Here is a 115,343-nt window from a genome sequence, read left to right as displayed (position 1 = left end):
CTGCCGGAAATGAACCTCCCGGCCAGGATGGCCTTCCAGGCCAGGATAATAAACGGCCTTTACTTGCGGGTGCCCGGCCAGCCATGTTGCCAGGGCCGTGGCGGTTTGCTCCTGCTGGGCCAGGCGTACTTTTAAGGTCTTAATACCGCGCAGGATTAGCCAGCATTCGTGGGGTGCCAGCACTGCTCCCAGGGTGTTCTGGAGCAAAGCCAGTTCCCGGGCAAGGCCAGCATCCCTGGTAACTGCCAGGCCGGCCAGGCAGTCGCTGTGCCCGCCCAGGTATTTGGTAGCGCTGTGGACCACCACGTCAATTCCCAGTTCCAGGGGTCGCTGCAGGTAAGGCGTCATAAAGGTGTTGTCAGCTATAGTTATGAGCCCGTGCTCCCTGGCCAGGGCGGCGGCCCGGGCCAGTTCGGTAATTTTCATCAGCGGATTGGAAGGGGTTTCGAGGTAAAGCCCTTTGGTAGAAGGGCGGATCTGGGCAGCTGCCTTCTCCAGGTCCGTAGTATCGACAAAAGTAATTTCCAGGCCAAAGCGTTTGAAGACCCGGGTCAGGGCACGGTAGGTGCCGCCGTAGATATCCTGGGAGACAAGGAGGTGGTCGCCGGCGGAAAAGAGGCTTAAGGCTGCCGTGATGGCCGCCATGCCGGAAGCAAAAGCAAAGCCGTAATTACCTCCTTCGAGATCGGCGATGGCTTCTTCCAGGGCCCGCCGGGTAGGATTGCCGGAACGGGTGTATTCGTATTCGCCCGGTTGCTCAAGACTCTCCTGGGCAAATACCACGCTCTGGTGGATGGGGATACTCACCCCCCCGGTGGCAGAATCCATAGATAAGCGGTGATGGACCAGTCGCGTTCCCCTCTGCATACTTTGTTTACCCCTCTTCTTTAAAGTCCTTGCTTACCTGGCGTTGATTGCCAACCGCCGCCCAGGGTAAAAAGGATTTCCTTTTCGTCCTGGCCGGCGGATTAACAGGCAAGGGCCTGCTCCAGGTCGGCCTTGAGATCGTTTAAATCTTCCAGTCCCACTGACAAACGTAATAAACGATCATTGATGCCCAGTTTAAGACGCATCTCACTAGGGATTTCGGCATGGGTCTGGCGCTCCGGAAAAGTGATCAGGCTTTCTACCCCGCCAAGGCTTTCCGCAAAGGAAATAATTTTTAAGCGGTGTAAAATCTGCTCGACCAGTTCGGCATGCTTGACCTCAAAGGAAAGCATGGCCCCAAACCCGCTGGCCTGTTTCTTACAGATTTCGTGACCGGGATGATCGGGTAGACCCGGATAATAAACCCTGGTCACCAGGGGGTGTTCGGCCAGCCACCGGGCCAGCTCTAAAGTGCTGGCCTGAGCCCGCTCCAGGCGTACGGCCAGGGTTTTCAAGCCCCGGATTACCAGCCAGCAATCCTGGGGACCGGGAATCGCACCGATGGTATTTTGGATAAAGGCCAGCTTTTCGCCGAGGTCCTCCCGGGCGGTTATCGCTATCCCCATAACTACATCATTGTGGCCGCCTAAATATTTGGTGGCGCTGTGGACCACCAGGTCCGCTCCCAGTTCCAGGGGTCGCTGCAGGTAAGGGGTCATAAAAGTATTATCCACAATAGTCAGCAGGCCCCGCTGGCGGGCCAGGGCGACAACGGCGGCAATGTCGGTGATTTTCATTAAGGGATTGGTAGGGGTCTCCAGGAAGATGCCCTTCGTATTGTTTTTAATAGAAGCAGCCAGGGCAGCCAGATCAGTGGTGTCTACAAGGGAAAATTCCAGCCCCCAGGGAACCGCTACCTGGTTGAGCAGCCGGTAAGTACCGCCGTACAGATCTTCAGAGACTAGCAGGTGGTCGCCGGGCCGGAAAAGGCAGAGAACGGCGGTAATGGCGGCCATGCCGGAGGCAAAGGCCAGGGCGCGGCAGCCTCCCTCCAGCCCGGCTATGCCTTCTTCCAGGACCTGGCGGGTAGGGTTGCCCGTCCGGCTGTAGTCAAAACCGGTACTTTGACCCAGGGCCGGGTGACGGAAGGTAGCAGACTGGTAGATAGGCGTACTGATAGCTCCTGTTTTACTATCATACCCCACTCCCAGCTGGACCAGCTCTGTAGCCAGACGCATTTTATCCAACTCCCCTCATGACAAAATAAAAGCCCTTCGCAGAAGAAGAGCTTTTTTCAACTCTCATCTGCCAGGAGAAATCCTGCAGGAATTGGCACCGTACCTGGGTTCTAACAGGCCGGTTGCCGGGCTTCATTGGGCCAGTCCCTCCGCCAGCTCTTGATAAGAGTTTCCGCATATTTATTTTTTAAGTTTTTCAATCGGTTTAGTTATATTTATTATATCCTCTATATCTCAAGCGTCAAGGGGAGCTTAGAGAAACTTTTTCCGATTTCGGGGTTAACGCCGGCTTAAACGGGCGACAATCCGGTCACCTACAACCTGAATGATCTGGACCATAATGATCAATAAAACGACGGTAATAACCATAACGTCATTTTGGTAGCGCTGAAAGCCGTACTGATAAGCAAGGGTACCCAGGCCGCCGCCGCCGACTACACCGGCCATGGCGGAATAGCCAATCAAGGTAATGGTAGTTAAAACAAAACCGGATACCAGGGAGGGTGTGGCTTCCGGAAGCATCACCCGGACGATAATTTGCCATGGAGACGCTCCCATAGATTGGGCCGCCTCAATGACTCCCCAGGGTATTTCCCGCAGGGAAGTTTCCACCAGGCGGGCGACAAAGGGTATAGCGCCGACAGACAGGGGGACGATAGATGCCGTTGTACCGATAAAGGTACCAACGACCAGCCGGGTAAAGGGTATTATGGCGATTAATAAAATGATAAAAGGGAAAGAACGGCCGATATTGATTACCGTGCCCAGGATACTGTTGATTAAGGGACTGGGTTTGATATGCTTTTCACTGGTGATAAGCAAGATAACGCCCAGGGGGAGGCCAAAGAGATAAGCTATAAATACCGATACAAACACCATATAAAGGGTTTCCAGAGTTCCCATGGTTACCATGGGAATTATTTGGTCGAGCCAGTTACTCATGGTCTTTCTAACACCTCAATACTTAATTGTTTGCTCTGGAGGAAAGCGAGGGCCCTCTGCAGGGCCTCAGGCTGACCTGATAATTCCAGGGTCAGGGTACCAAAGGGGGTATCTTTAATATGGTCAATCTTACCGTAAAGGATATTGGCCTGAACGTTGTACTCTTGAATCATGCGGGAGATGATGGGTTCACCGGCAGAGTGACCAATGAAAGAAAGCCGTACCAGCAGGCTCGTTCCGGTAGGTTTGTACCCTGCCAGCACCTGTTCCGGGACGGAGGTATCGAGGATACTCTTAATTAACTCCCTGGTAACAGGATGACGAGGAGCAGTAAAGATATCCAGTACGGAACCGGCTTCGACAATACGGCCCTGGTTAAGGACGGCCACCCGGTCGCATATTTCCTTAATTACCTGCATTTCATGGGTGATTATAATAATTGTTAGCCCCAGGTTTTTATTGATATCCCGGAGCAAACTCAGGATGGAGGCAGTCGTCTGGGGATCCAGGGCTGATGTCGGTTCGTCGCACAAAAGCAACCGGGGTTCGCTTGCTAAAGCCCGGGCAATTCCTACCCGCTGCTTTTGACCGCCCGACAGTTCCGCAGGATAATGCCCGGCCTTATCGCTCAACCCCACCAGTTCCAGGGAGCGTTTGACTTTCTCCTGGATAACCCGGCGCGGCTGGCCGGCAATTTCCAGGGGAAAGGCCACATTACCGGCGACGTTGCGGGCTGAGAACAGGTTGAATTGTTGGAAAATCATGCCTATCTGCTGGCGCGCCCGGCGGAGCTGCCTTTCAGAATAGGTAGTAAGATCCTGCCCGTCAATAATTACCCGGCCGGAGGTTGGCTTTTCCAGCATGTTGATACAGCGGACCAGGGTACTTTTTCCGGCCCCGCTACGCCCGATGATGCCAAAGATTTCCCCTTCGGCAATATCCAGGTTGATATTTTCCAGGGCCTGTATCAGTTTGCCATCTTTGGTTGTAAAAGTTTTACTAAGGTTTTCGATTTTAACCATAATATAACACCTGAAGGGGGTAATTAATAAAACACTCGCATCTTTCTTGTCGATGGTAACAAAGGGGTTGGTATAATGTCAATAAGATTGAATTCGGGAAAAAATTTTCCCTCCGAATCCCTTGACAAAAAAATCAAGTAAACCTATTATCTTAATAAGCTATTTCAAAGGGGGTTGATAGACTTTGAAAAAGATTGTTGTTCTGGCTCTCGTTTTATTAACACTGGGGGCAGTTTTAACAGGATGCGGCCAGCAACAGAAAGCATCCCCGGGGGAAGCGGCCAAAAAAGAAATTACTGTCGGTGCTACCGCTCGTCCCCATGCCGAAATCCTGGAAAGGATTAAACCGGTGTTGGCCCAAGAGGGAATCACCCTGAACATTAAAGTTTTTAATGATTATGCCCAGCTCAACCCGGCCCTGGCGGATAAGCAAATCGACGCCAATTTTTTCCAGCATATACCATACCTTGAGGATTACAACCAGAAAACAGGGAATAAACTAGTTTATATTGCCAAAGTACACATCGAACCCATGGGGATTTATTCCCAAAAAATTAAGGGTGCCGGCGAATTGACAAACGCCAGAACTATTGCCATTCCCAATGACGCCACCAACGGCGGCCGGGCTCTGATGTTACTGGCCAAGGCCGGGGTGATTAAGTTAAAGGAAGGCGCGGGCATTTTGGCAACCAAAAATGACATTGTCGAGAAACCCGCCGGGCTGACTATCAAGGAGTTGGACGCCGCCATGCTGCCGCGGTCCTTAACAGACGTCGACGCCGCGGTCATAAACGGCAACTATGCCCTGGAGGCTAACTTGAATCCAGTCAAGGATGCCCTCGTTCTCGAGGATAAAAGCTCTCCTTTTGCCAACGTCCTGGTGGTACGTCCCGAGGATAAAGACAATCCAGCTTTAAAGAAACTGGCAGAAGCGCTAAATACGCCCGAAGTCAAGAAGTTTTTAGAAGAACAATATCAGGGAGCAGTTATCCCGGCTTTTTAAGGCACCCTACGGGAAGGCCGGAGGCGGGTAATTTGAATTACAGCAAATCGGCAAAAAAGGAAGGCCCCTTTCCTGTAAAGGCAAAGGGGCCTCTTTATCCTTCCGGAACTGGGGCTCTCTCCCCGTCAGGGAAACATTTATGTAAACATAAAAATCGTCTTGACCACCCTGATGCTCCCTGATATAATCTAAAGAAAACCGATAAATTAAGTGTAGATTGGGGGGCTAATAATGGTCTTAACCAACGAAGAAATAGAACGTTACAGCCGGCAGATTATTTTGCGCAACGTCGGCGGCCGGGGGCAGGAAAGGCTTAAAAGAGGCAAAGTATTGATCGTTGGAGCCGGCGGGTTGGGTTCCCCGGCAGCTTACTACCTGGCGGCTGCCGGTGTAGGTACAATCGGTATAGTTGACAGTGACGTAGTAGACATATCGAATTTACAGCGCCAGATCCTTCACAGTACTGAACGCCTGGGGCGGCCTAAAGTAGAATCGGCCCGCAAGACCTTGCTGGCCTTAAATCCTAACCTGACAATTAATACTTACCATTTACGTTTGGGTAAAGATAATATTCTAGACATCATCCGTGACTATGACGTGATTGTCGACGGCGTCGACAACTTTCCCACCCGCTATTTGCTAAACGATGCCTGTGTCATGACCGGCAAGACCATGGTCGAGGGCGGGGTGCTGCAATGGGACGGGCTAGTCATGACCATCAAACCCGGACAGGGGCCATGTTACCGCTGTATTTTTCCCGACCCGCCCCCTCCGGGAGCCGTACCTAGTTGCCAGGAAGCAGGGGTTATAGGTACAGTACCGGGACTTATCGGGGCAATCCAGGCCACGGAGGTAATCAAGATTTTACTTGGGGTTGGGGATACCCTGACCGGCCGGCTCCTGATTTACAATGCCCTGGAGATGCGCTTCCGGGAAGTTAAGGCCGAACGCAATAGTAATTGCCCTGTCTGCGGCGACAGCCCGCGCATTCGTGAACTGGAAGAGTATACCTTTGTCTGTGCCACAAAATGCGAAAGGTGAAACACCATGAACCTGGATTTTCATGAACTCAAAAAAGGCGGCTTTATCAAGCAGCAAGGCCGCGATCTTTTCCTGATGCGCCTGCGGACCATTGGCGGGTATTTAACCTCAAGGGATCTGGAGAATATCGCCAGGATTGCGGCTAAATATGGCCGGGGGGAGGTCCATTTGACCACCCGCCAGGGGGTGGAGATACCCGGGGTCAGGCTGGAGAAATACCAGGAGCTGATTGCCGAGATCAAGGCCTTGCACCTGCTTCCGGGGGCCTGCGGCCCGCGGGTACGATCGATTGTCGCTTGCCCGGGCAAGGAAATTTGTTCCAACGGGGTAGTTGATACCCGGGCTATTGCCGGCAAACTGGACCGGGCCTTTTTTGGCCGCGATGTCCCGGTAAAACTAAAAATTGCTGTAGCCGGGTGTTATAACGCCTGTACCAAACCCATGGAAAATGATATCGGTTTACGGGGTGTTGTTTACCCGGAATTGGCGGCCGAGCGCTGCAGCCTTTGCGGATTGTGCCAGTCCATCTGTCCGGGTGGTGCCATTAAAATAATTAATGATCGGGTAAGCATAGATAAGAAAAGATGCAACGGCGATGGTGCCTGTATAGCATCCTGCCCGAACAATGCCTGGGTAATGGCGGCTACAGGATTTGTAGTTTATGTTGGTGGAAAAATGGGCCGCAATCCTCAGCTGGGGTATAAAATGTTTGACCTGGTCCCGGAAGATGATATAGTCCCCCTGATTAATTCTATCCTGGCGGTTTATGAAGAGAAAAGGAAGGGACAGGAACGCCTGGGTGATGTTGTAAGGCGCCTGGGACCTGAAGTGTTCCGGGAATTAATCCCTTACCCCGGCCGGAAGGAGGTCGCTGCCGGTGGCGGAAATTAAAGCGACTAAACGACTGGATATTACCGGGGACTGCTGCCCCATAACCTTCGTTAAAACCAAGCTGGCCCTGGAGGAGATGCAGCCAGGGGAAATCCTGGAGGTTTTATTAACAGAAGGAGAGCCGTTAAGTAATGTGCCCCGGAGCCTGAAGGCAGAAGGCCATAAAATTCTCCAGGTAAAGAAAATAGCCGCCAATATTTATTCATTAATTGTTGAAAGGGGAGAAGACCAATGAAGATTATTTTAAACCGGCAGGAAAAAGAAGTCCAGGAAGGTATTAACGTAAGGGAATTAGTGGAGCAGCTTAATTTTGACCCCGTTGCCGTGGCGGTTGAGGTAAACGGGCGTTTGTTACTAAAAGAGGAGTATAGCAATCCCCTGCAAGAAGGTGATAAAGTAGAACTTGTCTTAAATATGGGCGGGGGAGTATAATGAAAAATGTAAATGCGCAAATCAATCGCGGAATCAAGGTGACCCCCTGTTGGTAGAAAGAGATTACTACCTGGCAGAAGCTGAAAACCTCAAACCGCAGCTGGTCGCCTGGCGGCGGCAGCTGCACCAGTACCCGGAACTGAGTTTTGAGGAAAAAGAAACAGCCGCCCTGGTGGCCGGGGTGTTAGAGCAACTGGGTTTGAAGGTCAGGACCGGTATCGGTGGTACCGGGATTATCGGAATCCTGCACGGGGCGCAAGAAGGCCCCGCCGTGGCCTTAAGGGCGGATATGGATGCCTTGCCCCTCCAGGAGGCTACGGGGGCGGAATATGCTTCCCGCTGCCCGGGCCGGATGCATGCCTGCGGCCATGATGCCCATATGGCCATCGTTTTAGGGGCGGCGACGCTGCTAGCAACCCACCGCCGGGAACTACCCGGCCCGGTGGTTTTCCTTTTTCAACCGGGGGAGGAATTACCCCCTGGCGGGGCTCGCCTGCTGATTGAAGCCGGAGCCCTGGCCGACCCGCCGGTCAAGGCTATCTTTGGCCTCCATGTAACTTCAGCCCTGCCGGCAGGTACGGTGGGCGTCAGATCGGGAGCTGCTATGGCCTCGGCCGATAACTTTACCATCAGGATCAAGGGGCGTACCAGCCACGGTGCTGCACCCCACCTGGGCGCGGATGCCATCGTCGCTGCCGCCCAAGCGATTCTGGCTTTACAGTCTATTGTCGCCCGCCGCATTGATCCGGTGCAGCCGGCTGTTCTGACCATCGGCACTATTAATGGTGGTGAGAAAGAAAATATTGTTGCTGGTGAGGTAACCATGACGGGCACTACCAGGGCCTTAAACCAGGTTACCAGGCAGCAGCTGGAAAAAGATATGCGGGAGATTTTGGCCGGGGTGGCCGCCGCCAGCGGGACGGAGATTGAACTTGATTATCTGCTGGGCTACCCGCCCCTAATAAACGATGCCAGGCTTACCGAACTGTTTCGCCGGGTAGCCGGAGAACTCCTGGGACCGGGAAAGGTATTCGAACTGGCAGCCCCTTCTATGGGTGCCGAGGATTTTGCCCGCTATGCCGAAAAGGTCCCGGCAGTATATTTTAACCTCGGGGCAGCCATCCCGGGAGAGCCTCCCTATCCCTGGCACCATCCCCGGTTTAATATCAACGAAGATTGCCTGCCCATTGGCAGTGCCCTGCTTTCCTGGCTGGCCTTCAAAGCCCTGGCCGATTTCTAACAGCTTACATCGGCCGCGGACACCCTGTACCAAAAGCGCAGCAACCTCGTGATGCGGTTGTTGCGCTTTTTGTTCATCCTGCGTTGTCACCCCCAGGCTACAGTCCTGAACACCCTTCAAACTTTCTCCTTTTTTTCTTCATGATGTCTTCACAGTTGAAAGCTAGAATGGAATGGAAATCATGTTAAGGGAACTGTAGTGAGAGGCGTTCACTCGAATAATAAAGAATTTATTAAGAAAAGAAATTGCGCCTAATTTGGAAGCCAGGATAACCCCCTTGGCTTTCAACTGTTTTAACTTGAGTTTAAAGGGAGAGAAAAGATGCACAAGTTTATGAGGTTGGGAATTTCTTTATCGGCAGTGTTCGTGGTCTCAGGGGCTCTCTTTATGTACGAGGTTATCCTAACCCGGATATTCTCGGCGATAATGACCTACCATTTTGTCTTCATCGTTGCTTCGGTGGCCATTCTCGGTCTGGGTCTGGGGGCCATGGATATTTATAAAAAAGTGAAGGAATTTCCGCAAACGGATGGGCAACAAATATGGGACATAGGAATTCGATCCGTAGTTTTCTTGGGGTTTACGCTGCCGCTGCTCACGTTATTTTTTTACAAATTGCCCTTTCAACCCCTAAATTTCTTTGTTTACATTGCTTTAGCCGTACTTCCCTTCGTACTGGGCGGTAGGTTTTTGTCTTGCTCGTTCAGTGTACTCAGCAAGTACTCTTACCTGCTGTATTTTGGCGATCTCGTTGGCGCCGGGCTGGCTGCCTTTGGCGTGGTTACGCTGTTGAACACTGTTAACCTCATCAGGTTGACAGTTTACCTTGGCGAAGCTATCTTATTGATTTCCCTGTTGTTAAACCTTGCTATTATTAAAAAGCGCTCCCGGCGAAAGGTTTTGGCTGCTCTCGGCGGGGTTGCCCTCCTTGCCGTCCTGGCCGTATCCCCCCTACCTGAAGTACTGGCGAGGGATTTTTCCGCCTACAGGGGCATACCGAAGATGATCGGCCTTCTCAAACTCAACGGCGAGCAGCCGGTTGTTGAATATTCTTCGTGGGATGCTTTTGCCAGAACAGACGTAGTCGCCACTAAAGACCCGAACGAAAAATTGGTACTCATTGACGGCGGTGCTGCTGCTCCCATGGTACGCTTTGATGGCAACCTGGCAGGGGTCCAGCAACTGAAAAAAGAAGCCGGCTACCTCGCTTTTGTACCCGAAAAGCCGCGGCGCGTGTTAGTAATTGGTAGTGGAGGAGGCATTGACATTCTCCTTGCCCGCCTGGGGGGCAGTGAAGATATCACTGCCGTGGAGATTAATCCAGGCAGTGTCGCGGCTGCGCGTAAGTTCAGCGATTACAACGGGAGTATTTATGATTTGCCGGAAGTACGCACCTTTATCCAGAATGGCAGAACCTTTATAGATACTACCAGCGAACAGTTTGATGTAATCTATCTCTCGAAGGTCATGACCCAGGCCGCGGAAGGTACGGGATACGCCCTTTCCGAAAACTATATCTACACCCGCGAGGCCATACGTTCATACTTAAATCATCTAACACCTGGCGGCCGGCTGGCGTTCGTCCTGCACGGCCCTGATGATCTAAGCAAGGCGTTGGCAACGGTCATGGCTGTTTTAAAGGAAAGCGGGGTGGCAGATGAAGAAATAGCCAGGCAAGTCTTGATTGCCGGCACACCCGCGGAACATCATGACCAGGAAGTTAACTACCCGCTTCTCCTGGTTAAAAAGACACCATTTGCCCCGGATGAGCTGGCGGCCATCACTGCCCGGCTTAAGGAGGCGCAATTGCAGTTGGAGCAATTATTGCACTATGGGAAAGTTGGTAAGACGGCGGCAACCGTCGTCACCGATGACCGGCCCTTTTTCTATAATGTCGGTAATACCATACCCTTCGAACTGTATATTCTCCTGGCCCTGGTCTTGCACCTGGGTTGGCGCTGGCTGAAGCATGCCACAGACGGCACCGTGAAGAATAAAAAATCATTACTGCTGTATTTTGGTGCCCTAGGTGTGGGTTTCATGCTGCTTGAGATCGCCCTGGTGCAGAAATTCGTTTTGATCCTTGGTCATCCAACCCTTGCCTTTACAGTAGTTGCTGCTACCCTCCTCATCGGCGGTGGTCTGGGTAGTTTGCTCGGCCAGGTGGCCGCTGTTCAAAGAGTTTTAATGAGGCGAAGGTGGCTGCCGGCTTTTCTTGTGGCCGTGCTGGCTGCATTGACCGGTGTTGCTGTACCCTGGATTTTTTCGACAGGCGCAGCTCTAGCGACCAGTAAAACAATCCTCACCGTCTTCACCCTTTTTCCTTTAAGCGTAACCCTGGGTTTACCATTCCCGACCGGCCTGCGTGCCTTAAGGGAGGAGGGAAGGGAGGATTTTGTACCGTTAGCCTGGGGCATAAATGGTTGGTTTTCTGTAATCGGGTCGATTATCGCCATGATGGTTGCCATTACCGCCGGCTTCCGAATGGTCCTTTTTGCCGGGGCGATAATATATGCGCTGCTTGCTTATCGCTGCCGCCGGGGATTACTTGGGCGTTAGGATAAGATGTGAAAAAGCGGCTTTTAACATGGCCGCTCTTCTCCATTATTTTTATTCTAGCTTATTCTATCTGGGTTTTTCCTGCTTGGGACTGATCGTCTTTGCTGGTAGCCTTTTGCTCCCCATGCTGACATTCACCATGATTATGACCGCGCATCATGAAAAGGTGCATCAGGGGACAAAGTAAGAATAACAACCACAACCAACCCCCACCTGCAGTGCCGTCGCTTGCAGCTGCACCGCGGGTCAGTAAGAAAAATACAGCGACTATCATCAGGCCACAACCAAGAAGCATAAGCAAGCCGTGCCTTCTGTGATTCATCCCCATCTCTCCTCTTGGAAGTGAATAAGACATAAGTCTAGTCCCAGCATATTACCCTATGCAGGTATGTGTCAAGACGGGTATGCGATCTTTCAGACTTTCTTCATATTTTCTTCATAATGTCTTCACAGCCGGTGTTGGCGGCCAGAGCCAGAAGAATGGGAGTATAAACGACAGCTAAAGCGATCGATAGAAGAGTATTTAGCGGGTAGACACGTCCCGGTACGTGAAAGGAAAGTACTTGAAAGGCGTATGCTATTCGAATACCATTATGTTAATAGCTTGCGCGTTCAGAGCAGGGGGGGTAAACTTCAGCGGTGGAAAAAATCCTGTCGTTATGGAGCAAGGTGCGGATTCCCGATTTTTTAAACCAAATATATTTTAGGCCCCAGGGCTTCTTCTGGAACACTGCAGCAGCGATCATCGTCTTTCTGCTGTTTCTTGGCTTAAGAAATGTCTTTGCAAGACATCTGTATAGTACGATCCTTAGAATAACCCAGCGGACGGCTACTGACCTGGATGATCAAATGGTGAAGTCCCTGGAAAGGCCGTTGCAGAACTTCGTTGCGGCCCTCGGGATCTACCTGGCCTTGACCATACTACCCTTAAGCCAGGCTCAGCACCTCTGGGTCCTCAAAGTGTTCCGCTCTTACCTTATTATCCTCATCGCTTGGGTGCTCTATATTCTGTCTGGCCCGGATTCGGTCGTCTCCCGGGAGGTCAGGAAGAAGTTTGATATCAATAATATTTTAGTGCCCTTCTTGTCCAAAGCCATAAGGTTTATTGTGTGCGCCTTGGCCCTTATGGTCGTCGCTGTCGAATGGAATTATAACATCAATGGCCTTATAACAGGCCTGGGCCTGGGCGGACTGGCATTTTCTCTGGCGGCCAAGGATACGTTGGCTAACATGTTTGGGGGTATGGTTATTTTTCTCGACAAACCCTTTACCATAGGAGATTGGATAAGTACTCCCAGCGTGGAGGGAACGGTGGAAGATATAACTTTTCGCAGTACGAAAATACGCACCTTTGCGCATGCTCTGGTCACGGTCCCCAACGCGACCCTGGCCAACGAGCCCATCACCAACTGGTCGCGGATGGGAAAACGCCGTATAACATTTCACCTGGGGGTTACTTACACTACCAGCCGGTCTAAACTGGAGAAGTGCGTTCAAGCTATAAGGGCCATGTTGGAAGAGCACCCAGGAATTCATAAAGAAACGATATTTGTCTATTTCGAGAGGTTTAATGAGAGCAGCCTGGACATCTTTCTCTACTTTTTTACCAATACGACCGACTGGAAGGAATATCTAAGCATACGGGAAGATGTAAACTTTAAAATCATGCAGATTTTGGAACAGGAAGGAGTTTCCGTGGCCTTCCCCAGCCGGAGCATATATATTGAGAAGGTCGACGGGCAATCGGAAAAAGCCGAAAAATAACCGCGCTTGCACCATGACAAATGGTAGGAAGCTTTATCTAAGGCTGCAGAGCTGCTTTCTAGAGACGGATATTACTTTACAACCGGCCCCAAATCATAACAAAATGGAATATATATTATAAAGGATATTCAAGATAAAAAGCGAAAATATACCAGGCAAAAATTACTTGGAGGAGCTGATCCCTTTGAGCGATGCTTGCCGGGAAATGTGGCGGGATTTAGGGCTGGACCTGGAAAGGCATGATGCTTTTTTAGCGGCATTGCCCGAAGCCTTTAGCGAGGTTTTTTTACAACAAGATAACCGGCCGGCGGGTATGGCCTATTTTGATAACCTTTTAGGCGAGGCCCATGGCAGGAGGGTCGAAGAAATTTTGGCCCATAAAAGAGCCGGGCGGCTGGTGGCCGGTACCTTTTGTGTTTTTGTGCCGGAAGAACTTATCTTTGCCGTCGATGGTGTTAGTGTGGGGCTCTGTGCGGGAACCCACTTTACCGTTCCTGCCGGGGAACAAATTTTACCGCGTAACCTGTGCCCCTTGATTAAGTCTCTGGTTGGCTTTAAACTGGAGCGGATTTGCCCTTACTTTCAGGTCGTCGATTTTCTTGTTGGCGAAACTACCTGTGATGGGAAAAAGAAGACCTGGGAAATTCTGAATGATTATGTTCCTACTTACGTAATGGAATTGCCCCAGCGTAAGGAAGCGGCCGACCTGGCCCTCTGGGAAGGGGAAATTTACCGATTTAAAGAAGAAATTGAACGACGGTCGGGACAAAAAATCGATAGCGAGAAATTAAATGTCGCTATCAAGAAGGCCAATGCCCGCCGTGCGGCCCTGCAGCGCCTGTATCAAGCCCGCCAGGCCGACCCGGCTCCTATCAGCGGAAAAGACGCCCTGCTGATTTCGCAACTGGCTTTCTTTGATGACCCGGAACGTTTTACTGCTCAAGTTAATGCCCTTTGCGAAGAACTTGAGGAAAGGATTGCCCGGGGTGAAGGTGTTACCAGTAAAGGAGCACCGCGCCTCCTGGTAACCGGGACACCTATGCCTTTACCTTACTGGAAGTTACACCACCTGGTAGAGAAGTCAGGGGCGGTGATTATCGGTGAAGAAACATGTACCGGCAGCCGTTATTTCGCCGGGATGGTGCCTGAAGACGGTGAAACCTTATCCCAGCAGGTAAAAAATTTGGCCCGGCGATTGCTGGGCATCAACTGTGCCTGCTTTACTCCCAATACGTCCCGGGTGGAGGACATCCTGCGCCTGGCCAGGGAAGGAAAGGCCGACGGGGTGATTTATTATTCCCTCCAGTTCTGCCAGACTTATGCCCTCGAAGCCCGGCAGGTAGAAAAAGCCCTCCGGGAAGCGGGGCTACCGGTTTTATGCCTGGAAAGTGATTTTAGTGAAAAAGACGCAGCCCAGCTGCAGACCCGGATTGAGGCTTTTTTGGAGATGGTTGCCTCTTAAAGGTGGTTTTATATGTTACGGAAATCCTGGTTGAAAACGCTCCTTCCTTCCGGGAGGGGCAGAGTACCTTTTTAGAACGGGGAAGGGAAGGCGCCCGGCCTTCCCTTCCCCGTTTCTGGCAACTATTTTTCCGGATGCAGCCGCAGGAGCCGCATGCCGTTCAGGGTTACCAGCAATGAGGCTCCCATATCGGCCAGAATGGCGAGCCAGAGGGTGAGCCACCCGGGGAACACGGCGGCCACAGCCATGGCCTTAATGGCCAGGGAAAAGCCGATGTTCTGCCGGATCACCCCGAGGGCCGCCCGGCTGAGGCGGATGGTGAAGGGTAACCTGGTCAGGTCATCGGCCATGAGGGCAATGTCCGCTGTTTCCAACGCTGTATCCGTCCCTGCCCCGCCCATGGCGATGCCAACCGTAGCCGTAGCCAGGGCCGGGGCATCATTAATACCATCACCTACCATGGCCACCTTGCCATATTGCTGCATCAGTTCCTGAACGGCTTTAACCTTGTCCTGGGGCAGCAGTTCAGCGCGAAATTCATCCACCCCGACCCGGCTCGCAATGGTGCGGGCTGTCGCCTCGTTATCCCCCGTCAGCATGACTGTGCGGCGGATGCCGGTTCGCTTTAAGGCGGCAATTGTCGTTGCACTTGTTTCCCGGACCTCATCGGCCACGGCGATGATTCCCAGAAAATCTTCAGCCGTGGCCACGACTATGGCTGTCTTGCCTTCCTCTTGCAGCAGGCGGATCCGGCCGGCCACCGCCTTGGTCTCCATACCCAGCTCAGTAAAAAGGCGAAGGTTACCTATATAGACGGTCCGGCCGCTCACGACCCCTCGTGCCCCGCGGCCGGTAAGGGCGCTGAAATCCTCCGCAGGTTTTATTGCTAGCCCGCGGGCTTCTGCCGCCTTAACAACAGCTTGCGCCAGGGGGTGCTCGGAACGTGCCTCGAGGCTGGCGGCAATCTGGAGCAGTTCCTCCTCGGTCAGACGTCCCAGGGGAATAATGTCGGTAATGGTGGATTCGCCTTTTGTCAGGGTTCCGGTCTTGTCAAAAGCGACAGCAGTGAGGGCACCGGCCTGTTCCAGGTAGACCCCGCCCTTGATCAGGACTCCGTTGCGGGCGGCGTTACCAATGGCACTGATAATGGCTACCGGAGTCGATACCACCAGGGCGCAGGGACAAGCAACTACCAGCAGAGCCAGCCCCCGGTAGATCCATGGACTCCACGGGTAGCCCAGGAGCAGGGGCGGTACCAGGACAATGCCGGCGGCCAGGGCCAGAACAATGGGGGTATAAACGGCAGCGAAGCGTTCTACAAAGGCCTGGGATGGCGCCCGCCGGGCCTGTGCCTCCTCCACCAGGTGAATGATCCTGGCGATGGTGGTATCCCGGACCAGCTTGGTGACCTCGACCTCCAGGGAACCATGGGTGTTGAGAGTACCGGCATAAACTTCGGACCCGGGGCCTTTTTCCACGGGTACGGCTTCACCCGTGATGGCGGCTTCGTTGACGGCCGACTCGCCTTTGATGATACGCCCGTCCATGGCGATCTTCTCGCCAGGGTGGACGATCATCACGTCACCCACCTGGATCTCTTCGACCGGGACTTCTATTTCTTCCCCCGCCTGGCGGCGGATTCTGGCCACCCTGGGGGCGATATCCATGAGCGCGCGGATAGACCGGCGCACCCGTTCCATAGTCCAGGACTCTAGCATCTCGGACACGGAATACAGGAAGGCCACAACGGTTCCTTCCTCCCATTCACCAATGGCCACGGCCCCGATAACGGCTATGGTCATCAGCACGCTCATATTAAAGTCCAGGCGCGGCAGGGAGTACCAGGCCTTGCGGGCGTTACCCCATCCGCCGGCTATTATAGCTATTAAGTATAGCGAGATGAATAAGGTAGCTGCTCCACCAGCCCGTTCTACGATATAGGCAGCCAGCAAGGCGCCGGCAGCGATCACCGTGCGCAACAATTCCCAATTAACCATGGGCCTGGCCGGTTTTACCTCGTCTTGCCTGGCGGGGAAGATAGCGTAGTTTTCCTTCCTGCCTTCCCGCCGGATGGCTTCCAAATCGGCTGCGCCTTCAACAACTAGCTTACCGGTGGTAGCGTTTAAACTGGCCCTGGTTACACCAGGGAGCGCCGCGACATTTTTTTCAAACTTGGCGGCGCAATCCAGTCAAGTAATCCCTTCAACTCGGAAGTCTGCAGTCTTGCCGGGCCTACCCGGGCTTTCAGCCTGTGCCATTTGCCATCACCCTTCATGTGTACGGTCTTATGCGATGGGGGGGTCATAATAACAATCTGGTTATCGTCCCTATGTCCTGGCCAGGTGCTGCAGGACCTCCCGTACCAGGTTGCCGATATGCGGGTCAGCCAGGCGGTAGTATACTAGCTTGCCGGCTTTGCGATACCTGGTCAGCCCTATATGGTACAGCAAGCGCAAGTGATAGGAAGCAGTCGCCTTGCTGCTGCCGATTAGTGCCGCTACATCACAGACGCAAAGCTCGGCCTCGCTGAGGGCGTAGATTATCTTCACCCGGGTATCATCGGCCAGGGCCTTGAAGATAGTAGCGACGCCCTCTGTACGATCCACCTGGGGCTTGAGCCGCTTCACCTTCTCCTCGTTGACGCAATTGACCTGACAAACGGGGGGATCTCGTTCCAGTTGGCTTGCCATGGGCTGTAACTTCACTTTCGGCCGGCTCCTCATTCAAATAATCAAAAATACTTTTGACTATAAGTTTATGCCAGCTTCCTGAGAGTGTCAACCCCGGAAGTCGTGCGAAAAGTATTTAGCGGGCAGAACCGCTCCAAGGCCTGGCGTCCCCTAAACCCAGATTAGCAGGGGTTGGCGGAAAACGTGCCTTCTAAAAACACCGGTACGGTACCAGCCTAAAACCAGACAACCGGAACAGAGGTAGATTAGGATAAAATGTCCCCCTGGCGAAAGGAAACCCGGATTAAAGCAGAACCTGCTATTCGCGCAAAGATAAAATTTTTTAGCAGGATTTAAGTTGCCTTTGCCGAATATAAATTTAATGAACTCGTATAGCCCCGGCGATGGGGCCGGGGGTTTCTACCAGGTGACCGGAATCACCCGACTACGAGGAGGGCCGTCAGCTGGTTTCTTTTATATATTACTGCGATGAAACTACCAGGGGGTAGGCAAGATGCCCGGGTTGAAACTTAAAGTCAACGGCCAGGAGTACCAGGTTGAGGCCCCCGCAGATATTACCTTGCTGGAACTCTTACGGGAAAATTTAGGCCTCACCGGTACCAAGGAGGGGTGCGGCAAGGGGGAATGCGGCGCCTGTACGGTACTCATGGATGGCCGGGCGGTCAACTCCTGCCTGATTCCCGCCGCTAAGGCCGATGGGGCCGAGATTCTCACTATTGAAGGCCTGGCCTCACCTGAAGGCAGGCTCCATCCTTTGCAGGAAGCCTTTATCAGCGAGGGGGCTGTCCAGTGCGGTTTCTGTACCCCCGGGATGATCATGAGCGCTAAAGCCCTGCTGGACCAGAACCCCCACCCAACACGGGAGGAAATTAAGATCGCCCTGTCGGGCAATTTATGCCGCTGCACCGGTTATGCCAAAATTATCACCGCCGTAGAAAAGGCGGCCGCTGTCATGAAGACGGGGGGTGGAAAGGAAGAAGGGTAGCCGCCGTCCCTGTCCAGGGAAGAAGGCTGTGGCGATATTCTTAGGGCCGGGTCTTGCGGAGCGGGTATCTCCACTAGAAACGGAGGGGGTAAAATGGCTTCTACAGTAGTGGGAAAAAGCATAAGCCGGGTTGATGCTGTTGCCAAAGTTACCGGGAAAGCAAAGTATACCGCAGACTTTTTTACAAGAGATATGCTGGTAGGAAAAATATTAAGAAGCCCTTATGCTCACGCCCTGGTTAAAAACATTGATGCCAGCAGGGCTAGAGCTTTACCTGGTGTTGAAGCGGTTCTGACTTATAAAGACGTCCCGCAAATTAAATTTGCCACTGCAGGGCATCCCTATGCCCTTGACCCGAAGCACAGGGATAGAGAAGACCGGACTATTTTAACCGACAAAGCACGCTTTGTGGGGGATGCTGTTGCGGCAGTAGTGGCCACAGACGAGTTGACCGCCGCAGAAGCCCTGAAATTAATTGAGGTAGATTATGAAGTATTAGAACCCCTGCTCACCCCGGAGGCGGCAATGAGGGAAGGGGCGCCTTTAATCCACGACGACTGTGAAAGAAATATCCTTAGTTCTCAGGGTTATGAAATTGGCGATGTTGAAGAGGCTTTTCAAGAAGCTGACTATATATTTGAGGACGAGTTGGAAACAAGTATTGTCCAGCACTGCCAGCTTGAAAACCATGTATCCTACGCCTATGTTGACAGTGACGGCCGCATTGTGATTGTAACCTCCACGCAGATCCCGCACATTATAAGGAGAATCGTCGGACAAGCGCTGGGTATCCCCTGGGGAAGGGTACGGGTAATCAAGCCTTACGTCGGCGGCGGCTTTGGCAGCAAACAGGATGCTTGCCTGGAACCTCTAAATGCCGCAATGACCCTGGCCGTAGGCGGCAGGCCGGTAAAGTTAGAATTATCCAGGGAAGAATGCATGATCGATACGCGGACCCGTCATGCTATCAAATACAAAATTAAAACGGGTGTTTCTAAAGACGGAAAATTAATTGGCATGCATATAACGGCCATCTCCAACACCGGGGCCTATGCTTCCCACGGTCATTCCATCGCTATGGCTGCGGGCTCGAAGTTCAGGGCCCTGTACCCCATGAAGGCCTTAAAATACGAACCCTTAACTGTGTATACCAACCTGCCTGTCGCCGGTGCCATGAGGGGTTATGGTTCGCCCCAGTTAACCTTTGCCGTGGAAAGCCATCTGGAAAATATTGCAAAAAAATTAAATATCGACCCTATTGAATTCCGCCTGAAAAACCTGGTTAAAGCAGGCTATGTCGATCCCTTGAACGGCAATACGGTGAGGAGCTGCGGCATTCGCGAGTGCATTGCCAAAGGTAAAGAATTAATCAAATGGGATGAGAAAAAAGCGCGGTATAAGAATCAAACAGGCACAAAACGCAGAGGGTTAGGAATGGCGTGCTTTAGCTACGCCTCCGGCACCCATCCGGTCGGGCTGGAAATGGCGGGAGCGAGAATTGTTTTAAATCAGGACGGCTCCGTCCAGCTGCAAATCGGCGCTACCGAAATAGGGCAGGGAAGCGATACAGTTTTTGCCCAGATGGTAGCCGAAGTGCTGGGCATCCCTGTAGACATGGTGCATGTCATTTCCACCCAGGATACCGATATTACACCTTTTGACACTGGTGCCTATGCTTCCAGGCAGACTTATATTACCAGCATGGCGGTGGCCAAAGCGGCATTAGAAGTAAAAGAAAAAATCCTGGATTTTGTCTGGGGTATGACCGACATACCCGCCCACGCCTTAGATATTAAGGATCAAAATATTGTCTACAAACACTCGGGAGAGGTGGTCATGCCCTTAGCCGAAGTGGCATTGCACACTTATTATGATACCGTTTTTGCCAGACCGATAACAAGCGATACGTCCAACAATGCCAGGATCAATGCCTTTGTTTTTGGTGTTACTTTTGCAGAAGTTGAAGTAGACCTTAAAACCGGAAAAATAGAGGTCCTGGAAATATATAATGTGCATGATTCAGGTAAAATTATCAACCCCCAATTAGCAGAAGGACAGGTGCATGGCGGCGTAGGCATGGGAATTGGCTATGCGCTTACAGAACAGATGCTGTTTGACGAAAAAACCGGCAAACCCCTGAATAATAATTTGCTGGACTATAAAATGCCAACGATAATGGATATCCCGGATATTGGTGTGGCTTTTGTCGAAACCTTTGAGCCCACCAGCCCCTTTGGTTGCAAGGCTTTAGGAGAGCCGCCGACTATTCCCGTGGCACCGGCCATTCGCAATGCCGTTTTCGACGCGACCGGCGTGGCCTTTAACAGGCTACCCATGAACCCCCAGCGGGTCTTTGAAAAGTTCAAGAAAACCGGCTTAATATAGGAAGGTGGTGAAGTATGGTGTACAACATCCAGGGTTATTTTGAGGTGGAGTCCGTAAATGAAGCTACTGCGCTGCTGGCGGCTGCCCCTCACCTGCTCGTCATTGCCGGCGGGACTGATGTTTTGATTAAAATGCATCATGGCCAAATAGAGAAAGCAGAGTTGCTGAGCATTCGCAAAATAAAATCCCTCCAAGGTGTTGTTAAACTTGAGGATGGTACTATTCTAATCGGGTCGTTGACAACTTTCACGCAGATTGCTAACGATCCTGTAATCAAAGAAAATATCCCCGTCTTAGCGGAAGCGGCCCTCACCATGGGGGGACCGCAGATCCGCAACGTTGCCACTATCGGCGGCAACATTTGCAACGGCGCCACCTCGGCCGACAGCGCTTCCACCTTGTTTGCCCTTGAAGCCAGATTGAAATTACAGAGCAATCAAGGTGAGCGGGTTGTTCCCATCCAGGAGTTTTACCTTGGACCCGGAAAGGTTGATTTAAAACCTGGTGAACTCCTTACTCAGATTATCATTTCTCCGGAGAATTACCGGGGCTATGGTGGGCACTATATAAAATTTTCCATGCGCAAGGCCATGGATATTGCTACTTTAGGCGTGGCGGTGATTTGTAAAGTAAAACAAGGCAACATTTTGGAAGACGTCAGGATTGGACTTGGGGTTGCCGGGCCAACGCCTCTAAGATGTCCCGAAGCAGAAGCCTTTGCGAGAGGCAAAACCATTTCTCCTGAAACCATTGCGGAAATTGGGAAATTAGCGGTTAAAGCGACGCAGGCGAGAACTTCCTGGCGCGCTTCCAAAGAATACAGGGAGCACCTGGTGGAGGAACTTACCCAGAGGGCCCTGAAAGCGGCCATTGTCAAGGCTGGGGGTGAGGCAATTGCTTAAAAAAATATCCTTTACCGTAAACGGGATCCAGGTAAGTATGGAAGTAGACATTCGCGAATCGTTGCTTGACGTTTTGCGCGACCGCCTGGGATATACGGGTGTAAAAAAAGGGTGTGGCGTCGGTGAATGCGGCGCCTGCACTGTTCTCATCGATGGAACTCCCATTGACTCGTGCATTTACCTGGCTGTCTGGGCCGACGGCAAAGATATAGTCACGATAGAAGGTATAGCTAAAAACGGGGAGCTTTCCAAGGTGCAAAAAGCCTTTATTGAAGAGGGAGCCATCCAGTGCGGTTTCTGTACACCGGGTTATGTTCTCACGGCAACGGCTATGGTAGAAAGCGGCAAAAAATATACGCGGGAGGAGATTAAAAGAGAATTGTCCGGTCATCTCTGCCGCTGCACCGGTTACCAGAACATCATTAAAGCGGTGGAAAAAGCCCTGGCAGATTAGTTAAATCCTGTAAAGAAACATTTTGGAGGTATAATTATGCTCCTTATTGGTAACGGCCGCCTGTTGTCCCTGGTGCCGGAAAATCCCTACCAGGAAAATGGAGCGGTGGCTATTGACGGCGACCGGATTGTCGCCGTCGGACCTACAGCTGAATTAAAGCGGCGCTACCCGGAAGCTGAATGGCTTGACGCCCGGGGCATGGTGATTATGCCCGGGATGATTAACACCCACATGCACCTTTACAGCACCTTCGCCCGGGGCATGGCCCTGAAAGACGCGCCGCCGGGCAACTTTCTGGAAATATTGCAGCGCCTCTGGTGGCGCCTGGACAAGGCCCTTACCCTGGAGGACGTCTATTACAGCGCCTTGATTCCCCTCATTGACTGCATCAAGAGCGGTACCACCACCATCCTGGACCACCACGCCAGCCCCCGCGCCGTTCGCGGCAGCCTGGAGATGATCGCCCGGGCGGCTGTCGAAACCGGTGTCCGTACCTGCCTGGCCTATGAGGTTTCCGATCGTGACGGGGAGACCATTATGCGGGAAGGTATTGAAGAGAACATTGCCACCATCAAAAAATACCGCGGCCAGGAAGGTTTGGTTAGCGCTACCTTCGGCCTCCATGCCTCCTTTACCCTTTCCGATGCCACTTTGGCCGCCTGCCGGGAGGCAGCGGCCGAGGTTGGCAGCGGCTTCCACATCCACGTGGCGGAAGGCATCCAGGACGTAGAAGATGCCCTGGAACGCGAGGGTAAGCGGGTGGTGGAACGTTTGGCTGACCACGGTATCCTGGGCCCCAGAACTATCGCCGCCCACTGTGTCCATGTGACCGAAAGGGAAATAGCCATCCTCAAGGAAACCGGCACCATGGTGGTCCATAACCCGGAATCCAACATGGGCAATGCCGTCGGCTGCGCACCGGTAGGGGATATGCTGGCGGCGGGAGTGGTGGTCGGCCTGGGGACGGACGGCTATACCGGTGATATGTTTGAATCCCTCAAGGTGGCCAATGTTTTGCGCAAGTTTGTCTCCGGCGACCCCAACGCTGGCTGGGCGGAAGTCCCGGCCATGGTTTTTGCCAATAACTCTCGCATAGCAGGGCAGTTCTTCGCCCATCCCGTGGGGCGTTTGCAGGAAGGGGCCTATGCCGACATTATACTGGTGAATTATCATGCGCCGACCCCTATAACGACGGCCAACTGGTTTGGCCACCTCCTCTTCGGCTTTAACGCCGGGCTGGTGGACACGACCATTATTGGCGGCAAAGTCCTCATGCGGGAACGGCGGCTCCTGCACCTGGATGAGGCGGCCATTGCCGCCAGAGCAAGGGAACTGGCGGTTAAAGTGTGGGAGAGGTTTTAGGGTTAAGGAGAGATAACATGCCCCAGCAGTACCTTTTTGCCACCTCGGCGGCCGAGTGCCTTACCATGCTGGCCACCCACCCGGGGGCGCGCCTCATTGCCGGGGGCACCGACCTGGTAATCGACCTTAAAGAAGAAAAACTCCAGGTCAATACCCTGATCGATATTACCCGTATTCCAGAACTAAAGATAATTGCGGAAGAAAACGGCAAGATAATACTAGGCGGGGCCGTCACCCACAGCCGGGTGGCAACGTCAGAACTTATCCGGGAGAAGCTGCCGGCCCTGGCGGCAGCCGCTGCAGCCGTCGGCTCGCCCCAGATACGCAATGTCGGCACCCTGGGCGGCAACGTAGTAAACGCCCAGCCGGCGGCCGACACGGCTGTGGCCCTGGTGGCCCTGGGAGCCGTAGCCACCATCCTGGGGCCGGAAGGTGAACGCCAGGCACCGGTCGCAGACCTTTACGAAGGCGTCGGCCGTTCCAGGGTAAACGCCGGCCGTGAGATCTTAACTCGCTTTACCGTTGACCTGTGGGGAGAAGGCGAAGGGTCGGCCTTTGCCCGCCTTTCACCACGGCGGGCCCTTTCCCTGCCCATGCTCAATGTTGCCGTCCGGGTCCAGGTGGTAGAGGGAAAGTGCACCAGGGCGCGTATCTGTATCGCCCCGGTGGCACCCCGGCCTTTCCTGTGTGAGGAAGCGGCCAGGGTCCTTATTGACCAGGAGCCTGGCGCGGGCGTGATCGCCAGGGCCGCGGCGGCGGCCAGAGAAGCAGCCCGGCCCCGGGACAGCCTTCTCCGGGGTTCCGGCGCCTATCGCAAAGATATGACGGCCGTCCTGGTTACCCGGGCTTTGACCGCAGCTTTTTTCCGGGCCACCGGCAGGAAAATAGAGATTGACGTCGAATAGTAAAATTCCCAGAGGCGAAGACGTCTACAGGGGGGTTAACAAACCCTCAGGTAGACGTTTTTTTAAGGCCTCAAAAACCCCGGCCTTTATCTATAGCTCTTTGACAACAGCGGCAATTTATCCAGGGCCTTTTCGATGTTCTCCACCTTGTTTAATCCGGTCATTTAATCCCAGCAGGATTTTAAAAAATTGCGGCGAACTTAATTATATAAGCTTAATTATATAAGTTGGAGCCTTCTCCTATAGTCTTTGCATAGTTGCGGTAGTGGGACCGGGAGTATATACCAGGTGACCGGAATTTCTTGGCTACAAAGGTGATTACCAATTGTCGCGCTGCGGGAGCCTGGTTTTTAATTTGCCCCAAAACCTGGAGGTAGCCCGGTCCGAGAGAGTTCCCGGGGGATTAGCCGTCCCGGGAGTTACAGTACAAGGGGGTGGGAGTTATAGCAGGAAAAAGTAAAGCAGCAACGGCCTCAATGAAAAAACATCAAAAAGGAGGTGACGTCCATAGTTTGCTGGACAAGCTATGGACACATGATGCGTAAAGGATGGCGTTTCATACCAGTGCTGCTCCTGGTCCTGGCGGTAGCTGTATTTGCCGCCGGCTGCGGCGGCCAGAAAGAGGCCGGGAACAGCCAGAGCGGGGAGAAGTCGGCGGCCGGCGAACAGGCTGCAGACGAGAAAATGAAGGTCGCCTTTATTTATGTGGGACCGATTGGTGATGCCGGCTGGACCTGGGCCCATGAGCAGGGACGCCAGTACCTGGCAGAAAAATTGCCCTGGGTAGAAGCCTCTTATGTAGAAAACGTCCCCGAAGGGGCCGATGTGGAACGGGTATTAACGGAACTGGCAGAAAAGGGTAATAAGGTCATATTTGCTACCAGCTTCGGTTATATGGATTATGTAATTAAAGTGGCCGAAAAATATCCCGACGTTGTCTTTATGCACTGCTCCGGCTATAAGACGGCCAAAAACGTCGGGACCTACTTTGGGGCCATGGAAGAACCTCGTTACCTTTCAGGTATGGTAGCCGGCAAAATGACCAAATCCAATATTCTGGGTTATGTCGCCGCCCATCCCATTCCGGAAGTAATCCGCGGCATCAACGCCTTTACCTTGGGGGCGCGTTCAGTTAACCCCGATGTCAAGGTTAAGGTGGTCTGGACCAATACCTGGTACGACCCGGCGGCCGAAAAGCAGGCAGCTTTGAGCCTCTTAGATGCCGGGGCCGACGTCATTGCCCAGCACCAGGATACGCCGGGGCCCCAGCAGGCCGCCCAGGAGCGGGGCAAGTATGGTATCGGATATAACAGCGATATGCGTCAGTTCGCTCCCGATGCCAACCTGACCTCGCCAGTCTGGAACTGGGGGCCGTACTATGTTAAAACAGTAGAAGCCGTCAAGAACGGGACATGGAAATCAGAAGACTACTACGGAACCATGAAGGATGGTGTTGTTGACCTCGGGCCCTTCAGCGACAAGGTACCCCAGGAGGTCCGCGACCTGGTAAACGAGAAGAAGCAGGAAATTATTGACGGCAAGTTCTACGTCTTCCAGGGACCCATCAAGGACCAGAGCGGTAAAGTGCGGGTACAGGAAGGACAAAAGATGAGCCACGAAGAAGTTCTTGGTTTTAACTGGTTTGTAGAAGGGGTAGAAGGCGAGATCCCCAAATAAAATAAAACGAGTTGACAGGAGGCCGTGGGATTTATTTCCACGGCCTTAACTATAAGTTGGAAGTTAAATAGTATAGTATTTAGAAGGTCAAAATTTAATTAAAATTATATTATGGGGAAGGAATTTTATCTCGGGGTAGCGAATCATTTAACGATAAATTTATAGCCAAACGAAGGGGGGCATTTTTTATGGCAGTACCCCTGGTAGAGATGCGGGGAATAACGAAGGTTTTCCCCGGCGTGGTGGCCAACGACGGGGTTAATTTATCCATCCAAGCGGGGGAAATTCATGCCCTGCTCGGGGAAAACGGTGCCGGTAAGAGTACCCTCATGAGTATCCTTACCGGGCTGTACCGGCCCGATGGCGGGGAAATCTATATTGATGGGCAAAGGGTGAATTTCCGTTCACCCCGGGATGCCATTGCGGCGGGAATCGGTATGGTCCACCAGCATTTCCGCCTGGTGGCGCCCTTTACGGTGACGGAAAACGTGGCCTTAGGTCTTAAGGGGGGCCTCAGACTCAACCTGAACAAGCTGGCCGGGGAGATAGCCGCCCTTTCTAAAGAATACGGTCTCCAGGTAGATCCCCAGGCGCGTATCTGGCAGCTGTCGGTAGGCGAACAGCAGCGGGTGGAGATTATCAAACTCTTATACCGCCACGCCCGGGTGTTGATTCTGGATGAGCCGACGGCGGTTTTGACTCCCCAGGAAGCACGGGACCTGTACCAGACGTTGAAAAAGATGGCCGCCCGGGGTTGCGCCGTAATCTTTATTACCCATAAACTGCAGGAGGTGATGGATGCCGCCGACACCATTACCATTTTACGGGGCGGGAAAACCGTGGCTACTGTCAATAAAAGCGAAACAAACGAGAAGGAACTGGCCCGGATGATGGTGGGCCGGGAAATCCTGTGGCAGGTTAGTAAACCTGCGGGCCGGAAAGGCGATAAAGTCCTGGAGATAAAGAATTTAAAGGCTTTAAACGATAAGGGACTGCCGGCCTTAAAGGGCATAAACCTGGCGGTTTATGCCGGGGAGATCCTTGGCATAGCCGGGGTGGCCGGTAATGGCCAGCGGGAACTGGCGGAGGTTATTGCCGGCTTAAGACCCTGTCAGGAGGGGACTATCACCGTCGCCGGACAGGAGCTGGGCCAGTGCGACCCCTGCCGGGTAATTAACGCCGGGGTGGGTTATATACCCGAAGATCGCCTGGGTATGGGTCTGGTACCCAACCTGGGCGCTGTCGATAACCTGCTCCTGAAAGAATACCGCCACCCTCGCTGGGGGCGGGCCTTTCTCAACAGGCAGGCGGCGCGCGAGTGGGCCAGAGAGCTGGTAGAACGTTTTCAGGTTAAGACGGCGGGTCTGAATGCCCCGGTGAAGATGATGTCCGGCGGTAACCTGCAACGGTTGCTCCTGGCCCGGGAAATTTCCAATCGGCCCCGCCTTCTGGTAGCCGTTTACCCGGCCCGGGGCCTGGATGTCGGCGCTACTGAAACCGTACACCGGTTGCTCCTGGAGCAAAGGGCAGCCGGGACGGCTATCCTCTTAATCTCCGAAGACCTGGAAGAGCTTTTCCGCCTGGCCGACCGTATTGCTGTCATGTATGAAGGAGAAATTACGGGCCTGATGGCCGCCGGAGAGGCCAGGATTGAGGAGTTAGGCCTGATGATGGCCGGGGCGAAAAGAATGGAGGTTAGTGCCTGATGTTTGGATCATCCTTATCGGGCCAGGTACCCTTTATTACCTGGGAAAAGCGGCTGGAACCTTCGCGGGTGATGGCTATTATAGTTCCTGTTGCTGCTGTCATCCTGGCCCTGGGCGTAGGTGCCATTTTTTTAGCCGCAACCGGTTATAATCCTTTAAAAGTTTATCAAAATATGCTGGAAGGCGTGATCGGTTCCAAATACGGCCTTTCGGAAACCGTCGTTAAGGCCATTCCTCTGATGCTGGCGGGCCTGGGCGTTTCCGTAGCCTTCCGCATGCTCCTCTGGAATATCGGGGCGGAGGGGCAATTCTACATGGGGGCTTTTGGGGCGAGTTGGGTAGCCCTGACCTTTCCCCATTTACCTGCCTATATCATGCTGCCGGCCATGTTTGTAGCCGGTATCGCTATGGGCGGCCTCTGGGCCGTGTTGCCGGCATTGCCCAAAGCCAGGTGGGGTGTTAATGAAGTTATTACTACCCTGATGTTAAACTATGTAGCCATCCTCTGGGTAGATTACCTGGTTTACGGCCCCTGGAAGGACCCCAAAGGATTTAATTTTCCCCTGACCGCACCCTTTAGCGAGGCGGCAACCCTGCCGACCATTGCCGGCACCCGCGTCCACCTGGGCCTTATTTTCGCCTTGCTGGCCGCTGTTATGCTGACAATTATTCTCTGGCGTACTCGCTGGGGATATGAAATCCGGGTTATTGGTGAAAGTCCCCGGGCCGCCCGCTACGCCGGGATTAAAATTGAAAGGAATATTATCCTGGTGATGCTGTTGAGCGGCGCTCTGGCCGGATTGGCGGGCATGAGCGAAGTGGCGGGCATTACCCACCGCCTGCAACATGGTATTTCCCCGGGATATGGTTATACGGCAATTATAATTGCCTGGCTGGCCAAACTTCACCCTGCGACCATCATCCTGGTATCATTTCTTTTTAGCGGCCTCATTGTTGGTGGATACAGCGTTCAGACGTCCGGCGTGCCAGCGGCGACGGTATCCATGCTCCAGGGTGCCATCCTTTTCTTTGTCCTCGGTGGCGAGATTTTAACCCGTTACCGCCTGCACATTGGCCGCAGGGAGGTGAAATAGTATGGAAAACTCTGTCTGGATTGCCACCCTGGCGGCAGCCATAACTGCCGGTACGCCCATCCTTTATGCCGCCCTGGGAGAAATCCTGGCCGAGCGGGCCGGGGTTTTAAACCTGGGGGTGGAAGGCATGATGCTGGTGGGTGCCGTGACCGGTTTCATGGTAGCGGTACGCACGGGTAACCCCTGGCTGGGCTTTTTTGTGGCCCTGCTGGCGGCAGGGTTGATGGCAGCCGTCTTTGCTTTTTTAACTATCACTTTGCGCGCCAACCAGGTGGTGACCGGCCTGGCCCTGACCATATTTGGCACCGGTTTAAGCGGCTTTCTGGGCAAACCCTATGTTGGTGTTCCCCTGCCCTTGAGCTTTAAACCGGCAGCCGTACCCATCCTGGCGGATATTCCCATTATTGGTCCGGTTTTTTTCAACCATGACCCCCTGGTTTACCTGACCTATATCCTGGTGCCTTTACTCTGGTACTATTTTTACCGTACCCGGCCTGGCCTGAACTTACGGGCCATAGGAGAAAACCCGGCGGCGGCCGATGCCCTGGGGGTCAATGTCTTTGCCCTGCGCTATATTTATGTCATCATTGGCGGCATGCTGGCCGGTGCCGGCGGCGCCTTCCTTTCCCTGGCCTATGCCCCCAGCTGGCTGGAGAATATGACGGCCGGACGGGGCTGGATTGCCGTTGCCCTGGTGATCTTTGCCGTTTGGGACCCCGTTAAAGCGCTCCTCGGTTCCTATCTCTTTGGCGGCGTGGATGCCCTGACTTATACTCTCCAGGCAGCCACCAAAATCGCCATTCCCTCCTTTTTCTTAAAAATGTTGCCCTACATTCTGACCCTGGTGGTCCTGATCATTGCCACCCGCCAGACCCTGGTCAAGCACATCGGGGCCCCCGGAGCCCTGGCCATTCCCTATGACCGAGAGGAAAGGTAGGGTCGTGATCCGGTGAGCAGTTTTTTCATGAGGACCTGGATTGCATTTTCACATGGGGGGATAGCCAATGGGTAGCGTAATGCGTCCAATACCGTTCAGGAAACTTTTATCCTGGATACTTGAGGAGAGGGAAAAATACAGTAGCGTTTTTGGCATATCGCAAGTAAAATTTTTTAAGAAGAGAACTGATGCCTCCCTGCGGTTATTCGGCGAATATCTCGATACTCCTATCGGGCCGGCTGCCGGTCCCCATACGCAGCTGGCCCAGAATATAGTCGCTTCCTACCTCTGCGGGGGCAGGTTTTTTGAGCTGAAAACGGTTCAAGTTCTGGACCAGTTAGACATACCCAAGCCCTGTATTGATGCCGGGGATGAATGCTATAATGTGGAATGGTCAACCGAACTAACCGTTGAGGAAGCCTTTGCTGAGTATGTCAAGGCATGGTTTTTATTACACATTTTACAAAAGGAACTGTGGGATTTGGAGCAGCGGGGCTTCATATTCAATATGAGCGTTGGCTATGACCTAAAAGGAATAAAATCCCCCAAGGTTGATAAATTCATCGAGGGGCTTAAAGACGCCTCACAGACCAGTATATTCCAGGAATGCAAAACAGTTCTAAAAGAAGAAATTAAAAGGTTTACTCGGGTGGATGAAAGATTTATTGACAGTATTTCGCCAAATATATGCAACTCCGTCACCCTTTCGACTATGCACGGTTGCCCTCCGGCGGAAATAGAAACAATTTGCCGGTATCTCCTGGCGGAGAAAAAACTGCATACCTTTGTCAAGCTGAATCCGACCCTGCTGGGCTATGCATTTGTAAAAGATGCCCTGGCCGGGATGGGATACAATTACATCTGCCTGCAAGAGGAGTCTTTCAGCCACGACCTGCAATATGACGACGGCCTCGCCTTGTTAAAGAGGCTACAAGGGTTTGCCCGGGAACACGGAAGGGATTTCGGCGTCAAGCTTTCCAATACCCTGCCGGTGAAAAACACAAAAGGCGAATTGCCTGGCGAAGAAATGTATCTCTCAGGCAGGGCTCTGTACCCGCTGACCATCAATCTTGCCGCCAGGCTGGCGGCCGAATTCGCCGGCCGGCTGCAAATTTCCTATGCCGGCGGCGGGGATGCTTTTAACGTTCCGCACATTTTTGCGACGGGAATATGGCCTATTACCATGGCTACGACGCTCTTAAAACCCGGCGGCTACTTGCGGTTAAAGCAAATAGCCGAGGAACTGGAGCCGCACCTGCAGGACATGACCACAGATACTGTAGATGTGGAAAAGCTCACCGCCCTTGCGGCCGGTGCCTTTAAAGATTCCGCTTACCTGAAGGAAAAAAGGGGGCTCAAGAGCCGGAAGCTGGGCAAGAAATTACCCTTAACGGATTGCTTTATAGCGCCCTGTACCGCTGGCTGCCCCATCGGCCAGGATATCCCGGAGTACATCAGGCTGGTGGGAGAGAAGAGGTATCGCGAAGCGTATGAACTTATAGTTGCTAAAAACCCGCTGCCCTTTATCACGGGGTCTATTTGCCCCCGGTATTGTACCGCCAAATGTACTCGTTTAGACTATGATGAGCCGGTATGCATTCGCGAAATCAAGAGGATGGCTGCCGAAAATGGCTACCGGGCTTACCTGCAAAAGAGGGGAAAAACAGAGGGAAAAAGTCCTGTCAGGGTGGCAGTTATCGGCGCGGGGCCCGCGGGCCTGGCTGCGGGTTATTTTCTTGCCAGGGCCGGTCTGGGTGTCACTATCTTTGACAAAAGGGAAAAACCCGGCGGTACCGTTCAATATATTATTCCCCCATTCCGCATTGCCGGGGAAGCAATTGCCAGGGATCTGGAGCTGATTAAGGGGGCGGGCGTCGAATTTAAGCTGGGTGCCAATCCGGACTTTTCCGTCGAGGAGCTGAAAAGGGACGGCTATAAATACATCTACCTGGCCATAGGGGCAGGAAAATCTAAAGCCCTGGATCTAAAGAGCGGCGCAGAAAAAGTATTGAGCGCTATTGAATTCCTGGAGAGGTTTAAAGCGGACAGGAATACTGTGCAACTCGGCAAAAAAGTGGCCGTCATCGGCGGCGGGGACGTGGCTATGGATGCCGCCAGGGCGGCCCTGAGGGTGGAAGGGGTTGAAAAAGTTTATATAATCTACAGGAGAACCAAAGAGTATATGCCGGCGAGGAGGGAAGAGCTAAAAGCTGCCCTGGCGGAGGGCATAGTCTTGAAAGAGCTTTTGTCTCCCCATTCCTGGTCCGGTGGTGTATTGCAGTGTCAAAAGATTAAACTTGGTGAACCGGATGCCTCCGGAAGGCGTAGTGTAGTTCCGCTAGAGGGTGAGTTTGAAAATATCGCAGTTGATGCCGTTATCTCAGCCACCGGCCAGGGTGTGGACTATAGTATTCTGCAGAAGAACGGTATAGAAGTTAACGCGCAAGGGGACATTGCCATTAATCCCGCTACCAATGAAACAAATGTGGAAAATGTATTTCTCGGCGGCGATGCCCTGCACGGCCCGGCGACAATAGTGGAGGCCATTGCCGATGGCAGTAAGGTTGCCAGGGCCATTCTGGCGCGGGAAGGTATTGATTTCCCAAACTGCACAGATGTTTCCTTTGAAAAGGCAAAGAGGCTGCAGCAAATTAACCTGAAAAAAGGTACACTCCAGGCTGCTGCCCCCGATCTGGAAAAAGAACATGAGAGATGCCTGGAGTGCGGCTTTGCCTGCAATATTTGTACGGAAGTATGCCCTAACAGGGCCAACATTGCTGTTGAGGTAGCCAGCAGCAGTTTGCAGCAGATAAATCAGGTTATCCATGTAGACGGCATGTGCAATGAATGCGGCAACTGCGCGACATTTTGTCCCTATGACGGCGCTCCTTATAAGGAAAAGTTAACCCTATTCTGGAGGGAGGATGATTTTACCAGTAGCCGGAACAGCGGTTTTCTCCTGCTGGCAGGCGGGGAGAAACCTGTTTTCAGGGTCCGGGTTGGCGGCAGGGTACGGGAGGTAACTTTTGATACTTCTGGAAAAGCTGATGTTGATTTAGAAAAGAGCATTTTAGACATTATATGGGCTGCCTATAAGGGTTATAAGTATTTGTTTTAAAAGCTAAGGAGAACGACGCCTGGGACGGTGGAGTTTAGCAGGGGTGGTAAAACCACCCCGTTTTAATTTTACTTAAAATCTATTAAAACCGGCAGGAATAAATAAATCTATATTGAATAAATAAAGAGTGATAAAACAGGAGGGAGTATGATGCCCCAGACCGTAGTCATGGCCTTTGGTGGCAATGCCATTACCCGCCCGGGGGAAAAGGGGACCTTTGCTGAGCAAAAGGCCAATGTTACTGTCACCTGCCGGCAACTGGTTGACCTTGTCCGTAACGGTTACCGCCTGGTCTTAACCCATGGCAACGGGCCCCAGGTAGGGAATTTGTTAATTAAAAATGAACTGGCCAAGGACATCGTTCCGGCAATGCCCCTGGATGTGCTGGTATCCAACACCCAGGGTTCCATAGGGTATGCCATCCAGCAGGTCCTGGGCTATGAACTTGCCCGGCAGGGCCTCCATGTGCCGGTGGCTGCGGTCATTACCCAGGTAGTAGTTGCCGAAGATGACCCGGCCTTTCAAAATCCCACCAAGCCCATAGGCCCCTTTTACTCCCTGGAAGAAGCCAAAAAATTGATGCAGGAACGAGGTTACCAGATGGTGGAAGACAGTAACCGGGGCTGGCGCCGGGTGGTACCATCACCAATCCCCCTGGAGATTATCGAGAAAGATGCCATCAAGGCATTAACTATGGCTGGAGTTATTGTTGTCGCCGCGGGCGGTGGAGGCATTCCGGTGGTGCGCCGTCCCGACGGCAGCCTGCAAGGGGTAGAGGCTGTCATTGATAAGGACCGGGCGGCCACAATTCTGGCCAGCCAGGTGGGGGCTAATGTCCTTTTCTTGCTGACGGATGTCGAGCGGGTTTGTCTGGATTACGGCAAGGCAACCCAGCGAGAGGTCGAGGAAATGACCGTCAGCGAAGCCCGCCGTTATCTTGCCGAAGGCCAGTTCCCACCGGGTAGTATGGGGCCAAAAATTGAAGCTGCTATAGCCTTCGTTGAGGCGGGTGGTGAGAAGGCTATAATTGGTTCCCTGGCCAGGGCCGCCGAGGCTGTAGCCGGCCGTTCGGGGACCAGGATTATCGCAGGGTAGCCAAGGTAGGAGCAGGTTATAATACTAAGGAGTGGCGGTCGATGGATGCCTTTCAAATTATCGGCCCGGTAATGATCGGTCCTTCCAGTTCCCATACGGCCGGGGCTGTCCGTATAGGTCGCCTGGCCCGGGCCATCCTGGGTGAAGTGCCCTGCCGGGCGGAAATTTTGCTCCATGGTTCCTTTGCCCGTACTTACCGCGGCCACGGCACCGACCGCGCCCTGGTGGCCGGCCTTCTGGGATTTAATGTCGCTGATGAACGGGTGCGGGAGGCCTTGGAACTGGCGCCCCGTCAAGGGCTGGAAGTAAGCTTTAGCGAAAAGGACCTGGGGGATGTTCACCCCAATTCCGTGCAGCTAAACTTAAAAGGAAAAGAACGGGCCGTCCAGGTGTTAGCCTCTTCCCTGGGTGGCGGCCAGGTCGTAATAAAAAAAATCGATGCTTTTACCGTAGAGATGAACTGCGAGTTACCGACCCTGGTGGCGGCCTACCCGGACCGTCCGGGGGTGATAGCCACCGTTACGGCCCTGCTGGCCGGGGCCGGGGTGAATATCGCCGGCATGCGGGTTTCCCGCCAGGCTGCCGGCCAAGAGGCGTTGATGGTCGTGGAAACGGATCAGCCGGTTCCGCCGGGACTGGTAGCGGCTATGCGGTCTTTACCAATTATTGAGCGGGTGATATGCATTGACCCGGCATAGCTTTCGCAACATGGCCGAACTCCTGGAACTGGCCAGGACTGAAAAATTAACCCTGGCCGGGGTTGTTATCCGTTATCAGGAGGAGCTGGAAGGCAAACCCCGGGAAGAGGTTCGTAGCATGATGGCCGATCGGCTCCAGGTCATGCGGGCTGCGGCCCGGAAGGGATTGACGGAGGATAACCGCTCCCCCAGCGGCCTGGTAGGCGGGGGCGGAAAACTCCTGGAGGAGTGGCGCCATAATGGTAAGAGTCTTTCCGGTACCACCACCGCCCGGGCTGTAGCCATAGCTATGGCCATAGCCGAAGTCAATGCCGCCATGGGCCGGGTGGTGGCGGCGCCTACGGCCGGCTCCTGCGGGATACTGCCGGGGGTGCTCCTAGCCCTGGAAGCCGAAAAAGGCCTGACAGAAGACCAGCTGGTGGACGGTTTATTTACAGCCGCCGGCATCGGTATGGTAGCGTCCCGGCAGGCCTCCCTTTCCGGGGCGGCCCTGGGCTGCCAGGCGGAATGCGGGGTAGCTACGGCCATGGCGGCGGCTGCAGCCGTAGAAATGGCCGGTGGGGAACCGGAACAGGCTGCTGCCGCCGCCGGCGTGGCCCTCCAGGGCCTGATGGGCCTGGTCTGTGACCCGGTGGGTGGCCTGGTGGAGATCCCCTGTGTCATGCGCAACGCCATCGGGGCGGCCCATGCCCTGGCGGCAGCCGACATTGCCCTGGCTGGCGTTCAGTGCTATCTACCCTTTGACGAGATAATAGCCGCCATGGTCCAGGTGGGCCGCGCCCTGCCGGCATCATTACGGGAAACCGGTACCGGCGGGGTAGCTGCCTGCCCTACCGCCCGGAGGCTGGTGGAGCAAGCCTTCCGCCAGGGAGAGATTTGTGATTGCTAATGTGCGCTTATATCTTACATCACCGGTGTCAGGGTAAAATTACCTGAAAAATGTTGCTAGGCAGCAGGATTTTACACCGGCAAAGCGAATATATTTCTTAAAAGAAAATTGCATAACGGGTGGATGAAGGGAGTGGAAGAGACCCTTTTCCAGGGCGCCGAAGGAGCAATTTCCCCCGGTTGGGTGACGGGGGAAGGAAACTCTCAGGCAAAAGTACTACTCCCGGACCCAACTCTGGAGAGTTCCCTTAAAGCCGGTATTGAAACTGCTGGGGTCTTCAGGCAAGCACCTGGCAGCCGGGTCTGGAAACAGCAGCCAGCTTTAAGGGACACCAAAGGGGAAGGCAGGTAGCTGCCTAATCTCTCAGGTATCAGGACAGAGGCCATCACCGCATAATGCGGCGATGGCTTTTTTTATGGACATACTAACAAAGCGAGGTGGATTAGGTGGCGGAGTTAAAAAAGACACCTTTGTATGCAGAACATATAGCTGCCGGAGCCAGGATAGTGGAATTCGGCGGTTGGTTGATGCCCGTCCAGTACACCGGCATTATCGAAGAACACCAGCAGGTGCGTAACTGTGCCGGTCTCTTCGATGTATCCCACATGGGGGAGATTGTCATTAAAGGACCGGATGCCTTTAACCTGGTGCAAAAATTAATCACCAACGATGCCGCCCGGGCTACCGGCAACAGGGTGGTTTACAGTCCCATGTGTTACCCGGACGGCGGTATTGTCGATGACCTCCTGGTCTATCCCCAGGGAGAAGGCGAGTACCTGCTGGTGGTCAATGCCGGGAATATCGATAAAGACTTTGCCTGGATCCGGGAGAACGCTGCCGGCCTGGCAGTGGAGGTAAGCGATATCTCAGCGGCTACGGCCCAGCTGGCCCTGCAGGGTCCCCGGGCCTTAGGGATCCTCCAGCCCCTTACGGATGTGGAGCTTGCTCCCCTGGGCTACTACCGCTGGACGAGGGGCCGGGTCCTGGGGGTGGATTGCCTGATTTCGCGCACCGGTTATACGGGGGAAGACGGTTTTGAGATCTATTTTGCGGCGGCTGACGCCCCCGCCATGTGGCGCCAGCTCCTGGTTGCAGGCCAAGAGGCGGGCCTGGTTCCCGCCGGGCTGGGGGCGCGGGATACCCTGCGCCTCGAAGCAGCCCTGCCCCTGTACGGCCATGAGCTGGGTCCGACCATTAGCCCCCTGGAGGCGGGCCTGGGCCGCTTTGTCTGCCTGGAGAAGGGCGAATTCAACGGCCGGGCAGCCCTGGCGGCGCAAAAAGAAGCCGGTATAAAACGCCGGCTGGTGGGCTTGGCCATGGTTGACCGGGGCATCCCGCGGCCGGAGTACCCCGTCCTGGCGGGTGGCCGGGAAATAGGTTATGTTACTTCCGGTTCCTTTGCCCCCACTTTAGGGAAAAATATTGCCCTGGCCCTGGTGGCAGCAGGAACTGTTAGCGCCGGCGCCGAAGTAGAGGTGAGCATCCGCAGCCGTTTGCACCGCGCCGTGGTGGTGGATCTCCCCTTCTACCGCCGGCCTAGAAAGTAAGAAGGAGGAATGGGAAAATGGAATTCCCTGCAAACCTGTATTACAGCAAGGATCATGAATGGGTGGAAGTAGAGGGCAACCGCGCCCGCATCGGCATTACCGACTACGCTCAGGAATCTTTGGGGGATATCGTCTTTGTCGAGTTACCCCAGGTAGGCGACGAGCTGGCTGCCGGTGACAGCTTTGGCGTCGTCGAGTCCGTCAAGTCGGCCTCCGACGTCTACGCACCGGTAGGCGGCAAAGTCGTCGCCGTCAATGAAGCCCTCCTGGATTCACCCCAGGACATCAACGCCGACCCTTACGGCAAGGGCTGGATGATTGAACTGGAAATGAGTGACCCGGATGAAATAGAAGACTTGATGGATGCCGGCGCTTACCGGCAACTGGTGAAGGAGGAGAAGGGGGAGTAAGGGGATGACGTACATTCCCACCACGGCAGCGGAACGGCAGCAGATGCTGGCGACCTGCGGTGCCAACCGGATGGAAGAGCTTTTTAACGACATACCGGCGACTGTCCGCCTGGGCCGGGAACTTGATCTTCCCCGGCCCATGGCGGAAGCCGAGTTGTGGCGCCACCTGGAGGAACTGGCCGGGAAGAATAAAAGACTGATCTCCTTCCTGGGCGCCGGTGCCTATGAGCACTACATTCCCAGCGTTGTTGGTAACCTCCTGGCGAGATCGGAGTTTTATACCGCCTACACGCCCTACCAGCCGGAGATTAGCCAGGGGACTTTACAGGCCATTTTTGAATTTCAATCATTAATGTGCGAGCTGACAGGCCTGGATGTAGCCACGGCGTCCCATTACGACGGGGCTACGGCCACGGCCGAGGCAGCCCTGGTGACCTGCAACGCCACCCGGCGCCAGAAGATTTTAGTTTCCCGGGCCGTCAATCCCCAGTACCGGGCTGTCCTGGCTACCTATACAAAAGGCCAGGGAGTAGAGCTGGTGGAGATACCCATGGCTAATGGCCAGACGGACCTGGCTGCCCTGGAAAAAATGGCCGGGAAGGACGTTGCCGGGGTTATTCTGCAGAATCCCAATTTCTTTGGTCAAATTGAACCAATGGCTGCCGCGACGCAACTGGCCCATAAGGCCGGGGCTTTAAGCATTGCCGTCGTGGATCCCATTTCCCTGGGGCTCCTGGCGGCACCGGGGGAATATGGGGCCGACCTGGCCGTAGGCGAGGGCCAGGGCCTGGGTAATCCCCTGAACTTCGGCGGCCCTTATCTGGGCTTTATCGTCGCCAGGGAGAAACTGGTACGGCGATTGCCGGGGCGCATCGTCGGCCAGACCACGGATGTTGAAGGTAAACGGGCCTTTGTCCTGACCCTCCAGGCGCGGGAGCAGCATATCCGCCGCGAGAAAGCTACTTCCAATATTTGCTCCAATGAAGCCCTCTGCGCCCTGGCAGCCACCATATATCTCGCGGCCCTGGGTAAGGAGGGCCTGAAAGAAGTGGCCCGCCAGTGCCTGCTTAAGGCCCATTACGCTTTCAACAGGCTGGCCGCCCTGCCGGGGGTGACGCCGGTCTTTAATGGCCCCTTCTTCTGCGAGTTTGTCCTGAGGACGAAACTCACGCCCGGCCAAGTGGCGCGGAGCCTGGCAGCTAAAGGTTTTGCCGCCGGTTTTGACTTAAGTCCTTTCTACCCGGAACTCGAAGGCGCCATGCTCTATACTGTCACGGAAGTGCGGACCAGGGCCGAAATTGACGCTTTTGTGACGGCCATGGGAGGGATACTGGCATGAGGACGGAACCGTTGCTTTTTGAACTGGGGGGTCCCGGCCGGCGGGGTTATACCCTGCCGGAGTGCGACGTGCCGGGGAAGGTAGAAGACTACCTCCCGGAAGCGGCCCGCCGCCGGGCTGATGCCGCCTTGCCGGAGCTGAGCGAAGTGGAAGTCGTCCGCCATTTTACCCACCTGTCGAGCATGAACTATGGGGTGGATACCGGCTTTTACCCCCTGGGCTCCTGCACTATGAAGTACAACCCTAAGGTCAATGAAGCGGCCGCCAGTTTACCCGGGTTCACCAGCCTGCACCCCCTGGTGCCGGTTGAGGCGGCCCAGGGCGCCCTGGAACTCATGTACAACCTGCAGGAGTATCTCGCGGAAATTACCGGTATGGACGCCGTTACCCTGCAGCCGGCCGCCGGGGCCCACGGCGAGTATACCGGTCTGGCCATTATTGCCGCCTATCATCAGAGCCGCGGCGACCTGGAACGCCGCCAGGTGCTGGTGCCGGATTCCGCCCATGGGACCAATCCGGCCAGCGCCGCCATGGCCGGCCTGGAGGTAGTCCAGATACCCTCGGACGAGCGGGGCCTGGTAGACCTGGAAGCATTGCAGGCGGCCGTTGGCCCCCGGACGGCGGCCCTTATGCTGACCAATCCCAACACTTTGGGCCTTTTTGAAAGCGATATTGAAGCTATGGCCGCCCTTATCCACGCGGCCGGCGGGCTCCTCTATTACGACGGCGCCAATCTGAACGCCATTATGGGTATTACCCGGCCGGGGGATATGGGCTTTGATGTGGTGCATTTGAATCTCCATAAGACCTTCTCCGCCCCCCACGGCGGCGGCGGACCCGGCAGCGGCCCGGTGGGGGTGAAAAAGCACCTGGCGCCCTTCCTGCCGGTACCGGTGGTGGCCCGGGATGATGCCGGTCGGTATTACCTGGATTACGACCGGCCGCAGACCATCGGCCGGGTACGTTCTTTCTATGGCAATTTCGGCGTCATGGTCAGGGCCTATGCCTATATCCGTACCCTGGGAGCTTCCGGCCTGAAAGAAGCCAGCGAGCAAGCCGTTTTAAACGCCAACTACATGCTGGCGCGGCTCAGGCCCTACTTCAAGGTGCCCTTCGACCGGGTGTGCAAGCATGAGTTTGTCATCGCCCCGCTCAAAGAGGTAAATGACGCCGGCGTTCATACCCTGGATATCGCCAAACGCCTCCTGGACTACGGCTTCCACGCGCCGACCATCTATTTTCCCCTGATTGTCCATGAGGCCATGATGATTGAGCCGACGGAAACAGAGCCCAAGGAAACCCTGGATGCCTTCTGTGATGCTTTGATAGCTATCAGCAAAGAGGCAGTCGCCAATCCGGACCTCCTCCACAGCGCGCCCCATAACACCCCGGTGCGGCGCCTGGACGAGGTGGGCGCGGCCAGGAACCCGGTTTTACGCTGGCAGGGAAAATAGTTGTCCCTGGCGAAAGATAAACAAAGCCGGCAGCTCAAGACTTGCCGGCTTTGCTTCCCTATACCTTATTAAACCATCGGATACCGGGACGTTCACTAATTGCTGTTCGCGCGGGAAGTACATAGCAAGGCTAGAGTGGGATGGCGTTTTTTAAAAGTTCCCTGGCAAACCGGCTGTTTTTAAGCTCTTCGGGAGTATATACAAAAAGGTCCAGCCCCACGGGAAATTTGCCGGGCAAATAATCCGGCACTCTCTCCCAGGGTTTTCTATCGTCATTTGTAATCAGGATCAAAAGGTCGATGTCGCTGTAAGGGGTGTAGTTCCCCCTGGCCCAGGAGCCGCAAAGGTAAACGGCCAACACCTCCGGCCTTGACTTCAACCTTGCCGCCAGGTCTTCCAGGGCATTTCTGACAACTTTCTCCTCAACGGAGATGATTCTTACAGAATTCAATGATTTCACCTGCAATCTTGATGGCGGTGTCGGCCTCCCCGGCAGTGTAAAAGTCGGTGGGCGCTCCGATTTCGAAACCGTTCGGATAGCGGGCCGGGATATAATGCTTGTCGATAACCTTAGCTTTATCAATCAAATCTTCAGGAACGGCAATTTCTGCCGGTAGATTTGCCAGTAAAATGGATACGGTATGCCCCCAGGCGTCGAGGTGCAACTTTTGAAATAATGCTTTTACTGCTTTTTCCGCCGCCTGCTGGGCGGCAAAACAGGTCCATTCAAAATCCCCGGCGTTAAACGAATTAATGGCATGCCTTAAGTCTGCTTCTGCTTGCCGCAGCCAGTCGCTGCTTCTTTCAGGCATTTTCAACACCTGCAATATTATTACATATTTTCCCATCTGTTTACAGGATAGCATTACATGAGTGGTATGTCAATATCGGGGTAATTGTAGGGGGGATATATATGCCAGTTGAAACCTGGCGGCTGTTAGATACCGGCGTGGCTGACCCTTACACCAACATGGCCGTGGACGAGGCCATCCTGCTGGAGCACCGGGAAGGCAAAACACCGCCGACCTTACGTTTTTACGCCTGGTCGCCGCCAACCATTTCCCTGGGGTATTTCCAGCAGTTAGAAAAAGAAATTGACCTGGAGGCCGTGAAAGAACGGCGCCTGGGGTTGGTGCGCCGCTTAACCGGCGGCCGGGCCGTACTTCATGATAATGAAGTCACTTACAGCGTGGTTGCCCGGGAGGACCACCCCCTCATGACCGGCGGGATTCGCCCTTCTTACTTACGCCTGGCAGAGGCCCTGGCCCTGGGGTTAAAGGAACTGGGAGCGCCGGTGGAGATTGCTTCCGGCCGCAAAGGAGCCCAGGATGAGCATACTTCGGCCGCCTGCTTTGATGCCCCCTCCTGGTATGAGATAACCAGCGGCGGGCGCAAAGTCGTAGGCAGTGCCCAGACCCGCAAAGGGGGCGTCGTCCTCCAGCACGGATCTATAGTCATCGCCTTAAATGTTGACGACCTTTTTGCCGTCCTGAAGATGCCTTCGGAAGCCGTACGCCAGCGCCTCAAGGATAAATTTTACCACCAGGCCTGTGGCCTGGAGGAAATTTTAGGCCGCAGGGTTGAAGCAGGGGAAATAAAGGCCGGCATTGTCCGGGCCTTTACCCGGCTCTACGGCTTAGAGTTTATACGGGGAGAGCTTACAGATGGCGAAAAAGGGCGCCTGGAGGAGTTAAGGGCGAAATATGCCAGTAGGGAATGGTTGGAACGGCGTTAGGAGAAATCCTGGCGGGTTTATAGAGGCCTTAAGAAGGGATTATGTTTGTGGGGTGGTAGAGATACGGCTGGTGTAGTCATCAGGGCGGCAGTAAGGTATAGCCCGGCCTTTTCCCAGAGAAACTAATTTTAGCAACTTCTCCTGGGGAGGTAATAAATGTTGGGTGATAAAAACCGCAGCCGTTTTGTGAGTGATGAGCGGACGCGCCTGCAACAGATGCGGGCGGCTGAATATCCCGGCGGGGTGGTGGTAGACCCGGTACCCATTACCGCCGGCGACGAAGTAACCATCCTTTACCACGGCCTCCTGGATGCCTGCGGCGCCGACCAGGTATGGCTGCATACCGGTTACGGTGACGCCAATAACTGGCAAAATATCTATGATTACCGCATGGAGCGTACCGGCTACGGCTGGGTCAAAAACATCCGGGTGGAAGACGGCAGCCGCCTGAACATCTGCTTCAAGGACAGCGCCAACAACTGGGACAACAACAACGGTCTCAACTGGAGCTTTGAAATCCACAAGGGCAATCTGCCGGGACGCAGGTAAAAGAGTATAATCTAGCGGCCCCTGGACTTAACCGGGGCCTTTTAATTTAGGAGACAGTTTGGTTGAAGCAGGAATTATCAAATAAATAGAGAATAGTTGTATAAACGACAAAGGTTCGCTGGAATACGGTATTGCTTCCCGGCGTCCTGACATTGGAAAAACGGGCCCGGGCTTAAGATATACCAGCTACTCTTAGCTATAACTGATCGAGGTGATTAAAATATGGCTATAGACAAAAGCTCTTTTGTACCTCCTTACTACCAGCTGGCACAGATCCTGGAACGCCAGATCAGATTAGGAGAATACCGTCCGGGCGAGGCTTTACCCTCCGAAGCGGAGCTGAGTGAAAAATACGGGTTAAGCCGTATGACTGTCCGCCGCAGCCTGAGCCAGCTGGCCAGGGCCGGTCTTATTCGCACTGAACGAGGGAAAGGTACTTTTGTCTCCCGCCCCGAGCTGGATCGCGCTGTCTTTGTCATGGAAGAATTTCACAAGGAGGTGGCTGCACGGGGTTTGACCTCCAGTGTCCGGCTGCTGGAAGCCCGGCTGGTTCCCGCACCGGAAAAAGCGGCCGGGAAATTACAAGTTCCGGCAGGGACGAAGGTGCTCTATATCCGCCGCTCCCTTTTGGCTGGCGGGGAGCCCCTCGCCTATGACCGGAAATACCTTCGCTACGACCGGGGGCGACCCATCCTAGAGAACGAGCTCCAGTACCAGGCGCTTCCGGACATGGTGGAGAAACATGCTGAAGCCCTGCCCGTAAGCAGCAAGATGATCTTGCAGGTTACATCCCTGAATGATGAAGAGGCCCGCGCTTTACGTGTGGCACCGGGTTCGCCGGCCTTCTTGCTGGAGCAGGTACTTCTGGCCGGGGATGGCCGGCCGGTGGGGTGGGGATGGTGTTTATACCGTGGCGACAGGTATCAATTAACCTCCGTCTCCGCGACAATTTAGATCTGATTAACAATCCTGCTACCAGTCTAACAAAAAAAGAGGTGGTTTGTGTTGGGGCCCTTAACGATGGCTATGGCAGAATTAGAAGAAAAGAAGGTCCTTGAACTGGTCGGACAAGCCCTCCGCGAGCAGAAACCACCCCTGGAAATTGTAGAAGAATGCCGGCAGGGACTTAAAATCGTAGGGGAACGTTATGCGAGTGGAGAATATTTCTTAAGTGACCTGGTAATGTCGGCAGAAATATTTCAGGAGGCTCTCCGGGTTCTAGAACCCTTTCTGTCTATTTCAGCAATCTCTCAGGAGCAGCCGGGCAAAGCCGATATCGTTTTTGGTACGGTAGAGGGTGACATCCATGACATCGGCAAGAACATAACTATCTCCCTGCTTCGATGTGAAGGATTTCGCGTCTACGATGCGGGGGTGGACATTCCACCGGACATTTTTTTGAATATTATCCGGGAAACAGGCGCCCGGGTTTTGGGGTTATCTGCTTTGCTGACTTCTTCTTTTGAATCCATGCGCCGCACCGTCCAATTGGTCCGCATGCTGGCTCCTAAGCCTGCGGTTAAAGTTCTTATAGGAGGTCTGGTCAATGAGCGTGTCTGCCAGTATGTAGGTGCCGACGCCTGGGTGCGGGAGGCGGGGGAAGGAGTGGCCATCTGCCGGCGCTGGCTGGGGATGAGGGTTTTAATTTCGAAGGAATGATAAAGAGGAGAAGTCAATGAAACCGGAAGAAAGGCAAGAGCAAATGTTCTTTTCGTGGCTTTCTGGTCAAGGCATCGAATTTGCGAGTCCGGAAGCAGAAAAGTCGTATAAAGAGCGAGTAATGCGTCTAAAAGACGCTATTCAATTAAGAAAGGTACCTGACCGGGTACCGGTTTGTCCTATAACGGGACTTTTTCCGGTTTATTACTCAGGTATAACCGTTCAAGATGCGATGTATGATTATGACAAAACTGCGGTTGCTTGGAAGAAATACGTTTTAGATTTTGAGCCCGATGCATATCTAGGAACAACTTTTGTTCCGCCAGGTAGATTTTTTGAAATTCTTGACTACAAACTGTATAGGTGGCCAGGTCATGGTGTCCCGCCGGATACCTCATACCAATGCCTTGAGGCGGAGTATATGAAGGCCGATGAGTACGACGCTTTGATCCACGATCCTTCTGACTTCTGGATAAGATTATATTTCCCCCGCATTTTCGGTGCACTTAAACCCTTCGCAAAACTGGCTCCTCTTACCGACGTTCTGGAAATTGTAATGACTTGTGGTAGTTTTATTCCCTTCGGTTTTCCCGAAGTACAGGCCGCCTTCAAGGCCGTTTTCGAAGCGGGAGATGAAGTTCACCGTTGGGCCAGTATGGTTCGCGCAGTGGACCGGGCACTTCAAGGGAATGGATACCCCTCCTTCGTTGGAGGAGTAAGCAAAGCACCTTTTGATATCATCGGCGACACTCTCAGGGGTACCCATGGAATCATTATTGATATGTATAGACAGCCAGAAAAACTGCTGGAAGCCCTGGAGGCGGTTGCCCCCCTGGCCATAAGGATGGGGGTATCTTCCGCCAAGACCGCCGGCCACCCGCTAGTATTTATGCCCCTGCATAAGGGAGCTGACGGTTTCCTGTCAGGCAAACAGTTTAAGACCTTCTATTGGCCGACGCTAAGAAAAGTTATTACTGGTTTAATTGAAGAAGGATTGGTTCCTTTCTTATTTGCTGAAGGAGGCTATAATTCCCGGTTAGAAGTCATTCGTGACCTGCCCAAGGGCACGACGGTATGGCTTTTTGACCAGACCGATATGGCTAAAGCTAAAGAGGTACTGGGGGATATAGCTTGCATTGCCGGCAACGTGCCCATTACTCTGTTGACCTTTGGGACACCGGAAGAAATAAAGGATTACTGTAAACAACTTATCAAAATTGCCGGTAAAAATGGTGGGTTTATTTTGAGCTCCGGGGCGGTAATCGATGACATAAGACCTGAAAACATGCACGCCCTGATAGCATCCGCAAGGGAATACGGCACCTACCGGTAAAAGCAGATTACCAAGGCAAGAAGATATTTTTTCTATGCTTTGCGGGGATCATGAGAACATCTGTTATTGCAGGTGCCTGTCAGGACGCAGGCAAAAAGCCCCCTCTTTTCCCGACCGGGGAATGAGGGGGCTTTAATTTTTTTGCAAGAGAACCACCTCATGGAGGTTCATGCTAAAATGGCAACTCCGCCCCGAGAAGAGTCATATCAGGCTACCAGCTGGGAATAATACTTTTGCTACCGGAAGTGGTGGATAATAAAAACTCCTGCTCCTGATGCCACGATGATAGGAGATTTGTTGGCCGTGACAGGATTACAGATCCGCCTGCTGCACCGGCTAGCCCGGTTATACGGCGTGGAAACTGCCTTTTACGATAATGCTGGTCGCCGGCGTCTGGCTTCGCCGCAATCGTTGCTGGCGGTACTGCAGGTCCTGGGAGCACCGGTAGAGCGTCTCGCCGACGTTTCCAGTGCCCTGCGGGAAGGCATCCAGAAGCAATGGCGGCGTTGTTGTGAACCGGCGGCCGTAGCTTGGAATAGGGAACCTGTTCGTCTCCAACTGCGCCTGCCTGCGGAACTTACGGGAGGTATTGCTGATTGCCGGTTGGAACTAGAAAACGGCAAAGTATGGCGCTGGAGCTGCCATTTAGCCCGTTTACCCGTACTCCAGGCAGTTGTCGTGGAAGGCATGAACTATGAGGTCAGGCAGCTTAAACTGCCGTCCGGGTTACCGTTGGGATACCACTGGTTGACAATAACCTTGCCGGCTCGTCACCATAAAATCTTGCTTATTTCTGCCCCGCGCCAGGCCTATGGCCCAGTTACCAGTACGAAACGCCTCTGGGGGATCTTCGTACCCCTCTACGCCCTTCATTCCGGGCGAAGCTGGGGTGCGGGGGATCTTACCGACCTTGAGACCCTATTAGGTTGGGTCCACGAGCAGGGAGGCGATCTGGTTGGTACGCTACCGCTTCTGGCGAGCTTTTTAGACGAACCTTTTATCCCGAGCCCCTACGAACCAGTCACTCGCTTGTTCTGGAATGAATTTTACCTTGATGTTACCCGCGTGGAGGAATTAAAAAGGTGCCGTGAGGCAAGGGAGTTACTAAATTCCCCGGCGTTCCGGCAAGAGATAGCGGCCCTGCAGGCCGCACCACTGGTGGACTACCGCCGCGGGATGGCAGTGAAACGCCGGATACTCGAACTCTGCGCCCGCCACTTCTTTGCTGGAAATTCCGGGCGGCAGGCCGCCTTCCGGGACTGGGTGAAAAAGAACCCGGTGGTGCAGGATTATGCCCGTTTTCGGGCTACCGTCGAGAAACGGCGCACCAGCTGGCAGGTATGGCCTGGCCGGCTGCGGGACGGCATCCTTCGGGAAGGGGACTATGATCCGAGGGTCGAGGGTTATCACCTTTATGTCCAGTGGCTGGCCCATCGCCAGTTCCAGGACCTCGCCGCCCGGGCCCGGCAAAACGGGCAAAGGTTATATCTTGATCTGCCGCTGGGAGTTCATCGCGATGGGTACGATGTCTGGCGCGAGCGCTCCGTCTTTGCCCTGGAAGCCAATAGTGGCGCCCCGCCTGATGCGTTTTACAGCCGGGGACAGGACTGGGGGTTTCCTCCCCTCCATCCAGAGGGAATCCGGGAACAGGGTTATCGCTACTATATCGCCGTCGTGCGCCACCACCTCCAACATGCCGGCATCTTACGCCTCGACCACGTAATGGGGCTGCACCGTCTCTACTGGATTCCCCGGGGTCTATCCGCGCGCGAGGGGGTTTATGTGCGCTACCGCGCCGAGGAGTTCTATGCCATTTTAGCCCTTGAATCCCAGCGCTACCGGGCACTACTCGTGGGCGAGGACCTTGGTAACGTACCCGGTTCCGTTCGCAGCGCCATGAAGGGGCATAATATCAACCGGATGTATGTGCTGCCCTTCGAATATACCGGTAATACCCGGAGGGTACTGCGCCCTATCCCCGCCAGGGCCCTGGTATGCTTAAATACCCATGATATGCCACCCTTCGCAGCCTTCTGGTTAGGAAAAGACGCCAGTGAACGGGTGGCTTTGCCCGTCTTTCTTTACCACCAGGGTCGGCTGGCGCTACCCACCAATAAAACCGGGGACGTCACCCGCGCTTGCCTGGCTCACCTGGCCGCCAGCCGGGCCCGGATTCTCCTGGTTAACCTGGAGGATTTGTGGTTAGAGACTGCTCCGCAAAATATCCCCGGGACAGTCGATGCCTATCCCAACTGGCGGCGCAAGGCGCGCTACACCGTGGAAGAGTTTAGTCAGAAGCCGGAAGTGCTGCAAGTACTAAAGGAGATCAGTTATCTAAGGAATACTAACATCTGCGGCCCTCTTATCTGCAAAGGCGAGGTGGCAAACCATGACCTATAATGTTAGCCTGGGGGCCACTTACTTGGGGGATGGCCGCTGCCGCTTCCACCTCTGGGCACCCCTGGCCGAAAGTGTGGCGGTACAGATCGTGGCACCTGAAGAAAGACTTGAACCTTTAACCCGGAAAGAACGTGGGTACTTTCAAGGCGAGGTAGAGGGGGTCGAACCTGGTAGTCTCTATTACTACCTTCTGGACGGAAGGCAGTTCCCTGACCCGGCTTCGCGCTACCAGCCACACGGTGTCCACGGCCCTTCCCAGGTTGTAGATCCCCAGGCTTTCGTCTGGTCGGACGACTCCTGGGTGGGCTGCACCCGAGAGGAGCTAATCTTCTATGAACTGCATGTAGGGACTTTCACCCCGGAGGGCACTTTTGACGCCATCATCGCCCACCTGGACGATTTGCGCACCCTGGGGGTTACCGCCATTGAATTAATGCCCGTGGCCCAGTTCCCGGGAAGCCGCAATTGGGGGTACGACGGCGTTTTCCCCTTTGCCGTCCAGAACTCTTACGGTGGACCGGAGGGGCTCAGGCGGCTGGTGGATACCTGCCACAAGTACGGCCTCGCCGTATTTCTCGATGTGGTCTACAACCACCTGGGCCCGGAAGGAAACTACCTGGCCAAATTCGGGCCTTATTTTACCGACCGTTACCATACCCCCTGGGGACAGGCCCTCAACTTTGATGGACCCGGTAGCGACGAAGTCCGGCGCTTCTTTATCGAAAACGCCCTTTACTGGTTAACCGAGTTTCACCTGGATGGCTTGCGGCTGGACGCCATCCATGCCATTATGGACAGGTCTGCTTTACCTTTCCTGGAGGAACTGGCCGCTGCCGTGAAGCTTCAGGCCGAACGGCTGGGACGCCGGGTTTATATTGTTGCCGAGAGTGACCTGAACGACCCCCGGGTAATCCGGCCGCAAGAATTGGGGGGATATGGCCTTGATGCCCAGTGGTGCGACGACTTTCACCACGCCCTGCATGCGCTGCTGACGGGGGAAAGAAACGGCTACTACCGTGACTTCGGCACCCTCGGCAACCTGGCCCGGGCCTTCCGGGAAGGTTATGTTTACACCGGTCAGTACTCTGCCTACCGGCAGCGGCGGCACGGCCGGCGGCCGCATCCGTGCAAGGGTAACCAGTTCGTGGTTTTTACCCAGAACCATGATCAAGTAGGCAACCGGGCCCGGGGTGAAAGGTTAAGCACCCTGGTTCCCTTCGTCAAACTCAAACTGGCCGCCGCCGTAGTGCTCCTCTCCCCCTTCGTACCGCTGCTCTTCATGGGCGAGGAATACGGTGAAACGGCACCCTTTCAATACTTTACCAGCCATTCCGATCCCGGGCTCATCGCAGCGGTACGCCGGGGGCGGCGGGAAGAATTCGCCGGCCACAACTGGACAGGCGAGGTGCCTGATCCCCAGGATGAGGCTACCTTCCGACGTTCCTGTCTTAACCACGGCCTCAGCCTTCAGGGAGAGCACCGGGTACTCCGGGACTTCTACCGGCAGCTAATCCAGTTGCGCCGGGAACTACCCGCCCTGGCGGATCTAAACCTGGAAAATATGGAGGTTATCACCTGCGAGGAGGACCTGGTCCTGTTCGTGCATCGCTGGAGCAATGATAGTGAGGCGGGCATCATCTTTTCCTTTAGCGATGCCGAATCAACCCCCACCCTGCCCCTGCCGGCAGGGCGCTGGCGCAAACGATTGGATGCCGCTGAAGAGCGCTGGTTGGGCAACGGTAGTACCATACCTGCCCTGCTTGTATCTCAGGGAAAAATGCAGATGCCTTTAACCCCGGGAGCATGTCTGTTGTTTGAAAGAATAAAGGAGGCTCAGGCTGACTAATGGAACGGTACATTTGCATCCACGGCCATTTTTACCAGCCACCACGGGAAAACCCCTGGCTGGAGGACATCGAGCTCCAGGACTCGGCTTACCCCTACCACGACTGGGATGAACGGATTACCGCTGAATGCTACGAACCTAACACCGCCTCGCGCATTCTTGATGGTGACGGGTGGATCAGGAAAATCGTCAACAACTATAGCAAAATCAGTTTCAACTTTGGTCCCACCCTCCTTTCCTGGATGGAAACCAATGCCCCGGAGGTTTACCGGGCGATAATTGAAGCTGATCGGGAAAGCCAGCGGCGCTTTTCGGGGCACGGTTCAGCCCTGGCCCAGGCCTATAACCACATGATCATGCCCCTGGCCAACACGCGTGATAAATACACCCAGATAATCTGGGGGATTAAAGATTTTGAGCACCGCTTTGGCCGGCGGCCGGAAGGAATGTGGTTACCGGAGACCGCCGTTGATCTGGAAACTCTTGCCATGATGGCACAACAGGGCATCCGTTTCACCATCCTGGCCCACTGGCAGGCGCGTCGCATCCGACCCCTGGGTAGCGATAACTGGCAGGAGGTCCACGGTGGCCTCGATACCACCATGCCTTATCAGGTTCGCCTGCCCAATACGGACCGGACGATCAATGTCTTCTTTTATAATGGCGAAGTCGCCCGCGCCGTAGCCTTCGAGAAACTGCTCGATAACGGTGAACGCTTTGCCAAACGTCTACTGAGTGTCTTTAACGAGGGACGCAACGCGCCCCAGCTTGTCAATATTGCTACCGACGGCGAGACCTACGGCCACCACCACCGCCACGGGGATATGGCCCTGGCCTACGCCCTGGATTATATTGAAGCCAATAAACTGGCACGTCTAACCAACTACGGCGAATACCTGGAAAAACACCCACCCACCCATGAGGTGGAGATAAATAATAATAGCTCCTGGAGCTGTGCCCATGGAGTGGAAAGGTGGCGGACTAATTGTGGCTGTAACACGGGTATGCATCCAGGGTGGAGCCAGGCCTGGCGGGCACCCCTGCGCGATAGCCTCAACTGGCTGCGGAACACCCTGGCACCCAAGTTTGAGGGAAGGGCGCGCCAGTTTCTAAAAGATCCCTGGGCCGCGCGTAATGACTACATCGCGGTCATCCTCGACCGTTCACCGGAAAACTTCGACCGCTTCCTCGGACAACATGCCACCCGTATACTAAACCAGGAAGAAAAAATCACGGTGTTGAAGCTGTTGGAGCTCCAGCGACACGCCATGTTAATGTTCACCAGCTGCGGCTGGTTCTTTGACGAAATCTCAGGCATTGAGACAGTGCAGGTTATTAAATACGCCGGCCGTGTGATTCAATTAGCCCAGGAATTATTTAACGAGTCGCCAGAGCCCCGTTTTATGGAGATGCTGGCCCAGGCCAAGAGCAACATCCCTGAACACCGTGACGGAGCCCATATCTATGAAAAATTTGTCAAGCCGGCAACGGTCGATTTGCTCAAGGTTGGAGGCCATTATGCCCTGTGTTCTTTATACGAAACCTATGACCAGCATTCCCGCATCTTTTGCTACGATGTCTACCGGGAAGACAGTCAGAATCGTTTAGCAGGTACAGCCAGGTTAGCTGTAGGCCGGGCGCAGGTCACCTCCCAGATTACCCAGGAGTCGATGAAGATTAGTTATGGCGCCGTTACTTTAGGTAACCATAATGTTAGTGGCGGTGTCCGGGTTTACGAGAATGACGAGTCCTACCAGCGAATGGTACAGGAATTAACCGGTGCCTTCGACCGGGCCGATTTCAGTGAGGTCATCAGGCTCCTGGATCAGCACTTTGAAGGGGCCACCTATTCTTTAAGGCAGCTTTTCCGGGACAAACAGCGGATGGTGCTGGATATCATCCTGGAGTCCACCCTGGCGGAAGCGGCGGAAGATTACCGGCGCATTTACGATCGTCATGCCCCCTTAATGCGTTTCTTAAAGGATTTAAATATCCCCCAGCCCCGGGCACTGCAGGCCGCTGCCGAGTTCGTCTTGAACACCAGCCTCCGCCAGGCTTTCGCAGGTGACAATCTGGACCTGGAACGCATCAAAGCGCTCCTAAGTGAAGCCGAGATGGCCGGTGTTCCCCTCGACGGCGAAGTTCTGGGGTATGTTCTGGAACAGACCCTGAAACAAATGGCTGAGAAACTACTGGGCCAACCTGACGACCAGGCCTTCATCGGGCATCTGGACGCGGTAATCAGCCTGGTGCGCTCGTTGCCCTTTGAAGTAAACCTCTGGAAAGTACAAAACGTTTATTACCGCTTATTGCAGACAGTTTACCCTGGATACCGGGAGAAGGCCCGCCAGGGGGATGGGAAAGCCAAGGCGTGGCTTGACCTGTTTAACTCCCTGGGGGACAAACTACAGGTGCGGAGGTAAAAATGGTCAGGTCGCGCATCCCCACCGCTACTTACAGGTTGCAGTTTAACCGGCAGTTTAGCTTTATCGAAGCGCGCGAAGTGGTACCGTACCTGCAGGCGCTGGGGGTTACCGATATTTATGCCTCCCCCCTGCTGAAAGCGAGGAAAGATAGCCCCCACGGGTACGACGTGACTGATCCGGGGCAGTTAAACCCGGAACTGGGAAGCAGGGAGGATTTTACCGCCCTGACTGATACCCTGAAGCAGCAGGGGATGGGGCTGTTACTGGACGTCGTGCCCAACCATATGGCAGCCAGCGTTGAAAATCCGTGGTGGCAGGACGTCCTCAGCCACGGGCGCGCTTCTACTTACGCAACTTACTTCGATATTGACTGGCAACCCGCCAGGCCGGGGCTGGCAAACAAAGTACTGCTGCCAGTCCTGGGTGAACCCTTTGGTAAGGTGCTGGAAAACCAGCAACTGGCCCTGCAGCTGGCGGAAGATGGTTTCCGGGTCTGCTACTATGAAAAGCAATTCCCCCTTAGCCCCCCTTCCTCCCGCCGGATTCTCGACGGCTGGGCGCAAATACTGGCCGGGGATGGTGGCGCTGCCGAACAGGCGCTATCACAATTGCTGGATCTGCTTGCCTCCCTCACAGCATCCCCTCTTACCGGGGCAGGCGAGCCGTCGACTGCCTGGCAACAGGCTTGGAAAAGCCTCTGGTATCTATACAATACTAACCCCGCGGTAAAAGCATTTATTGACAGGAACCTGTGCAAATTAAATGGTAATAAAGGTGAGCCGCAAAGTTTCAATCAACTGGAGCATATCCTGGCGGAACAGGCCTACCGGCTCGCCTACTGGCGGGTGGCCAATGAGGAAATCAATTACCGGCGCTTCTTTGACGTTAGCGACCTGGTAACAATCCGCATGGAAGAAAAAAAAGTTTTTGAGGCGGTGCACGCCCTGATTTTTCAACTGGTCGGGGCTGGGCAAGTTACCGGCCTCAGAATCGACCATATTGATGGCCTGTATGACCCCCAGGAGTACCTCGAACGGCTGCAGGAACACCTTTCTGCAGCAGGAAGTTCCTCCGGTTTTTACGTGGTCGTAGAGAAAATACTAAGCAACGGGGAGGAACTGCCGGCGGCCTGGCCTACTTATGGAACAACGGGCTACGACTTTTTAAATTCGTTGAACGGACTCTTCGTTGACGAAGAAGGGCTCGCCGTCCTGGAAGAGTTATATGCCAGGTACAGCGGCGCCGAAACCGACTTTACCAGGGTGGTCTATAACCAGAAGAAGCTGGTAATGACCAGGTTGTTCGCCAGCGAGGTGCGCAGCCTGGTAGGGGAGCTGGGACGCCTGGCTGAAGGGGATCGCCTGGGCCACGACCTCACCCTGGCAGAACTGGAAGAGGCCCTGGTCGCAGTCACTGCCAGCCTGGGTATCTACCGGACCTATATCCGCGACTTCACGGTAGCGCCGCAGGACCGGCATTACATCGAAACTGCCATAGCCGCGGCCGTCCGGAGGTGCCCGGCCGCCGGCCCGGCCTGCCGTTTCCTGCGCCAGGTGCTGTTGCTGGATTTTCCCGTCTCCCTGCCCCCCGAACAACGGCAGGCCTGGCTGCGTTTCGTAATGCGCTGGCAACAGTTTACGGGACCGGTTATGGCCAAGGGTTACGAGGATACCTCCCTCTACATCTACAACCCTTTGGTTTCCCTCAATGAGGTAGGTAGCAGTCCCCGGACCAGGTGCATATCGGTGGCTGAGTTCCACCGCCGCAATAAAACCCGGCAGGAGCGCTGGCCCCATACCCTTAACGCCACGTCCACCCATGATACCAAGCGCAGTGAGGATGTCCGGGCGCGGATCAATGTTCTAACGGAAATCCCTGACGCCTGGGGAGAGAGGGTCGAGCGCTGGCATCGCTGGAACGGGACCAAAAAGTTAAATATAAAAGGTGAGCCTGTACCCGATGGCAATATGGAGCTATTTATCTACCAGACGCTAATCGGCGCCTGGCCGCTTCTAGAAGAAGAAATACCCGCTTTTAAGGAACGGCTCCGGGCTTATCTGGTCAAAGCGGCCCGGGAGGCCAAAACCCGGACCAGCTGGCTTGATCCTGATAACGCTTACGAGAAAGCCCTGGTAGAGTTTGCCCTCTCTATTTTAACGCCGGAGCCGGAGAACCGGTTTCTGCCGGACTTCCTTCGCTTCCAAAAAGTCGTTGCTTTTTATGGTGCCTGGAACTCGTTAGCCCAGGTACTGCTCAAAATAACCAGCCCGGGGGTGCCTGATTTTTATCAGGGAACAGAGCTATGGAATTTCAGCCTTGTTGATCCTGACAACCGGCGTCCGGTTGACTTTAAAACCCGGGCCAGGCTTTTAAAAAGGCTCAAAGAAGAAGAGACAAAAGGTCAACAGGCTTTAGTAACAAACCTCCTTACCCACTGGCAGGATGGCCGGGTAAAGCTCTACCTGACTTATAAATCCCTCCACTTCCGTCGCGATCACCGGGAAATGTTTGTCACCGGTGAGTATATCCCCGTGGCAGTCACCGGGTCCAGGTCGAGACACGTCTGCGCCTTCGCCCGTCATTTCGGCGGGAAGTGGGCTCTGGTGATTGTACCTCGCCTGCTGGCGCGGCTGCTGGCGGGCCAGGTAATACCAACAGATGGTATGCCGCCAGCCGTTGGCTTCCTCCCTGGGGAAACCGTATGGCAAGAAACAGCCATTGTTTTACCTGAACCAGCTCCAAGCAACTGGCATAATATTTTGACAGGAGAGGTTATGTTAGCCACCTCTTCGACTAAAGGAAGAGTTCTTACCCTTGCCGACACGTTACGTAGTTTTCCAGTTGCTTTACTAGCCGGTGACGAATAAACCGCTCTTTTTATCGTTTTAATACAGATAAAGGAAGGAAGTCCCAAATGCTTCGCCGTGTGAGCCTTAAAGATTATGAAAGCGTAACCGGAAGCGCCCTTATTGACGAAATCCGGTCCCTGGGAGAAAATTTACAGGGCTACAGTGTCTGGCATATCAACTCTACCACCATCGGTGGTGGGGTGGCAGAAATTTTAAGCTCACTGGTGCCTCTGATGGAGGAGGCAGGGCTGACCGTCAGTTGGAAGGTGCTTAGCGGTAGCCCGGAATTTTTCAATACTACCAAGCAATTTCATAATGGCATGCATGGCCAGCAGGTGAATGTCACCGGTGAGATGCTGGAGAGTTATCTCGCCACAGCACAAAAAAACAAAGACCTTGTGACGGGAGAGGCCGACCTGGTGGTAATCCATGACCAGCAGCCCCTGGGACTGACTACCTTCCGCGCTGAGAACAGCGGCCGGTGGCTCTGGTACTGTCACGTTGACCCGCGTTATGCCGTACCACCGGTCTGGTATTTTCTGGCGCCCATGATTGCCACCTGCGATGCAGCCGTATTTCACCTGCCGGAATACGCCCGCGACCTGCCGGTACTCCAGTACTTCATGCCCCCGGCTATCGACCCTCTATCTGACAAAAACAGGGATGTATCTCCCGCTGAATACGGGGCGGTGCTCGAGAAGCTGGGCATAGACCCGGCAGGCCCGCCAATAATCCTCCAGGTATCCCGTTTCGACCGGCTCAAGGATCCTACCGGTGTAATCGAGGCTTTTAAACTGGTAAGGGAAAATATGGCCTGCCGCCTGATCCTGGCCGGAGGTAGCGCCGATGACGACCCGGAGGGTGCTGCAGTCCTGGACGAGGTGCGGGCATCGGTTAAGGGCGACCCGGACATTACCGTACTTTCCTTGGACCCCGACGCTAACCTGGAAATAAACGTCTTACAGCGGCGCGCCGATGTGATAGTGCAAAAGTCGCTGCGTGAGGGTTTTGGTTTAACTGCCACCGAGGCCCTCTGGAAAGGCAAACCCCTGGTAGCCACCCCTACCGGCGGCCTGGCCCACCAAGTACTGGACGGCGAAACAGGACTGACTGCCCGGACGGCGGAAGAAATGGCCAAACAGGTCGAACGCCTGCTGCTCAACCCCGCCCTTGGAAGGCGTTTGGGCGCGGCCGGACGGGAGCACGTGCGCCAGCGCTTTATCCTGCCGGTGTATCTATACAATTGGCTAAGACTGATAAACTTGCTTGACGGGCGGCGCAATAGCTAGCTATTTTATCATCCCACAGCAGCCAGAGACCCCGGAGATTGCTCCTGGGCCTCTGGCTTTATTTTTTCCGCTAACGCACCGCCACCCGGTATTCCCGCAGCCAGGTGTCGACCTGGGCAAGATAAGCGAAAAGCTGGGGGGCGCTCATGAGCTGGCCGAACCAGGGCAGGTCGAAGGGCTCTTCCTTCTCCGCCAGGGCACGGACGGCCGGCACGTCGATAAAGGGCAGCAGGGGCGAACCGGGGTCGTTCAAAATCTTTAGCATCCAGGTGCGGACGGCCTCCAGGTAAGCCGGGTTGTAGGTCTTGGGGTAGGGGCTCTTGCGCCGCTGCAGGACCTCCTCCGGCAGTATCCCGCGTAAAGCCCGGCGTAAGATTCCCTTTTCCATCTGGCCCTGGAATTTCATCTCCCAGGGGATGTTCCAGACATACTCTACCAGGCGGTGGTCGCAGTAGGGCACCCGGACTTCCAGGCCCGCGGCCATGCTCATGCGGTCCTTGCGGTCCAGGAGTACCGGCATAAAACGGGTCAGGGTAAGGTAAGAAAATTCCCGCAACCGGGCGCTCCGGGGGTCCTCTCCCAGCAGGCGGGGTACTTCCTTCAGGGCCTCATGGTAGCGCCTGGCCACGTATTCCTCCGGCCGGACCATTGCTTTAAGTTCGGAGGAAAGGAGGCGTATCCTCTCCTGGCCGGCCCGCGTCCAGGGGAAAGTAGCCATGGCCATGGCCTTTTCGCTCCTGAACCAGGGGTAACCGCCGAAGACCTCGTCGGCAGCCTCGCCGGACAGGGCGACAGTGGCTTCTTTTTTAATTTCCCGGCTGAAGAGATACAGGGAAGAATCCACATCAGCCATCCCCGGCAGGTCCCGGGCGCGCATGGCCGCAGTCAGGGAGGCTACCAGTTCGGGGGTGTCGATAAAGACGTAGTGGTGCCTGGTACCCAGGTGGCGGGAAACCAAATCCACCCAAGGGGCGTCGCTATGGGGCTGGAAATGGCTGGGCCGGAAATAACGGTCATTGTCGACGTAGTCTACCGACCAGGTATGGATGGGCCCCAGCCCCCGCTCCTGAAAGGCCCGGGCGGCAAAGGCGGTAACAGCGCTGGAATCCAGCCCCCCGGAGAGCAGGGTGCAGACGGGCACGTCGGCTACCAGCTGCCGCTCCACCGTATCCTGTAAAAGCTCGCGGACCTTAGCAGTAGTTGTCTCCAGGTCATCCGGGTGGGGACGGCTTACCAGGCGCCAGTACTGGTGCTGGTGGATGCCCTGGCGGTCATATATCAGGTAGCAGCCGGGTTTCAATTCAGCTATGTTGCGAAATACTCCGTGTCCCGGCGTCCGGGCCGGCCCCAGGACAAAGACTTCGGCCAGCCCTTCGGCGTCCACCTCCGCTTCCACCGCCGGGTGCGCCAGCAGGGCTTTCAATTCCGAACCGAAGAGGAAGGCACTGCCCCTTTGCGTATAAAAGAGGGGTTTGACGCCCAGGCGGTCCCGGGCCAGGAACAGGCATTGCCTGGAATCATCCCAGATGGCAAAGGCAAAGATGCCATTGAAACGCTCGACGCAGGCCGGCCCCCATTCCATATAGGCCGTCAGCAGCGCTTCCGTATCTGAGTGCCCCTGGAAGGTATAGCCCCGCGCTTCCAGCTCCCGGTGCAGGTCGGGTGTGTTGTAGAGTTCACCGTTATAGGATATGACAAAGGTTTGGCTGCCGCGGCGGCGTACCATGGGCTGGCCGCCGCCGGCAGGATCAACGACAATCAGGCGGCGGTGGCCCAGGGCCGCCCGGGAGGAAAGCCATACCCCGGAGGCATCCGGCCCGCGGCAGGCCAGGGTGGCCGTCATGGCCTCCAGGACAGACTGTTGCCGGGTCAGATCCACCTCCCAGTCCACCCAGCCGGTGATTCCACACATAAATAAATCCCTCCCCAGCAGGCTGTTAAAAACGCCCTTAAATTGAAACCCTTCCTCTGGACGCCGTTGCCCACCGGGGTCACGGCCTTGCAACCCCAAACGGGTTCCATGATGATCTTATGCAGGGAGGGGGAAAAAGTGCGGGAAAAATATCTGCCCGGGAACTGATCCCGGGCAGGCGGAGCTGATATTTCCCCGGCGTTTGCAACGTAAGCGCCGGTAATAGTTCTCCTTACCCCACTTTAACCTGGGTAGCCATCCTCTTCTGGAGGGCTTCCCGGTACATATCTTCGTATTGACCGGCCGAGGCGTTCCAGGAAAAGTCGGCGGCCATGCCCCGCCGGACCAGATTACGCCACTCCTCCGGCTCGTTCCGGTAAACGTGGAGGGCGCGATTAATGGTATCCAGGAGGGCCTGGGGCTGGTAATCGCGGAAGGAAAAGCCATTGCCGCTTCCCGGGTACTGGTGGAAGTCCTTGATGGTATCCTCCAGGCCGCCCGTGGCCCGGACCACCGGTACGGTGCCGTAGCGCAGGCTGATCATCTGGCCCAGGCCGCAGGGTTCAAAGCGTGAGGGCATGAGGAAGATATCGCAGCCGGCATAAATCCGCTGGGCGAGTACCGGGTCAAAGCCGATTTTGACGGCCATTTTATCCCGGTATTTGACCTTGTAACGGGAGAAAAGCTGCTGGTAATAATCCTCGCCGCTACCCAGGAGGACGAACTGCAGGTCCTGCTGCAGCAGAGGGTCGAGAATGGCGGCCAGCAGATCCAGCCCTTTTTGATTAACCAGGCGGGAAATGAGGCCCAGGAGGGGTACATCCTTGACCGGCAGTTCCATTTCCCTTTGCAGGGCCGCCTTGTTTTCTTTTTTCTTTTCAAGGTGCTCGGCGTCGTAATTGACGGCCAGGCGCCGGTCAGTGGCCGGGTTGAACTCCTGGTAGTCAATGCCGTTCAAAATTCCCCGTAGATCTGCGGCGCGTTTCCTTAACAGGCCGTCCAGGCGCTCCCCGTATTCGGGGGTCTGGATTTCCAGGGCGTATTTCTTGCTGACGGTGTTGATTAAATCAGCGTACAGGATCCCGGCCTTCATGAAACTGACCTGGCCGTAAAACTCCAGGCGCTCGGGGGTAAAAAATTCTTCACCCAGGGCCATAATCTTCAAGGTTTGGCGGGGGAAGGTCCCCTGGTACTGGAGGTTGTGGATGGTGTAGATGGTTGCCGTTTGCCGGTAAAAGGGGTTATCCTCGTGCTTGACTTTGAGGAAAAGGGGGATGGGGCCCGTCTGCCAGTCATTGCAATGGATAATATCCGGCTGGAACTCCAACCAGGGCAGCATGGACAGGACGGCCTTGCAGAAAAAATTAAAACGGGCCGCGTCGTCGGCATAGCAGTACATACCGTCCCGCCAGAAAAACTTGTAATTATCAATGAGATAGACCGGCACGGGTGGATCCCCTGCCAGCTGCGCCCGGCGGATAATGGCCGTCTCCAGGCTGCCATCCATTTCCACGGGCAGGTCGGTGAGGTAATCGACATTCTTTACCTGGCGGTAACGGGGCATAGCCACCCGCACTTCATGTCCCCGGGCGGCCAGGGCTTTGGGAAGGCTGCCGGCCACGTCGGCCAGGCCCCCGGTCTTGGCCAGGGGGGCTACTTCAGGCGAGACAAACAGGATTTTTAAGGGTTCAGGCATTAACCTTCCTCCTCGGCGTTTATGTTTACTTCACTCAGCGACTGGGCCGCGATTTCCGGCGGTGTGGGATTGATGTACATATCCGTCCCCCACTCAAAGCCGGCGATGATCGTCAGCCGGGGCAGGAGCTCAAAATGCCAGTGGTAGGTATCTCCTTCCTGGCGGAGGGGCGCGGTATGCAGGACCAGGTTAAAGGGAGGGTCGTTGGCGGCTTTTTGCAACCGGCTCAGGGTTTCCTGCAGGATGGCGGCCAGTTGTTTTAGCTGGCCGTCCTCACATTCACCGAAGTTTGCCTGGTGCCGCCGGGGAATAATCCACGTTTCCATGGGAAAACGCGAGGCAAAGGGGCAGAAAGCCAGGAACTCTTCATTAAAGGCAACGACCCTGGTGCCTGTTGCCAGTTCCGCTTCTATTAAATCGCAAAAGAGGCAGCTTTTCTTCTCCTGGCGGTAAGCCTTGAGCCTGGCCAGTTCCTCGTTAACGGCTGCCGGCACCAGGGGGGTGGCAATAAGCTGACTGTGGGGGTGTTCCAGAGAAGCCCCGGCGGTAGGGCCGTGGTTTTTAAAGAGCTGGATGTATTGCAGCCTTTTGTCCTGCTTAAGCTGCAGGTAACGCTGTCGCCAGGCCTTGAGAACCTGGACGGCATGCTCGGGTGCCAGATCGGCGAATAAGGTATCATGATCGGGACCCTCGATGATAACCTCATGCACACCGGTAGCGGACATAGTCCGGTACATCCCTTTACTTTCGCTGGATACTTCCCCGTCGGCCACCAGGGCGGCAAACTTGTTGGGCACCACCCGTACCTGCCAGCCTGGGGTATCGGGTTCAGTATTGGCGTCACGAAAGGCCAGCACCTCCGGCGGTGTTTCCTTTTCGTGGCCGGGACAGAAAGGGCAGCTGGCGTTACCCTTCTTTTCTTTATGAAGAGGCTTGAAGTCCGAAGGACGTTTGGCGCGTTCGGTGGCAATTATTACCCAGCGCTCGCTAACTGGGTCCTGGCGTAATTCGGGCATACTGGAACCTCCAAATCATCAACTTGCTACTAGGTTTTATCTATCCAAGGTAAATTATGCGGTATAAGATTGGTCGAGACTGCCAAAATAAATTCAAGGTAGAAATTTAATGAAGGTGATAGATTAATGCGTATCCTGATGCTTTCCTGGGAATATCCGCCCCAGAGTGTCGGTGGCCTGGCCCGGCATGTTGAGGACCTGGCTATTTCCTTGGCGCGATTGCGCCAAGATGTACATGTACTTACTATCGGCCGCCCGGGGCAGGCTACTGAAAGCCGGGAGAACGGCTTAACCGTCCACCGGGTGGAAGCCTACCCCGTTCATACCCCCGATTTTCTCATCTGGGTGCTGCAGCTCAATGCCCGCTTCCTGGAAGAAGCCATGATCATCATGCGCAAATACGGTCCTTTCCAGATTATCCATGCCCATGACTGGCTGGTGGCCTTTACCGGCCGGGCTTTAAAACACGCCCACCGCTTGCCCCTCATTGCCACTATTCATGCTACCGAAGCCGGTCGGAATCGCGGCTTATATAATGACATGCAGCGCTACATTAACAACGTTGAATGGTGGCTGACCTACGAGGCCTGGCGGGTAATCGTCTGCAGCCAGCATATGCGCCAGGAAGTCCAGGGATTATTCCAGCTGCCGGCCGATAAAATTACTATTATCCCCAACGGGGTTTACAGCCAGAATTTCCGGACCGGGGCCGTTGACCCAACGGTGCGGCAGCGTTATGCCGCCCCCCATGAAAAGATTATCTTCTTCGTGGGCCGCCTGGTAATCGAAAAGGGGGTCCAGGTCCTCCTGGAAGCTATGCCCAAGATCTTATCCGCCTGCCCGGAGGCCAAGCTGGTAGTGGCCGGCCAGGGGCCCATGGAAGGCCAACTCCAGAACCGGGCCCGGGAGCTCGGCATCAGCCACAAGGTTTATTTTGCCGGCTACATTGACGATCATACCCGTAACCAGCTCTACCGGGCCGCCAGGGTGGCGGTGTTTCCCAGCCTCTATGAGCCCTTTGGCATTGTGGCTTTGGAGGCCATGGCGGCCGGGACACCGGTGGTGGCCAGCGAGACGGGGGGCCTAACGGAGATCATCACCCATGGCGTTGACGGTATGCGCGCCTTCCCAGGCAATGCCGTTTCCCTGGCCGATAACATTCTGGCAGTTTTAAGGGATGACGCCCTGGCGGAGAGATTGAGAACCAACGGTCATCGCCTGGTAAAGGATGTTTATGATTGGGAAAATATTGCCCGCCGGACGGTCGATGTTTACCAGGAGGTTTACAGCCAGTACCGGCGCACCTCCTGGCCAGAGCGGCCTTCAGTGGTCGCCCGCTTCTGGCGCTTTACACCCTCTACGGCGGCAGAACCGCCCCGGGAACAGCCGTTACCCCTGGTAGGTCGCTATGACCTGCCCCAGCGCCGGGCCGCCCTTGTGAACCAGCGCCGGGGTAGGGGGGAAGGGTAAAGTTCTGCAAATGGGAACTTTTTCCCTTGCCCTACGTCTATATAATCAGGAAGGACGGAATCACCGGGGGAGGGAAACCGGGGAAGGGGGAAATGCCTATGACCTAAAGGGACATATAAATTTAACCCTAAGACGTATACCAAGAAGGAGCTAAAGGAGGAAGAGCAGGTGGTAACAATTTGGCAACGCTTGCTGGCCTGGGGCCTGGTGGTCCTGTTGCTGGTGTCCTTCTTTCCCGCCATAGCCGTGGCGAGGGATACACCAGCTGTTTCTCTGGAAGAGGCTATTCGCACGGTTAAAGACAACTTTAATATTCCTAAAGAGTATAACATTTTTACCTCTAGTTACAACAGCTACGATAACCGCCAGACCTGGTCCCTGCACTGGAATGCTCCCGGCGAGCCGGGTGGCAGTTTTAACGCCGATGTGGATGCCAGGACAGGTGAAATCTTAAATATGAATACCTGGAAACCGGAAAAACGGTCCGAACCGGGCCTGCGGCTGCCGGCTATTTCCGCCGCCGAGGCCCGCCAGGTGGCGGTTGAACTGTTAAACCGCCTGGCTGCCAGGCATATCCAGGAACTGCAACCGCTGCCCGATGAGAATTCGCCCCTTTCCTTAACCGGTTATGGACCGGTTACCTATACCTTCCGCTGGCAGCGGGTAGTCAATGGCATTCCCTTCCCGGCCAATGGCGTGACCATAACCGTCCGCGGCGATAACGGTCAGGTAACGAACTACAACCTCAACTGGACGAAAGCCGATTTCCCTGCGGCTACAAATGCCATTTCTCCGGAAAAGGCGCGGCAGGTATTTGCCAGCACCGGCATGCTGGAACTGCAGTATTACCTGCAACCCCCTGTCAGGCCCCTGGCCGCCGGGGAGAAACGCCCGGTGCTGCTAGTTTACCGGCTCAGCCATCCTTCCCGAGGGTTGATTGATGCCCTGAGCGGCAAACCACTAGATTTGGGAAACGGCGGGTGGTTTGATAAAGGCGGCGCCGGGGGGATGGGAGATGCTTCTCTGGAGATGGCCCGTAAGGCCGCGGCTTTACTGGATGGCATCCAGTCCAAACCCTTAAGCCCTGAAGAAATGAAGGAAATCGAAAAAACGGCCAAATTGATCAGCCAGGAAGAAGCTATTGCCGCCGTTAAGAAGTGGGTGGATATCCCGGCCGGCCTTACCTTACACAGCGCCAACCTCTACGCCGACTGGCAGGACCCGGAAATCCGCAGCTGGAATCTGAGCTGGAGCAGCGATAAACCCGAGCCGGGAAAACCCGGTTATATGAGCGCCAGGGTCAATGCCAGCAATGGCGAACTGCTGGGATTTGACCTGCCCTCTGCCCCCTCCGGCAATGACAGGGACGGCAAACTGGACCGCAAAGCAGCGCAGCGCCTGGTCGAGGACTTCCTGCAAAAGGTACAACCGCAACGCTTCAAGGAAGTACAGCTGGATTATAGCAGCCGACCCGTGTGGGAGCCGGTAATCATGGAGGACGGCAAGAACCCGGCAGTCCAGTACTTTTACTACCGCCGCCTGGTCAACGGCATCCCCTTCCCCGGCAACGGCATCAACGTGACGGTGGACGCGGTGGCCGGGCGCATCACCAACTACAACCTTAACTGGGGCAATTTTGATTTTCCGGCGGCCGCGAAAATCATCGATAGGCAGCAGGCAGTAGAAACCTTCCTGAAAAACCGCCCCCTGACCCTGAGCTATACCCGCATCTACAGCCCGGGCGGTCCGAGCCAGGGTGAGATACGTTTGGTCTACCAGCCCCTGGGTGATTCCAGCAGTGCCGCCTCGGATATGATGGATGCCAGGACCGGTCAATTCCTTGACTGGGAGGGCAAACCTATTGCCCAGCAACCCCGGCCCTACCGTTTTAACGATATAGCGGGCAATTTTGCCGAAAAGGAAATCAACCTTCTGGGCCAGGCCGGGCTTTTCGGGGAATACGGCGACGCTTTCCGTCCTGATGAAAACATCACTGTTGTTTCTATGCTGCGGGCGATGTTTATGGCCAGGAACGGCGTCTGGGGATATAAAGACATGAAGGATGAGGAGATTCTGAAGCGGGCCCGGGATGAGAAGTGGCTGCAGGAAGACCTGCAGGCCGGAGCTACCGTCAGCCGGGAACTTCTGGCGAAGTTCTTGATCCGCTTTTTAAACCTGGAGCGCGCCGCCCGGGTGGAGGGGATCTATAAGGTTCCTTACAGCGATGCTGCGTCCTTAAGACCCGGTTCCCTGGGCTATGTGGCCCTGGCGTGGGGCTTGGGTATACTGAAGGCCAATGGCTCTACCTTCGAACCGGAGCATACTGTGACCAGGGCCGAAGCCGCTGCCGCCCTGGTACGGTCCCTGCAGGCAAATCAGTAAATACTATTCTTTTAGACTGGTAGCCGGGCGCTCCATAGAGAATCACGGGCTTTAATGACATTCGGGGCGGGGCAGGGGATACGACGCGGCCGGCCCTTGAGTTAAACCTGCCCTGCTCCTTTTTTTATATGCCAGATCTGTAAAAAGCTCCGGTAAGCATTCCTGTTTTGTTTTACCGGCCTCATCAGGAGGGAGGAATTGCAAAGAGGATGTCGAAATACACCTAAGCAGAATTTACCAGGGAGAGGGGCCTGCCATAATGCAAAAACGTCACGGGGTTCGACGTTTTTTCGTTACTTTTAGTTTGTTCCTGATAATTATTTCGCTCAGCCACCCGGCCCTGGCGGCTACAAGCTTTCTGGACGTTACCGACGCCCACTGGGCGGCAAGGTATATTAGCAGGATGAATGCCATGGGGATAGTCGGCGGTTATACGGACGGTACTTTCCGGCCAGACCAGGCTGTCACCGAGTTGGAGGCAGTGCTTATGGCCATCCGGTGCATGGGGGGTAATGCCAGCTCTGCGGCCACGGTTCCCTTTGTAGTTCCAGACTGGGCCAGGCAGGATGTAGCCCGGGCCCTGGACCTGGGCCTGCTTAAAAGCTACGAAGACTTCTATCCCGAGGCTGCCGCCACCCGAGCCTGGGTGACTAGGTTGCTGGTACGCATGATTGGCAAGGAAGAGGAAGCCATAAATAGCTACGAGCTCCCTGCTTTTACGGACAGCTACTTGATTCCGTCTTGGGCCACCGGCTATGTGCAGGTAGCGCAAGCCAGTAAACTGGTGAGCGGTTATCCGGATAACACCTTCCGCCCCGACGCGGCCGTGACCAGGGCGGAAATGGCGACCTTTCTGGGGCGGGCGCAGGATATGCTGCCGGATTCTGGCGGGCTTATTAAAGGCAGGGTGCTGGAAGTAAGTTTGAACCAGCTGACCATTAGCACCTCTGACGGGAAAACGCGCACCTTCCAGGTTACCTATGATTTACCGGCCTACGATGAGAGTGGGCCCATTTCCCTCCTGGCCTTGCAGCGCCTGGACAAGGTTTCCCTGGTAACCGACGGTGATAGGGTAAAATACCTGGAAAAACTGCCCGCCGAACCGGTCGGCGCTGTGGTGAACGGGAGCATCCGCAAGGTCTACCAGGAAATGCGGGCTTTAGTGGTGGAAGTGGCCGGTGGTGAATATCGCACCTTTTATCTGCCTGCTGACGGCGATATCCCGGTGAGTGGGGCCGGCGCCGGGGGAGTGGCGGCCCTCCAGCCCGGTGACGAAGTGGAGATTATCCTGGATGCGGCCAATTACGTGACGAGCATTACGGTAATTTCCCGCCAGCAGAGAGACATTAATGAAGGCATCGTCTACGACCTGGACCCGGATGCCAAGCTGATTACCCTGCAGGCCGACAGCGGCAGCCTTGTCTCCTATCGCCTGGCGGATGAGGTAAATGTGGTCATGGAGGGACAGCGTTTCCCGGCGGTGAAGGACATTCACCAGGGTGACCGGGTACGGCTGACGGTAGAAAACTACGCTGTTACAACCATTGAAGTACTGGAGGTATACTCGCTCCTGGATGTTACCGGGACAGTGATAACAGTTGCACCTGCCGACGGCGTCCTGACCTTGCAGGTGGAGGGTCAGCCCAGGGCTTTTTGGGTCGCTGATGATGCCAGAGCCGTCCTGGCGGAAGTAGTCAGTGGCGACCAGGTACAGGCCCGGGTGGAGAAGGGAGTTATAACCGGGCTGGAGATTAAAGGTCGCCGGATTGAGGATAGGCTTACCGGTACCGTGGTGGGTATAGACACTGGTAACAGGATATTGACCCTGATGGATGAAAAAAATACCCTCCAGGCGTATAAAGTAAAAGACAATGCCCGCATAGTTATCGACGGCGAAGACGGGACTTTAAGCGCTGTTAAAAAGGACATGCAGGCCACTATCCGGTTGCTCGATCAGGAAATAATCTTTTTAGAAGTGGACAATTCCCGGGCCGGTACGGTTGTTTCCCTGGATGATACCGGCCTGCTCCTGGTGCTCCAGGATGAGGCCGGCCAACGGGAAACCTATGTTCTTGCTAAAAACGTCGATGTGGAGAGCAGGGATGACCGTGACGAGCTGGATGAAATCAGGCGCGGTGATTTTGTCGAGATTACCCTGGACGGCGACACCGTTACCGATATAATGCTGCGCACAGAATTAATCCTGCGCGTTGAAGATATCCGGGAATACTGGGACCGTATTGATGCTGAGGATGAAGACGGCGACACTTACAAGCTCTATATCCGCGATGGGGTAGAGCTGGTGGTACCGGGTGTTGATTACCCGGATGTAGAAGACGTTCGCGAGGGCGATACGGTCAGGGCCACCTACATGGGCGAGGACTTGAAAAAGGTGGAGGTCTTGCAACCGCAGCGTGGGAAGGTCACGGCAGTTAACACCTATACCCGCACCGTTGCCCTGACCTGTTTCGACGGCACTACCGCTACCCTGGAGTTCCGCGAGGGAAGCGAAGTCATTGCCGGCAGCAAAAAGTATGACAGCCTGAGCAGACTTGCTGTGGGTGATCGTGTAGAAGTGGTGGAGAACGTTAAGGGCGGTTATACTTTCAAAGTGATGCAGGAGGTAGCCGGCACCCTGGTCGCCGACGTAGATGTCTATCTCTTACACGAAGACGGTCTTACCCTGCAACCGGCCAGCAGTCCCTGGCGCCAGGAATCCTATGATGTCGCTGAGTATGTATATGTACATGAGGCTGGGAGCTCTGTATCCGCAAGCAACCTGAAAAAAGGCCGGCAGGTGCAGGTATACCTGCTGGATGATGTGGTGTATGAAATAGAAGTGTTATAAGGGCATAAAGTAGAGGTATAAAGCGAGGGTCGCCCGTGGGGGCGACCTTTTTGTTACGGGCACTGTCTGCGGTATAAGAGCTTACCAGCTTTGCAATAGCACATCTGGAAAAAGGCTGCCGGGAATTTTTTACGGGGAGAAGGGGTAAAATGCTAAAAAGTGCTAATCTGGATCTTGCAGGAGGTTAGATATGAAAGCGATTATCATGGCCGGCGGGGAGGGGTCGAGGCTCAGGCCCCTGACCTGCAAGCGGCCCAAACCCCTGGTGCCGGTGGCCAACCGGCCGGTAATGGAATACTGCCTAGACCTGTTACGTGACCTGGGTATCAAAGAAGTAGGGGTGACCCTGCAGTACCTGCCGGCATTGATCCAGGAATACTTCGGTGACGGTAGTGACTTTGGCCTGCACCTTCATTATTTTGTAGAGGATAAGCCCCTGGGTACCGCCGGCAGCGTTAAAAACGCGGCTTCCTTTTTAGATGAAACCTTTGTGGTGGTAAGCGGTGACGCCCTGACGGATTTTGACCTGCGGCCCGCTATTGCCCGGCACAAGGAAAGCGGCGCCCTGGCCACCCTGGTGCTGGCGACAGTTGACAACCCCCTGGAGTACGGGGTGGTGATTACCAATCCGGACGGCAGTATCCGCTCCTTCCTGGAAAAGCCCAGCTGGGGCGAGGTTTTCAGCGACCGGGTCAATACCGGGATCTATATCCTGGAGCCTGAGGTCCTGGAACTGGTGCCGGAGGGGCAATCCTTTGATTTCAGCAAAGATCTTTTCCCCCGGCTGCTAAAGGAAAAACGGCCCCTTTTTGGGGTGACCCTCTCCGGCTACTGGTGCGATATTGGTAATTTGACGCAATACAGGCAGGCCCAGGAGGATATCTTGAGCGGTAAAGTTAAAGTCCGGGTGGTGGGTGAAGACCGGGGTAAGGGTGTGGTGGCCGGCGCAGAGGTGGAGATTGATCCCACGGCCAGGATTGAAGGTCCGGTTCTGATAGGCAGCTATTGCCGTATCGGCCCCGGGGCTGCGGTCGGGCCTTTTACCGTCCTGGGGCCATACACCCGGGTGGAAGAAGGGGCCAGCGTCAAGCGGTCGACCCTATGGGATAATGTGTATGTCGGGCAAGGGGCAGGCTTAAGGGGGGCAGTGGTCTGCAGCCGGGCCAGCCTGCAGCGGCAGGTGCGGATTTATGAAGGCGCGGTTATCGGCGACGGCAGCCGGGTAGACACCGGAGCCGAGGTGCGGCCGGAGGTAAAGATCTGGCCTGAGAAAATTTTAAGCCGGGAGACGGTGGTGCATGAAAGCCTCATCTGGGGCCAGGGAACGGGCCGGCCCCTCTTTGTTGGCAGCCAGGCACCGGGCTATTTAAAAGGAGATTTAACTCCTTTCCAGGTTACCCGCATGGGGCTGGCCTATGGTGCCAGTTTTAAACCGGGAGCCCTGGTGGGCCTGAGCACCTTTGCCGGCGGAGCCGGGGAAATGCTCTTCAAGGCTATGGCCGCCGGCCTGATGGCTGCTGGGGTCAAGGTGGCCGACCTGGGCCGGTTACCAACCCCGGTCCATCGTTTTGCCGTCCGTACTTTAAGGCTGGCCGGTGGCTGTCATCTTAAACAGGATGCTACCAACCGGGATAAGATCTGGTTGCACCTGGTCAATGAGCGCGGTCACGATTTAGCCCCCGGAGCGGTGCGTAAAATTGAAAACTTGTACTGGCGGGAAGACGGCCGCCAGGTGAAAGAGGTACAGGCCACTACCTATTTCCCGGCCCTGAAGGAAACTTACCGTGATTGGTTATTGTCGACCCTGGGGGACGAAGGGATAAAAAGTAGGCCGGTACGGATAGCCCTGGGGTGCCAGGGAGAAATAGCCGCCCTGGCCAGTGAAGTTTTACAGCGGGCCGGGGCCGAAGTGGTCCGGCTGGATTTCGATCCTGCCAAGAGCTGGGGGGCCATACAGGAGGATATACCCTTTTTCGCTTCAGAAATCGAGCGCTATGGAGCAGTCCTGGGAGCAGCCATTGACCAGAATGGTGAGGAATTAATCCTTTTTACCGGCGAGGGCCGCCGGTTAACACCCTCCCAGCAGCAGGCCCTTCTGGCCCGGGTCTACCTGGAGGCAAACCGGGGGGCAATACTGGTCCTGCCGGTGACAGCTTCCAAGGCAGCGGAACTGGTGGCCGGGTACATGGGGGGAATGATAGAGCGGGTGAAGAGCCATCCCGGTATCCACCAGGAAGCCATGGCCCGGGTGGATGGAGAAGCCGCCCTGGCGCAGCAGCACCTGCAACTGGATGCCCTGGGAGCCCTCCTTTATATCCTGGACTGGCTGGCCCGGCGGGATGAGAGCCTGGCTGAAGCGGTGGCCGGCCTGCCCGCCATCCATACCGTCACCCGGACCGTACCCTGCCCATGGGAAGCCAAGGGCCGGGTTATGCGGACCTTGATCAGCGAGGAACCGGCCGAAAGGGTGGAACTGCTGGACGGAGTCCAGATACGCCATAAAGATGGCTGGTCCCTGGTATTCCCCGACGGGGAAACACCCCATTACCGCATTTACAGCGAAGCTTTTTCCCAGGAGATGGCTGAAGAGCTGGCCGGTTTTTATGAGCAGCGCTTAAGGGAATTAATCGCCCGGGAGAAGGATTGGGAGTAAGGGCCACCTGACCAAGGTGGTCTTTTTTATTGACAAATATTACTTGCTACTGATATTACCTGGTGGTAGAATATAAAGGTAGGGGGTAGAAAAATGTTACAGATTCGCTGGCATGGTCGTGGCGGCCAGGGCGCCGTTACTGCGGCGCGCATCTTTGGCCTGGCGGCAGCCGTCTATGGGGACTGGTATGCCCAGTCTTTTCCTTCCTTTGGCACGGAACGGCGGGGAGCGCCGGTGACGGCCTTTACCCGCCTGGATGACCGGCCTATTCGCGACCGCAGCCAGATCTATAACCCTGATTATGTGGTGGTACTGGATGCCACCTTGCTGGAGTGCACTGATGTCTTTGCCGGTCTGGCAACCGGGGGGACGGTCCTCATCAATGCCGACCGGGAGAAGGCGGCTGTACGGGCGTTGGACCGCGCCCGGGTCTATTACCTTGACGCCACCCGCCTGGCCCGGGAGGTCCTGGGCGTTCCAATAGTCAATACAACCATGGTGGCAGCCCTGGCCGGGGCGACCGGCCTCCTCTCCCTGGAGGCGGTAGAAAAAGCCATCGCTGCCGTCCTGCCACAAGGGCTGGCTGCCCAAAACATTGCCGTGGCCCGGCAGGCCTATGACCTGGCAAAGGTTCTCGGCGGTAAGGAGGCAATAGCCAGTGGCAGCCGGGTTAAGAGGGAGGCGTTAGTGAGTGCTGACTGAAGGTGATTTAAGGAAGGGGCCCAACCTGGCAACACCCTTATTGAGTACGACTACCGGTTCCTGGCGATTGGTGCGGCCGGTTCTAAATCCCGAACGCTGTAATAATTGCCTCACCTGCTGGCTCTTTTGCCCGGAAGGCTGCTTTACCAGGGGCGAAAGGATAGTTAGCCTTAATCTAGATTTTTGCAAGGGTTGTGGCATCTGTGTGGCCGAGTGCCCGCGGGAAGCCCTGGCCCTGGTGGAAGAAGGTAGTAACGATGCGCGCTTATCTGAACGGTAACGAGGCGGTAGCGGCGGCCGTGAAGCTCGCCCGGACGGAAGTGGTGGCCGCCTATCCCATTACTCCCCAGTCGACCATTGTGGAGAAAATAGCAGAATACATAGCCGGCGGTTCCATGGAAGCGGACTATATAAGGGTAGAATCCGAACATGCCGCCCTGGCGGCCTGCTACGGGGCGGCGGTTACGGGAACGCGGGTCTTTACGGCCACCTCTTCCCAGGGGCTGGCCTACATGTTTGAAATGCTCCATTATGTCAGCGGCTGCCGCGTACCCATGGTCATGGCTGTGGCCAACCGCGGCCTGGCGGCTCCCTGGACCATCTGGGCCGATCACCAGGACGCCATTGCCTGCCGCGATACGGGCTGGATCCAGCTCTACGTGGAAACGGCCCAGGAAGCCCTGGACACCTGCCTGCAGGCCTATAAAATTGCGGCCCATCCGGAGGTGCTGACGCCGGTTATGGTCTGCCTGGACGGCTATGTCCTGTCCCATACGGAAGAAATTGTGGACTTACCGGACCAGGAGGCCGTGGACCGCTTCCTGCCGCCATACCGGCCGGAGTATAGCGTGGACACGCAGCGGCCCTATGTCTTTGGCGTTGGCGCGGGGCCGGACCTGTATCCTGCCTTTAAGTATTTCCAGCAGCAGGCCATGCTGAAAGCGAAAGAGGTTATTAAAGAAGTAGACCGGGAGTTTCAGGCCCACTTCCAGCGCAGCTACGGCGGCCTGGTGGACCCTTATTGCTGTAATGACGCTGAGGTGGTGCTGGTCGTCATGGGCGCCACCGCCGGAACGGCCCGGGAAGTGGTGGACTGTTTACGCCGGCAGGGCGAAGCGGTAGGCCTCTTGCGCCTGCGGAGTTTCCGGCCTTTCCCGGTGGAAGACCTCCAGGCGGCCCTCGCCAGAGCCAGGGTGGTGGCCGTTCTGGACCGCGACTGCTCTTTCGGTTATGAAGGGGTGCTGGCCACGGAAGTAAAGGCGGCCCTGGCTGATCTACCGGCACAGCCGCAGGTGGCTGGCTTCATCGGCGGCCTGGGCGGCCGCGATATCAGCCAGGAGGAACTGGCAGGTATTTTCCGCCATTGCCTGGAGGCGGTACGGCGCCAGGACAGGGGTGAAGAACAGGTTGTTAGTGGCGGCTGGCAGAAGTAAAAGCCTGGAGGTAGGTACCAATGGTTAAAATAAAAGAATTACCTGATGCAGAACTGGTGCAGGGTTCTTACGCCTGCGCCGGCTGCGGCGGGATACTCGCCGTCCGTCTGGCCCTGAAGGTCTTGGGGCCGGAAACGGTCATCGTCACCACACCGAGCTGCCTGCTGGGGGTAACCACATTTTATCCCCAGCTGGCCTTCAAAGTTCCCTGCGTCAATGTCACCTTCCCCAGCACAGCGGCGGCCGTTTCCGGAGTGGTGGCCGGTTTGAGGCGCCGGGGGAAGAAAGGGGTCAAAGTCGTGGGCCTGGCCGGCGACGGCGGTACCGTCGACATCGGGCTCCAGGCTTTATCCGGCGCCCTGGAGCGGGGCGACAATTTTATCTTCATCTGCTATGACAACGAAGCCTACATGAATACCGGGGTACAGCGGAGCGGGGCCACACCTTTAGGGGCGCGGACCACGACGACGCCGGTGGGCAGCGTGGGCCGGGGCGAAGAAAGGCCCAAAAAGGATATGTTGCGTATTGTAGCGGCCCACGGTGTCCCCTATGCGGCAACAGCCAGCATCGGCTACCCCCAGGATTACCTGACCAAGGTGCAAAAGGCCATGCAGGTGGAAGGCCCGGCATACATTCAGGTTCTTTCCCCCTGCCCACCGGGCTGGGGCTACCGCAGCGACCTGACGGTGAAGCTAGCCCGCCTGGCCGTCCAGACGGGCCAGTGGCCCCTGGCCGAATACGTAAATGGAGAGCTTACGGTAAAAGAGATTCCCAATCCCAGACCCTTGCGCGAATACCTGGCGCCCCAGGCACGTTTTGCCCATATGCTGGGTTAATACCTTAAAATTGCTCCCCTTAGCCTGACTCTGCTAGAGTCAGACGGGTCTTCGGCGATGCGCCCCCGCGTGGAACTGGACCGTAACCGGCCGCGTCCGAGGGGCGAGGTGATTGTGGAATAAAGGCTGTTTATTATAACTGGATCTAACAGGTCGGCCCTGGAGAACTCGAAAGGAAGATTTTCTTCTTGTAAATTAGCTTGGAGATGCCCACAATAATCTTTTAAGCGGGATACCAAAAAATTAACCTCAGCGGTATATCTGGGTGCTCCATAGGCAGCAACAGCATAGCCACCAATAAGGCAGTAGGGCATATCTATTTTTTCCAGTATAGCGCTAACCTTAATTATCGGGTCGCCCATTTTTCCTGGCCCTCTTTATTCCCAGCTTTAGCCTCTCCGCATACCGCCCCAGTTGTGGCACCATCTTCATCTTTTGTTCGGGCGTTAGCTGTTTAAAGTATTTAATAAGGAACTCTCTTTTTATACCAATAGTATCTACTCCTGGATTGATTAAGGTAGCCAGGCCAGGATGGCCAGTAGGGAAGCGATAACCCCCCCCAGACCAACAATAGTAGTTACTATACTGGCGATAGACCATCTATGGATGCTACGTATTTCCTGTTGCCCTGACTTGATTTCCTGCCGTAATATCGCAATTTCCTGCTGTAACCGGGCATCATTTTCCTGCATTTCCTGGCGCAAAGCATTTATCTGGGTATCAATTTTACTGTCAAGTTTATCAATCCGGGTGTCAAGTTTATCGATCCTCGTTTCAATCCGGTCAAAGCGCGCTTCATAACGAGCGTCCATGTTAGTCAGCTGCTGGATGATATAGCCAAACAGGTCGAAACCACGAGGAAATAACCCTTGCTCATCTGTTCCGGCCGCTATTTCTTTTCTGGCTTCCTCTGGCATGGTGGCTCCCCCCTTTGGCTAAATCATACCATTATTTTTCCAGGCGGGCAATGGAAATCCTTTTATTCCCAAAAACTAGCCCCGCTTAACCCGGAATTGTCAGCATCAGCTACCTGTTAGCAGTACCCTATCGTCGGCAAAGGCGCTGCCGCCGGCCGGTTCAAACATTTTCAAGAGGTCGGCTACCGTGGTTCCGGCCGCTGCGACCGGGCAGGTCCAGGATAATAGCCGCGGTAAAGCAGGACAAGGACCAGGGCCACCACCAGAATATGGAGGAGTATGTCAATAGTTTTCGCTGTCATTCTGCCCTTCCCAACAACAAGCTTAAAATTAACATAGCTAACACATAAGTAGTAATCAGTACATAAGGGCGGTCGCGATCAGAGATAAAGGCGATAATCGATGCGGCGACGCGGAAAATGGGAGTGGCGATGAGCAGTAAAAGCCCCAGGTCAATAATGGCAAAGGACTTAAAATGCACCACATCCCTGAGCACCTGGAGGGGGCTGGTGGGGAAGAAACCGGCCGGGTAGCCGCTGTCGCCGGTGAGTAAATAAAGTACCAGACCGACAGCAATTATTATGGCGCTGATAACTACTCCCCAGCGTAAAGACTGGCTGATGAAATCTTCCACAACGATGGCATGGGATTCTTGAGGAGTATCTTTTGGCAAGTTATTTTCCATATCATTCACCTTACTTAAATTTAATACTTATCAAGAACCAACCTTCACCCTTTTAGGCCTTTCAAGAGCATCTGCAGGGAAATATAAAGCAATACCGGCACAAAGATCTTTCTTAAGGTAGTGTTGCGCAGGCGAACCATGAGGCGGGTGCCCAGGGTGGCTCCGATAACGACGCCCAGGGCTACGGGAGCGGCAATGGCGGGGTGGATATCACCCCGGGCGAAATATATACCGGCACTGGCGGCCGCGGTGACACCAATCATGAAATTGCTGGTAGCGGTAGACACCTTCATGGGCAATTTCATGAACATGTCCATAGCCATGACTTTAAAGATCCCATTGCCAATACCCAGCAGGCCGGAAATAACGCCAGCCCCGTACATAATGCCAAAACCCTCGTAAACCCCTGTTGATGTGTATTCTACCTGCCGGTTCAGGACCTGGTCGTAGTAACTTCCCTCTAATTTCAATTTTTTCGCCAGGGGATGGGCGACGACTCCTTCCGGAAGCTCAAGGTTGCGCCGTTTAAACATGGCCAGGGTAGAATAGCCCAGGACAACGGCAAAAATGATATAAAGGTAGTGGGGGCTAATTAGACCGCCTAAATAAGCTCCGGTAATAGCCCCGGTGGTAGTGGCCATTTCCAGGAACATACCGATGCGGATATTGGTAATACGGTCACGAATATAGGCCGCCGCCGCACCGCTGGAAGTAGCGATAACGGAGACGATGCTGGCGCCAATGGCATAGCGGATGTCAATATTGAGGAGCAGGGTCAGCACAGGGATGATGATAATCCCGCCACCCAGCCCCAGCAGGGCCCCCACTATACCGGCAAGAATTGAACCGGTAAAAATCAATATTGCCATGGAAAGACTGACCAAAATAAGGACCTCCCGGAAAACCTGGTTTTAAGTGTTTATTTACCAACATCGAAATTTAGCGCCAGGTTGGCGCTGATGGCTTGAGGCAAAATGATGGGATTGGTTCCCATACCCGGCCCATAGTGAAAAGTTCGGGGCAAACCCAAAACCATAATATCAAATTTATCTTTAATGTACAGATAGAGATTGGTGCGGCGTTCGGCCAGCTGCTTGCTGGCTTCCTGTACTTCTTTGGACGGCAGCGAGCTTATTTTTGACCATGGCCGGGCGGCCTATGCTGTGGCCGGTTTCCCCGACGAATGGCAGCGCCATCACCAGGGGGGCCATTGGCTATGCGCCCCGGGAATACCGGGCCGGGGAAGGTGGCGGAGAAACTGCCCGATTCCTCCCGTACAAGTTTGTAATTTTTAGCCATCAAGTATATAATGATCCTAAAAACACATTTAGGAGTGATTCTAATGCATATAGTAAACGTAACAGACGTTAGGAGAAATATCCGTGAGATCCTGGCAGAAATAGCCAGGACAAAAGCTCCGGCGGTCATTGTCCAGCGGTCAAAGCCTGTCGCGTATCTGGTTGATGCAGACACGTTTGAGAGGATGCGAAAATACGATGCCGTGGATATTTTATCCCAGGCCAGGAGAGAAAGCCTGGACAGGATGCTCCGGTTAAGGGCGAGGGTTGCCAGGAAAACAGAGGCCCGGGGAGATTCCGTGGCAGTGATCCGCGAACTGCGGGAAAGGTTGGGCAGGCATGAGTAGCTATATCTGCCTGGATACTTCCGTTCTAATGAAAGTGCTTGTCGAGGAAGAAGACAGCGATAAAGCCACGGCGCTGATGCGAAGGATAATTGAAGAACGTAAAATAATTGTCCTTCCTGCGTTTGCCTGGGCCGAAGTAGGAAGCGTTTTGCGGCAAAAATGCAAGAGAGGAGAATTGAGCACTCCGGATGCCGATGATTTATGGGCGGAGTTCCAGCAGTTTCCCGGGGTCGAATACCTGAACGACAATATGGTGATGGGACGGGCCTGGGAGCTCGGTAAGCATTTTGATATGCCTACGCTGTATGATGCAGTTTTCATGGCCGTCGCGGAAATAGTAACCGAAAATACGGGCGAAACCTGTGAATATTGGACAGCTGACGAAAGGCTTGTCAAAATAGTGAGCGAGCAAAAAGAATATGTAAAATGGCTGAAAGCGCTGCCACAGGCAGGTGAGTGTGTTGGGCTAAAAAAGTAAGCCCCGGGTTACCCTAAGCAAAGAATAGTACTTCAAGGGGGACCTTTATGACTGATTATCCTGGGTATATCGATAGCTCCAGGAGCGGCAGGCTAAAGGACCTGGCTGCCGGTCTCATGGAACGCCTTAAAGATTGCACTGTTTGTCCCCACCATTGCCATGTCAACCGGCAAAAAGGGGAATTGGGCTTTTGCCGGGCGAGCTGGGAGGTGGAAATCGGCGGCTACGGTCCCCACTTTGGCGAGGAGCCACCCCTGGTAGGGCGAGGTGGCTCCGGGACCATTTTCTTCAGCCACTGCAACTTAGCCTGCGTTTTTTGCCAGAACTTCGATATCAGCCGCGGTCAACATGGCGAAAAGGTTTCCCTGGAGACGCTGGCCCGCATAATGCTATCGTTGCAGGACCGGGGCTGCCATAATATTAATCTGGTAACGCCGTCCCACTATGTCCCCCAGATTATCGCCGCCCTGGCCATTGCCGCCGAAAAAGGTTTGCGGTTACCTCTGGTCTATAACTGCGGCGGCTATGAAGAAAAGGCGACCCTGGAGGAGATTGCCGGCCTCATAGACATCTACATGCCGGACTTCAAGTATGCCGATCCTGAGGTTGGCAGACGCCTTTCCCATGTACCGGATTATCCCCGGGTGGCAAAGATAGCCATTAAAGAAATGCAGCGCCAGGTGGGCGACCTGCAGGTGGATGACGAGGGAATAGCAAGGCGAGGGTTAATTATCCGTCACCTGGTCCTACCGGAGGGCCTGGCCGGAACCGGGGAGGTCATGGAGTTTATCGCCCGGGAAATCTCACCCCATGCCTATATCAACGTCATGAACCAGTATTACCCGGCCTGCGAGGCCTATCGCTACGGCCCTTTGAGCCGGCGGATTACCCGAGAGGAGTTTAAAGAGGCTTTAGAGGCGGCCCACCGGGCCAGCCCCCATTTCCGGCTGGCGGAGTAGCTTTTTTATGGACGGCGCATAAGCTATAAAGAAACAACTTCCAGGGAGGATATAATATGGAAGAAGCACAAAACTTCTGGTTATCTCCTCCCGTGCCTCCCGGCGAGCACCGGTTGCCGCCTTTACCTTATCCTTATGATGCCCTGGAACCGGTCATCAGCGAGAGGCAGTTGCGCCTCCACCACGACCGCCACCATCTGGCCTATGTTGAGGGGCTCAACAAAGCGGAATTAAAACTGGTTGAGGCCCGGCAGAAGGGCGACTTTGCCCTGGTAAAGCACTGGGAGCGGGAGCTGGCCTTTCACGGGTCCGGGCATATCCTGCACAGCATCTACTGGACGGTAATGGCTCCCTGGAGCGGGAGAGGGCCGGGGAGTTTATTGCGGGAGAAAATAAACAGCTATTTTGGTAGCCAAGCTGCCTTCCAGGAACAGTTTAGCCGGGCGGCTGTAGATGTGGAGGGCTCCGGCTGGGCCATCCTGGCCTGGCAGCCGGCCTGGGGCCGCCTGGAAATCCTGACGGCAGAAAAGCACCAGGATTTGACCCAGTGGGGGGCCATTCCCATCCTGGTCCTCGATGTCTGGGAACACGCCTATTACCTGGACTACCAGAACCGGCGCGCCGATTATGTTAAGGACTGGTGGCAGCTGGTCAACTGGCCGGAGGTAGAGCGGCGACTGCAACTCGCATTGCCGGCCCTGGTACCCTTAAGCCTGGCTGGTTATCTGCCCTGATACAGTCCGGAGGACCTTATCTGCTGGCAAAAACCCTATAGTTTATATCCGGAAAGATATTATTAGCGTCCTCCAGGGCCTGGACCTTTTCAGGGTCCAGGTCGTTATTTTTTACTGACCGGGTGAGATCCCAGAAATTCAGCAGGTGTTTTTTCGTCCGCTGGACGGCGTAATCTACCATGGTCCCGGTTTTCATGATGAAGGCCCAGTCACTGCTCTGGGCCACCAGGAGTTCCCGGGCGGCCTGGTTTAAGGCGCGCAGCAGCAGGCCCGTGGCCTCCGGGTGCTGGTTGGACAGTCGGATCATCTCGTCAGCAGCGTGGTGGAGATGGCGGTAAATCCAGTCGTTGGAACCCTCCAGCCAGACCTCGTTATAACCGTTATTCCCCCAGCTGGACATGCAGGGCGTGGCCGGCTGGTTGACGGGGAAACGCTCCAGGTACTCGCTTGGCGTGATAAAGGTAAAGGGTTGATGGGCGAGCCCCGCCACCTGGCGGAAGAGCGATTCCAGGAACTGGGGTCCTTCGAACCACCAGTGCCCGAAGAGCTCGGCGTCATAGGGGCAGACAATGAGGGGCGGCCGGTCCATGTAATCGGCCAGGTAGTTAATCTGGTGTTCCCTGTTAAACAGGAAGTTGCCGGCGTGGGTGTGGGCTTTGAAACTAGCCCATTCCGGTACATAGGGCTCCTTATAGTTGGACTTACCGGTGATGCGGTAGTATTTCATACCCGTATCCAATCGCAGGCCGGAAGGATGGATATAGGGCTTAATATATTCAAAGTCCAGGTCATAGCCGATATCCCGGTAAAACTCCCGGTAATCGAAGTCCCCCGGGTAGCCTTCCTGGGCACTCCACACCTGCTCCGAAGACTCCAGGTCGCGGCCGAAGGCAGCAACTCCTGCCGGGGTGTAGACGGGGGCAAAAATGCTGTAGCGGGGCCGCGGTGTGGCGTAAAGGAGGCCGTGGGCATCGACGAAGAAGTATTTAATGCCGTAATCCCTTAAAATGGCGTCATCTCCAGGGTTATAGGCACATTCGGGCAGCCACAGGCCCATCGGCGGCCGGCCGAAGAGGCGGCGGTGGTTATTGACTGCCACTTCTACCTGAGCACGGACTACTTCTCGCTGCAGGCCGATTAAAGGCAGGTAGCCGTGGGTGGCGGCGCAGGTTATTATTTCCACGTTGCCGCTGTCCTGGAGTTCCCGGAAGGCACTGATCAGGTTGCCTCCGTATGCCAGGTAAGTGCGGTAGATGCTTTCAAAAAGGTCCTGGTACATGCGGGCCACCAGGTGAAAGCGCGGATCGTTCCTGGTACGCCAGACCTCCCGGGCGGCCAGCTCCCGCAGGCGTTCCAGGTAACGGCGGTAATGCTCCTGGACCAGGTTATCGGCCATCATAGCAGTCAAAGGGGGGCTTAAAGAGAGGGTCAATTTATAGGGTATCCGGTCCCGATTCAGGCGCTGGCAGACATGGATCAAGGGGATATAGGTTTCGGTGACAGCTTCGTGGAACCATTTTTCGGCCAGGGAAAATTCGTCTTCCGTATCACGGACATACGGTAAATGAGCGTGTAATACCAGGGCGACATAACCACGGGGCATAAGTTTCTTCCTTTCTTGTTGCTGGCTGGAGTTGGTCCGGACCAATTGCATGAAAGCCTTTTATGTAAATGATATAGGGACGGGTCTTATTTCTAGGAGGCCCGCCCTTATTTTTGTGTTTTTACCAGCTGGATAGAGCTGAAACCTTTTGCTTTACCGTAACGTTCCACCGCCTGCCAGCAGGCTTCCAGGGGCGGCCATAAGGGGTCAATAACGCTGCTGGGTTTATCGGCCGGGGTAGTGACGATATTGGACCGGGCTATGGTAACAAAACCATATTCCGGAAACCAGCGTCCCAGGTCAACGCAAAAGGTGCTGGAGGGTTTACCGGTGTGGATATACCAGTTGTCGGCCATGTCCGTAATGGCTATTTCAAAAAAGGGTGCCTGGAGAAAATCATAGGGGTGGTTGGTAAGGTCGTAAACCCTGAGTAAAGGACGGGACTTTTCCCAGGCACCCGGGCCAAAGCGACGCTTAAGTTCCTCCTTTTTGGCATCGCTTAATTCCCAGTAGGCATAGAGCCAGTAGGGGTCCTTGACCATGAGGACAACTTCATCTTTACCATATTTTGCCGGCAACTCCCGGCCTGCCGGTGCTGGGACTGGCAAGGGTTTGGCAGCCGGTTGGGCGGCCTGCCGGCGCCGGTACCAGAAGAGCGCCCCGGCCAGGATGGCTATGATTAACAGGGCAATAAAGGTTATCATGCAATAATCCCCGCTCTCTGGTGGAATAATGCTAAAGGACCGTTAAACTCATCGCTTAGTATATCCACTTACCTTTACTTTATTGCCGTTAAGATGAGGAAAGTGAAGGGGTGAGAACCATGCCGCGAGAACTGACCCTGGGGAACGGGCGTTTGTTGATTAATTTTGATGCTGAATTTAATATGCGTGACTTATATTACCCTTATGTTGGCTGGCCCAATCACATCGGCGGGGAAAGGAATCGCCTGGGCTGCTGGGTGGATGGCCATTTTAGCTGGCTGGGAAGCCGGGAGTGGGAGCGGGAGGTAGGGTATGAAGCGGATACCCTGGTAGGCCATTGCCGGGCCAGGAATAATGGAATGGAACTGGAAATAATTATCAACAACGCCGTTCATTTTCAAGAAGATATTTACCTGGCTCGAATCACGGTTCACAACATGGCCGGTCGCTCCCGGGAAGTGCGGCTGTTTTTTTATCATGATTTTACTTTAAATGAATCCCCCATCGGTGATACAGTGACTTACCTGCCGGACCAGAAGGTTTTACTTCATTATAAAAGGGGGCTCTACCTTTTAATCAATGGCCGCGCCGGGGCCAATATTTTTTTCCAGTATGCCACCGGTAACAAGCGTTTTCGCGGTGCCGAGGGCACCTGGCGGGATGCCGAGGACGGCTGGCTGGAAGGCCATCCCATCCACCACGGTTCGGTAGACAGTACCTTTAGCTTTCGCCTGCAGCTGGCCGCGGGAGAGAGGGGAGAGATTACCTACTGGATTGTGGCTGCCGAGAACTTTACGGTTGCCGGAGAGCTAAATAACCGGGTGCTGTCCCAGGGGGTAAAAAACTTGCTGGCAGCCACGGCGGCCTACTGGCGGGGCTGGGTCTATAAAAATGGACGCGACTTTGCCGATTTACCCCCGGCGGTAGTTGCCCTCTACCACCGCAGCCTCCTGGTCGTGCGCACCCAGATTGATACTAGGGGGGCGATCCTGGCGGCTACCGATAGCGACATCCTGGCGGAAGCCCGGGATCACTACGGCTATTGCTGGCCCCGAGATGGGGCCCTGGTAGCCAATGCCCTGGACCAAGCCGGCTATGGCGAGTTAACGGCCAGCTTTTTTTATTATTGCTCCCGGGTGCTGGAGCAGGACGGCTTTTTTTATCAAAAATACAATCCCGACGGCAGCCTGGGATCCAGCTGGTTACCGCCGGTGCACCGGGGTGAGCGCATTTTGCCCATCCAGGAAGATGAAACAGCCCTGGTCCTATGGGCCCTGGGCCAGTCCTTCCGCCTGGGGCGGAACTGGGGTCTCATCCACGACCTCTACCCGGCCCTGGTACGGCCGGCAGCCGATTTCCTGGTGGATTACCGCGATCCAGACCTGGGCCTGCCCCTGCCGAGCTATGACCTCTGGGAAGAGCGGCGCGGCATCTTTGCCTTTACTGCGGCTGCCGTCTACGCCGGGTTGACTGCCGCTGCCGATATGGCGCGCCTGGCCGGTGACACGGGCGGGGAAGAACGTTACCGGCGGGCGGCGGTGGAAGTCGGGAGGGGGATTAGCGAACACCTCTATTCCCCGGATCTGGGGCGTTTCATCCGGGGAGTTTACAGGGAAGATGACGGCCGCCTGGTGCCTGATTTTACCCTGGATGCCAGCCTCGCGGCCCTGGCCCTGCTGGAAGCGGTACCCCTGGCTGACCCGCGCCTGACCAGGACTATAGCGGCAGTGGAGGAAGGACTGCAGGTCAAGACGGAAATAGGAGGAGTGGCCCGCTATACCGGGGATTACTACTTCCGTAAAAGCGATAACCTCCAGGTGGCCCCGGGTAACCCATGGTTTATCTGTACCCTGTGGCTGGCCGAGTGGCACGCTTTACGGGCGCAAAATTTAAATGACCTGGCCGCGGCTCGCGGTATTCTTACCTGGGCGGCAGAACGGGCAACGCCGGCGGGGATGCTCCCGGAGCAACTGGACCCCTTTACCGGCGAACCCCTGTCGGTTTCTCCTTTAACCTGGTCCCATGCCACCTTTGTGAGCGCCGTAGAAAAATACCTCGGCCGGAGGCGGCAGTTGCTGGCATAATTTCTATAGAGGCTTTTCAAACATCCGGGGTTGTTATATATTTAGGCCATAAGGCCTGTTTAGTTAAAGGTTTAATGAGGTGGAATTTATGACAGGAGAAACGGAGAAAATACCCTGGAATTTACGGCAGTGTCTTTTGGTATTACTGGGGATGCTGGCGGCAGGTTATGGTACGGCGTTAATGGTCCGATTCTTTGCTTCCTGGTTACCCCTGGCCTACCGTTACCTGTTGGTGGGCCTGGCCCAGGGAGCGGCCGTCCTGGGGGGACTGCATTATTTCGTGCGCAAGAAAAACGGCCTGGGATTGGAAGCTGTGGGTTTAAAAGCCGCTTCTTTGGTCCGGGCCATAGCTTCAGGCCTGGGAGGCGGCCTGGTTTTATTTTTACTGGTAGTTATTGTCGGCAGTCTGTTACAGTTCTTTTTACCCGACCAGGCCCCCCAGCCCTTTACCGAACTGGTCATCAACGCCCGGCAGCCCCGTGACCTGGCTATACCGCTATTTCTCGGTGCTTTTCTGGCTCCCGTTACGGAAGAACTCTATTTCCGGGGGTTTCTCTTCCCGGCCCTCAAAGCGCGCTACGGCTTCGGCAGGGGCCTTCTGGGGAGCGGCCTGATCTTCGCCCTCCTGCACCTGGACCTGGTGCGTTTCTTGCCGCTTGCACTCGGCGGCATGGGCCTGGCTTACCTTTATGAGCGGACAGGAAATATCCTCACCCCCATCGTTGCCCATGCTACCTGGAATACCATTATGATTCTCCTCCTTTATTTTACCCTGCGGTGGGTTTGAAGATATGGAAAAGGTTGACATTACCGGGTTAACCCATGAAGGGGCTGGCGTGGGGCGCTTGCAGGACGGCCTGGCTGTTTTTGTACCAGGGGCCCTGCCGGGGGAAAGGGTAAAAATAGAACTGGTAGCCAGGAAGAAGAATTATGCCCTGGCCCGGCTGCTGGAGATCGAAAAAGCCTCCCCGGACCGGGTGTTGCCTCCCTGTCCAGAGGCGCACCATTGCGGCGGCTGCCACCTGCAGCACCTGGACTACCGGGCCCAGCTGCTGTGGAAACGGCGTCTGGTTGTAGAAGCCTTGCAGCGCCTGGGAGGTTTGCGGGACATCCGGGTCTTGCCGGTTGTGGGAATGGCCAATCCTTGGGGCTACCGCAATAAGGTACGGCTCCATGTGGCGAGAGGCCGGCTGGGCTTTTATCGGCCGGGAAGCCATGAAGTAGTACCCTCTTCTCATTGCCCCCTCTTACCTGCCGGTCTCCTGGAACTGGCCCGGGAGATGGCCCGGCTGCTACCGGGGCTGGCTCCGGGCCTCAAGCACGTGACCCTGCGCCAGGGCCGGGCTACAGGGGAGTTGCTGGTAGCCCTGGAGGTTGAGGCGGGCTGGCCGGGCGGCAAGGAGTTAGCGGTGAAACTGGCCGGCCGCTTCCTGGAGCTGGTGGGAGTGGTAGCCTTGCCTTTTAATAACAGCAGGGAGGCGGTTGAGGAAACTATCCTCTACGGCCGGGATTACCTGGAGGAGCGTCTGGGAGAACTACGCTTCCATATCTCTGCTACTACCTTCTTTCAGGTTAACACCGTCCAGGCTGAGACCCTCTACAACCAGGCAGCAGCCTTTACCAGCCTGCAGGGCGGCGAAGAGGTCCTCGATGCCTACTGCGGCAGCGGGGCCATTGCCTTGTGGTTGAGCCGGCAGGCGGGAAGGGTTACCGGGGTAGAAGTGGTAGCGGAGGCCATTGCGTACGCCCGGCGCAATGCTGCTTTAAATAACATTACCAATACGAGGTTCCGTGCCGGGGCCGCCGAGGTAGTATTACCCCGCCTGGCCGGGGCAGGCTACCGGCCGGAAGTTGTTATCCTGGACCCGCCCCGGGCCGGCTGCGACCGCCGGGTACTGGCGGCAGTGGCGGCCATGGCACCCGGGCGGGTTGTCTACGTTTCCTGTAACCCGGCAACTTTAGCCCGGGACCTGGCCTACCTGCGAGAAGCCGGCTTCACCCCGGGCCCGGTGCAGCCGGTGGACTTGTTTCCCCACACCCGTCATGTTGAGTGCGTGGTTCTGATGCAAAATGTAAAGAACGGATAAAGGCTTGAAAAACGGCTTAAATACAGGGCTTTCCGGTGTTTTACTATCTGCCGAAAGAGTGTCGGCGGGTGGTAAGGATGCCGGGAAGCCCTGCTTTTTTTGTCTATGTGATTGTTCGCGGAAACATGTCTACTGTGATTTTAGAAAGAGGTTTAAATCTCTTGTTTTCATCATATTATCCCGTCAATATTGATACAATGCTGACCCGCGAAAAGTCCAGAAAGACCGGGCTTTTTCGCGCTTTATTAAGAAAAATTGATGAAAGCTTTAATTAGGTATAGGTAGATCTTCTATATCAAAATTACACCAACCGGACAAGATTAGATTTTAATGTTATATCATAAGCTTTCAATAAGTTCGTTAAATATACTTGACTTAGGTTTGAAATGTGATATATTTATAACATGGAGTTATAAATATATCATACAAGGGAGAGATACCATTGAAAAACAAATTGGGTTATTTAAGTCTTCTTGCAGTATTAGGTACACTGGGTTTTTTAACGGATAATAAGGCATACCTAGGATTTTGGGGTTTTCTGTACTACATTCGGTATTTTTTTGTTATACCGGATGAATTGTTTAAAGCCAATGTTCAAAAAGCGGCAACACCCGCATTCTTTACTGGACTTGCATCATCGGCGGTTACGATTATGCTGAGGGTGTTGATGAATAATGATGCATTACCGACGCTTGGAATGGGGCTTGGAATGGCGTTGTCCATCTTCGTGTTCACCGTCATACTGATGGTGTGTGAGATAAGAGAAAGCGGTAGCAGTTTATGATGATCAAAACCAAAATCAAGGAATACAGAGCCAAATACAATATGAAGCAGGAAGAATTGGCGGCTTTGGTCGGCGTAAGGCGTGAAACGATCGGCCATTTGGAAAACGGTAAATACAATCCGTCCTTAAAACTGGCGCTTGACATAGCAAAGGTTTTTCATACAACAGTCGAAGATATTTTTGAAATTACAGAAGAGTGACGTGGGGTGGCTAAGATATGCACAGGTTTGTAAATATTCTGGCAAAATTTAAATGGATCGGCTTAATTGGGCTATTGGGCAGCATCACCGGCAATGCTTACCTTAAGCTTTTCTGGCTGTTCTTTTTGCTTGGGTTTATTGAGATATTCAGCAATCTGCCGGCATTCTACCAGAGTATTCAACAGCTTCTCTCTTATCCTTTGATATTATTCCGCCATCGTTTTCGTCTGCCGTCAAAAGATAATTATGTCGGTATGACGGAATACATATTGCCCTTTAAGGGACAGTGGTACGTCGCAAACGGCGGCGTAGACAAGAGAACCTCCCATTCCTGGGGCGTGTGGCCGCAGCGCTATGCCTATGATTTTGTTATAGTTGATGAAAGTGGAAAAACCTGCTCCGGCAGCGGCAAGCAGCTGCAGGATTATTACTGCTACGGGAAAGACATTCTAGCGCCTGCCGACGGTGAAATTGTTAGTATGGCCGACGGGCATCCTGAAAGCAAGGTATATGGTGACGGCAGGGCTGAATGCAGGGCGAAAGATATCCGCGGAAATTTTATTACGCTCAAACATAATGAAAAAGAGTTCAGCACCATCGCTCACCTCATGCCCAACAGCATAACCGTTACATTAGGTCAGAAGGTTGTCCGGGGGCAAGTAATTGCCAGATGCGGCAACTCCGGGAATACCAGCGAACCCCATGTTCATTTTCAATTGAATGACGGGAGAAGCTTTTTTGCTTCCGCGGGACTGCCTGTTAAGTTTAAAAATGTGTTGGCAAAAGAAAACGGGAAAACAGGTCTCGCAGATTATATCGTTAAAGGTCAATCCGTAGAAAACAGGTTGTGAAGAAGCTTATGAATACTCTATTGCCTTGTAAAGGAGGGGTAATGATAAGTAAAGGTGTAATCAATATTATTTATTGCTTATACAAATCATCCATTCCCCGTCCCTCAGAAGTTCGACCTTCTGCACATCATACCCTTGATTTTTAGCCAGGTCAGGTACGTCCTTTGTTGCGGAAGGACAGTCGACTAAAAGGTTTAAAAAGCTGGCCGGCGGTAGTTTTTCCAGGAGGGTTGCAACGGCGTACTTGGGATACGGGCACATCCACCCGCGCATATCAACCTGATAATGGTTATCGTTTACCTTAACCGCATTAAGCTCTTTCATGCTTTCCAGCCTCCACCCAGAGGATAAATAAGTAGAACAGCAGCAAGAAGCCGTAGATAAAAGCCAGAGCCCCTCCCCAGCCCCATAATTGAGGCAGGTATACCGGTTTCCCGTATAGCCATCCCTGTCCCACCTTCTGGCCATAAATGTGTACCCAGGCACCAGAGGTTAACATGGCGGTTAAAATCGCCACCCAGGAACGCGTGTAGCCTTCACCGCTCCGCGCCAGGATACCCACACCGCATCCTCCGGCCAGGACCATGCCGATACCAAAAATGAAGCCACCCCCGATATTATGCCATCCTGCGGGAAAAACCATATGCGCAGGCTGATAGCCCTGGGCCTTGAGGATGGCGAAACCCATGGCTCCCACAGCCATTCCCAGCAATAGCCACTTCATAACCTTACCGTCACGGCTGACCAAAATTTCACGGAAGGCAGCTACAAAGCAGAGACGCGAACGCTGGATAATCAGCCCAAAAAGAATCCCAAATAAAAAGAGACCTGTATTTTTGGGCATGCCTGCAATGTAATAAATGACAGCGATGAGAAGTGAAAGGGAAAATACCAGGACTCCCCATTGGGGTTGACGGGATAAAACTTCTGCCGCTTTCGTTTCTCCCTTTGGCGCCGTGGTGAAATCAAGCTTTTGCAGGGCTTTACGCATTTGATATTGTAAAATTTTGCCTCCAACATAAGCACCCAGCAAAAGACCTACAGCAGACAGGGGACCGCTTAAAGAAAAGGCCATGGTAGCTACCCAGAATCCTCCTATATTACATGGAGGCATCAGGACAGTACCCAAACCCATCAGTATGCCCCCAGCAGCGCCCCAGAGATAACCCTGCCAGTCTTCTTTACGAATTTTAAATTCACGGGCCAACAGAGAAGCCCCAAGGGTACCAGCTATGATACCTATGTCAATCAAGCTATGCATATCCAGATAAATAGGCTTTACAGGGTAAGGGATAAATGGGCTTTCAGTTTTAATCCCCACCAGATTATAAAGCCAGCTCCCCCACATGGCCATTTGGGGAAAGACGCCCAGGGCCCGGGCATACATGAACATAAATAAGTTGGTAATGGTTAGAGCAAAGACACCTACTCCAATAGGCCAGGGTTCGGTAAATATCCTTAACCAACCACCTTTTATAGATTGCCATACATAACTTCCTTTGCTCGCATCACTCAAAACCGTTTTGCTGGTCAAGGTATCTTCTCACTCCTTTAGCAGTGATATGCCTTTGAGATTCGTCGCCATTTTATAAAGTCCTGCTATGCTTTATATTCCTTTTTGGAATGATTGTACGGTTTATTAAGAGATCCTGCGGTTTTTAGTGGAATGCCTGGCCGGGTTGCAGTCAGGGGAACGAAATGTTAACATAATGAAAGAACAAGGCTGACCATACAGGGAGGGGAGAATAATGGCCGGGACTGCCAGGGATTTCTGGGGAGAAACCTTTAATGCGCTGCAGCAGGGAATGATCTATGTCGACGCCGTCGGTCACATCCTGGTGGCCAACTCCCTGGCTGCCGCCATCCTGGGGCTGGCCGGCCGGGATTTAAAGGGCCGGCGACTGACGGAGGTCTTTCCGGAGACGCGCCTGGCCGAGGTCTTTACCCACCGGCGCCCCCTCCAGGGAACCTGTTTTGCCGCCGGGGGTAAAAACTACCGCGTCGATTATTTCCCCGACGGCCAGGAGGGAGTCCTCGTTCTTTTTACGGAAGAACAGCCGGACGCAGCCTACCTTCAGGCCATTAATGAACTCTACGCCGCCCTCCTCGATGATTTTCCCCTCTACCTGGTGGTGGTTAATCGCCAGGGGGTAATCGTCAGTATCAACCAGATGTATGCCGAACTCCTGGGCCAGAGGGCTGATGTCCTTACAGGCCGGGAGATAGGAGATGTTTTAACCTTCAGCCGCCTGCCGGAGGTACTGGCTACTGGCCGGCCGGTAGTCGGCTTTGAGGTCCAGTATGCCGGCAAGAAACTGTTATTGTCGGAAATGCCTGTCAAAGATGCCGCCGGCAACCTTCTGGGTGCCGTAGGCAAGGCCATGGCAGTTGAAGACCTGGCTGCTGCAGGCCTAAAAGATATTTCCCGGCGCCTGCAGGTTTTAGAGGGCAAGGTCCTCTTTTACCAGCAGGAACTCGCGTCCCTCCATGGGGAACAGGACGCCTGGCAGGGGATACTGGGGACGAGCCCGGCCATGGTGCAGCTGAAAAAACGGGCAGCCCGGGTGGCCCGGGGCGAGGCTAACGTTTTAATTACCGGTGAGAGCGGTACCGGGAAGGAATTGCTGGCCCAAGCCATCCACAGGGCCAGTTCCCGCCGCAATGAACCTTTGATCAAAATCAACTGTGCGGCCATCCCGGAAAACCTGCTGGAAGCCGAGCTCTTTGGCTACGAGGAAGGGGCCTTTACCGGGGCGGCCCGGGGCGGCAAGCCCGGCAAGTTTGAGCTGGCCGATGGCGGCACCATATTCCTGGATGAAATCGGTGACCTGCCTTTGAGTATGCAGCCGAAGCTCCTCAGGGCTTTGCAGGAACGTTCCTTTGAGCGGGTCGGGGGACGTAAGACTATCAAGGTAGATGTGAGGATTATTGCTGCCACCAACCAGGATCTCCTGGCCCTGGAGGCGGCCGGCAAGTTTCGCCGCGACCTTTATTACCGCCTGGCGGTGGTGACCCTCAATATACCGCCCCTGCGGGAGCGGCCGGAAGATATCGAGGTTTTGACGGCGGCCATTATCCGGCGCCTCAATAACCGCTATGGGATGGCCGTCAGGGGCCTCGCCCCGGGGGTGCAGGAGCTATTTTACCGCTATACCTGGCCGGGCAATGTCCGCGAACTGGAGAATGTCCTGGAGCACGCCTTTAATTTCTTAGAGCCGGGGGAAGACATCATCCGCCGGGAACACCTGCCGCCGGCTATGCAACAGGTGAGGGACAACGAGGCCGGCCTGGAATTGAAGGAGGCCGTTGCAGAAGCGGAAAAGGCGGCTATCCAGAGGGCCCTGGCGGCTGCCGGGGGGAATAAGCAGGAGGCGGCAAGGCTTTTGGGCATTCATCCGTCCGGCCTCTACCAGAAATTGAAGCGCTACAGTATCAACTGAAGTATTTGGAACTGGCATGGAAATTATTCTAACCCATGGCTGGTAATAAATGAGGGAGCGCTAATGGCACTGGCGGAGCTGCAACAAGGAATATTTAGCTTGTTCCAGGATCAGGAGGAAATAGCTGTAGACCGCTGGGTGGCTACCACCTGCGGTTATTGCGGTACCGGCTGCGGCCTTTTCCTGGGGGTTAAAGACGGCCGGGCAGTGGCCGTCAAACCTGATACCGCCGCGCCGGTAAATAAAGGCCACCTGTGCCTCAAGGGCCTTTACGAGTGGAAAACCCTGCACCACCCGGAGCGGGCGACGGTACCCCTTCGTCGCCGGGGCGGGGAAATGCATCCTGTGACCTGGGAAAAAGCCCTGGCCGAGGTGGCGCAGCGTCTCCGGGAAGCCCTGGCAAGCGGCGGCCCGGAAGCCGTCGGCATTTATCACGGCGGGCAGCTGACCCTGGAGGAATACTACGCCATCCACAAGCTGGCTAAAGGCGTGCTGGGTACGCCCAATATTGATGCCAATACCCGGCTCTGTATGGCCTCCACGGTAAGCGGCTATATCCGCTCTTTTGGCGTGGACGCCCCACCGGGCTGCTACGAAGACCTGGATGTGAGCAGCCTCATCTTTATCTTTGGCGCCAACCCGGCGGAGATGCACCCCCAGCTCTGGCAGCGGATTTTACGCAACCGTAAACTTAACGGGGCCAGAATCATGGTGGCCGACCCGCGTCTTACCCTGCCGGCCCGGGTGGCCGATCTCCACCTGCGCCTGCGCTGCGGCAGCAACATCCCCCTCCTCTACGGTTTGATTAATATTATAGTTAAGGAAGGTCTGCTGGATCGGGACTTTATCCGGCGGTCAACGACAGGCTTTGAAGAACTGGCCCGTGCCGCCGCCGCCTACCCGCCGGAGCGGGTGGCCGCTCTCACCGGCGTGCCGGGGGCGGATATTGTGGCCGCCGCCCGCCTCTTCGGCCAATCCCCCAGCGCCGTCACCGTTTTTTGTCAGGGGGTTAACCAGAGCAGCCAGGCGGTTGATACGGTAACTCTGATTAACTCCCTGCACCTCATCACCGGCAAAATCGGCCGGCCGGGTTCGGCGCCCTTTTCCCTTACCGGCCAGGCCTCGGCCATGAGCATGCGGGAGATCGGCGGGGGCGGCGGCCTCCCTGGCTTCCGCAACCCCGAGAATCCCGAGCATCGCCGCCAGGTGGCCAACTACTGGGGTATCCCGGAAGACCGGTTGCCCCGCCGGGTCAATGATATCAACTACATGCTGGAGCTAATTGCTGCCGGCAGGCTCAAGGTCCTGTGGGTCATAGGCACCAACCCGGCCGTTTCCCTGCCCGACCAGGGGTTTAGCCGTCGCCAGCTAGAAAAGGTCTTTTTAATTGTCCAGGACGTCTTTTATCCCATGGAGACGGCGGCCTTCGCCGACATCTTCCTTCCCGGCGCCGGGTGGGGGGAAAAGGACGGGATAATTACCAATTCCGAGCGGCGGCTGAATCTCGTCCGCCGCGCTGTGAATCCACCAGGAGAGGCGCGGGACGACCTGGCCATCGTCAGCCAGGTGGCCCGCTACCTGGGTGCAGGGAGCCTCTTTGCCTGGCAGGGGCCGGCGGCGGCCTTTGAGGAGTTAAGGGAGCTTACCCGCCACCGGCCCAATGACCTGACAGGCGTGGACTACACCCTGCTTGAACGCCAGGGGGGCATCCAGTGGCCCTGCCCGGAGGGCGGCCGGGGAACACCGCGGCTCTACACCGCCGGCGTTTTTCCCACGCTGCCAGAAGAAGCCCAGGGTTATGGCGAGTTTAATCACCCGGAGGGCAGGGCGCGTCTCTGGGCTGTTCCTTATACACCGCCGCCAGAAGTACCTGACGGAGAATTTCCCTTCTGGCTCAATACCGGCCGGATTATTGAACATTACCATACCCGGACCAAGACCAAGCGCATACCGGAACTCCAGGCCCTGGTACCCGGGGCCTATGTGGAAATTAACCCGCAAGACGCGGCACGTTTAAAGGTGGCTGAGGGCGAGGTGGTTCGGGTGGTGTCCCGCCGAGGCTGGGTTGAGGTGCCGGCCAGGATTACAGAGGTGGTAGCGCCGGGGGAGGTCTTTGTCCCCTTCCACTTTGGTGATCTGGACCCCAGCGAGAGGGAAAGGCGCCAGGCGGCCAACCACCTCACCGGCCGGAACGTCGATCCCCTTTCCGGTCAGCCCCTGGCCAAGGCCGGAGCCTGCCGGATAGAGAGGCTAAACTCTCTATAATTCTAGAGATGGGTTATAAAATTTTAGAGAGCCCTTATACCCTTGCAGGGCAGAAAAGCCCCGGATAACAGAGACCGGGGCTTTTTACTTTGCTGGCATGAAACTTGCTATAAAAGGCATGTATAAATATGTTACTTTCACAAGTTGGGGGAGGGGAATATATGACCAGAAATACTACCAGTTGGCAGTTTTATTACGGGGTATAGTTGGCCCCATAACACCAAGAATATTATTTTAGAAAAGTGCGACGGAACTCGTAAATGAATAACCAGTTCCCAGCACCACGGGATACCGGGGTCTGGTCCCTAAATGCCGCTTGGAGGTGACCTTAATGAAGAAGAAAGAGAAGCGAGAATTCAGGCTCAGTCGGCGCCAGTTTTTAAAGGCGTCGGCAGCAACGGCCGTCCTGGCGGGTACGGCGGGGCCTACGCGATATTTTATCCCGAAAGCCGGGGCAGAGAATACGTCCCCATTAAAAGAAGTTAAATACGTGCGCAGTACCTGTTCACCCAACTGTACCCTGGCCTGCGGTATTAAGGCCATGGTGGTGGACGGGCAGATCAAGGCCCTTTTACCGTCCAACGACTACCCCGAGCCCGAATATGGACCCCGGGGATGCCTGCGGGGGCTCTCCTTTATCAACCTAATCTACGGTCCTGACCGTATAAAAAAACCATTGATCCGTACCGGGGAACGCGGTGCGGGGGAGTTCCGGGAGGTATCCTGGGAAGAAGCCCTGGACTATACGGCAAAACGCCTTAAGGAGATTGCCGCCAAATACGGGCCGGAATCCATCGGCTTTATTTTCCAGGTCGGCGGGACCGGCCACGTCCAGAAGGGAGCCTGGCTTGCCCTGGCTACTATGGCGGGGTGGAGCCTGATCCACCCTTACGACCAGAACGGCGATCTGCCTATGTTCTGGCCCATGACCTTCGGCGTCCAGACGGAAGAGCTGGAACCCCTGGAATGGCTTAATTCCCGCTATATAGCGATATTTGGTTCTAACATTATGGTTACCCGCCTTATTGACTCTGACTTCCTGATTAAAGCCAGGAATAATGGTACAAAGGTGGTTGTTTTTGACCCCAACTACAGCCCGACGGCCGCCAAGGCCGACGAATGGGTCCAGCTTAAACCCAGCAGCGATGCGGCCCTGGCCCTGGGGATGGCCAGGGTAATCATTGAAGAAAAACTCTATGACGAGGCATTCATCAAAACCTACAGCGATATGCCCCTTCTGGTTCGTCTTGATAACGGGCGGCGCCTGAAAGCGGATGAGGTAAAGGGCCTGACCAGACCGGACGGACTACCGCCCTACCGGGAGGCCTTTGTCGCTTACAACGGGCAGTTCCTGGCCGTGCACCCGGAAAAGCTGGAGCTTCCTCTGGATGTAATCCTAGAGGGCGAAGTAGATATCGAATTAAAGGACGGCCGGCGGGTTAAGGCCAAACCGGTCTTCCAGCTGTTAAAAGAACATTTAGCCAGCTATACACCGGCCTATGTAGAGCAGGAGACTGGCGTTCCCGGGGATACGGTGGTCCGCCTGGCCCGGGAGATGGCGACAACGAAACCGCTCCATGTCATCTATGGTGCCAGCAACTACCAGTGGTATCACGGCGACTTGAAGGGCCGCGCCCTGGCTCTGTTGCCGGTGCTGACCGGCAATCTCGGCAAGCCGGGTGCGGGTATTTCCACCTATGCCGGCCAGTACAAGATCCGGTTCAATGTCAAAGAATGGTGGTTTCCCAGGCCGCCCAGATGGCTTCCCTGGCTTTATATCCTCCATGGCCCGACCCCCGGTATGAAAGCCAGGTGGCCCAAGAACGGGGTCAAAGCCCTGATCTTTGGCTGGGGCAACCCCTTCGACCAGCATAATATGGCCGACCGCCTGCGGCAGATGGCAATAAAGGGCGAACTGGAATTCATCGCCGGCCTGGATTTTTCCCTGACCACCAGCTGCCGTTACAGCGATGTCGTTTTCCCGGCTGCCACCTGGTATGAAAAGACCGAACTGGTAACCACTCCTTTGCACCCCTACATGCAGCTGCAGCAGCCGGCTATCAGGCCTCTTTATGAAGCCAGGTCCGAACTATGGATGGCCAGGGAACTAGCTAAAAGGCTCAATCCCGACTTTGCAAAACACTTTTTCCCCGATCTGGATGAGAACACGGCGGCGGAAAAAGCCATTGAACTTCTCCTTGCCACCGGCGGCCAGCCTGTGGCCGGGATTACCCTGGAGCAACTAAAAAAGGGGCCGGTGCGGCTGAAATCGGAGGTGCCGGGAAATCGCCAGATTCCCTTTTATGAACAGGTACAGTTTAAAAAGCCCTTCCCGCCTGTCAGCCGGCCGGCGGCATTGGAAGCGACGGCAAAATTTGTCAGGAGTGGTCGGATCGAGTTTTATAAGGAAGAGGAAACCTTTATCCAGCTGGGTGAGACTTTGCCCGTGCACAAGCCGCCCTTTGAGGATAGCGAGTATGCCTTGAATCCGGAAGTTAAAGGCAAGTACCAGTTTGCCTATATCACTCGTAATTCCCTTTACCGGGTCCACTCCACCCATTCCAATAATCTCTGGATGAACGAGCTGCAGGATAATAAGCCGAAGGTTTTCTTGAACCCCCAGGACGCTGCCGCAAAGGGTATTAAAGAAGGCGACTTGGTCGAAGTTTACAATGACCGCGGCCGGGTGCGTGGTTATGCCGTCCTGGACCCGGGCCTGGGGAGAAAAATAGTCGTCTTTGAGCAGGGCTGGTGGAGCCGCTATCTTAACGGTGACTCTTATAACTCCCTGACCTATCCTTTTATCAAGCCCACCCATGAGGTCTACTTCGTACCGGGGATATGGGCCCCCAATACAGCCTGGAACGAAGCCCTCTGCGATGTAAGAAAGGCAGGTGAGGTATAGTGAGACTGGGAATGGTCATCGACCTGGACCGCTGCATCGGCTGCCGTACCTGCGCGGTGGTTTGCAAAGGGCACAACTCCCAGCCGCCGGGTATGTGGTGGAACCGGGTCTTTACTCCTGGAAGTCCTGAACACCAGCTTCCCGTAGCGAAAAACGGGGAAGTGGAGATGTATTTCTTACCCGTATCCTGCCAGATGTGTGAAAACGCGCCCTGTGAAAAGGTCTGCCCGGTGGGGGCGACCTACACCGACGACCGGGGCCGGGTGCTGGTTGACTACGAGCGCTGTATCGGTTGCCGTTACTGCATGGCCGCCTGTCCCTACGGCGTGCGCCAGTTCAACTGGGAGGACCAGCAAAAGGCCAAAGCAAAGGCGGGTTATATGCCGGGGTATGATTACGGCTATCCTTTCGAGCATCGCGACCGGAACAGCCGCCTGGTCTACATGCCGGATCGTCCCAAAGGAATAGTGGAAAAATGTACCTTCTGCGTGCAGTATACCGATAAAGGGGAATTACCGGTTTGTGTCCAGGCCTGTCCGGCCGGGGCGCGCTTCTTTGGCGACCTCGATGACCCCAAGTCGGAAGTAAGCCGCCTGGTGCGGGAGCGGCAGGCTTTAAGGCTAAAAGAAGAACTGGGTACAAAGCCCAAAGTCTTTTACCTGCCGCCAGCAGGACCGCGGAAGTAAAAGGAGGGAGATCTTGTGAGGAAACTAAATGTGGCTTTTACCATAGGCCTGGTTCTTTTGCTGGTAAGTTTATTTACCTGGGGCTACCAGCTTAAAAGCGGTCTGATTGTGACCGGCATGCGCAATCCCTTTAGCTGGGGCCTGTATATTGCCACCTTCGCCTTCTTTGTGGGGATTGCCGCCGGGGGGCTAATCGTTTCTTCTTCGGTTTACCTCTTCAATCTTGAGCAGTTGAAGCCCTTTACCCGCATTGCTTCCCTGTCTGCCTTTGCCAGCATTATGGCCGCGGCGGTAATCATCCTGCCGGATCTGGGGCGGGTAGACAGGATTTACAACTTGCTGCTGCACCCCAATTTCCGGTCGCCTTTAATCTGGGACGTAATAGTTGTTTCCGCCTATACCGTCTTAACTTTCTTGAGCGTTTATTTTCAGCTTTTACCGGACTGGAAAAAGGAAGGACGCGGCTTTCTCAACGGTTGGACAAGGAAGCTTTCCCAGGAGGAGGTAGAAAGCATTGCTGCCAGGTGGTCCCGGCGGGTAGCCATGGTGGGGCTCCCGGTGGCGATTCTAATTCACACCATCACGGCCTTGATTTTTGCCACCCAGGCTTCGCGCGGCTGGTGGTATACGGCCATCTTACCCCCGGATTTCATCGCCGTGGCGGTGGCTTCCGGGACGGCCCTGGTGCTGGTGATTGCCATCCTGGTGGTCGGGAAAGATGGGTTTAACCAGTATGCAGGCGCCTTTAATACCCTGGCCAGGATTGCGGCCAGCGCCCTGGCCGTCCACTTCTTTTTCGTAGCCATGGATATCTTAATTCACTGGTGGTGGGGCAGCCCCGAAGCCTTAAGCACCCTGGGCCTGGTTTTCAAGCGTTATGGCCCGGTCTACCTGGTGGAAATCGCCCTGCCGGCCCTGGTCATGGTTTACTTCTTCAGCGAAAAAGGCGGTCGGTCGGCCGGTTCCCTCTTGCTGGGATGCGCCCTGCTTTTTACCGGCGTATTTGCCCACCGGCTGATGTTAATGTTCCCGGCCTTTAACCAGTTCCCTTTAAGCCTCTCTATCCCTGGAATGGAAATTGAAGGCTGGAATTATCCCATAGCAGTTGGCGTATTTAAGGCAGGAGCGCCGGTATTTGCCGGCTCCTGGCCCTACGTGCCCACCTTATTTGAAGTTGCCGTTGATCTTTTACCCTTTGGCCTGGCCTTGTTGGTCATTTCCTTGATGGTGAGTGCTTATAGTTTCCTGCCGCAGATACCGGGCAGAAGTAGTTCTGCACCCGGCGGTCGCCCCTGAGTGTCTTGATGACTAAGTTGCTAAAGTTTGCCGGCATTTGACTTGTGCTCTAAAAAATTTCCTATCCAGGTATTAATAAGAAAAGGCGAGATGATGTTACGTCAAGAAGCAGGGGTTTTTTGACCCGGAACGGATACGCCCGGCCCTGACCAGGGTTCTCCCCTCACCATACAATAGGGTGGGGGTGTTTTTTTATGGAAGCAATTGTCCGGCGGGAGGCCGAATGGATCCTCAGCCAGCAGTTACCCCGGGGGGCGGTGGTTACCTCCTACCCCGGCCGGCCTAAAATTGTTCCCTACTTTGCCCATCTGGCCCTCTACGGCCTGGCGGCCTGGGGATTGAGTCTACCGCGGGTGCGGGCCTACCTGGACTGGTACCTGTCCCGCCTGGAAAGGCCGGACCGCTACGGCGTCACGGGTACCGTCTACGATTATTACCTGGATGAGAGGGGCGCGGAGGTTCCGGCCTGCACCTATGATTCCTCTGATTCTTACGCTGCCACCTTCCTCACCCTGGTGCGGCTTTATTACGAGAGTAGCGGCGACAGGGCCTGGGTGGAGGACCACAGGCCGGAGCTGGACCTGGTGGCTGGGGCCATACTGGCGACCCTCCAGCGGGATAACCTCACCGTGGCCCGGCCGGACTGGCGGGTGAAGTACCTGATGGACAACTGTGAGGTCTATCAGGGGTTAAAAGATTACGCCTGGCTGCTGGCGCGCGTAAGGGGGTACGCCGGAGAAGCACGGATGCCAAACGGACACCTGGAGGCGGAGGGGGAGAAAAAGGTCAGTAAGTACGCCCAAGAAGCCGGTAGATATGCAGCCCTGGCCGCAAGAGTAAAAGATGCCATCCAGGCTAAGATGCTTCTCGATGGCGGCTACTGCCCGGCTATTTACCGCGCCGGCCTGCGCCGGCGGCCCAACTGGAAAAAGTGGTATCCGGATGCCATGGCGCAGCTCTTTCCCATTATAACCGGCGTCCTCACGCCCCGGGAAGAGGCTGCCAGGCGCCTGTACGCCAATTTCCTGCGGAATTATCCCCATTGGTACCGGCAGACGGCGCCGGAGAATTTTATCACCACGCTGGTAGTCTATACCGCCGCCCTCATGGAAGACCGCTGGCGGGTGCGCCAGTATGTGGAAGGGCTGGAGGAGAATATTATCGCCCGGGGTCACCCCTGGCCCTACCACGCCGCCGAGGCCGGCATTCTGCTCCTGGCCCTAAAAACTTATCTGGCTGGGGGTGTAAAGGTATAAAATAGTGCTTATATGTAAGCCCTTCATAGCTGTGAGATTTCAACTAGTTACTTACTTACTTACTTATCAGATATAAAAAGGCCGGTACGGCATTTTTATACCTTGGCAGGATTTTGTACCCGCAGGGAGAACATAAAAACGAGGGGAACAGGGAGGTGTTAATCGATGACGGACTTGACCCGTTCCTACCAAGTTGCCATCCCTCCTACACCCCGCATCTTAATAGAGGAAGGTGATACAGATGCCCTTACCACCCTTTATTGAAGCCCTATCGGAGCGGGATCCGGAGTTTTACCGGGCTGTTAAAGCTGTAGCGGAAACGGCCATGGCCCCCGGCGCCCTGGACGCCAAGACCAAGACCCTCATCACCCTGGCCCTGGACGCCGCCCACGGCGCCGGCGAAGGGGTAGCCGTCCTGGCTAAACAGGCCCGGGAGCTCGGCGCCAGCGAAGAGGAGATCCGGGAAGCCCTGCGCCTGGCCTACTTTGTCGCCGGCAACGGCGTCCTGGCGGCCGGCAGGGCGGCTTATCGGTAAAAATATTGCGACCATAGCAGGGGCAACAGCAGTGCCCCGGATTCGCGTTAAAGGTGTACAGTATACATGCATTGATTCTGTTGACCTTCCTTCAGCCCCTGTGGTATATTGCTAAAGATTATAGAGGGAGAAGGAAGGGAGAGTTTATGGGCAGTACTTATGGTTTAGAGCGATTAGGCCTCATTAATCCCGGTACTGTTTACCGCAACCTGCCGGTGGCCCGGCTGGTTGAAATAGCCCTGGCGCGGGGAGAGGGCATCCTGGCTCCCAGCGGGGCATTAAGCGTGAATACAGGCAAGTATACCGGCCGTTCCCCTAACGACAGGTTTATCGTGGACACACCCGCCGTTCACGACAGCATCAGCTGGGGTGGCGTCAACCAGCCTGTGAGCGAAGCGACCTTTGAGCGCCTTTACAGTCGCCTGACGGCCTACCTCCAGGGAAAGGAACTCTTTGTTTTTGACGGCTTTGTCGGGGCTGATCCTGCCTACCGCATGCCCATCAGGATCGTCAACCAGTATGCCTGGCAGAACCTGTTTGTCCACCAGCTTTTTATCAGGCCGACGGCGGAAGAACTGGCCGGCCATGAGCCCCGGTTTACCGTTATCTGCGCTCCGGGCTTCAAGGCCATTCCGGAGGAAGACGGTACCCGTTCCGAAGCCTTTATTATTTTAAACTTTGACCGGCGGCTGGTCATCATCGGCGGTACCTCCTATGCCGGCGAGATGAAAAAATCCATCTTTACCGTTATGAACTATTTGCTGCCGGAGCAAGGAGTTTGTCCCATGCACTGCTCGGCCAACATGGGGCCGGCAGGCGATACGGCCCTGTTTTTCGGCCTTTCCGGCACCGGCAAGACTACCCTGTCGGCCGATCCGGAACGCTACCTCATTGGCGACGATGAGCATGGCTGGTCGGATAAAGGGATTTTTAACTTTGAAGGCGGTTGCTACGCCAAGTGCATCAAGCTCTCCGCCGAGCACGAGCCCCAGATCTGGAACGCTATCCGTTTCGGCAGCGTCCTGGAGAATGTTGTTGTAGACCCCGAGTGCCGGACCATTGATTACGACAGCGATGCCCTGACGGAAAACACCCGCGCTGCCTATCCGGTAGATTTCATCCCCAACGCCGTAATCCCGGGGGTGGGCGGCCATCCCCGGTCGATAGTTTTCCTCACCGCTGACGCCTTTGGCGTTATGCCGCCCATAGCCAAACTGACCCGGGAACAGGCCATGTACCATTTCCTGTCCGGTTATACCAGCAAGCTGGCCGGCACCGAGCGGGGTATCACCGACCCCCAGGCCACCTTTTCCACCTGTTTCGGGGCGCCCTTCCTGCCCCGGTCGCCCATGGTTTACGCCAACCTCCTGGGGGAAAGGATAGCCAAGCACAACGCCAGCGTTTACCTGGTCAATACCGGCTGGACAGGGGGACCCTACGGCACCGGCCGGCGCATGAGCCTGCCCCATACCCGCGCCATGGTCCGGGCGGCTTTAAACGGCGAACTGGATGAGGTGGAATTTACCCCCGACCCGGTCTTCGGCTTCCTTGTACCTAAAGCCTGCCCCGGAGTTCCGGCGGAAATCCTCAATCCCCGCAACACCTGGGCGGAACCGGAAAAATATGATGCCATGGCCCGCAAGCTGGCCGGCCTCTTTAAAGAGAATTTTGCCAAATTCAAGGACGTACCGACCGGCATCCTGGAGGCCGGGCCTGTCAGTAAATAGCAATGACCCTGCTGAGCATATCAAAAAGCCGGCTGTATATGATATACACCGGCTTTTTGATTCCGGAAAGGGAGTTCAGCCTTTACGGGCCGCATTGGAAAGGGTAACGACCATGCTGACCTCGCCTGCCGAACTGGCCCGGTCGAAAAGGGAACGGATACCGGCCCAGACCTGTTCTTCCTTACCGTGGATTTCGGTACTGATGGGGCCGACATTGTAGCTAACGCCCTGCTGGGCCAGGGACTGGAGGGAGTCGTTGATAATCTCACTGGCCCGGGCTGTCTTTTGCGGGTAAAGGCTTACTTCCGCGCTGAGCATGGCAGCTTCCTCCTTTCGTTTGTAACTATTTTTTATCAAGGAGTAAGTGGTTATGCAAAAGGGTAGAGTAGAAGCAATTCTCAAGGCTTTACGAGCCGCTTACCCGGGGGCGCGGTCGCGCCTTAAATACAGAAATCCCTTTGAACTCCTGGTGGCGGCCATTCTCTCGGCCCAAACCACCGATGACCAGGTAAACAAGGTGACAGCGGAGCTTTTCCGGCGTTATCCCACCCCGGCGGCCCTGGCGGCGGCAGACCCGGAAGAGGTTGCTGCCTGTATTAAAAGCCTGGGCCTGTACCGGATGAAGGCCGCCCACCTGGTGGCTGCCTGCCGGACCCTGGTCAGGGAGTATGGCGGCCGGGTTCCGGATAAACTTGAGGACCTCCTGCGCCTCCCCGGGGTAGGGCGGAAGGTGGCCAATGTGGTCCTGAGCAACGCCTATGGCCGGGATGTCATCGCCGTCGACACCCATGTTTTCCGGGTGGCCAACCGCCTGGGTCTGGCACGTGCCGGTAATGTCCTGGAAACAGAAAAGCAGCTTATGGCTATTCTGCCCCCCGGTACCCGCGGTGAAGCCCACCACTTGCTAATCCACCACGGCCGGGCGGTCTGCAGGGCCAGGCGTCCCGAGTGCCGGCAGTGTGTGGTTAGTAGTTACTGTAGTGATGCGGATCACAAGAGCCTGGGTAAGGCATCACAATGAGCTTTGCTTAAAGGAGATAAAATATAGGTAAGCAAAGCAGCTTGATAAAAATCTAAGTCTTCCAAGAAGGTGATCTTATGAAACGCAAGATTGTCCTATAGACGAAGAGAAATGCACCGGCTGCGGCCTGTGCGTATCGCCCTGCGCCGAGGGAGCCATTGAGATTATTGACGGTAAGGCCAGGGTTCTGCGGGAGGAACTGTGTGATGGTGCCGGCGTTTGCCTGAACGTATGTCCCACCGGGGCCCTGACTATTGAGGAGCGGGAGGCGCCGGCCTTTGATCCCATTGCGGCCGAAGAGAATCTGGCTGCCAAAAGGGCAGAGGGTACGGCTCCCCGTTGCCTGCGTTGCGGTGCCGATGAAACCCGGGCCGTCCTTCTCTTTGCCCGCCACCACGGCGAAAGCACATGGGTTTGCACCCGCTGCCTGCCGGTACTGATCCACGGGTAAAGCTTTTAGGGAATAAATTGCCGGCCTGAAAGAAAGAGGGACCTTTAATATTAGGTCTCTCTTTTTATGTTAAATTTTACGCTATCATTTTCCAGGAGATGAAGCAGGCAATAGAGGCGCAGTTTCATACAAAGAATAAGGCTAGACCGGTAAAATACTACCAGGTCTAGCCCCATTAACCGTTAAATGTCACCGGGGTATTTACTTCGCTGCCTGTTGCCTGGTGTAATTTAATAGCCCGCCGGCTAAAATGATTGCCTGCTGGCGGGGGGAAAGGCCGTGGCGTACTTTAAAGGTAAAGCCCCTGGTAACGTTGGTAACGGCGATTTCATCCTGCTCCAGGCCGGCGTGCAAATCAATGATCAGCCTATCACCCGCTTCAATGCGGTCATAATCGGCCGGGTCGGCAAAGGTTAGGGGCAGGATGCCGAAATTCACCAGGTTACTGCGGTGGATCCGGGCAAAGGATTTGGCGATGACGGCCTTGATGCCCAGGTACATGGGGCAGAGGGCGGCATGCTCGCGGCTGGAACCCTGGCCGTAGTTTTGCCCGCCGAGAATAATTCCCCGCCCGGCTTCCCTGGCCCGCCGGGCAAAGGTGGGGTCCACCCCTTCGAAAGCGTGCTCGGCCAGAGCGGGAATATTGGAACGCAGGGGCAGGTATTTGGCCCCGGCCGGTGAAATATGGTCAGTGGTAATATTATCGCCCGTCTTTAAGATTACCGGCGCTTCGATCATCGGGTCCGGCGGCTGGGGTAAGGGCAGCGGTTTGATGTTGGGCCCGCGCCGGATCTCCACCTGCGCACCATCCTCCGGCGGGAAGATAAACATGCCGTCGTCGACGGGGAAGCTCGCCGGTAAAGTTATATTGATGGGGTCACCCAGTTCCCGGGGATCGCTTAAGTAGCCGTTGATAGCCGTCGCGGCAGCAACCTCCGGGCTGGCCAGGTAGACTAATGCGTCAGCGGTACCGCTGCGACCCTGGAAGTTGCGGTTGAAGGTACGCACCGAAACGCCGCCCGAAGGAGGGGCCTGTCCCATACCAATACAGGGGCCGCAGGCGCACTCAAGGATCCGGGCACCCGCCGTGACCAGGTCGGCCAGGGCGCCGTTCTGCGCCAGCATACGCAAGACCTGGCGGGAACCGGGGGCAATGACCAGGCTGACATCCGGGTGGACGCGCTTGCCTTTAAGGATGGCCGCCACGCGCATGAGATCGGTATAAGAAGAATTGGTGCAGCTGCCTATGGCCACCTGGTTGACTTTAATGGGGCCAACTTCCCGGACGGTGGCCACGTTATCCGGCATGTGGGGCCTGGCCACCAGGGGTTCCAGGCTTCCCAGGTCGATGTCAATGACCTGCTCGTAAGTAGCATCGGCATCCGGCAGCAATTCCACCCAGTCATCAGGCCGTCCCTGGGCGGCCAGGAAGGACCGGGTAACCTCGTCGCTGGGAAAGATGGAGGTGGTGGCGCCCAGTTCGGCGCCCATATTGGTAATGGTGGCGCGTTCCGGTACGGAAAGGGTGGCGACACCATCCCCGCCGTATTCGATGATTTTACCTACCCCGCCTTTGACCGTCAGGCGACGCAAAACCTCCAGGATAATATCCTTGGCGCTGACCCAGGGGGACAAACGGCCGTGTAAATTGACACGGATCACGGCCGGCATGTTAAAATAAAAAGGTCCCCCGGCCATGGCCACGGCGACATCGAGGCCACCGGCACCTATAGCCAGGGCGCCCACCCCGCCGGCGGTAGGGGTATGGCTGTCGGAGCCCAGGAGGGTTGTCCCCGGGACGGCAAAGCGCTCCAGGTGAACCTGATGGCAGATGCCGTTACCGGGGCGGGAAAAGATAATGCCGTATTTAGCGGCTATGCTCTGCAGGAAAAGGTGGTCATCGGCGTTTTCAAAGCCGGTCTGGAGGGTATTATGGTCGACATAGCTGACAGAAAGTTTGGTCCGCACCCGGGGGATGCCCATGGCTTCCAGCTGCAGGTAGGCCATGGTGCCGGTGGCATCCTGGGTCAGGGTCTGGTCGATGCGGATGGCGACTTCCTCCCCCGGCACCATCCTGCCGGCCACCAGGTGCTGGCTGATTATTTTCTGGGCTAAATTCTGGCCCACGGTATTTCCTCCTTTCCCAAAGGCTATAATCCATTATAATATAACAGAAGCAGGCCGGAATGTGAACCCGGGGAAGGGGATGAACCCTGATGGTAATTGGGGTAAGCCAGGCAACCTTGCGTATTGCCGGGGCAAGGAGTTTAAAGGATAAACGGCGGGTATTAAAGAGTTTACTCACACGTTTGCACAACCGCTTTAACGTCGCCGCCGCCGAAGTAGGGCGTCACGACAGCCACCAGGAAGCCGAGGTGGGCATTGCCTGCGTCAGCACCGCCGGCAGCCATGCCGACCAGGTCATGGCCGCGATCCTGGACTTTTTGGAGGCGCAAGGGGATATTGAGCTGGTGGATTATCATACGGAGTTACTATAGTTTAAGAAAATCTCTCCACTCGGGCTGGATACCGCCCGTGAAGCATGAAAGACATTTACAAAGGAGATTGGGTTACCTTGCCGCTGCACGTTGTCCTCTACCAGCCGGAAATCCCCCAGAATACCGGCAATATTGCCCGTACCTGCGCGGCTACGGGGACGGTTTTGCACTTAATCCATCCTCTGGGTTTTCGCCTGGATGAGAAGCACTTGAAACGCGCCGGTCTGGATTACTGGGATGAAGTAACTATCCATGAACACAACAGCTGGCAGTCTTTCCTGGAAACCTACCCCCAGGCCACCTGTTACTACCTGTCGACCAGGGGCCATCGCTATTATACGGATGTCAATTATCGTCCGGGGGACTTTCTCGTTTTTGGCCCCGAAACCCGGGGCCTGCCGGCCTCCATCCTGGAGCCGGCGGGGGAGAGGGTATTGCGTATCCCCATGCGCCCGGGGCTTCGCTCCCTTAATCTAGCCAATACCGTCGCCCTGGTCCTCTACGAAGCCCTGCGCCAGCTTGCTTTCCCCGGCCTGGTGTAACAAAAGGGCCGGGTTGCCCCGGCCCCGGACTAAAATTTAATTGTTTAATTGTCACCGAAGAACAGCAGGATGAGGATGAGGAAAAGGATGAAAGCAAAACGTCTATCCAGGGTGAGGCCGCCCATGTAACTTCCCCTCCTTGATTGGTTTCAATATATCCTATGTCGGCCGCCTCAAATAGTGATGACCTAAAAATAAAAAGGCCCATCTCTTGATGAGATAGGCCTTTTATCTTTCGAAAACAATGGTCGGGATGACTGGATTCGAACCAGCGACCTCACGGTCCCGAACCGTGCGCTCTAAGCCAAGCTGAGCTACATCCCGACAGCAAAATTTATTATAACCCAAAAATCGGGTGAAGTCAATGCAGCTTTTTTCTTTACGCTGGAAAATATCCATATGACTTCTCGGTAGTTTGCTATAACTTTTCTTTAACTTTCTAAAACAGGTATCGCTGAGCTTTCCAGGTTATATTTTACTATTTTTCCAGGCAAGATAAAAATAGCATTTAAAGGAGGAGAAATCCTGGTGGCTAATAAATCCTGGCGTTACCTGGGACATAGGAATAAGGCCGTTCCCCTGGTCGATGAAGGGCAAGCGGCAGCACTGCCGTTGCAATATAGTTTGGCGGTTAATCTAGAAACTTTACAAGCCATTTTTGCCGACTGCCAGGATGTTGTCTTCAGGCGGATGCGAATTGGCGGGGTTATGGGGCATCAGGCGGCTCTTGTTTATGTCGACGGGCTGGTAAATAATGATCTAGTCAATGATCAGATTATGAAGTCAATCCTCCTGGAAGGGCCCCAGGCGATGCCAGTATTGACGGGGGCACCTTATGAACTCTACCGCCAGGTCAGGGACTCCCTTTTAACTGTAGCCAATGTGCGGGAAATCCTTGAATTCCGGGAAGCGGCACGCTGTATCCTGAGCGGCTTTGCTTTATTTTTCCTGGATGGTATCAAACGGGCCCTGGCTATTGAGGTTTGTGGGTGGGAATACCGGGGGGTGGAAGAGCCGCCTACCGAAGCCTTGATCAGGGGTTCCCGGGAGGGTTTTTCTGATTGCCTGCGGACCAATACGGCCCTCTTGCGGCGCCGCCTGCGGGACCCCCAGCTTAAATTAAAGACTTATTTTTTAGGCCGGCGCAGCCAGACGACAGTTGGTTTAATGTACATTGAGGGTATAGCTAACCCCGGGTTGATCACTGAAGTGGAGCAGCGCCTCAACGTAATCGATATCGATGGTATCCTTGAAAGCGCCTATATCGAGCAGTTTATCGAGGATAAATGGTATTCCCCCTTTGCCCAGATCCAGAACACCGAAAGGCCCGATGAAGCTGCCGCCGCCCTTCTGGAAGGGCGGGTAGTTATTCTAACCGATAATACACCTTTTGCCCTGATTGTACCTGCGACTTTCAACTCCTTAATGCATAGCCCGGAAGATCATTACCACCGCTGGTTTATTGCCGTCCTGATTCGCACCTTGCGTTTTGTCGGCTCTTTCCTGGCCCTGCTGCTACCGTCCTTCTACATTGCCATGGTATCCTTTACGCCGGAAATGATCCCTACCTCCCTGGCCATTTCCATCGGCGCCGGTCGTGAAGGTCTACCTTTTCCAACTATTATCGAGGCCTTTATCATGGAAAGCGTCCTGGAACTGTTGCGGGAAGCGGGTATCCGCCTGCCAGGTCCTCTGGGGGAAACCCTGGGTGTTGTTGGGGCGCTTATTTTGGGCCAGGCGGCGGTCCAGGCGGGTATTGTCAGCTCGGCCATGGTAATTGTTGTGGCGCTGACAGCTATAGCCGGGTTTGTCGTTCCCAGTTATGACGCCGCTATCTCCTTACGGATCTTGCGTTTCTTTTTAATGATCATGGCGGCAATTTTTGGCCTTTATGGTGTTATTTTAGGGTTAATGCTAATCCTTACCCATATGGTTTCTTTAAAAAGCTTCGGTGTGCCTTATCTTAAACCCTGGGCACCCTGGACAGCAGCGGATCTTAAAGATAGTATTTACCGGGCCGCCCTTTTCAGGGAGCGCCTCCGCCCGGTTTATCACAAGCCTTTGGAAGCCAGGCGCATAGGTAGAGGTAATAAAAAGCGATGAACCGGAGGAACCTGTACCGGGCTGTTTTCCTTCTATCATTAATAATATTTACCGCCGGCTGCTGGGATAACAAAGACCTGGAACGCCGGGCCCTGGTGCTGGGGGCGGCAGTTGACCTGGCTGCTGCCGGTGGTGATTTGGCGGTGACGGAACTTTGGAAAATTACCCTGGAAATGCCGATCCTGCGCCGCATGGTTACCAGGGGTGGGGGCGGTGGTGGCGGTGGCGAAGGGCAAGATGAGAATACCATGCCGACCTGGCGTCTGGCTTTGACTGGAACTACCTTTGCCGAGGCCATAAATAAGGCGGCTACCCGTTCGGAACGGACCCTTTTCTTTGGCCACCAAAAAATACTGCTCATAGGCGAAGAACTGGCCCGCCGGGGTGATTTAAAGTCGGTATTAGATTGGTGGGCCCGCAATCGGGAAAGCTATCTAGCTATTAATGTCCTGCTGGCCGAGGGGCCTGCCGGGGGTATAATGGAAGCCCGTCCCGAATTTGCCCGCAGTGTCAGCATGTTTTTACATGAACAGATGCAGCAAGTTATTAAGACTTCCCGTTTTGTCAAGCATTCTTTAGCTGAAGTGCTGGCCGCCCTGAACGCCGGCCAAGATATCTTACTTTCAAGGGTAAAGATGGTTCCAGGGCAAAAATTAGAAGTCAGCGGTGCCGGTGTAATTCGCGAAGGACGGCTGGTGGGGTGGCTCACTCCCCAAGAAACCCAGGCCGCCCTCTGGATCACCGGGGAAACTAAAGGTTGCGACATTCTAGTAGTACCGGTACCGGAGTTACAGCAAACATTAAGTGTAGAATTTAATAAGCTCCAGGCGCAAGTAAAGCCTGTAATAGAAGAAGATAAATTAAGTTTTACTATAAAAATAAAGGTTGAAGGTAAAATAGCTGAAAAAATGGGCAATCCCAGGTTGTTTGCAGCTGGCGACCTGCAGCAAGTGGAAAACAGGGCGGCCAGACTAATGGAGGAGCGTATCAGGGAGGTACTGGGCAAGTTACAGCAACAGTACCAGGCTGATGTACTGGGCTTTGGTCGCAAGGTGGAAAAAGTTAGGCCGCACCAGTGGGAAGCTATGAAAGGGCAGTGGCGGCAAATATACCCCAGTCTACCGGTTACTGTACAGGTAAAGGTAAGCATCAGGGGTACAGGAATGGTGAGCTAAATGCTATCGCAAGAAAGAATTGGTACCAGCGAGGCCTTCTTTTTAACTGTAGCCGCAATGATCGAAGTTGGGACCTTAATCGGCGCCAGGGACATAGCCGATCAGGTGGGGGTGGACATGTGGCTGGTTTCACCCCTGGAGACTTTTTTCAGCCTGGGAGCAATATACATTCTTACCCGCCTGGCCATGAAGTTTCCCCGGCAGGATTTTTTCGGCTTCAGCCGGCAAATTGCCGGCCGCTGGGTGGCCTGGCCCCTGAGTTTAGGTTTACTTTTTTACTGGCTTGCTTTGACGGCCCACGTTACGCGGGTTACTACTGATGTAATCAAAAATTCCCTGCTGGCGCGTACGCCGGCCGAAGTTATCATTTTATCTTTACTTATTGCGGCAGCCTACCTAGCCAGCCGGGGCCTGGAACCCCTGGCGCGCGCCTGCATTATTATCATCATAGTCACTTTACCGTTGATTATGATCCTTTTTTTACTGGTCCTGCCCCATCTTCGCTTTGACAATTTCTTACCAATATTACCCAGAGGACCCTGGCCGGTCCTGCGCCTGGCCTTCTGGCGCATTAGCAATGCCGAAGAAATGAGCTTGTTTCTAATCCTGGTGCCATTCTTGCAGCAACCCCGGGAAGCCTGGCAGGCTGCCAGCCGGGGTTACCTGGTGGTAATGGTCGTCGTAATCACTGTCCTGACCACCTGCCAGGGAGTTTTAGGAATTGAGCTCCTTAAGTATGCTTTAATTCCGGGGTTAAGTGTCACCCAGCTGGCCGAGTTTGCCGGCACCTTTATTGAACGCACCAGCCTGGTTTTTATCTCCCTGTGGATTATTCTGGCGTTTCCTACGGTCGCAGCTCTTCTCTGGGCCAGCGCTTACCTGGCCGGGCGCATGTTCGATTTAAAAGACTATCGCCTGCTGGCTTTTTACCAGTTGCCTCTGGTCTATTTTCTGGCCCGGCATCCAGGGAACAACCTGGAAGTGAAAAGCTTTTTTTTCTTCCTCCAACCCCTGGGCTTTGCTTACTTGCTGATTATACCAGCAATCCTCTATCTTATTGCTAGCATACGTTTTCCTCCCGCCGGATCTTCCTGATAGCACCGGACGGCAAATCCAGGCAAAAAGCCGGGGAATATTCCCCGGCTTTAAGTGTGTACGCCCTTTTCAGTAATGCAGCCCTATTTACTTGAAGTAGCGATTAAGCAGGCCTTCCAGGGCCAGGGCGTGGCGGCCTTCGTCCCGGGAGGACTCGTCAAAGAAGTCGTGGGCATGGTCGATGTTGTTTTCCTTGGCCTTGACAGCGGCTTCGCGCTTGCCTTTGTTGGCTCCCAGCTCGCCGGCCAGCATCTTTTCCAGGTTTTCCTTGGTGCTGGCGCTAATTTTGCCATTCAGTTCGGCAAAGTGGGCGGCGTGCTCGGCTTCTTCCCAGGCGATTTTTTCCAGGACCAGGGCCACCTCGGGATAGCCTTCCCGCATGGCCTGGCGGGCCATGGCCAGATACAGGCCAACCTCCATGGTTTCCCCTTTGAAATTGGCCTCGACGGCATCCTCGACTACCGTGCCCTTGGTTACACCCAGTTTGACATCATTGACCAGTTCTGCCATTGCTAATTTCCTCCTTCAATAATAGTAATGGTTACTGTTAATGTTTACGGTTTTATTATATATATTGTACCCATTCCTGTCAACCTATTAATCAAAAAAATACCAGGGTAAAAGGTTAATGTTAAAGCTGGCTAATGACCGTGATAAGTTTTATGTATTTTACACCATACCCTCCCCCATGCTATCCTGGATTTAAAATTGACCAAAAGGGGAGGAAGAGCATGTCTACCAAAAGCCTTATAGCCACAGGCGGCAATCAGGGCCTGGGGCTTATCCAGGGGCTGAGCCTGACTATAACTCTGGCCCTGGTAGCCAGGCAACTGGCCGCCCTGCCCGTATTAAACATCATGGGCAGCATGGTACTGGCTATTCTGTTAGGTATTGCCTGGCGTTCCTTCATGGCCGTCCCGGAAACGGCCGAGGTGGGTATAAATTACGCCGGCAAAAAAATTCTCCGTTACGGTATCATCCTTATGGGACTGCGCCTGGATATACCTAAAATTGTTGCTGCCGGCCCGCAGGTGATTTTTCTTGATGTCCTTGCCATTTTCCTGGCTATGGTCGTTATTACTTTTTTGGGGCAGAAGGTGGGGCTTAATAAAAAATTAGCCACCCTCATAGCCGCCGGTACCGGCATTTGTGGGGCGGCAGCCATTGCCGCCATTGCCCCGGTAGTCAGGTCCCGGGACGATGAAACTGCCGTGGCGGTGGCTATTATCGCCTTGCTTGGTACACTGTTTACAATAATTTACACTCTTCTCTATCCAGCAATTAATTTAACATCTTATCAGTACGGTTTATTTTCCGGCAGCAGCCTCCATGAACTGGCCCACGTCATTGCGGCAGCCCAGGTCGGCGGCAACGCCAGTACAGATATCGCTATCCTGGTAAAGCTGGGACGAGTGGCCCTCCTGGTGCCGGTAGTTCTATTGCTGGGTATAATTTTTGCCCCCCGGGATAAAACAGGCGCCGGTTGGAACTGGCGCCAGCTGCAGGTACCATGGTTTATTTTCGGTTTCCTGGCCTTAAGTGGCCTCAATACCATGGCCATTCTGCCGGTTTCCCTGACAGCGACCCTGATCCAGGGCGGGGTTTTTCTCCTTACCATGGCCATGGCCGGCTTGGGCCTCAACGTCAGCCTGGAGATGATTAAAAGGGTTGGCACCAGGGGCCTGGTAACCGGCCTGGTGGGTTCAGTTGTACTTAGTTTAACTCTTTTGCTGGTTATTGCCAGCTTGATAAGTTAAAAAGGACGGCTGGAGCGCAAAAGCTCAAGGAAGGCTTCGGTTGCGGCGCTGCGAAATTTATGACGGTTATAGGCGAGATGGAAGGTACGCCGGAAATCAGCCCCCTGTATTCTTACTTCCCGGAGCAGGTTATGCCTGCTCTCTTTTCTTATTGCCAGCCGGGAGATAATGGCTACCCCCAGCCCGGCTTCCACAGCTTCTTTAATGGCCTGGGTACTGCCCAATTCCATTATTACTTTAAGGCTGGAGGGTTCTAATCCTGCTTGCCTTAAACCTGCTTCGGCTACCTGCCTGGTTCCGGACCCCTCTTCCCGCAGGATAAGGGGTTCCTCCTTCAATTCTCCTGGCCGGACTTCCCCGCGGCTACCCCAGGGGTGTCCCGGGGGAACGATGAGCACCAGTTCGTCCTGGAAGAGATCTTCCTGGATTAAGTTGGGGTGCTCAACCTGGCCTTCAATGACGCTTAAATCCAGATCACCAGCTAAAACCCGGCGGATGATTTCCTGGGTATTGGCAATTTGTAAGGTTATTTCTACCTCGGGGTATTGCTGTTTAAATTGCCCGGTAAAACGGGGTAAAAAGTACTCGCCGATGGTAAGGGTAGCTCCCACAACCAGGTGTCCTTTCACTTTCCCGCTGACCTCGGCCAGGGCTTTTTGGGCTTCGTCATATAGTTTGCTCAGTTCCAGGGCGTAATTATAGAGGACCCGGCCTGCCTCGGTGAGGGTAACCTGGCGGTTGTTGCGATTCAGGAGGCGGGTGCCAAAATATTCTTCCAGGGACTGGATGTGCAGGCTGATGGCCGGCTGGGTCAGGTGCAATACCCGGGCGGCCCGGGAAAAACTCTTTTGTTCGGCTACAGCTTTGAAAACGAGCAGCTGGGTATCGAGCAAGAGGCATCACCCATAAAAACTATAACAGCTTTTTAGCCCCCGGTCTATCCCCTTAATAACCATACCGTATTTGCGAAAGGATGGCCATATTATGGGGGAGTTCTGCTTTTACCAGTTTATTCGCGGCCCGGTTAAGGCATAATAAACTTACCATGGCTAAACAATATTCGACCTGGCAGATCGCCGCAACCTATATCGGCACCGTTGTAGGGGCCGGTTTTGCCTCCGGCCAGGAGGTGCTGCAGTTTTTTGGCTACTTCGGACTGCGGGGGGTATTCGGCCTTATCCTGGCTACGGCCCTGTTTATCTTTTTTGGCTACACCGTCCTGCGCCTGGGACATCAACTGGCAGCCGCATCCCACCTGGAGGTGATGCACCGGGCCGCCGGCCCCTGGATAGGCCGGGCGGTAGATATTATTACGACTTTCTTCCTTTTTGGTGCCCTGGCCGTCATGGCGGCCGGTGCCGGGGCCATTTTCAGCCAGGAATTTCACCTGCCCGGTTTATTGGGCAGCAGCTTGATGGTGATTATCACCTTAATCACCGTGCTGGCAGGCATCAACAAGGTAATCGGTTCCATTAGCCTGGTAGCACCGGTCTTAGTAGCCTCTGTCTTGGGAATAAGCATACTAACGGTAACTAAAAATCTACCTGCTCTCCTGGCCAACCTTTCCTGGAGTCAGGTTCCCAGAGCTGCTGTGCCCTTCTGGCCCCTGGCGGCCCTGTTGTATGCTTCCTATAACCTGATCCTATCCATAGCAGTCCTGGCCCCCCTGGGAGCCCTGGGCCGGCCGGAGCATCTCCTGCCGGGAGCGACCCTGGGCGGCCTGGGCCTGGGGCTGGGGGCCATGGCCATTACCCTGGCGCTGATAACTACCGCCCCGGCAGTAACGGCCCTGGAAGTACCCATGCTGCATATAGCCGGCAGTTTCACCCCTCTTTTACGTACCGTTTACAGCGCCGTTTTGCTGGCAGAGATTTATACTACCGCCGTCAGCAGCCTCTATGGCTTTACCGCCCGTATAGCGCGGCCGGGAGGAAACGGTTTTCGCTGGCTGGCAATCGGAGCCAGCATTGTGGCCCTGGTAGCCTCGCAATTCGGCTTTTCCCGCCTGGTGGCCACCCTTTTCCCCCTGGTTGGTTACGCCGGGCTCTTGCTTCTGGGAGCGCTGGCCTATTCCACCTTAAGAGAAATCGGGCTGACTTTGCAGAGAGCGCCTGTAAGGCGCCTGGCCCCGGTCCCGGCCCGCAAACTTCTTAAAGAAGCGTATAGATGGGAGAGAAGGAACGGGCGGGAGCAGCAGTAGGGAAGACGATTTAGAGTGCAGGTGATTCATATGAGTAAAAAAAGGGAAGATCCGGAAGCTCAGGCTTTAAAACTGGAAGTGGCCGCCGAACTGGGCCTGCTGGACAAAATAGAAAAGGAGGGCTGGGGGGCCTTGAGCGCGGCGGAAAGCGGTAAAATTGGCGGGTTACTGGCAAAGATGAAGATTGGCTCCGCCTATATGGCTACGGTGGCGGGACAACCGGCCATCAGGGATACGGCTGAGGACGAAGAAGAAGGCAGCCCCTGAGCCTGGACGTGGACAATTACCTTATCGCTGATCAAGAGCAGGGTAACTTTAAGTTTAAACTGGCGGCCGTTTACCTTGACGGTACGGCCGTCAATCATAGCGGGGACAAGGGCCGGATTTAAACGGCGCACTTCCTGGCCCTTAAGGGGAGCCAGGATGTCCTGGATTTCCCGGGTAAGGGATTGGGTAACGGCCCGGCCTTCTACTGCCGGAGGCCTGTCGCCGCTAAAAGTAATTACCGGTTCGATGGCCACAATTACCTGGCGGCTTTCCCGGTCCAGGTTTTCTTTTAATTGGGCCAGTTCTTCACTGGCTGCCGCCAGGCGCTGTTCCAGTTCCGCCCGGGCCAGGTGGAGTTGCTCCTGCTGGCGGGCCAGGAGGAGATTGGTCAGGCTGGCGCCCAGGAGAAAACCAAGGATAAAGAAGGCCAGGTAGCGCATTACTTACCTCCGGCCAGGTTTTGAATGAGCCAGTAACCAACCTGGGCGCCGATAAAGGCCATAATGATAAATAATAGTTGTTTGGCCAGGACGCGGAACTGGCCTTCCAGGAGACCCTGGCCCAGGATTTCGATAGCGCTGAAGGTACCGCCCATGGCGGCGGCAATGGCCCAGATCTTTATTTCCAGGGCCAGGCGGGTCATGGTCCTTAAAGGTGGCTGCCCGACGATGACGGCCGCGAGGGAGCCGACTACTGCGGCTCCCAGGACGACTCCCATGGCGGTAAAAAAGATGAGCAGCAACCTGGGGAAAAAACCATCCACTGGGATTATACCTCCGGTTTTGTTGGCTTTATTTACGCTCGCTCTCCGTCTTTTACGGAGCGGCCTGCGGCTCTGCGGCTCAGCCAGCGGCAACTTCGCCGTTCGGTAGAAGCTCGCGCATTCCAGGCGTCTTGCTCTTATTTATACGGGCGTCGAGGCTGGCCTATGCCAGATAAAAGTAAGAGGAATCTGGGCCTGGATGTAGAAATTACTCCCCATGAATTCCTTTGTCCACCTCCATGTCCACAGTGAATACAGCCTCCTGGACGGGGCCGGCCGCATTAAGGATCTGGTCAGGGCTGCTAGGGAGATGGGCATGCCCGCCCTGGCCCTGACGGACCATGGTGTTATGTACGGGGCCGTGGAATTTTACAAAGCAGCCAGGGAAGAAGGGATCAAACCTATTATTGGCTGCGAGGTTTATGTGGCTCCCCGTTCCCGCCATGACCGGGAACCCCACCGGGACGACTACCAGTACCACCTGGTCC

Annotated in this window: 99 protein-coding genes, 1 tRNA gene, 1 pseudogene and 3 riboswitches (2 of these 104 only partly in view); of the genes and pseudogenes, 75 read left to right on the top strand and 26 right to left on the bottom strand. The window is 55.0% G+C overall.

Features of this window, described 5'->3' with window-relative positions:
- The 4 genes from E308F_RS00810 to E308F_RS00795 all read right to left on the bottom strand — a co-directional run.
- Nucleotides 1–867, bottom strand: partial view of a trans-sulfuration enzyme family protein gene (locus E308F_RS00810; protein WP_141262793.1) — the 5' portion only. Its footprint begins 273 nt before the window's first position; only the first 867 of its 1,140 coding nucleotides appear in the window; it begins with the start codon at nucleotides 865–867; its stop codon lies beyond the left edge, outside the window.
- A gap of 101 nt (nucleotides 868–968) precedes the next feature.
- Nucleotides 969–2,105, bottom strand: coding sequence for a trans-sulfuration enzyme family protein (locus tag E308F_RS00805; protein WP_141262792.1), 1,137 nt, complete (start codon nucleotides 2,103–2,105; stop codon nucleotides 969–971).
- Nucleotides 2,106–2,165: 60 nt separating this feature from the next.
- A riboswitch (SAM riboswitch) is annotated at nucleotides 2,166–2,274 on the bottom strand.
- A 110-nt stretch (nucleotides 2,275–2,384) separates the two neighbouring features.
- On the bottom strand, nucleotides 2,385–3,047 hold the full coding sequence (locus E308F_RS00800; RefSeq protein ID WP_141262791.1) for a methionine ABC transporter permease: 663 nt from the start codon (nucleotides 3,045–3,047) through the stop codon (nucleotides 2,385–2,387).
- Nucleotides 3,044–4,069, bottom strand: coding sequence for a methionine ABC transporter ATP-binding protein (locus E308F_RS00795; RefSeq protein WP_141262790.1), 1,026 nt, complete (start codon nucleotides 4,067–4,069; stop codon nucleotides 3,044–3,046). Before E308F_RS00795 ends, E308F_RS00800 begins: the two co-directional genes overlap by 4 nt.
- A gap of 184 nt (nucleotides 4,070–4,253) precedes the next feature.
- Between E308F_RS00795 and E308F_RS00790 the strand changes: the two genes are divergently transcribed.
- The 7 genes from E308F_RS00790 (at nucleotide 4,254) to E308F_RS00760 (ending at nucleotide 11,235) form a co-directional block, all read left to right on the top strand.
- Nucleotides 4,254–5,072, top strand: coding sequence for a MetQ/NlpA family ABC transporter substrate-binding protein (locus tag E308F_RS00790; RefSeq protein WP_141262789.1), 819 nt, complete (start codon nucleotides 4,254–4,256; stop codon nucleotides 5,070–5,072).
- 231 nt (nucleotides 5,073–5,303) lie between these two features.
- Complete coding sequence (locus E308F_RS00785; RefSeq protein ID WP_141262788.1) at nucleotides 5,304–6,113, top strand: HesA/MoeB/ThiF family protein; 810 nt, start codon at nucleotides 5,304–5,306, stop codon at nucleotides 6,111–6,113.
- Between the two features lie 6 nt (nucleotides 6,114–6,119).
- Nucleotides 6,120–7,004, top strand: coding sequence for a 4Fe-4S binding protein (locus E308F_RS00780; protein ID WP_141262787.1), 885 nt, complete (start codon nucleotides 6,120–6,122; stop codon nucleotides 7,002–7,004).
- Complete coding sequence (locus E308F_RS00775; protein WP_071522708.1) at nucleotides 6,991–7,239, top strand: sulfurtransferase TusA family protein; 249 nt, start codon at nucleotides 6,991–6,993, stop codon at nucleotides 7,237–7,239. The genes E308F_RS00780 and E308F_RS00775 overlap by 14 nt, the downstream gene beginning before the upstream one ends.
- A complete protein-coding gene (gene thiS / locus E308F_RS00770; protein ID WP_071522709.1) occupies nucleotides 7,236–7,436 on the top strand; it encodes a sulfur carrier protein ThiS in 201 nt (66 codons plus the stop codon). Before E308F_RS00775 ends, thiS begins: the two co-directional genes overlap by 4 nt.
- A 49-nt stretch (nucleotides 7,437–7,485) precedes the next feature.
- Entirely contained in the window at nucleotides 7,486–8,676 is a 1,191-nt protein-coding gene (locus E308F_RS00765) for a M20 metallopeptidase family protein (protein ID WP_141262786.1), read from the top strand.
- A 387-nt stretch (nucleotides 8,677–9,063) separates the two neighbouring features.
- A complete protein-coding gene (locus E308F_RS00760; protein WP_141262785.1) occupies nucleotides 9,064–11,235 on the top strand; it encodes a hypothetical protein in 2,172 nt (723 codons plus the stop codon).
- A 61-nt stretch (nucleotides 11,236–11,296) separates the two neighbouring features.
- On the opposite strand, the gene E308F_RS00755 is transcribed toward E308F_RS00760, so the two are convergent.
- Nucleotides 11,297–11,557 (bottom strand): DUF2933 domain-containing protein, encoded by a 261-nt coding sequence (locus E308F_RS00755; protein WP_172613790.1) that lies wholly within the window; start codon nucleotides 11,555–11,557, stop codon nucleotides 11,297–11,299.
- Nucleotides 11,558–11,874: 317 nt separating this feature from the next.
- Between E308F_RS00755 and E308F_RS00750 the strand changes: the two genes are divergently transcribed.
- Nucleotides 11,875–12,999: a mechanosensitive ion channel family protein gene (locus E308F_RS00750; RefSeq protein WP_216363870.1), complete on the top strand. Its 1,125-nt coding sequence runs from the start codon at nucleotides 11,875–11,877 to the stop codon at nucleotides 12,997–12,999.
- Nucleotides 13,000–13,183: 184 nt separating this feature from the next.
- A complete protein-coding gene (locus E308F_RS00745) occupies nucleotides 13,184–14,461 on the top strand; it encodes a double-cubane-cluster-containing anaerobic reductase (RefSeq protein ID WP_253260372.1) in 1,278 nt (425 codons plus the stop codon).
- Nucleotides 14,462–14,583: 122 nt separating this feature from the next.
- Here E308F_RS00745 and E308F_RS00740 read toward each other — a convergent pair whose 3' ends face one another.
- Together E308F_RS00740 and E308F_RS00735 are read right to left on the bottom strand one after the other, a co-directional pair.
- Nucleotides 14,584–16,719, bottom strand: a complete 2,136-nt coding sequence (locus E308F_RS00740; RefSeq protein WP_141262783.1) for a heavy metal translocating P-type ATPase — start codon at nucleotides 16,717–16,719, stop codon at nucleotides 14,584–14,586.
- Nucleotides 16,720–16,788: 69 nt separating this feature from the next.
- The gene (locus tag E308F_RS00735) at nucleotides 16,789–17,151 is read right to left on the bottom strand and encodes an ArsR/SmtB family transcription factor (protein WP_141264052.1); all 363 of its coding nucleotides are present in this window, start codon (nucleotides 17,149–17,151) and stop codon (nucleotides 16,789–16,791) included.
- A gap of 347 nt (nucleotides 17,152–17,498) precedes the next feature.
- Nucleotides 17,499–17,598, top strand: a riboswitch (purine riboswitch).
- A 46-nt stretch (nucleotides 17,599–17,644) separates the two neighbouring features.
- Between E308F_RS00735 and E308F_RS00730 the strand changes: the two genes are divergently transcribed.
- The 18 genes from E308F_RS00730 (at nucleotide 17,645) to gcvPB (ending at nucleotide 40,108) form a co-directional block, all read left to right on the top strand.
- Nucleotides 17,645–18,136 (top strand): (2Fe-2S)-binding protein, encoded by a 492-nt coding sequence (locus tag E308F_RS00730; protein ID WP_141262782.1) that lies wholly within the window; start codon nucleotides 17,645–17,647, stop codon nucleotides 18,134–18,136.
- A 93-nt stretch (nucleotides 18,137–18,229) separates the two neighbouring features.
- Nucleotides 18,230–20,521, top strand: coding sequence for a xanthine dehydrogenase molybdenum-binding subunit XdhA (gene xdhA / locus E308F_RS00725; protein ID WP_141262781.1), 2,292 nt, complete (start codon nucleotides 18,230–18,232; stop codon nucleotides 20,519–20,521).
- Between the two features lie 17 nt (nucleotides 20,522–20,538).
- Nucleotides 20,539–21,423, top strand: a complete 885-nt coding sequence (gene xdhB, locus E308F_RS00720; RefSeq protein WP_141264051.1) for a xanthine dehydrogenase FAD-binding subunit XdhB — start codon at nucleotides 20,539–20,541, stop codon at nucleotides 21,421–21,423.
- Nucleotides 21,416–21,877: a xanthine dehydrogenase subunit XdhC gene (gene xdhC, locus E308F_RS00715; RefSeq protein ID WP_141262780.1), complete on the top strand. Its 462-nt coding sequence runs from the start codon at nucleotides 21,416–21,418 to the stop codon at nucleotides 21,875–21,877. Before xdhB ends, xdhC begins: the two co-directional genes overlap by 8 nt.
- A gap of 36 nt (nucleotides 21,878–21,913) precedes the next feature.
- Entirely contained in the window at nucleotides 21,914–23,239 is a 1,326-nt protein-coding gene (gene ssnA / locus E308F_RS00710; protein ID WP_141262779.1) for a putative aminohydrolase SsnA, read from the top strand.
- 17 nt (nucleotides 23,240–23,256) lie between these two features.
- A complete protein-coding gene (locus tag E308F_RS00705) occupies nucleotides 23,257–24,144 on the top strand; it encodes an FAD binding domain-containing protein (protein WP_141262778.1) in 888 nt (295 codons plus the stop codon).
- 534 nt (nucleotides 24,145–24,678) lie between these two features.
- The gene (locus E308F_RS00700) at nucleotides 24,679–25,821 is read left to right on the top strand and encodes a BMP family ABC transporter substrate-binding protein (RefSeq protein WP_253256448.1); all 1,143 of its coding nucleotides are present in this window, start codon (nucleotides 24,679–24,681) and stop codon (nucleotides 25,819–25,821) included.
- Nucleotides 25,822–26,009: 188 nt separating this feature from the next.
- A complete protein-coding gene (locus E308F_RS00695) occupies nucleotides 26,010–27,527 on the top strand; it encodes an ABC transporter ATP-binding protein (protein WP_141262777.1) in 1,518 nt (505 codons plus the stop codon).
- Nucleotides 27,527–28,621 (top strand): ABC transporter permease, encoded by a 1,095-nt coding sequence (locus E308F_RS00690; protein WP_141262776.1) that lies wholly within the window; start codon nucleotides 27,527–27,529, stop codon nucleotides 28,619–28,621. The genes E308F_RS00695 and E308F_RS00690 overlap by 1 nt, the downstream gene beginning before the upstream one ends.
- Before the next feature lies 1 nt (nucleotide 28,622).
- Nucleotides 28,623–29,558, top strand: a complete 936-nt coding sequence (locus tag E308F_RS00685; RefSeq protein ID WP_141262775.1) for an ABC transporter permease — start codon at nucleotides 28,623–28,625, stop codon at nucleotides 29,556–29,558.
- A 67-nt stretch (nucleotides 29,559–29,625) separates the two neighbouring features.
- Nucleotides 29,626–32,676, top strand: a complete 3,051-nt coding sequence (gene ygfK, locus E308F_RS00680) for a putative selenate reductase subunit YgfK (protein ID WP_141262774.1) — start codon at nucleotides 29,626–29,628, stop codon at nucleotides 32,674–32,676.
- Nucleotides 32,677–32,826: 150 nt separating this feature from the next.
- Complete coding sequence (gene arcC, locus E308F_RS00675) at nucleotides 32,827–33,771, top strand: carbamate kinase (protein WP_141264049.1); 945 nt, start codon at nucleotides 32,827–32,829, stop codon at nucleotides 33,769–33,771.
- A 41-nt stretch (nucleotides 33,772–33,812) separates the two neighbouring features.
- Complete coding sequence (sdaAB, locus tag E308F_RS00670; RefSeq protein WP_141262773.1) at nucleotides 33,813–34,469, top strand: L-serine ammonia-lyase, iron-sulfur-dependent subunit beta; 657 nt, start codon at nucleotides 33,813–33,815, stop codon at nucleotides 34,467–34,469.
- The gene (sdaAA, locus tag E308F_RS00665; protein WP_141262772.1) at nucleotides 34,456–35,358 is read left to right on the top strand and encodes an L-serine ammonia-lyase, iron-sulfur-dependent, subunit alpha; all 903 of its coding nucleotides are present in this window, start codon (nucleotides 34,456–34,458) and stop codon (nucleotides 35,356–35,358) included. The genes sdaAB and sdaAA overlap by 14 nt, the downstream gene beginning before the upstream one ends.
- A gap of 123 nt (nucleotides 35,359–35,481) precedes the next feature.
- Nucleotides 35,482–35,587: riboswitch (glycine riboswitch) on the top strand.
- A 217-nt stretch (nucleotides 35,588–35,804) separates the two neighbouring features.
- A complete protein-coding gene (gene gcvT, locus E308F_RS00660; protein ID WP_141262771.1) occupies nucleotides 35,805–36,905 on the top strand; it encodes a glycine cleavage system aminomethyltransferase GcvT in 1,101 nt (366 codons plus the stop codon).
- Nucleotides 36,906–36,922: 17 nt separating this feature from the next.
- A complete protein-coding gene (gene gcvH, locus E308F_RS00655) occupies nucleotides 36,923–37,315 on the top strand; it encodes a glycine cleavage system protein GcvH (protein WP_141262770.1) in 393 nt (130 codons plus the stop codon).
- A gap of 4 nt (nucleotides 37,316–37,319) precedes the next feature.
- Nucleotides 37,320–38,654, top strand: a complete 1,335-nt coding sequence (gene gcvPA / locus E308F_RS00650; protein WP_141262769.1) for an aminomethyl-transferring glycine dehydrogenase subunit GcvPA — start codon at nucleotides 37,320–37,322, stop codon at nucleotides 38,652–38,654.
- Entirely contained in the window at nucleotides 38,651–40,108 is a 1,458-nt protein-coding gene (gcvPB, locus tag E308F_RS00645) for an aminomethyl-transferring glycine dehydrogenase subunit GcvPB (protein ID WP_141262768.1), read from the top strand. Before gcvPA ends, gcvPB begins: the two co-directional genes overlap by 4 nt.
- Nucleotides 40,109–40,238: 130 nt before the next feature.
- On the opposite strand, the gene E308F_RS00640 is transcribed toward gcvPB, so the two are convergent.
- Both E308F_RS00640 and E308F_RS00635 read right to left on the bottom strand, forming a co-directional pair.
- Nucleotides 40,239–40,559: a nucleotidyltransferase domain-containing protein gene (locus E308F_RS00640; RefSeq protein WP_172613536.1), complete on the bottom strand. Its 321-nt coding sequence runs from the start codon at nucleotides 40,557–40,559 to the stop codon at nucleotides 40,239–40,241.
- Nucleotides 40,531–40,920 (bottom strand): HEPN domain-containing protein, encoded by a 390-nt coding sequence (locus tag E308F_RS00635; protein ID WP_172613789.1) that lies wholly within the window; start codon nucleotides 40,918–40,920, stop codon nucleotides 40,531–40,533. Before E308F_RS00635 ends, E308F_RS00640 begins: the two co-directional genes overlap by 29 nt.
- Nucleotides 40,921–41,021: 101 nt before the next feature.
- Between E308F_RS00635 and E308F_RS00630 the strand changes: the two genes are divergently transcribed.
- The 10 genes from E308F_RS00630 to E308F_RS00585 all read left to right on the top strand — a co-directional run bounded on the left by E308F_RS00630 (nucleotide 41,022) and on the right by E308F_RS00585 (nucleotide 56,194).
- On the top strand, nucleotides 41,022–41,843 hold the full coding sequence (locus tag E308F_RS00630; protein ID WP_141262765.1) for a lipoate--protein ligase family protein: 822 nt from the start codon (nucleotides 41,022–41,024) through the stop codon (nucleotides 41,841–41,843).
- Nucleotides 41,844–41,999: 156 nt separating this feature from the next.
- A complete protein-coding gene (locus E308F_RS00625) occupies nucleotides 42,000–42,392 on the top strand; it encodes a carbohydrate-binding protein (protein ID WP_172613538.1) in 393 nt (130 codons plus the stop codon).
- A 222-nt stretch (nucleotides 42,393–42,614) separates the two neighbouring features.
- Nucleotides 42,615–43,346, top strand: coding sequence for a GntR family transcriptional regulator (locus E308F_RS00620; protein ID WP_141262764.1), 732 nt, complete (start codon nucleotides 42,615–42,617; stop codon nucleotides 43,344–43,346).
- Between the two features lie 48 nt (nucleotides 43,347–43,394).
- Nucleotides 43,395–44,051 (top strand): cobalamin B12-binding domain-containing protein, encoded by a 657-nt coding sequence (locus tag E308F_RS00615; RefSeq protein ID WP_373995941.1) that lies wholly within the window; start codon nucleotides 43,395–43,397, stop codon nucleotides 44,049–44,051.
- Nucleotides 44,052–44,067: 16 nt separating this feature from the next.
- The gene (locus E308F_RS00610; protein ID WP_141262762.1) at nucleotides 44,068–45,384 is read left to right on the top strand and encodes a uroporphyrinogen decarboxylase family protein; all 1,317 of its coding nucleotides are present in this window, start codon (nucleotides 44,068–44,070) and stop codon (nucleotides 45,382–45,384) included.
- A 303-nt stretch (nucleotides 45,385–45,687) separates the two neighbouring features.
- Complete coding sequence (gene malQ / locus E308F_RS00605) at nucleotides 45,688–47,784, top strand: 4-alpha-glucanotransferase (protein ID WP_253256449.1); 2,097 nt, start codon at nucleotides 45,688–45,690, stop codon at nucleotides 47,782–47,784.
- Complete coding sequence (treZ, locus tag E308F_RS00600; RefSeq protein WP_141262760.1) at nucleotides 47,774–49,630, top strand: malto-oligosyltrehalose trehalohydrolase; 1,857 nt, start codon at nucleotides 47,774–47,776, stop codon at nucleotides 49,628–49,630. The genes malQ and treZ overlap by 11 nt, the downstream gene beginning before the upstream one ends.
- On the top strand, nucleotides 49,630–52,053 hold the full coding sequence (locus tag E308F_RS00595; RefSeq protein ID WP_141262759.1) for a DUF3536 domain-containing protein: 2,424 nt from the start codon (nucleotides 49,630–49,632) through the stop codon (nucleotides 52,051–52,053). The genes treZ and E308F_RS00595 overlap by 1 nt, the downstream gene beginning before the upstream one ends.
- A gap of 2 nt (nucleotides 52,054–52,055) precedes the next feature.
- The gene (gene treY / locus E308F_RS00590; protein ID WP_141262758.1) at nucleotides 52,056–54,923 is read left to right on the top strand and encodes a malto-oligosyltrehalose synthase; all 2,868 of its coding nucleotides are present in this window, start codon (nucleotides 52,056–52,058) and stop codon (nucleotides 54,921–54,923) included.
- A gap of 47 nt (nucleotides 54,924–54,970) precedes the next feature.
- Nucleotides 54,971–56,194 (top strand): glycosyltransferase, encoded by a 1,224-nt coding sequence (locus E308F_RS00585; RefSeq protein WP_141262757.1) that lies wholly within the window; start codon nucleotides 54,971–54,973, stop codon nucleotides 56,192–56,194.
- 70 nt (nucleotides 56,195–56,264) lie between these two features.
- On the opposite strand, the gene asnB is transcribed toward E308F_RS00585, so the two are convergent.
- The 3 genes from asnB to galT all read right to left on the bottom strand — a co-directional run bounded on the left by asnB (nucleotide 56,265) and on the right by galT (nucleotide 60,818).
- Nucleotides 56,265–58,106, bottom strand: a complete 1,842-nt coding sequence (asnB, locus tag E308F_RS00580; RefSeq protein ID WP_141262756.1) for an asparagine synthase (glutamine-hydrolyzing) — start codon at nucleotides 58,104–58,106, stop codon at nucleotides 56,265–56,267.
- A 232-nt stretch (nucleotides 58,107–58,338) separates the two neighbouring features.
- On the bottom strand, nucleotides 58,339–59,802 hold the full coding sequence (glgA, locus tag E308F_RS00575; protein ID WP_141262755.1) for a glycogen synthase GlgA: 1,464 nt from the start codon (nucleotides 59,800–59,802) through the stop codon (nucleotides 58,339–58,341).
- Nucleotides 59,802–60,818, bottom strand: coding sequence for a galactose-1-phosphate uridylyltransferase (galT, locus tag E308F_RS00570; protein WP_141262754.1), 1,017 nt, complete (start codon nucleotides 60,816–60,818; stop codon nucleotides 59,802–59,804). The genes glgA and galT overlap by 1 nt, the downstream gene beginning before the upstream one ends.
- A 126-nt stretch (nucleotides 60,819–60,944) precedes the next feature.
- On the opposite strand from galT, the gene E308F_RS00565 reads away from it, so the two are divergent.
- The 8 genes from E308F_RS00565 to E308F_RS00530 all read left to right on the top strand — a co-directional run bounded on the left by E308F_RS00565 (nucleotide 60,945) and on the right by E308F_RS00530 (nucleotide 73,142).
- Nucleotides 60,945–62,288 (top strand): glycosyltransferase family 4 protein, encoded by a 1,344-nt coding sequence (locus tag E308F_RS00565; protein ID WP_141262753.1) that lies wholly within the window; start codon nucleotides 60,945–60,947, stop codon nucleotides 62,286–62,288.
- 168 nt (nucleotides 62,289–62,456) lie between these two features.
- Complete coding sequence (locus E308F_RS00560; RefSeq protein ID WP_141262752.1) at nucleotides 62,457–64,670, top strand: YcdB/YcdC domain-containing protein; 2,214 nt, start codon at nucleotides 62,457–62,459, stop codon at nucleotides 64,668–64,670.
- Between the two features lie 259 nt (nucleotides 64,671–64,929).
- A complete protein-coding gene (locus tag E308F_RS00555) occupies nucleotides 64,930–67,518 on the top strand; it encodes an S-layer homology domain-containing protein (RefSeq protein WP_141262751.1) in 2,589 nt (862 codons plus the stop codon).
- Nucleotides 67,519–67,708: 190 nt separating this feature from the next.
- The gene (locus tag E308F_RS00550) at nucleotides 67,709–70,171 is read left to right on the top strand and encodes a sugar phosphate nucleotidyltransferase (RefSeq protein WP_141262750.1); all 2,463 of its coding nucleotides are present in this window, start codon (nucleotides 67,709–67,711) and stop codon (nucleotides 70,169–70,171) included.
- A 93-nt stretch (nucleotides 70,172–70,264) separates the two neighbouring features.
- Nucleotides 70,265–70,873, top strand: coding sequence for a 2-oxoacid:acceptor oxidoreductase family protein (locus tag E308F_RS00545; protein WP_141262749.1), 609 nt, complete (start codon nucleotides 70,265–70,267; stop codon nucleotides 70,871–70,873).
- The gene (locus tag E308F_RS00540; RefSeq protein ID WP_141262748.1) at nucleotides 70,863–71,153 is read left to right on the top strand and encodes a 4Fe-4S binding protein; all 291 of its coding nucleotides are present in this window, start codon (nucleotides 70,863–70,865) and stop codon (nucleotides 71,151–71,153) included. Before E308F_RS00545 ends, E308F_RS00540 begins: the two co-directional genes overlap by 11 nt.
- Nucleotides 71,131–72,306 (top strand): pyruvate ferredoxin oxidoreductase, encoded by a 1,176-nt coding sequence (gene porA, locus E308F_RS00535; RefSeq protein ID WP_141262747.1) that lies wholly within the window; start codon nucleotides 71,131–71,133, stop codon nucleotides 72,304–72,306. The genes E308F_RS00540 and porA overlap by 23 nt, the downstream gene beginning before the upstream one ends.
- A gap of 20 nt (nucleotides 72,307–72,326) precedes the next feature.
- Nucleotides 72,327–73,142 (top strand): thiamine pyrophosphate-dependent enzyme, encoded by an 816-nt coding sequence (locus E308F_RS00530; RefSeq protein ID WP_141262746.1) that lies wholly within the window; start codon nucleotides 72,327–72,329, stop codon nucleotides 73,140–73,142.
- A 512-nt stretch (nucleotides 73,143–73,654) separates the two neighbouring features.
- On the opposite strand, the gene E308F_RS00525 is transcribed toward E308F_RS00530, so the two are convergent.
- The 3 genes from E308F_RS00525 to E308F_RS00510 all read right to left on the bottom strand — a co-directional run bounded on the left by E308F_RS00525 (nucleotide 73,655) and on the right by E308F_RS00510 (nucleotide 75,613).
- The gene (locus E308F_RS00525; protein ID WP_141262745.1) at nucleotides 73,655–74,059 is read right to left on the bottom strand and encodes a hypothetical protein; all 405 of its coding nucleotides are present in this window, start codon (nucleotides 74,057–74,059) and stop codon (nucleotides 73,655–73,657) included.
- Nucleotides 74,060–74,357: 298 nt separating this feature from the next.
- Entirely contained in the window at nucleotides 74,358–74,744 is a 387-nt protein-coding gene (locus E308F_RS00515) for a DUF1634 domain-containing protein (protein ID WP_141262744.1), read from the bottom strand.
- A gap of 44 nt (nucleotides 74,745–74,788) precedes the next feature.
- Nucleotides 74,789–75,613, bottom strand: coding sequence for a sulfite exporter TauE/SafE family protein (locus E308F_RS00510; RefSeq protein ID WP_141264047.1), 825 nt, complete (start codon nucleotides 75,611–75,613; stop codon nucleotides 74,789–74,791).
- 473 nt (nucleotides 75,614–76,086) lie between these two features.
- On the opposite strand from E308F_RS00510, the gene E308F_RS00505 reads away from it, so the two are divergent.
- The 4 genes from E308F_RS00505 to E308F_RS00490 are packed head-to-tail and all read left to right on the top strand — an operon-like array spanning nucleotide 76,087 to nucleotide 78,560.
- Nucleotides 76,087–76,389, top strand: a complete 303-nt coding sequence (locus E308F_RS00505) for a type II toxin-antitoxin system Phd/YefM family antitoxin (RefSeq protein ID WP_141262743.1) — start codon at nucleotides 76,087–76,089, stop codon at nucleotides 76,387–76,389.
- Nucleotides 76,382–76,867: a type II toxin-antitoxin system VapC family toxin gene (locus tag E308F_RS00500; protein WP_141262742.1), complete on the top strand. Its 486-nt coding sequence runs from the start codon at nucleotides 76,382–76,384 to the stop codon at nucleotides 76,865–76,867. Before E308F_RS00505 ends, E308F_RS00500 begins: the two co-directional genes overlap by 8 nt.
- Nucleotides 76,868–76,914: 47 nt before the next feature.
- Nucleotides 76,915–77,826 carry a radical SAM protein gene (locus tag E308F_RS00495; protein WP_141262741.1) on the top strand — a complete coding sequence of 304 codons (912 nt, stop codon included), beginning with the start codon at nucleotides 76,915–76,917 and terminating at the stop codon, nucleotides 77,824–77,826.
- Nucleotides 77,827–77,882: 56 nt separating this feature from the next.
- Entirely contained in the window at nucleotides 77,883–78,560 is a 678-nt protein-coding gene (locus E308F_RS00490) for a superoxide dismutase (protein ID WP_141262740.1), read from the top strand.
- 16 nt (nucleotides 78,561–78,576) lie between these two features.
- Here the strand turns inward: E308F_RS00490 and E308F_RS00485 are convergent, their stop codons facing one another.
- Nucleotides 78,577–80,163 (bottom strand): glycoside hydrolase family 57 protein, encoded by a 1,587-nt coding sequence (locus tag E308F_RS00485; RefSeq protein WP_141262739.1) that lies wholly within the window; start codon nucleotides 80,161–80,163, stop codon nucleotides 78,577–78,579.
- Between the two features lie 107 nt (nucleotides 80,164–80,270).
- Nucleotides 80,271–80,867: a DUF4912 domain-containing protein gene (locus tag E308F_RS00480; protein WP_172613788.1), complete on the bottom strand. Its 597-nt coding sequence runs from the start codon at nucleotides 80,865–80,867 to the stop codon at nucleotides 80,271–80,273.
- A gap of 119 nt (nucleotides 80,868–80,986) precedes the next feature.
- On the opposite strand from E308F_RS00480, the gene E308F_RS00475 reads away from it, so the two are divergent.
- The 7 genes from E308F_RS00475 (at nucleotide 80,987) to E308F_RS00445 (ending at nucleotide 86,873) form a co-directional block, all read left to right on the top strand.
- On the top strand, nucleotides 80,987–82,951 hold the full coding sequence (locus E308F_RS00475; protein ID WP_141262738.1) for a glycoside hydrolase family 15 protein: 1,965 nt from the start codon (nucleotides 80,987–80,989) through the stop codon (nucleotides 82,949–82,951).
- Between the two features lie 88 nt (nucleotides 82,952–83,039).
- Nucleotides 83,040–83,738 (top strand): CPBP family intramembrane glutamic endopeptidase, encoded by a 699-nt coding sequence (locus E308F_RS00470; RefSeq protein ID WP_141262737.1) that lies wholly within the window; start codon nucleotides 83,040–83,042, stop codon nucleotides 83,736–83,738.
- Nucleotides 83,739–83,742: 4 nt separating this feature from the next.
- On the top strand, nucleotides 83,743–85,038 hold the full coding sequence (gene rlmD / locus E308F_RS00465; RefSeq protein ID WP_141262736.1) for a 23S rRNA (uracil(1939)-C(5))-methyltransferase RlmD: 1,296 nt from the start codon (nucleotides 83,743–83,745) through the stop codon (nucleotides 85,036–85,038).
- Between the two features lie 35 nt (nucleotides 85,039–85,073).
- A complete protein-coding gene (locus tag E308F_RS00460) occupies nucleotides 85,074–85,313 on the top strand; it encodes a hypothetical protein (protein WP_141262735.1) in 240 nt (79 codons plus the stop codon).
- Nucleotides 85,314–85,480: 167 nt separating this feature from the next.
- Complete coding sequence (locus tag E308F_RS00455) at nucleotides 85,481–85,822, top strand: DUF3796 domain-containing protein (RefSeq protein ID WP_141262734.1); 342 nt, start codon at nucleotides 85,481–85,483, stop codon at nucleotides 85,820–85,822.
- The gene (locus tag E308F_RS00450) at nucleotides 85,819–86,022 is read left to right on the top strand and encodes a helix-turn-helix transcriptional regulator (protein WP_172613540.1); all 204 of its coding nucleotides are present in this window, start codon (nucleotides 85,819–85,821) and stop codon (nucleotides 86,020–86,022) included. The genes E308F_RS00455 and E308F_RS00450 overlap by 4 nt, the downstream gene beginning before the upstream one ends.
- Before the next feature lie 17 nt (nucleotides 86,023–86,039).
- Nucleotides 86,040–86,873, top strand: coding sequence for a M23 family metallopeptidase (locus E308F_RS00445; RefSeq protein ID WP_141262733.1), 834 nt, complete (start codon nucleotides 86,040–86,042; stop codon nucleotides 86,871–86,873).
- 66 nt (nucleotides 86,874–86,939) lie between these two features.
- Here E308F_RS00445 and E308F_RS00440 read toward each other — a convergent pair whose 3' ends face one another.
- Nucleotides 86,940–87,197 (bottom strand): sulfurtransferase TusA family protein, encoded by a 258-nt coding sequence (locus E308F_RS00440; RefSeq protein ID WP_141262732.1) that lies wholly within the window; start codon nucleotides 87,195–87,197, stop codon nucleotides 86,940–86,942.
- Nucleotides 87,184–88,407 carry a YeeE/YedE thiosulfate transporter family protein gene (locus tag E308F_RS00435; RefSeq protein ID WP_141262731.1) on the bottom strand — a complete coding sequence of 408 codons (1,224 nt, stop codon included), beginning with the start codon at nucleotides 88,405–88,407 and terminating at the stop codon, nucleotides 87,184–87,186. Before E308F_RS00435 ends, E308F_RS00440 begins: the two co-directional genes overlap by 14 nt.
- A gap of 214 nt (nucleotides 88,408–88,621) precedes the next feature.
- Between E308F_RS00435 and E308F_RS00430 the strand changes: the two genes are divergently transcribed.
- The 8 genes from E308F_RS00430 (at nucleotide 88,622) to pckA (ending at nucleotide 100,983) form a co-directional block, all read left to right on the top strand.
- Entirely contained in the window at nucleotides 88,622–90,313 is a 1,692-nt protein-coding gene (locus E308F_RS00430; protein ID WP_141262730.1) for a sigma 54-interacting transcriptional regulator, read from the top strand.
- Between the two features lie 63 nt (nucleotides 90,314–90,376).
- Nucleotides 90,377–92,578 carry a molybdopterin oxidoreductase family protein gene (locus tag E308F_RS00425; protein WP_253260367.1) on the top strand — a complete coding sequence of 734 codons (2,202 nt, stop codon included), beginning with the start codon at nucleotides 90,377–90,379 and terminating at the stop codon, nucleotides 92,576–92,578.
- A 331-nt stretch (nucleotides 92,579–92,909) separates the two neighbouring features.
- The gene (locus tag E308F_RS00420; protein ID WP_141262729.1) at nucleotides 92,910–95,483 is read left to right on the top strand and encodes a molybdopterin-dependent oxidoreductase; all 2,574 of its coding nucleotides are present in this window, start codon (nucleotides 92,910–92,912) and stop codon (nucleotides 95,481–95,483) included.
- Nucleotides 95,483–96,169 (top strand): 4Fe-4S dicluster domain-containing protein, encoded by a 687-nt coding sequence (locus tag E308F_RS00415; protein WP_141262728.1) that lies wholly within the window; start codon nucleotides 95,483–95,485, stop codon nucleotides 96,167–96,169. Before E308F_RS00420 ends, E308F_RS00415 begins: the two co-directional genes overlap by 1 nt.
- A 15-nt stretch (nucleotides 96,170–96,184) precedes the next feature.
- On the top strand, nucleotides 96,185–97,465 hold the full coding sequence (nrfD, locus tag E308F_RS00410; RefSeq protein WP_253260366.1) for an NrfD/PsrC family molybdoenzyme membrane anchor subunit: 1,281 nt from the start codon (nucleotides 96,185–96,187) through the stop codon (nucleotides 97,463–97,465).
- A gap of 194 nt (nucleotides 97,466–97,659) precedes the next feature.
- Entirely contained in the window at nucleotides 97,660–98,721 is a 1,062-nt protein-coding gene (locus tag E308F_RS00405; RefSeq protein WP_141262727.1) for a hypothetical protein, read from the top strand.
- 241 nt (nucleotides 98,722–98,962) lie between these two features.
- The gene (locus tag E308F_RS00400; RefSeq protein WP_141262726.1) at nucleotides 98,963–99,256 is read left to right on the top strand and encodes a carboxymuconolactone decarboxylase family protein; all 294 of its coding nucleotides are present in this window, start codon (nucleotides 98,963–98,965) and stop codon (nucleotides 99,254–99,256) included.
- A gap of 146 nt (nucleotides 99,257–99,402) precedes the next feature.
- Nucleotides 99,403–100,983 carry a phosphoenolpyruvate carboxykinase (ATP) gene (gene pckA / locus E308F_RS00395; RefSeq protein ID WP_141262725.1) on the top strand — a complete coding sequence of 527 codons (1,581 nt, stop codon included), beginning with the start codon at nucleotides 99,403–99,405 and terminating at the stop codon, nucleotides 100,981–100,983.
- Between the two features lie 75 nt (nucleotides 100,984–101,058).
- Here pckA and E308F_RS00390 read toward each other — a convergent pair whose 3' ends face one another.
- A complete protein-coding gene (locus E308F_RS00390; protein WP_141262724.1) occupies nucleotides 101,059–101,301 on the bottom strand; it encodes a YkoF family thiamine/hydroxymethylpyrimidine-binding protein in 243 nt (80 codons plus the stop codon).
- A 52-nt stretch (nucleotides 101,302–101,353) separates the two neighbouring features.
- Between E308F_RS00390 and nth the strand changes: the two genes are divergently transcribed.
- Complete coding sequence (nth, locus tag E308F_RS00385; protein WP_141262723.1) at nucleotides 101,354–102,004, top strand: endonuclease III; 651 nt, start codon at nucleotides 101,354–101,356, stop codon at nucleotides 102,002–102,004.
- A 77-nt stretch (nucleotides 102,005–102,081) separates the two neighbouring features.
- Nucleotides 102,082–102,455, top strand: a pseudogene (locus tag E308F_RS16775) (ATP-binding protein).
- Nucleotides 102,456–102,656: 201 nt separating this feature from the next.
- On the opposite strand, the gene E308F_RS00375 reads toward E308F_RS16775, so the two are convergent.
- A complete protein-coding gene (locus E308F_RS00375) occupies nucleotides 102,657–104,582 on the bottom strand; it encodes an aconitate hydratase (protein WP_141262722.1) in 1,926 nt (641 codons plus the stop codon).
- 89 nt (nucleotides 104,583–104,671) lie between these two features.
- Here E308F_RS00375 and E308F_RS00370 point away from each other — a divergent pair, with 89 nt between their 5' ends.
- Entirely contained in the window at nucleotides 104,672–104,953 is a 282-nt protein-coding gene (locus tag E308F_RS00370) for a DUF503 domain-containing protein (RefSeq protein ID WP_141262721.1), read from the top strand.
- 44 nt (nucleotides 104,954–104,997) lie between these two features.
- On the top strand, nucleotides 104,998–105,495 hold the full coding sequence (trmL, locus tag E308F_RS00365; protein WP_172613787.1) for a tRNA (uridine(34)/cytosine(34)/5-carboxymethylaminomethyluridine(34)-2'-O)-methyltransferase TrmL: 498 nt from the start codon (nucleotides 104,998–105,000) through the stop codon (nucleotides 105,493–105,495).
- 245 nt (nucleotides 105,496–105,740) lie between these two features.
- Here the strand turns inward: trmL and E308F_RS00360 are convergent.
- Nucleotides 105,741–105,819: transfer RNA gene (locus E308F_RS00360), tRNA-Pro, on the bottom strand.
- 204 nt (nucleotides 105,820–106,023) lie between these two features.
- Here E308F_RS00360 and E308F_RS00355 point away from each other — a divergent pair.
- The 3 genes from E308F_RS00355 to E308F_RS00345 are packed head-to-tail and all read left to right on the top strand — an operon-like array spanning nucleotide 106,024 to nucleotide 109,868.
- Complete coding sequence (locus tag E308F_RS00355; protein ID WP_253260365.1) at nucleotides 106,024–107,598, top strand: spore germination protein; 1,575 nt, start codon at nucleotides 106,024–106,026, stop codon at nucleotides 107,596–107,598.
- Nucleotides 107,595–108,773, top strand: coding sequence for a Ger(x)C family spore germination protein (locus E308F_RS00350; RefSeq protein ID WP_141262718.1), 1,179 nt, complete (start codon nucleotides 107,595–107,597; stop codon nucleotides 108,771–108,773). Before E308F_RS00355 ends, E308F_RS00350 begins: the two co-directional genes overlap by 4 nt.
- A complete protein-coding gene (locus tag E308F_RS00345) occupies nucleotides 108,774–109,868 on the top strand; it encodes a GerAB/ArcD/ProY family transporter (RefSeq protein WP_141262717.1) in 1,095 nt (364 codons plus the stop codon). It abuts the gene before it with no gap.
- A gap of 87 nt (nucleotides 109,869–109,955) precedes the next feature.
- Here the strand turns inward: E308F_RS00345 and E308F_RS00340 are convergent, their stop codons facing one another.
- Complete coding sequence (locus E308F_RS00340; protein ID WP_141262716.1) at nucleotides 109,956–110,378, bottom strand: ferritin-like domain-containing protein; 423 nt, start codon at nucleotides 110,376–110,378, stop codon at nucleotides 109,956–109,958.
- 221 nt (nucleotides 110,379–110,599) lie between these two features.
- Between E308F_RS00340 and E308F_RS00335 the strand changes: the two genes are divergently transcribed.
- Entirely contained in the window at nucleotides 110,600–111,625 is a 1,026-nt protein-coding gene (locus E308F_RS00335; protein WP_141262715.1) for a YeiH family protein, read from the top strand.
- Here the strand turns inward: E308F_RS00335 and E308F_RS00330 are convergent.
- Nucleotides 111,622–112,518 (bottom strand): selenium metabolism-associated LysR family transcriptional regulator, encoded by an 897-nt coding sequence (locus E308F_RS00330; RefSeq protein WP_141262714.1) that lies wholly within the window; start codon nucleotides 112,516–112,518, stop codon nucleotides 111,622–111,624. The two genes, E308F_RS00335 and E308F_RS00330, sit on opposite strands and share 4 nt — an antisense overlap.
- 152 nt (nucleotides 112,519–112,670) lie before the next feature.
- On the opposite strand from E308F_RS00330, the gene E308F_RS00325 reads away from it, so the two are divergent.
- The gene (locus E308F_RS00325; RefSeq protein WP_141262713.1) at nucleotides 112,671–113,825 is read left to right on the top strand and encodes a YkvI family membrane protein; all 1,155 of its coding nucleotides are present in this window, start codon (nucleotides 112,671–112,673) and stop codon (nucleotides 113,823–113,825) included.
- A gap of 30 nt (nucleotides 113,826–113,855) precedes the next feature.
- The gene (locus E308F_RS00320; protein WP_141262712.1) at nucleotides 113,856–114,092 is read left to right on the top strand and encodes a small, acid-soluble spore protein, alpha/beta type; all 237 of its coding nucleotides are present in this window, start codon (nucleotides 113,856–113,858) and stop codon (nucleotides 114,090–114,092) included.
- Here E308F_RS00320 and E308F_RS00315 read toward each other — a convergent pair.
- Together E308F_RS00315 and E308F_RS00310 are read right to left on the bottom strand one after the other, a co-directional pair.
- Nucleotides 114,020–114,532, bottom strand: a complete 513-nt coding sequence (locus E308F_RS00315; RefSeq protein WP_141262711.1) for a hypothetical protein — start codon at nucleotides 114,530–114,532, stop codon at nucleotides 114,020–114,022. The genes E308F_RS00320 and E308F_RS00315 overlap by 73 nt on opposite strands.
- Nucleotides 114,532–114,855, bottom strand: coding sequence for a YtrH family sporulation protein (locus tag E308F_RS00310; RefSeq protein WP_141262710.1), 324 nt, complete (start codon nucleotides 114,853–114,855; stop codon nucleotides 114,532–114,534). The genes E308F_RS00315 and E308F_RS00310 overlap by 1 nt, the downstream gene beginning before the upstream one ends.
- A gap of 217 nt (nucleotides 114,856–115,072) precedes the next feature.
- On the opposite strand from E308F_RS00310, the gene E308F_RS00305 reads away from it, so the two are divergent.
- A protein-coding gene (locus E308F_RS00305; RefSeq protein ID WP_141262709.1) for a DNA polymerase III subunit alpha crosses the window boundary here: on the top strand, nucleotides 115,073–115,343 show its beginning. The gene runs 3,269 nt beyond the window's last position; only the first 271 of its 3,540 coding nucleotides appear in the window; its start codon is at nucleotides 115,073–115,075; the stop codon falls past the right edge of the window.

The organism is Moorella sp. E308F (assembly GCF_006538365.1).
Lineage (GTDB): Bacteria > Bacillota > DSM-521 > Neomoorellales > Neomoorellaceae > Neomoorella.
The sequence above is the reverse complement of the archived record's forward strand: the minus strand, read 5'-3'. Positions and strand labels throughout refer to the sequence as shown.

What these genes read in the sequence shown, in the direction of transcription:
- E308F_RS00805 (WP_141262792.1), bottom strand. Translation starts at nt 2,105, where the DNA reads ATGCGTCTGGCTACAGAGCTGGTCCAGCTGGGAGTGGGGTATGATAGT.
- E308F_RS00800 (WP_141262791.1), bottom strand. Translation starts at nt 3,047, where the DNA reads ATGAGTAACTGGCTCGACCAAATAATTCCCATGGTAACCATGGGAACT.
- E308F_RS00795 (WP_141262790.1), bottom strand. Translation starts at nt 4,069, where the DNA reads ATGGTTAAAATCGAAAACCTTAGTAAAACTTTTACAACCAAAGATGGC.
- E308F_RS00785 (WP_141262788.1), top strand. Translation starts at nt 5,304, where the DNA reads ATGGTCTTAACCAACGAAGAAATAGAACGTTACAGCCGGCAGATTATT.
- E308F_RS00780 (WP_141262787.1), top strand. Translation starts at nt 6,120, where the DNA reads ATGAACCTGGATTTTCATGAACTCAAAAAAGGCGGCTTTATCAAGCAG.
- thiS (WP_071522709.1), top strand. Translation starts at nt 7,236, where the DNA reads ATGAAGATTATTTTAAACCGGCAGGAAAAAGAAGTCCAGGAAGGTATT.
- E308F_RS00760 (WP_141262785.1), top strand. Translation starts at nt 9,064, where the DNA reads ATGTACGAGGTTATCCTAACCCGGATATTCTCGGCGATAATGACCTAC.
- E308F_RS00755 (WP_172613790.1), bottom strand. Translation starts at nt 11,557, where the DNA reads ATGAATCACAGAAGGCACGGCTTGCTTATGCTTCTTGGTTGTGGCCTG.
- E308F_RS00735 (WP_141264052.1), bottom strand. Translation starts at nt 17,151, where the DNA reads ATGGCAAGCCAACTGGAACGAGATCCCCCCGTTTGTCAGGTCAATTGC.
- E308F_RS00730 (WP_141262782.1), top strand. Translation starts at nt 17,645, where the DNA reads ATGCCCGGGTTGAAACTTAAAGTCAACGGCCAGGAGTACCAGGTTGAG.
- xdhA (WP_141262781.1), top strand. Translation starts at nt 18,230, where the DNA reads ATGGCTTCTACAGTAGTGGGAAAAAGCATAAGCCGGGTTGATGCTGTT.
- ssnA (WP_141262779.1), top strand. Translation starts at nt 21,914, where the DNA reads ATGCTCCTTATTGGTAACGGCCGCCTGTTGTCCCTGGTGCCGGAAAAT.
- E308F_RS00705 (WP_141262778.1), top strand. Translation starts at nt 23,257, where the DNA reads ATGCCCCAGCAGTACCTTTTTGCCACCTCGGCGGCCGAGTGCCTTACC.
- E308F_RS00700 (WP_253256448.1), top strand. Translation starts at nt 24,679, where the DNA reads ATGATGCGTAAAGGATGGCGTTTCATACCAGTGCTGCTCCTGGTCCTG.
- E308F_RS00695 (WP_141262777.1), top strand. Translation starts at nt 26,010, where the DNA reads ATGGCAGTACCCCTGGTAGAGATGCGGGGAATAACGAAGGTTTTCCCC.
- E308F_RS00690 (WP_141262776.1), top strand. Translation starts at nt 27,527, where the DNA reads ATGTTTGGATCATCCTTATCGGGCCAGGTACCCTTTATTACCTGGGAA.
- E308F_RS00685 (WP_141262775.1), top strand. Translation starts at nt 28,623, where the DNA reads ATGGAAAACTCTGTCTGGATTGCCACCCTGGCGGCAGCCATAACTGCC.
- ygfK (WP_141262774.1), top strand. Translation starts at nt 29,626, where the DNA reads ATGGGTAGCGTAATGCGTCCAATACCGTTCAGGAAACTTTTATCCTGG.
- arcC (WP_141264049.1), top strand. Translation starts at nt 32,827, where the DNA reads ATGCCCCAGACCGTAGTCATGGCCTTTGGTGGCAATGCCATTACCCGC.
- sdaAB (WP_141262773.1), top strand. Translation starts at nt 33,813, where the DNA reads ATGGATGCCTTTCAAATTATCGGCCCGGTAATGATCGGTCCTTCCAGT.
- gcvH (WP_141262770.1), top strand. Translation starts at nt 36,923, where the DNA reads ATGGAATTCCCTGCAAACCTGTATTACAGCAAGGATCATGAATGGGTG.
- gcvPA (WP_141262769.1), top strand. Translation starts at nt 37,320, where the DNA reads ATGACGTACATTCCCACCACGGCAGCGGAACGGCAGCAGATGCTGGCG.
- gcvPB (WP_141262768.1), top strand. Translation starts at nt 38,651, where the DNA reads ATGAGGACGGAACCGTTGCTTTTTGAACTGGGGGGTCCCGGCCGGCGG.
- E308F_RS00635 (WP_172613789.1), bottom strand. Translation starts at nt 40,920, where the DNA reads ATGCCTGAAAGAAGCAGCGACTGGCTGCGGCAAGCAGAAGCAGACTTA.
- E308F_RS00630 (WP_141262765.1), top strand. Translation starts at nt 41,022, where the DNA reads ATGCCAGTTGAAACCTGGCGGCTGTTAGATACCGGCGTGGCTGACCCT.
- E308F_RS00625 (WP_172613538.1), top strand. Translation starts at nt 42,000, where the DNA reads ATGTTGGGTGATAAAAACCGCAGCCGTTTTGTGAGTGATGAGCGGACG.
- E308F_RS00620 (WP_141262764.1), top strand. Translation starts at nt 42,615, where the DNA reads ATGGCTATAGACAAAAGCTCTTTTGTACCTCCTTACTACCAGCTGGCA.
- E308F_RS00610 (WP_141262762.1), top strand. Translation starts at nt 44,068, where the DNA reads ATGAAACCGGAAGAAAGGCAAGAGCAAATGTTCTTTTCGTGGCTTTCT.
- treZ (WP_141262760.1), top strand. Translation starts at nt 47,774, where the DNA reads ATGACCTATAATGTTAGCCTGGGGGCCACTTACTTGGGGGATGGCCGC.
- E308F_RS00595 (WP_141262759.1), top strand. Translation starts at nt 49,630, where the DNA reads ATGGAACGGTACATTTGCATCCACGGCCATTTTTACCAGCCACCACGG.
- treY (WP_141262758.1), top strand. Translation starts at nt 52,056, where the DNA reads ATGGTCAGGTCGCGCATCCCCACCGCTACTTACAGGTTGCAGTTTAAC.
- E308F_RS00585 (WP_141262757.1), top strand. Translation starts at nt 54,971, where the DNA reads ATGCTTCGCCGTGTGAGCCTTAAAGATTATGAAAGCGTAACCGGAAGC.
- asnB (WP_141262756.1), bottom strand. Translation starts at nt 58,106, where the DNA reads ATGTGTGGAATCACCGGCTGGGTGGACTGGGAGGTGGATCTGACCCGG.
- glgA (WP_141262755.1), bottom strand. Translation starts at nt 59,802, where the DNA reads ATGCCTGAACCCTTAAAAATCCTGTTTGTCTCGCCTGAAGTAGCCCCC.
- galT (WP_141262754.1), bottom strand. Translation starts at nt 60,818, where the DNA reads ATGCCCGAATTACGCCAGGACCCAGTTAGCGAGCGCTGGGTAATAATT.
- E308F_RS00565 (WP_141262753.1), top strand. Translation starts at nt 60,945, where the DNA reads ATGCGTATCCTGATGCTTTCCTGGGAATATCCGCCCCAGAGTGTCGGT.
- E308F_RS00555 (WP_141262751.1), top strand. Translation starts at nt 64,930, where the DNA reads ATGCAAAAACGTCACGGGGTTCGACGTTTTTTCGTTACTTTTAGTTTG.
- E308F_RS00550 (WP_141262750.1), top strand. Translation starts at nt 67,709, where the DNA reads ATGAAAGCGATTATCATGGCCGGCGGGGAGGGGTCGAGGCTCAGGCCC.
- E308F_RS00545 (WP_141262749.1), top strand. Translation starts at nt 70,265, where the DNA reads ATGTTACAGATTCGCTGGCATGGTCGTGGCGGCCAGGGCGCCGTTACT.
- porA (WP_141262747.1), top strand. Translation starts at nt 71,131, where the DNA reads ATGCGCGCTTATCTGAACGGTAACGAGGCGGTAGCGGCGGCCGTGAAG.
- E308F_RS00530 (WP_141262746.1), top strand. Translation starts at nt 72,327, where the DNA reads ATGGTTAAAATAAAAGAATTACCTGATGCAGAACTGGTGCAGGGTTCT.
- E308F_RS00525 (WP_141262745.1), bottom strand. Translation starts at nt 74,059, where the DNA reads ATGCCAGAGGAAGCCAGAAAAGAAATAGCGGCCGGAACAGATGAGCAA.
- E308F_RS00515 (WP_141262744.1), bottom strand. Translation starts at nt 74,744, where the DNA reads ATGGAAAATAACTTGCCAAAAGATACTCCTCAAGAATCCCATGCCATC.
- E308F_RS00510 (WP_141264047.1), bottom strand. Translation starts at nt 75,613, where the DNA reads ATGGCAATATTGATTTTTACCGGTTCAATTCTTGCCGGTATAGTGGGG.
- E308F_RS00505 (WP_141262743.1), top strand. Translation starts at nt 76,087, where the DNA reads ATGCATATAGTAAACGTAACAGACGTTAGGAGAAATATCCGTGAGATC.
- E308F_RS00500 (WP_141262742.1), top strand. Translation starts at nt 76,382, where the DNA reads ATGAGTAGCTATATCTGCCTGGATACTTCCGTTCTAATGAAAGTGCTT.
- E308F_RS00495 (WP_141262741.1), top strand. Translation starts at nt 76,915, where the DNA reads ATGACTGATTATCCTGGGTATATCGATAGCTCCAGGAGCGGCAGGCTA.
- E308F_RS00490 (WP_141262740.1), top strand. Translation starts at nt 77,883, where the DNA reads ATGGAAGAAGCACAAAACTTCTGGTTATCTCCTCCCGTGCCTCCCGGC.
- E308F_RS00485 (WP_141262739.1), bottom strand. Translation starts at nt 80,163, where the DNA reads ATGCCCCGTGGTTATGTCGCCCTGGTATTACACGCTCATTTACCGTAT.
- E308F_RS00480 (WP_172613788.1), bottom strand. Translation starts at nt 80,867, where the DNA reads ATGATAACCTTTATTGCCCTGTTAATCATAGCCATCCTGGCCGGGGCG.
- E308F_RS00475 (WP_141262738.1), top strand. Translation starts at nt 80,987, where the DNA reads ATGCCGCGAGAACTGACCCTGGGGAACGGGCGTTTGTTGATTAATTTT.
- E308F_RS00470 (WP_141262737.1), top strand. Translation starts at nt 83,040, where the DNA reads ATGACAGGAGAAACGGAGAAAATACCCTGGAATTTACGGCAGTGTCTT.
- rlmD (WP_141262736.1), top strand. Translation starts at nt 83,743, where the DNA reads ATGGAAAAGGTTGACATTACCGGGTTAACCCATGAAGGGGCTGGCGTG.
- E308F_RS00450 (WP_172613540.1), top strand. Translation starts at nt 85,819, where the DNA reads ATGATGATCAAAACCAAAATCAAGGAATACAGAGCCAAATACAATATG.
- E308F_RS00445 (WP_141262733.1), top strand. Translation starts at nt 86,040, where the DNA reads ATGCACAGGTTTGTAAATATTCTGGCAAAATTTAAATGGATCGGCTTA.
- E308F_RS00440 (WP_141262732.1), bottom strand. Translation starts at nt 87,197, where the DNA reads ATGAAAGAGCTTAATGCGGTTAAGGTAAACGATAACCATTATCAGGTT.
- E308F_RS00430 (WP_141262730.1), top strand. Translation starts at nt 88,622, where the DNA reads ATGGCCGGGACTGCCAGGGATTTCTGGGGAGAAACCTTTAATGCGCTG.
- E308F_RS00425 (WP_253260367.1), top strand. Translation starts at nt 90,377, where the DNA reads ATGGCACTGGCGGAGCTGCAACAAGGAATATTTAGCTTGTTCCAGGAT.
- E308F_RS00420 (WP_141262729.1), top strand. Translation starts at nt 92,910, where the DNA reads ATGAAGAAGAAAGAGAAGCGAGAATTCAGGCTCAGTCGGCGCCAGTTT.
- E308F_RS00405 (WP_141262727.1), top strand. Translation starts at nt 97,660, where the DNA reads ATGGAAGCAATTGTCCGGCGGGAGGCCGAATGGATCCTCAGCCAGCAG.
- E308F_RS00400 (WP_141262726.1), top strand. Translation starts at nt 98,963, where the DNA reads ATGCCCTTACCACCCTTTATTGAAGCCCTATCGGAGCGGGATCCGGAG.
- pckA (WP_141262725.1), top strand. Translation starts at nt 99,403, where the DNA reads ATGGGCAGTACTTATGGTTTAGAGCGATTAGGCCTCATTAATCCCGGT.
- E308F_RS00390 (WP_141262724.1), bottom strand. Translation starts at nt 101,301, where the DNA reads ATGCTCAGCGCGGAAGTAAGCCTTTACCCGCAAAAGACAGCCCGGGCC.
- nth (WP_141262723.1), top strand. Translation starts at nt 101,354, where the DNA reads ATGCAAAAGGGTAGAGTAGAAGCAATTCTCAAGGCTTTACGAGCCGCT.
- E308F_RS00370 (WP_141262721.1), top strand. Translation starts at nt 104,672, where the DNA reads ATGGTAATTGGGGTAAGCCAGGCAACCTTGCGTATTGCCGGGGCAAGG.
- trmL (WP_172613787.1), top strand. Translation starts at nt 104,998, where the DNA reads ATGAAAGACATTTACAAAGGAGATTGGGTTACCTTGCCGCTGCACGTT.
- E308F_RS00350 (WP_141262718.1), top strand. Translation starts at nt 107,595, where the DNA reads ATGAACCGGAGGAACCTGTACCGGGCTGTTTTCCTTCTATCATTAATA.
- E308F_RS00345 (WP_141262717.1), top strand. Translation starts at nt 108,774, where the DNA reads ATGCTATCGCAAGAAAGAATTGGTACCAGCGAGGCCTTCTTTTTAACT.
- E308F_RS00340 (WP_141262716.1), bottom strand. Translation starts at nt 110,378, where the DNA reads ATGGCAGAACTGGTCAATGATGTCAAACTGGGTGTAACCAAGGGCACG.
- E308F_RS00335 (WP_141262715.1), top strand. Translation starts at nt 110,600, where the DNA reads ATGTCTACCAAAAGCCTTATAGCCACAGGCGGCAATCAGGGCCTGGGG.
- E308F_RS00325 (WP_141262713.1), top strand. Translation starts at nt 112,671, where the DNA reads ATGGCTAAACAATATTCGACCTGGCAGATCGCCGCAACCTATATCGGC.
- E308F_RS00320 (WP_141262712.1), top strand. Translation starts at nt 113,856, where the DNA reads ATGAGTAAAAAAAGGGAAGATCCGGAAGCTCAGGCTTTAAAACTGGAA.
- E308F_RS00315 (WP_141262711.1), bottom strand. Translation starts at nt 114,532, where the DNA reads ATGCGCTACCTGGCCTTCTTTATCCTTGGTTTTCTCCTGGGCGCCAGC.